Origin of the sequence: Tenacibaculum sp. 1_MG-2023 (assembly GCF_030547425.1) — a bacterium.
GTDB lineage: Bacteria > Bacteroidota > Bacteroidia > Flavobacteriales > Flavobacteriaceae > Polaribacter.
Genome location: NZ_JAUORH010000011.1, coordinates 1 through 109,315, shown reverse-complemented (window position 1 = coordinate 109,315; position 109,315 = coordinate 1). Strand labels below are relative to the sequence as shown.

The 109,315-nt window shown below is 31.8% G+C and carries 105 protein-coding genes, 2 tRNA genes, 1 other RNA gene, 1 pseudogene and 1 riboswitch; of the genes and pseudogenes, 60 read left to right on the top strand and 49 right to left on the bottom strand.

The window, feature by feature from the left end:
* Positions 1-373: 373 nt before the first annotated feature.
* From dsrP to Q4517_RS09415, 6 genes are read right to left on the bottom strand one after another with little or no spacing between them, the layout of a single operon-like run.
* The gene (gene dsrP, locus Q4517_RS09440; RefSeq protein ID WP_303508448.1) at positions 374-1,591 is read right to left on the bottom strand and encodes a sulfate reduction electron transfer complex DsrMKJOP subunit DsrP; all 1,218 of its coding nucleotides are present in this window, start codon (positions 1,589-1,591) and stop codon (positions 374-376) included.
* A 10-nt stretch (positions 1,592-1,601) separates the two neighbouring features.
* Positions 1,602-2,729, bottom strand: a complete 1,128-nt coding sequence (locus Q4517_RS09435) for a 4Fe-4S dicluster domain-containing protein (RefSeq protein WP_303508445.1) — start codon at positions 2,727-2,729, stop codon at positions 1,602-1,604.
* A gap of 9 nt (positions 2,730-2,738) precedes the next feature.
* Complete coding sequence (locus Q4517_RS09430; RefSeq protein ID WP_303508444.1) at positions 2,739-3,365, bottom strand: multiheme c-type cytochrome; 627 nt, start codon at positions 3,363-3,365, stop codon at positions 2,739-2,741.
* A complete protein-coding gene (locus Q4517_RS09425; RefSeq protein ID WP_303508442.1) occupies positions 3,365-4,057 on the bottom strand; it encodes a nitrate reductase cytochrome c-type subunit in 693 nt (230 codons plus the stop codon). Before Q4517_RS09425 ends, Q4517_RS09430 begins: the two co-directional genes overlap by 1 nt.
* Positions 4,058-4,061: 4 nt before the next feature.
* Complete coding sequence (locus Q4517_RS09420; protein ID WP_303508439.1) at positions 4,062-6,347, bottom strand: molybdopterin-dependent oxidoreductase; 2,286 nt, start codon at positions 6,345-6,347, stop codon at positions 4,062-4,064.
* Between the two features lie 45 nt (positions 6,348-6,392).
* Positions 6,393-6,632 (bottom strand): hypothetical protein, encoded by a 240-nt coding sequence (locus Q4517_RS09415; protein WP_303508438.1) that lies wholly within the window; start codon positions 6,630-6,632, stop codon positions 6,393-6,395.
* 272 nt (positions 6,633-6,904) lie between these two features.
* On the opposite strand from Q4517_RS09415, the gene Q4517_RS09410 reads away from it, so the two are divergent.
* From Q4517_RS09410 to Q4517_RS09395, 4 genes are all read left to right on the top strand, one after another.
* A complete protein-coding gene (locus tag Q4517_RS09410; protein ID WP_303508436.1) occupies positions 6,905-7,243 on the top strand; it encodes a winged helix-turn-helix domain-containing protein in 339 nt (112 codons plus the stop codon).
* Between the two features lie 105 nt (positions 7,244-7,348).
* Entirely contained in the window at positions 7,349-8,275 is a 927-nt protein-coding gene (gene nadA / locus Q4517_RS09405) for a quinolinate synthase NadA (protein WP_303508432.1), read from the top strand.
* Positions 8,276-9,835 (top strand): L-aspartate oxidase, encoded by a 1,560-nt coding sequence (gene nadB / locus Q4517_RS09400; RefSeq protein WP_303508431.1) that lies wholly within the window; start codon positions 8,276-8,278, stop codon positions 9,833-9,835.
* An 89-nt stretch (positions 9,836-9,924) separates the two neighbouring features.
* Complete coding sequence (locus Q4517_RS09395) at positions 9,925-11,208, top strand: acetyl-CoA hydrolase/transferase family protein (RefSeq protein WP_303508429.1); 1,284 nt, start codon at positions 9,925-9,927, stop codon at positions 11,206-11,208.
* A 45-nt stretch (positions 11,209-11,253) separates the two neighbouring features.
* Here Q4517_RS09395 and ric read toward each other — a convergent pair whose 3' ends face one another.
* Together ric and Q4517_RS09385 are read right to left on the bottom strand one after the other, a co-directional pair.
* The gene (gene ric, locus Q4517_RS09390) at positions 11,254-11,973 is read right to left on the bottom strand and encodes an iron-sulfur cluster repair di-iron protein (RefSeq protein ID WP_303508428.1); all 720 of its coding nucleotides are present in this window, start codon (positions 11,971-11,973) and stop codon (positions 11,254-11,256) included.
* Positions 11,974-11,978: 5 nt separating this feature from the next.
* Positions 11,979-13,214 carry an alginate export family protein gene (locus Q4517_RS09385; RefSeq protein ID WP_303508427.1) on the bottom strand — a complete coding sequence of 412 codons (1,236 nt, stop codon included), beginning with the start codon at positions 13,212-13,214 and terminating at the stop codon, positions 11,979-11,981.
* 212 nt (positions 13,215-13,426) lie between these two features.
* Between Q4517_RS09385 and msrB the strand changes: the two genes are divergently transcribed.
* The 20 genes from msrB (at position 13,427) to cysM (ending at position 34,086) form a co-directional block, all read left to right on the top strand.
* Positions 13,427-13,873: a peptide-methionine (R)-S-oxide reductase MsrB gene (msrB, locus tag Q4517_RS09380; RefSeq protein WP_303508456.1), complete on the top strand. Its 447-nt coding sequence runs from the start codon at positions 13,427-13,429 to the stop codon at positions 13,871-13,873.
* Between the two features lie 13 nt (positions 13,874-13,886).
* On the top strand, positions 13,887-14,432 hold the full coding sequence (gene msrA / locus Q4517_RS09375) for a peptide-methionine (S)-S-oxide reductase MsrA (protein ID WP_303508426.1): 546 nt from the start codon (positions 13,887-13,889) through the stop codon (positions 14,430-14,432).
* 6 nt (positions 14,433-14,438) lie between these two features.
* A complete protein-coding gene (locus tag Q4517_RS09370) occupies positions 14,439-16,004 on the top strand; it encodes a YdiU family protein (protein ID WP_303508425.1) in 1,566 nt (521 codons plus the stop codon).
* 184 nt (positions 16,005-16,188) lie between these two features.
* A riboswitch (SAM riboswitch) is annotated at positions 16,189-16,302 on the top strand.
* Positions 16,303-16,499: 197 nt separating this feature from the next.
* Entirely contained in the window at positions 16,500-17,792 is a 1,293-nt protein-coding gene (locus Q4517_RS09365) for an O-acetylhomoserine aminocarboxypropyltransferase/cysteine synthase family protein (RefSeq protein ID WP_303508423.1), read from the top strand.
* Positions 17,793-17,906: 114 nt separating this feature from the next.
* Positions 17,907-21,305 (top strand): bifunctional aspartate kinase/homoserine dehydrogenase I, encoded by a 3,399-nt coding sequence (gene thrA / locus Q4517_RS09360; protein ID WP_303508421.1) that lies wholly within the window; start codon positions 17,907-17,909, stop codon positions 21,303-21,305.
* A gap of 216 nt (positions 21,306-21,521) precedes the next feature.
* A complete protein-coding gene (locus Q4517_RS09355) occupies positions 21,522-22,688 on the top strand; it encodes an O-succinylhomoserine sulfhydrylase (protein ID WP_303508418.1) in 1,167 nt (388 codons plus the stop codon).
* Positions 22,689-22,711: 23 nt separating this feature from the next.
* Positions 22,712-23,119, top strand: a complete 408-nt coding sequence (locus tag Q4517_RS09350; RefSeq protein ID WP_303508415.1) for an Rrf2 family transcriptional regulator — start codon at positions 22,712-22,714, stop codon at positions 23,117-23,119.
* A gap of 117 nt (positions 23,120-23,236) precedes the next feature.
* On the top strand, positions 23,237-23,491 hold the full coding sequence (locus Q4517_RS09345; RefSeq protein WP_115902311.1) for a DUF2061 domain-containing protein: 255 nt from the start codon (positions 23,237-23,239) through the stop codon (positions 23,489-23,491).
* An 11-nt stretch (positions 23,492-23,502) separates the two neighbouring features.
* The gene (locus tag Q4517_RS09340) at positions 23,503-24,111 is read left to right on the top strand and encodes a phosphoadenosine phosphosulfate reductase family protein (protein WP_408034053.1); all 609 of its coding nucleotides are present in this window, start codon (positions 23,503-23,505) and stop codon (positions 24,109-24,111) included.
* A gap of 11 nt (positions 24,112-24,122) precedes the next feature.
* Positions 24,123-25,028: a sulfate adenylyltransferase subunit CysD gene (gene cysD / locus Q4517_RS09335; protein ID WP_303508412.1), complete on the top strand. Its 906-nt coding sequence runs from the start codon at positions 24,123-24,125 to the stop codon at positions 25,026-25,028.
* Between the two features lie 104 nt (positions 25,029-25,132).
* Positions 25,133-26,380: a sulfate adenylyltransferase subunit 1 gene (locus Q4517_RS09330; protein ID WP_303508411.1), complete on the top strand. Its 1,248-nt coding sequence runs from the start codon at positions 25,133-25,135 to the stop codon at positions 26,378-26,380.
* A gap of 12 nt (positions 26,381-26,392) precedes the next feature.
* Positions 26,393-26,740, top strand: a complete 348-nt coding sequence (locus tag Q4517_RS09325; protein WP_115902313.1) for a 4Fe-4S dicluster domain-containing protein — start codon at positions 26,393-26,395, stop codon at positions 26,738-26,740.
* A gap of 38 nt (positions 26,741-26,778) precedes the next feature.
* The gene (locus Q4517_RS09320; RefSeq protein WP_303508406.1) at positions 26,779-28,881 is read left to right on the top strand and encodes a HEPN domain-containing protein; all 2,103 of its coding nucleotides are present in this window, start codon (positions 26,779-26,781) and stop codon (positions 28,879-28,881) included.
* 14 nt (positions 28,882-28,895) lie between these two features.
* Positions 28,896-29,663, top strand: coding sequence for a uroporphyrinogen-III C-methyltransferase (gene cobA, locus Q4517_RS09315; RefSeq protein ID WP_303508403.1), 768 nt, complete (start codon positions 28,896-28,898; stop codon positions 29,661-29,663).
* A gap of 13 nt (positions 29,664-29,676) precedes the next feature.
* Entirely contained in the window at positions 29,677-30,279 is a 603-nt protein-coding gene (locus Q4517_RS09310; RefSeq protein WP_303508402.1) for an HPP family protein, read from the top strand.
* Between the two features lie 21 nt (positions 30,280-30,300).
* Complete coding sequence (locus Q4517_RS09305; protein ID WP_303508400.1) at positions 30,301-30,879, top strand: bifunctional precorrin-2 dehydrogenase/sirohydrochlorin ferrochelatase; 579 nt, start codon at positions 30,301-30,303, stop codon at positions 30,877-30,879.
* A gap of 7 nt (positions 30,880-30,886) precedes the next feature.
* Positions 30,887-31,942, top strand: coding sequence for an NAD(P)/FAD-dependent oxidoreductase (locus Q4517_RS09300; protein ID WP_303508397.1), 1,056 nt, complete (start codon positions 30,887-30,889; stop codon positions 31,940-31,942).
* Positions 31,943-32,076: 134 nt separating this feature from the next.
* On the top strand, positions 32,077-32,412 hold the full coding sequence (locus Q4517_RS09295) for a 2Fe-2S iron-sulfur cluster-binding protein (RefSeq protein WP_303508395.1): 336 nt from the start codon (positions 32,077-32,079) through the stop codon (positions 32,410-32,412).
* Between the two features lie 23 nt (positions 32,413-32,435).
* The gene (epsC, locus tag Q4517_RS09290; RefSeq protein WP_303508393.1) at positions 32,436-33,179 is read left to right on the top strand and encodes a serine O-acetyltransferase EpsC; all 744 of its coding nucleotides are present in this window, start codon (positions 32,436-32,438) and stop codon (positions 33,177-33,179) included.
* 19 nt (positions 33,180-33,198) lie between these two features.
* Positions 33,199-34,086: a cysteine synthase CysM gene (gene cysM / locus Q4517_RS09285; protein ID WP_303508390.1), complete on the top strand. Its 888-nt coding sequence runs from the start codon at positions 33,199-33,201 to the stop codon at positions 34,084-34,086.
* A 94-nt stretch (positions 34,087-34,180) separates the two neighbouring features.
* On the opposite strand, the gene Q4517_RS09280 is transcribed toward cysM, so the two are convergent.
* The 8 genes from Q4517_RS09280 to ruvX form a co-directional block, all read right to left on the bottom strand.
* Positions 34,181-34,525 carry a hypothetical protein gene (locus tag Q4517_RS09280; RefSeq protein ID WP_303508389.1) on the bottom strand — a complete coding sequence of 115 codons (345 nt, stop codon included), beginning with the start codon at positions 34,523-34,525 and terminating at the stop codon, positions 34,181-34,183.
* Between the two features lie 148 nt (positions 34,526-34,673).
* Entirely contained in the window at positions 34,674-35,546 is an 873-nt protein-coding gene (locus Q4517_RS09275) for a hypothetical protein (RefSeq protein WP_303508388.1), read from the bottom strand.
* Between the two features lie 2 nt (positions 35,547-35,548).
* The gene (locus tag Q4517_RS09270; protein WP_303508386.1) at positions 35,549-36,253 is read right to left on the bottom strand and encodes a hypothetical protein; all 705 of its coding nucleotides are present in this window, start codon (positions 36,251-36,253) and stop codon (positions 35,549-35,551) included.
* 627 nt (positions 36,254-36,880) lie between these two features.
* Positions 36,881-37,495: a nitroreductase family protein gene (locus Q4517_RS09265; RefSeq protein ID WP_368506466.1), complete on the bottom strand. Its 615-nt coding sequence runs from the start codon at positions 37,493-37,495 to the stop codon at positions 36,881-36,883.
* A gap of 851 nt (positions 37,496-38,346) precedes the next feature.
* Positions 38,347-39,126: a nucleoside triphosphate pyrophosphohydrolase gene (gene mazG, locus Q4517_RS09260; RefSeq protein WP_303508382.1), complete on the bottom strand. Its 780-nt coding sequence runs from the start codon at positions 39,124-39,126 to the stop codon at positions 38,347-38,349.
* 3 nt (positions 39,127-39,129) lie between these two features.
* Positions 39,130-39,552 carry a DUF5606 domain-containing protein gene (locus Q4517_RS09255; protein WP_303508379.1) on the bottom strand — a complete coding sequence of 141 codons (423 nt, stop codon included), beginning with the start codon at positions 39,550-39,552 and terminating at the stop codon, positions 39,130-39,132.
* Between the two features lie 26 nt (positions 39,553-39,578).
* Positions 39,579-40,163 carry a peptide deformylase gene (def, locus tag Q4517_RS09250; RefSeq protein ID WP_303508374.1) on the bottom strand — a complete coding sequence of 195 codons (585 nt, stop codon included), beginning with the start codon at positions 40,161-40,163 and terminating at the stop codon, positions 39,579-39,581.
* A 54-nt stretch (positions 40,164-40,217) separates the two neighbouring features.
* On the bottom strand, positions 40,218-40,628 hold the full coding sequence (gene ruvX / locus Q4517_RS09245; RefSeq protein ID WP_303508372.1) for a Holliday junction resolvase RuvX: 411 nt from the start codon (positions 40,626-40,628) through the stop codon (positions 40,218-40,220).
* Between the two features lie 118 nt (positions 40,629-40,746).
* On the opposite strand from ruvX, the gene Q4517_RS09240 reads away from it, so the two are divergent.
* From Q4517_RS09240 to Q4517_RS09220, 5 genes are all read left to right on the top strand, one after another.
* Positions 40,747-41,562, top strand: a complete 816-nt coding sequence (locus Q4517_RS09240; RefSeq protein WP_303508369.1) for a 2,3,4,5-tetrahydropyridine-2,6-dicarboxylate N-succinyltransferase — start codon at positions 40,747-40,749, stop codon at positions 41,560-41,562.
* 8 nt (positions 41,563-41,570) lie between these two features.
* A complete protein-coding gene (locus tag Q4517_RS09235; RefSeq protein ID WP_303508366.1) occupies positions 41,571-42,536 on the top strand; it encodes a Stealth CR1 domain-containing protein in 966 nt (321 codons plus the stop codon).
* Between the two features lie 2 nt (positions 42,537-42,538).
* Positions 42,539-43,093 carry an L-threonylcarbamoyladenylate synthase gene (locus tag Q4517_RS09230; protein WP_303508363.1) on the top strand — a complete coding sequence of 185 codons (555 nt, stop codon included), beginning with the start codon at positions 42,539-42,541 and terminating at the stop codon, positions 43,091-43,093.
* Positions 43,094-43,165: 72 nt separating this feature from the next.
* On the top strand, positions 43,166-45,166 hold the full coding sequence (locus tag Q4517_RS09225) for an LTA synthase family protein (protein ID WP_303508360.1): 2,001 nt from the start codon (positions 43,166-43,168) through the stop codon (positions 45,164-45,166).
* Positions 45,167-45,195: 29 nt separating this feature from the next.
* Positions 45,196-46,617, top strand: coding sequence for a CCA tRNA nucleotidyltransferase (locus Q4517_RS09220; protein ID WP_303508357.1), 1,422 nt, complete (start codon positions 45,196-45,198; stop codon positions 46,615-46,617).
* 57 nt (positions 46,618-46,674) lie between these two features.
* On the opposite strand, the gene Q4517_RS09215 is transcribed toward Q4517_RS09220, so the two are convergent.
* The 4 genes from Q4517_RS09215 to Q4517_RS09200 form a co-directional block, all read right to left on the bottom strand.
* On the bottom strand, positions 46,675-48,501 hold the full coding sequence (locus Q4517_RS09215) for an ABC transporter ATP-binding protein (protein WP_303508355.1): 1,827 nt from the start codon (positions 48,499-48,501) through the stop codon (positions 46,675-46,677).
* Complete coding sequence (locus Q4517_RS09210; RefSeq protein ID WP_303508352.1) at positions 48,501-50,210, bottom strand: phospho-sugar mutase; 1,710 nt, start codon at positions 50,208-50,210, stop codon at positions 48,501-48,503. The genes Q4517_RS09215 and Q4517_RS09210 overlap by 1 nt, the downstream gene beginning before the upstream one ends.
* A 34-nt stretch (positions 50,211-50,244) precedes the next feature.
* Positions 50,245-51,201, bottom strand: a complete 957-nt coding sequence (locus Q4517_RS09205) for a glycosyltransferase family 2 protein (RefSeq protein ID WP_303508350.1) — start codon at positions 51,199-51,201, stop codon at positions 50,245-50,247.
* Positions 51,202-51,280: 79 nt separating this feature from the next.
* A complete protein-coding gene (locus tag Q4517_RS09200) occupies positions 51,281-51,802 on the bottom strand; it encodes a DUF4199 domain-containing protein (RefSeq protein ID WP_303508346.1) in 522 nt (173 codons plus the stop codon).
* A gap of 176 nt (positions 51,803-51,978) precedes the next feature.
* Here Q4517_RS09200 and ffs point away from each other — a divergent pair.
* Positions 51,979-52,077, top strand: an RNA gene (ffs, locus tag Q4517_RS09195) — signal recognition particle sRNA small type.
* A 20-nt stretch (positions 52,078-52,097) separates the two neighbouring features.
* Here ffs and xerA read toward each other — a convergent pair.
* Positions 52,098-53,018, bottom strand: coding sequence for a site-specific tyrosine recombinase/integron integrase (xerA, locus tag Q4517_RS09190; protein ID WP_303508343.1), 921 nt, complete (start codon positions 53,016-53,018; stop codon positions 52,098-52,100).
* A 99-nt stretch (positions 53,019-53,117) separates the two neighbouring features.
* Between xerA and Q4517_RS09185 the strand changes: the two genes are divergently transcribed.
* The 3 genes from Q4517_RS09185 (at position 53,118) to aroQ (ending at position 54,829) form a co-directional block, all read left to right on the top strand.
* Positions 53,118-53,639 (top strand): hypothetical protein, encoded by a 522-nt coding sequence (locus Q4517_RS09185; RefSeq protein ID WP_303508340.1) that lies wholly within the window; start codon positions 53,118-53,120, stop codon positions 53,637-53,639.
* A 190-nt stretch (positions 53,640-53,829) separates the two neighbouring features.
* Complete coding sequence (locus Q4517_RS09180) at positions 53,830-54,315, top strand: outer membrane beta-barrel protein (RefSeq protein WP_303508337.1); 486 nt, start codon at positions 53,830-53,832, stop codon at positions 54,313-54,315.
* A 97-nt stretch (positions 54,316-54,412) separates the two neighbouring features.
* The gene (gene aroQ / locus Q4517_RS09175; RefSeq protein ID WP_303508334.1) at positions 54,413-54,829 is read left to right on the top strand and encodes a type II 3-dehydroquinate dehydratase; all 417 of its coding nucleotides are present in this window, start codon (positions 54,413-54,415) and stop codon (positions 54,827-54,829) included.
* Here aroQ and Q4517_RS09170 read toward each other — a convergent pair.
* Positions 54,806-55,993 carry a DUF4105 domain-containing protein gene (locus tag Q4517_RS09170; protein ID WP_303508331.1) on the bottom strand — a complete coding sequence of 396 codons (1,188 nt, stop codon included), beginning with the start codon at positions 55,991-55,993 and terminating at the stop codon, positions 54,806-54,808. The two genes, aroQ and Q4517_RS09170, sit on opposite strands and share 24 nt — an antisense overlap.
* A gap of 68 nt (positions 55,994-56,061) precedes the next feature.
* Positions 56,062-57,042, bottom strand: coding sequence for a YheT family hydrolase (locus Q4517_RS09165; RefSeq protein ID WP_303508328.1), 981 nt, complete (start codon positions 57,040-57,042; stop codon positions 56,062-56,064).
* A 99-nt stretch (positions 57,043-57,141) separates the two neighbouring features.
* On the opposite strand from Q4517_RS09165, the gene Q4517_RS09160 reads away from it, so the two are divergent.
* Complete coding sequence (locus Q4517_RS09160; protein ID WP_303508325.1) at positions 57,142-57,894, top strand: phosphatidylcholine/phosphatidylserine synthase; 753 nt, start codon at positions 57,142-57,144, stop codon at positions 57,892-57,894.
* Positions 57,895-58,449: 555 nt separating this feature from the next.
* Here the strand turns inward: Q4517_RS09160 and lptB are convergent.
* From lptB to Q4517_RS09140, 4 genes and pseudogenes are all read right to left on the bottom strand, one after another.
* Positions 58,450-59,184, bottom strand: a pseudogene (gene lptB, locus Q4517_RS09155) (LPS export ABC transporter ATP-binding protein); the annotation flags it as partial.
* Between the two features lie 87 nt (positions 59,185-59,271).
* Positions 59,272-59,619 (bottom strand): carboxymuconolactone decarboxylase family protein, encoded by a 348-nt coding sequence (locus tag Q4517_RS09150; RefSeq protein WP_303508322.1) that lies wholly within the window; start codon positions 59,617-59,619, stop codon positions 59,272-59,274.
* On the bottom strand, positions 59,594-60,415 hold the full coding sequence (gene tatC, locus Q4517_RS09145) for a twin-arginine translocase subunit TatC (RefSeq protein WP_303508317.1): 822 nt from the start codon (positions 60,413-60,415) through the stop codon (positions 59,594-59,596). Before tatC ends, Q4517_RS09150 begins: the two co-directional genes overlap by 26 nt.
* 1 nt (position 60,416) lies before the next feature.
* Positions 60,417-61,388: an SIS domain-containing protein gene (locus Q4517_RS09140; protein WP_303508312.1), complete on the bottom strand. Its 972-nt coding sequence runs from the start codon at positions 61,386-61,388 to the stop codon at positions 60,417-60,419.
* A gap of 146 nt (positions 61,389-61,534) precedes the next feature.
* Here Q4517_RS09140 and Q4517_RS09135 point away from each other — a divergent pair, with 146 nt between their 5' ends.
* Entirely contained in the window at positions 61,535-63,730 is a 2,196-nt protein-coding gene (locus Q4517_RS09135) for an ATP-dependent DNA helicase RecQ (RefSeq protein ID WP_303508308.1), read from the top strand.
* Between the two features lie 107 nt (positions 63,731-63,837).
* Positions 63,838-64,431, top strand: coding sequence for a YdeI family protein (locus Q4517_RS09130; protein WP_303508306.1), 594 nt, complete (start codon positions 63,838-63,840; stop codon positions 64,429-64,431).
* Here Q4517_RS09130 and Q4517_RS09125 read toward each other — a convergent pair.
* Genes Q4517_RS09125 through Q4517_RS09105 form a run of 5 tightly spaced genes read right to left on the bottom strand, consistent with a single transcriptional unit; the run spans position 64,428 to position 68,654 of the window.
* Positions 64,428-64,799, bottom strand: a complete 372-nt coding sequence (locus tag Q4517_RS09125; protein WP_303508303.1) for a DUF4258 domain-containing protein — start codon at positions 64,797-64,799, stop codon at positions 64,428-64,430. The genes Q4517_RS09130 and Q4517_RS09125 overlap by 4 nt on opposite strands.
* Positions 64,800-64,836: 37 nt before the next feature.
* A complete protein-coding gene (locus Q4517_RS09120; protein WP_303508302.1) occupies positions 64,837-66,033 on the bottom strand; it encodes an alanine dehydrogenase in 1,197 nt (398 codons plus the stop codon).
* A 6-nt stretch (positions 66,034-66,039) separates the two neighbouring features.
* Positions 66,040-66,453 carry a tRNA (adenosine(37)-N6)-threonylcarbamoyltransferase complex ATPase subunit type 1 TsaE gene (tsaE, locus tag Q4517_RS09115; protein WP_303508300.1) on the bottom strand — a complete coding sequence of 138 codons (414 nt, stop codon included), beginning with the start codon at positions 66,451-66,453 and terminating at the stop codon, positions 66,040-66,042.
* A gap of 41 nt (positions 66,454-66,494) precedes the next feature.
* Positions 66,495-67,076 (bottom strand): DUF1287 domain-containing protein, encoded by a 582-nt coding sequence (locus tag Q4517_RS09110; RefSeq protein ID WP_303508298.1) that lies wholly within the window; start codon positions 67,074-67,076, stop codon positions 66,495-66,497.
* A 30-nt stretch (positions 67,077-67,106) separates the two neighbouring features.
* Positions 67,107-68,654, bottom strand: coding sequence for a bifunctional response regulator/alkaline phosphatase family protein (locus Q4517_RS09105; protein WP_303508451.1), 1,548 nt, complete (start codon positions 68,652-68,654; stop codon positions 67,107-67,109).
* Between the two features lie 152 nt (positions 68,655-68,806).
* Between Q4517_RS09105 and Q4517_RS09100 the strand changes: the two genes are divergently transcribed.
* The 8 genes from Q4517_RS09100 to fabG all read left to right on the top strand — a co-directional run bounded on the left by Q4517_RS09100 (position 68,807) and on the right by fabG (position 76,664).
* Positions 68,807-70,039, top strand: coding sequence for an HD domain-containing protein (locus Q4517_RS09100; protein ID WP_303508295.1), 1,233 nt, complete (start codon positions 68,807-68,809; stop codon positions 70,037-70,039).
* Positions 70,040-70,104: 65 nt separating this feature from the next.
* On the top strand, positions 70,105-71,145 hold the full coding sequence (gene lpxD, locus Q4517_RS09095) for a UDP-3-O-(3-hydroxymyristoyl)glucosamine N-acyltransferase (RefSeq protein ID WP_303508292.1): 1,041 nt from the start codon (positions 70,105-70,107) through the stop codon (positions 71,143-71,145).
* A complete protein-coding gene (locus Q4517_RS09090; protein ID WP_303508288.1) occupies positions 71,138-72,529 on the top strand; it encodes a bifunctional UDP-3-O-[3-hydroxymyristoyl] N-acetylglucosamine deacetylase/3-hydroxyacyl-ACP dehydratase in 1,392 nt (463 codons plus the stop codon). The genes lpxD and Q4517_RS09090 overlap by 8 nt, the downstream gene beginning before the upstream one ends.
* A gap of 1 nt (position 72,530) precedes the next feature.
* Positions 72,531-73,316: an acyl-ACP--UDP-N-acetylglucosamine O-acyltransferase gene (lpxA, locus tag Q4517_RS09085; RefSeq protein WP_115901356.1), complete on the top strand. Its 786-nt coding sequence runs from the start codon at positions 72,531-72,533 to the stop codon at positions 73,314-73,316.
* Positions 73,317-73,361: 45 nt separating this feature from the next.
* Positions 73,362-73,928: an elongation factor P gene (gene efp, locus Q4517_RS09080; RefSeq protein WP_303508284.1), complete on the top strand. Its 567-nt coding sequence runs from the start codon at positions 73,362-73,364 to the stop codon at positions 73,926-73,928.
* Between the two features lie 39 nt (positions 73,929-73,967).
* Complete coding sequence (locus tag Q4517_RS09075; protein ID WP_303508281.1) at positions 73,968-74,888, top strand: UDP-3-O-(3-hydroxymyristoyl)glucosamine N-acyltransferase; 921 nt, start codon at positions 73,968-73,970, stop codon at positions 74,886-74,888.
* A 74-nt stretch (positions 74,889-74,962) separates the two neighbouring features.
* Complete coding sequence (sucD, locus tag Q4517_RS09070; protein WP_303508278.1) at positions 74,963-75,835, top strand: succinate--CoA ligase subunit alpha; 873 nt, start codon at positions 74,963-74,965, stop codon at positions 75,833-75,835.
* 82 nt (positions 75,836-75,917) lie between these two features.
* Positions 75,918-76,664, top strand: a complete 747-nt coding sequence (gene fabG, locus Q4517_RS09065) for a 3-oxoacyl-[acyl-carrier-protein] reductase (RefSeq protein ID WP_303508275.1) — start codon at positions 75,918-75,920, stop codon at positions 76,662-76,664.
* 237 nt (positions 76,665-76,901) lie between these two features.
* Here fabG and Q4517_RS09060 read toward each other — a convergent pair whose 3' ends face one another.
* From Q4517_RS09060 to Q4517_RS09045, 4 genes are all read right to left on the bottom strand, one after another.
* A complete protein-coding gene (locus Q4517_RS09060) occupies positions 76,902-77,327 on the bottom strand; it encodes a helix-turn-helix transcriptional regulator (protein ID WP_303508273.1) in 426 nt (141 codons plus the stop codon).
* A 657-nt stretch (positions 77,328-77,984) separates the two neighbouring features.
* The gene (purL, locus tag Q4517_RS09055; RefSeq protein WP_303508271.1) at positions 77,985-81,653 is read right to left on the bottom strand and encodes a phosphoribosylformylglycinamidine synthase; all 3,669 of its coding nucleotides are present in this window, start codon (positions 81,651-81,653) and stop codon (positions 77,985-77,987) included.
* 111 nt (positions 81,654-81,764) lie between these two features.
* Entirely contained in the window at positions 81,765-83,231 is a 1,467-nt protein-coding gene (locus tag Q4517_RS09050; RefSeq protein ID WP_303508268.1) for a S41 family peptidase, read from the bottom strand.
* Between the two features lie 80 nt (positions 83,232-83,311).
* Positions 83,312-84,094 carry a carboxypeptidase-like regulatory domain-containing protein gene (locus Q4517_RS09045; protein WP_303508264.1) on the bottom strand — a complete coding sequence of 261 codons (783 nt, stop codon included), beginning with the start codon at positions 84,092-84,094 and terminating at the stop codon, positions 83,312-83,314.
* Positions 84,095-84,315: 221 nt separating this feature from the next.
* Here Q4517_RS09045 and Q4517_RS09040 point away from each other — a divergent pair, with 221 nt between their 5' ends.
* A complete protein-coding gene (locus tag Q4517_RS09040) occupies positions 84,316-86,034 on the top strand; it encodes a thiol-activated cytolysin family protein (RefSeq protein WP_303508262.1) in 1,719 nt (572 codons plus the stop codon).
* Between the two features lie 149 nt (positions 86,035-86,183).
* Here Q4517_RS09040 and Q4517_RS09035 read toward each other — a convergent pair.
* Together Q4517_RS09035 and Q4517_RS09030 are read right to left on the bottom strand one after the other, a co-directional pair.
* Positions 86,184-86,270: transfer RNA gene (locus tag Q4517_RS09035), tRNA-Leu, on the bottom strand.
* Between the two features lie 37 nt (positions 86,271-86,307).
* Positions 86,308-86,380: transfer RNA gene (locus tag Q4517_RS09030), tRNA-Lys, on the bottom strand.
* Between the two features lie 107 nt (positions 86,381-86,487).
* On the opposite strand from Q4517_RS09030, the gene Q4517_RS09025 reads away from it, so the two are divergent.
* Positions 86,488-87,006 carry a shikimate kinase gene (locus Q4517_RS09025; protein ID WP_303508259.1) on the top strand — a complete coding sequence of 173 codons (519 nt, stop codon included), beginning with the start codon at positions 86,488-86,490 and terminating at the stop codon, positions 87,004-87,006.
* Here the strand turns inward: Q4517_RS09025 and Q4517_RS09020 are convergent.
* A complete protein-coding gene (locus Q4517_RS09020) occupies positions 86,998-87,501 on the bottom strand; it encodes a phosphoribosyltransferase domain-containing protein (RefSeq protein ID WP_303508255.1) in 504 nt (167 codons plus the stop codon). The genes Q4517_RS09025 and Q4517_RS09020 overlap by 9 nt on opposite strands.
* A gap of 31 nt (positions 87,502-87,532) precedes the next feature.
* Positions 87,533-87,922, bottom strand: a complete 390-nt coding sequence (locus Q4517_RS09015; RefSeq protein ID WP_303508252.1) for an RNA-binding S4 domain-containing protein — start codon at positions 87,920-87,922, stop codon at positions 87,533-87,535.
* Positions 87,923-88,001: 79 nt separating this feature from the next.
* Here Q4517_RS09015 and Q4517_RS09010 point away from each other — a divergent pair, with 79 nt between their 5' ends.
* Positions 88,002-88,898, top strand: a complete 897-nt coding sequence (locus Q4517_RS09010; protein ID WP_303508249.1) for an FKBP-type peptidyl-prolyl cis-trans isomerase — start codon at positions 88,002-88,004, stop codon at positions 88,896-88,898.
* Between the two features lie 70 nt (positions 88,899-88,968).
* Here Q4517_RS09010 and Q4517_RS09005 read toward each other — a convergent pair whose 3' ends face one another.
* The 5 genes from Q4517_RS09005 to smpB all read right to left on the bottom strand — a co-directional run bounded on the left by Q4517_RS09005 (position 88,969) and on the right by smpB (position 92,635).
* The gene (locus Q4517_RS09005; protein WP_303508246.1) at positions 88,969-89,595 is read right to left on the bottom strand and encodes a porin family protein; all 627 of its coding nucleotides are present in this window, start codon (positions 89,593-89,595) and stop codon (positions 88,969-88,971) included.
* Positions 89,596-89,707: 112 nt separating this feature from the next.
* Entirely contained in the window at positions 89,708-90,658 is a 951-nt protein-coding gene (locus Q4517_RS09000; RefSeq protein ID WP_303508244.1) for a transketolase family protein, read from the bottom strand.
* Positions 90,659-90,712: 54 nt separating this feature from the next.
* Positions 90,713-91,294 carry a Maf family nucleotide pyrophosphatase gene (locus tag Q4517_RS08995; protein WP_303508242.1) on the bottom strand — a complete coding sequence of 194 codons (582 nt, stop codon included), beginning with the start codon at positions 91,292-91,294 and terminating at the stop codon, positions 90,713-90,715.
* On the bottom strand, positions 91,281-92,177 hold the full coding sequence (locus tag Q4517_RS08990; RefSeq protein ID WP_303508240.1) for a hypothetical protein: 897 nt from the start codon (positions 92,175-92,177) through the stop codon (positions 91,281-91,283). Before Q4517_RS08990 ends, Q4517_RS08995 begins: the two co-directional genes overlap by 14 nt.
* On the bottom strand, positions 92,177-92,635 hold the full coding sequence (gene smpB, locus Q4517_RS08985; RefSeq protein WP_303508237.1) for an SsrA-binding protein SmpB: 459 nt from the start codon (positions 92,633-92,635) through the stop codon (positions 92,177-92,179). The genes Q4517_RS08990 and smpB overlap by 1 nt, the downstream gene beginning before the upstream one ends.
* 122 nt (positions 92,636-92,757) lie before the next feature.
* Here smpB and Q4517_RS08980 point away from each other — a divergent pair, with 122 nt between their 5' ends.
* Both Q4517_RS08980 and Q4517_RS08975 read left to right on the top strand, forming a co-directional pair.
* Positions 92,758-93,393 (top strand): OmpW family protein, encoded by a 636-nt coding sequence (locus Q4517_RS08980; RefSeq protein WP_303508234.1) that lies wholly within the window; start codon positions 92,758-92,760, stop codon positions 93,391-93,393.
* 133 nt (positions 93,394-93,526) lie between these two features.
* Complete coding sequence (locus tag Q4517_RS08975; protein ID WP_303508231.1) at positions 93,527-94,249, top strand: DUF6503 family protein; 723 nt, start codon at positions 93,527-93,529, stop codon at positions 94,247-94,249.
* On the opposite strand, the gene Q4517_RS08970 is transcribed toward Q4517_RS08975, so the two are convergent.
* Positions 94,246-94,758: a histidine phosphatase family protein gene (locus Q4517_RS08970; protein ID WP_303508228.1), complete on the bottom strand. Its 513-nt coding sequence runs from the start codon at positions 94,756-94,758 to the stop codon at positions 94,246-94,248. The genes Q4517_RS08975 and Q4517_RS08970 overlap by 4 nt on opposite strands.
* 96 nt (positions 94,759-94,854) lie before the next feature.
* Positions 94,855-97,458: an ATP-dependent chaperone ClpB gene (clpB, locus tag Q4517_RS08965; RefSeq protein ID WP_303508225.1), complete on the bottom strand. Its 2,604-nt coding sequence runs from the start codon at positions 97,456-97,458 to the stop codon at positions 94,855-94,857.
* Between the two features lie 155 nt (positions 97,459-97,613).
* Here clpB and ytxJ point away from each other — a divergent pair, with 155 nt between their 5' ends.
* Both ytxJ and Q4517_RS08955 read left to right on the top strand, forming a co-directional pair.
* Positions 97,614-98,006, top strand: a complete 393-nt coding sequence (ytxJ, locus tag Q4517_RS08960) for a bacillithiol system redox-active protein YtxJ (protein ID WP_303508221.1) — start codon at positions 97,614-97,616, stop codon at positions 98,004-98,006.
* A 70-nt stretch (positions 98,007-98,076) separates the two neighbouring features.
* Positions 98,077-99,633, top strand: coding sequence for a DEAD/DEAH box helicase (locus Q4517_RS08955; protein ID WP_303508218.1), 1,557 nt, complete (start codon positions 98,077-98,079; stop codon positions 99,631-99,633).
* A 70-nt stretch (positions 99,634-99,703) separates the two neighbouring features.
* Here the strand turns inward: Q4517_RS08955 and fahA are convergent, their stop codons facing one another.
* Positions 99,704-100,981 (bottom strand): fumarylacetoacetase, encoded by a 1,278-nt coding sequence (fahA, locus tag Q4517_RS08950; RefSeq protein ID WP_303508216.1) that lies wholly within the window; start codon positions 100,979-100,981, stop codon positions 99,704-99,706.
* A gap of 171 nt (positions 100,982-101,152) precedes the next feature.
* On the opposite strand from fahA, the gene glyA reads away from it, so the two are divergent.
* Positions 101,153-102,427, top strand: a complete 1,275-nt coding sequence (gene glyA / locus Q4517_RS08945; protein ID WP_303508213.1) for a serine hydroxymethyltransferase — start codon at positions 101,153-101,155, stop codon at positions 102,425-102,427.
* A 60-nt stretch (positions 102,428-102,487) separates the two neighbouring features.
* Here glyA and rmuC read toward each other — a convergent pair whose 3' ends face one another.
* The gene (gene rmuC / locus Q4517_RS08940; RefSeq protein ID WP_303508210.1) at positions 102,488-103,867 is read right to left on the bottom strand and encodes a DNA recombination protein RmuC; all 1,380 of its coding nucleotides are present in this window, start codon (positions 103,865-103,867) and stop codon (positions 102,488-102,490) included.
* 105 nt (positions 103,868-103,972) lie between these two features.
* On the opposite strand from rmuC, the gene Q4517_RS08935 reads away from it, so the two are divergent.
* The 8 genes from Q4517_RS08935 (at position 103,973) to Q4517_RS08900 (ending at position 109,136) form a co-directional block, all read left to right on the top strand.
* Positions 103,973-104,524, top strand: a complete 552-nt coding sequence (locus Q4517_RS08935) for a 1-acyl-sn-glycerol-3-phosphate acyltransferase (protein WP_303508207.1) — start codon at positions 103,973-103,975, stop codon at positions 104,522-104,524.
* An 80-nt stretch (positions 104,525-104,604) separates the two neighbouring features.
* Complete coding sequence (locus Q4517_RS08930; protein WP_303508204.1) at positions 104,605-105,159, top strand: DUF4251 domain-containing protein; 555 nt, start codon at positions 104,605-104,607, stop codon at positions 105,157-105,159.
* A 47-nt stretch (positions 105,160-105,206) separates the two neighbouring features.
* Positions 105,207-105,806 carry a Crp/Fnr family transcriptional regulator gene (locus tag Q4517_RS08925; RefSeq protein WP_303508202.1) on the top strand — a complete coding sequence of 200 codons (600 nt, stop codon included), beginning with the start codon at positions 105,207-105,209 and terminating at the stop codon, positions 105,804-105,806.
* Between the two features lie 214 nt (positions 105,807-106,020).
* The gene (locus tag Q4517_RS08920; protein WP_303508199.1) at positions 106,021-106,362 is read left to right on the top strand and encodes a hypothetical protein; all 342 of its coding nucleotides are present in this window, start codon (positions 106,021-106,023) and stop codon (positions 106,360-106,362) included.
* A gap of 23 nt (positions 106,363-106,385) precedes the next feature.
* Complete coding sequence (locus Q4517_RS08915) at positions 106,386-107,258, top strand: pirin family protein (protein WP_303508197.1); 873 nt, start codon at positions 106,386-106,388, stop codon at positions 107,256-107,258.
* Between the two features lie 72 nt (positions 107,259-107,330).
* Positions 107,331-108,218: a pirin family protein gene (locus tag Q4517_RS08910; protein ID WP_303508195.1), complete on the top strand. Its 888-nt coding sequence runs from the start codon at positions 107,331-107,333 to the stop codon at positions 108,216-108,218.
* A gap of 26 nt (positions 108,219-108,244) precedes the next feature.
* The gene (locus tag Q4517_RS08905; protein ID WP_303508192.1) at positions 108,245-108,838 is read left to right on the top strand and encodes a TMEM175 family protein; all 594 of its coding nucleotides are present in this window, start codon (positions 108,245-108,247) and stop codon (positions 108,836-108,838) included.
* A 109-nt stretch (positions 108,839-108,947) separates the two neighbouring features.
* Positions 108,948-109,136 carry a hypothetical protein gene (locus Q4517_RS08900; protein WP_115901322.1) on the top strand — a complete coding sequence of 63 codons (189 nt, stop codon included), beginning with the start codon at positions 108,948-108,950 and terminating at the stop codon, positions 109,134-109,136.
* Positions 109,137-109,315 lie beyond the last annotated feature (179 nt).

The following is a 109,315-nucleotide window of genomic DNA, read 5'->3' as shown; positions in this document are numbered from 1 at the left end:
TACTGCCAATGGTGGGAGAGTAGGTCGTTGCCTTTCTTTATAAACCTCAATCTTTAAAAGATTGAGGTTTTTTTATGCACCTATTTTAACTTCAATATTTTATTGCTACTTAACCTGACTAAAGCTTTAAGATAATTATAGGTAAGTAATTAACTTATTAAGATAATCCCCTCTTTAAGTAATAGGAAGTGTAATATGTAGTGAGTACATGTATAAAGAGATGTTTTCGAAGATGCGTAAAAGAAGTATAAACGTAAGAAAAAGTAATGTAAACATTACAGTATTTGGCTTTGTGGATCTAAATACAATCAGGTACTAAAAATCCTATGAGTTTTAAAATTCATAGGATTTTTAGTTTATAATAAAGTATAATTTAATTTTTGTAACGTAATTTACCTGTTTCAATACCAATGGCTGTTCTTGCTAAAATAGTGAATATAAGAGCTCCTAAGGCCCAAATACCTAAAGTAACACCTATTTCTATTCCAGTAGGAGTGTATTCAGCTATTTTTCCGTAAGGACCAGGAATGAAACCCGGTACAATTAAACCAAACCCTTTTTCAATCCAAATAGCTATAAATAATATAAAACAAGCAAAATATAATACTTTCAAATTGTTTCTAAGTCTATGAAAAGTTAGAATAATTGTAGCTAAGACATTTAATGAAATAGCAGTCCAAATCCATGGTAATAATGCTGTTTTTCCATCTAAACCAAAGAATAAATAATAAGCACTTTCACTATGATGTGTTGGAGCGTAAAATTCCTTAAACAATTCAGAGACTAGCATTATAATATTTATTTGAGCGGCAACAGTAACTACCATTGCTATTTTCTTAATAGTCTTATCTTCAATTTTAAATGTAGTAAAGGTCCTAATGATTGCTAAAACTAAAATAATTAAAGCTGGACCAGCTGCGAATGCAGAGGCTAAAAATCGAGGTCCTAATAAAGCATTGTTCCAAAAAGGACGTGCTTGTAAACCTTGATACAAAAATGCTGTAACTAAGTGAATACCTACCGCCCAAAAAACAGATAATATAGCTCCTGGTACATACACATTTGCTTTTGCTTCTTTTCCTTGATAGTGTCTGAATAAGATATAAAAAGGAATGGTGATGTTTAGAAACAAATATCCATTTAATACAATTACATCCCAAGTAAGCATGGAATTAGGAAAATTAAAAACACCAAAACCAGGAATCATATGCCATAAAACAGAAGGTCCTCCCATATCAGCAACAACAAAGGCTAAACACATAATTAGTGCTGCAACGGCTAAACCTTCACCAATTAAAACGGCTTGTTTAAAGTCAATATCTTTTAATACATAGGTAGGCATTACTAACATAACGGCAGCGGCTGCAACTCCTACTAAAAACGTAAAGTTAGATATATATAATCCCCAGCTTACTCTATCCGTCATTCCCGTAACGCTTAATCCGTGTTCTAACTGAATTGAATAACAATACATTCCTATGAGGATGACTAGGGTTAAAAAAGCCATCCAAAGGTGATATTTTTTTGAACCTTTAGTAATAATATCTAAACTGCCTTTAACTAAACTTGTAAAAACTTTAAGTCTTCTCATTGTATATTTTTTAATCCATGAAGTACCAAAACTTTGGTTCGGTACCTAAATCTTCTTTTAATCTGAATACTTTTTTGTTTTCTAATACCCATCGAATGGTACTCTTAGGGTCGAGCAAGTTTCCGAAAATACGTGCTCCGGTAGGGCAAGCTTCCACACATGCAGGATTTTTACCTGCTCTAGAGCGTTGAACACAAAAAGTACACTTTTCCATGACTCCCTTTTTTCGCATTCGATTTCCTAAATAATGTTGATTATGGTTAATTTCCTCTTCAGGTACTTCTGGTTTACTCCAGTTGAATCGACGACCATCGTAAGGGCATGCAGCCATACAATAACGACAACCTACACACCAATCGTAGTCAACGACTACCAATCCGTCTTTTTCTCGCCAAGTAGCTTGTACAGGACAAACTTCTACACATGGTGGGTTATCACAATGAAAGCATTGAGTTCCCATATAAAAATGACCTTCCGCAGGAACTTCATGATAATAATTGTCATCAGCTTCATTGAAATTAAAACCTTTACCATCTTTCATTTCATGGATTCGGATATATTGCATTTGTGAATTTCTGTCTTGGTTATTTTCTTCAACACAAGCACTCACACAGTCCATATACCCTTGACATTTAGAAATGTTAAAAGCGTATCCAAACAATACATCTTCTTCAGCATTTTTAGAAGACATATTTATTGTTTTTCCGGTACGTAATTGGTACGAACGCATTAAACGATTTACAGTTGCTTCTTTTTCTTCATCTGTCATTAGTTTATAGTTACCTTTAAACTGTTCCTCCCAATCTATTTGAGCTTTTTCTTTAGATTCATCGCTAGAAGTCACACTTGTACATGAAGAAACTGCTCCAGCTCCAATTAATAAACTTGCAGTTAATTTTTTAAAAGCAGAACGTCTATCCATCTTGACATCAAATACTTGATCAAAACCATCTTTGTGCTTCTCTTCTCCTATAGAAGCATTTACCGCTGCTTTATAAAACTCTTGTTCATTCAGTTCTTCTTTCTGGGTATGTGAATTACAACCTCCAGATGTTTTTCCACAACCACAAGAATTATTTTTTTGTTTATGTTTACTATTTAGGTTTAGAGTAAACCATTTTTTTTTGTTATTGCTCATGCCTAAAAATTATTTACGTTCTTTTACTTTTTGAGTATTAAATCTTGCAGGCCACTTAGTGTCAAAGCTAGGTGAATGTGGGTTATGACAATTAACACAGGTCATAGAAGCTCTTGGTGAAGCCCAACTTTCAATTCGTTTTCCGTGAGCACCTCCTGTCCAATCTTTGTATTGTTTTTGATGGCATTGGCTACACAGTTTATAGCTTTTATTTAAATCAATAGAATGCCCCGTTATACTCTTTAGTTTATCCATATTATTACTATCATGACAGGTAATACAATTCATTGTATTTAATGCTGCATGATTTAATTTAATGTTCCAATGTGCCTTTTTTATATCTTTAGTTTGCATTTTTATCAAAGGTTGTGTATGACACTCAGTACATTTATAGGATTTAATTTTATCTTTTCTTGTTGGAATTAAAAAAGTGATATTATTTTCTGTAACCTCCATCATTTTCATTCCTTCTAAATATTTTTCGGAAGAAATAGAAACTCCGTTATAGTTTTTACTTTCGGCTTCTATTTTATCTGTAATACTATGGTATTCATGTTCTTTATGCTTGCATGAAATTGATAAAAATGTGAATAGAAAAGCGAAATAAACGAACTTTATATATTTGTGTTTTTTCATTAATTTTCAATTTTTCTGATGAAATTACCAATGTCTTCGGTAACCTTGTTATTAGGTACATGACATTGTCTACAATTAACCCTTTCCGGATGTGTTACTCTGATTTCCTTAGGGGCACTTGGTCCTGCATGACACGCTAAACAGTTTTCTCTTAATTGTAATTGATGCGGAATTATAGGTGGGCTACCTGCTAGTGCATTATTATTACCTACAACAGGAATAGTTCCTCTTTTAAAGTTTGTTTCTTTAAATAATGATTGTGTTTTTTGTGGTACATGACATTGACGACAATTCACTTTTTCTGGATGAGGAGTAACAGGCGTGTATGCTTTGAACTTCTCTACATACCCACCATTTTCATGACATTTTAAACAATTATTTTCTCCCATACTACGTTCACCACTACTTACTTCATGAGGTATGCTTGGAGGTGCTCCATGAAAAGCTCTATTATCATAATAGCTTTTCATGGTTCGCTGATGCGTTTCGTCTACTGGCATTTTAGTATAATCTAACGCATACTTTGATCGTTCAAAAACACCTGCTTCTGAAGGGATTATAGGAGTTGGTTGGTTATTCTCAATAGGAATGTAAGCTTCTTCTTGTCCTTGATAGTAACTATAGTTCCATACAGTAATAAAGGCAATAAAGAGAATAATGAAAAGCGATATGATGCCTAAACGTTTTTTCATAATATTAAACTTTTTCTACTTTAACCGCACATTTCTTATAATCTGGTTCTTTTGATATTGGACAAAAAGAGTCGAGTGTGATATCATTAATTAACATATTTTCATCAAAAAACGGAACAAACACTTGCATAGGCGCTGGTACTCCGCGTTCATTTATAGAGGCAGGTAATGTTATTGTTCCTCTACGGGTGGTAAGCTTTACCATGTTTCCTGTTTTAACTTGCATACGTTTTGCATCAACAGGATTTAATTCTACATAACCATGAGGCATTGCTTTATGTAATACAGGGATACGTCTTGTCATAGATCCTGTATGCCAATGTTCAACGACACGTCCAGTATTTAACCAATATGGATATTTAGCATCTGGCTCTTCTGCAGCTGGTTCATATGGACGTTGCCAAATGACAGCTTTTCCATCAGGTTTTCCATAGAAATGGAATTTTTCCCCATTGCTACAGGCAGGATCATATTTAGCATTGAAACGCCACTGAGTAGATTTTCCATCAACATAAGGCCATTGCATTCCAGGGTTTTCTTTTAAAACTTCTAACGGAGCCATATTATGCTTTTTATTATCGTGGTGTTTACGATATTCAGCATAAATTTCTTCGATATGAGAATCTTCTTTATAATAGAATTGTTTTTCGTATCCTAATCTTTTTGCAACCTCCACTAATTGCCAGGTATCACTCATGGCTTCTCCTGGTGGTTGTACCATTTGCTCAAAGTATTGCGTTCTACGTTCAGAATTACCATACATTCCTTCACGTTCTACCCACATTGCTGAAGGTAAAATAACATCTGCTATATCAGTTGTTGGTGTTGGGTAAATGTCAGAAACGACGATAAATCGTCCTTCTTTTTTAGCAGCATCTCTATAACGTTTCAATTTAGGCATGGTTACCATTGGATTCGTTACCTGAATCCACATAAAACGAATATCTCCTCGATCTAAAGCTCTAAACATTTCAACGGTATGATAGGTTGGTTTAGGGTCTATATTTTCTAAGGGAACATCCCAAATTTTAGCGGCAAATTCACGGTGTTTTTTATTCATTACCACACCATGAGGGAGTTTATGAGTTAAGGTACCTACTTCTCTTACAGTACCACAAGCAGAAGGTTGTCCTGTTAATGAGAAAGGACTATTACCTGGAGTAGATATTTTTCCTGTAAGTAAATGAATATTATATATTAAATTATTCATCCAAGTACCTCTACTGTGTTGGTTAGGTCCCATACACCAAAGTGACATTACTTTTTTATTAGGATCACCATAGTAAGCAGCCATGTACTTAATATCTTTAGCAGAAACACCAGAAATTTTCTCTACTTTTTCGGGCGTATAGTCTTCTAAAAATTTTTTGTATTCTTCAAAATTAATTTTTTCTGGTTTATCCTTAAACTTGTATTTATCCTCTAAACCATATCCCATGTTGGTCAATCCTTTATTAAAGTTACAGTGTTTTTCAACAAAAGATTTATTAACCCAGCCATTATTTATAATTTCATAACAAATAGCGTTGGCAACTGCTAAATCGGTTTGAGGTAAAAATAAAATAGATTTATCCGCAGCCATACTAGTACGAGTAGTACGGGTAGCAAAATCGATGATTTTTACACCTCTTTTTAAGCGTTGATCTAATAACCTAGAAAATAATACAGGATGCATTTCCGCCATATTATTTCCCCATAGCACAAAAACATCGGCATGATCAATATCTTCATAGCAACCCATTGGTTCATCAATTCCGAAAGAAGTTAAAAAACCAGTAACAGCACTCGCCATACATAAACGTGCATTGGCCTCAACATTATTAGTTCCTATACATCCTTTGAAAAGTTTTGAAGCTACATATCCATCAGGAATGGTCCATTGACCTGAACCATAAATAGATACTGCATCTTTACCATAATCTTTAATGGTTTCTTTCATTTTTGAAGCAATTAAATCTAACGCTTCTTTCATTGAGGTTTCTACATATCTACCATTCTTTTTAACTAGAGGTTTTGTCAAACGGTCTTTACCATACATTGCCATTACTGAATGGTATCCCTTTACACAGCATAGACCTTTGTTAACTGGAGATTTAGGGTCACCTTTTACTGCGACTGCTTTACCGTTTTCAACACCAACCATCACGCCACATCCCACACCACAAAATCGGCAAGGTGCTTTTTTCCAATCTAAATTCCCTCCTTTAGGTAATTGTTCTTCTTGTTCGCCAGCAAACATAATTCCTGGAAACATAGTAGCTGCTGCTGTCATGGCAGATAATACTGCCATCTTTTTTATAAAACTTCGTCTGTTTGTTGTTGAAGTGTACATGGGCTAATTCTTTAAGGGTGTATTAAATCCTGAAACCATAGCTAATAGTTTTAAACTACTAATGGTTTCTAATTTTTGTTTTAAATTTTCTTCTTCTATTTTGGTTTTTGTTTCAGTAACTACTACCAAAACATCTTTATTCTCAGCAGGAATTACTTCACATTCATTTAAGGTTGATAAAGCTTTGATAAGCTCATCTTTTTTGCCATCATGAGGATGTGCTAAATAACTTTTTATAGGCATAAAATAGTTGTTAATTTCTTTAACAAATTAAGAAATATGTGGTTACGAAAAAAATGATATTTGTCATAACTTATAGTTTATCAGTTCGTTATGTTTTTTTAGAAACAACGAATAGTTCTAAAAATAAGGTGATTAAAGACTTCCTGTTTTCTTTTTTTAATTTTAAACAAGAGTAATTTATAATTAGTTTAAATAATTTGTTGTTTATGATTAGCCTCATAAATAAAAAAAAGGTGAGTTTTTAATTTTGAACTTTAGTTCAATTATAACTTATGACATATAAAATTAAAAGTAGAATATGGGTAGAAGTAGATAATGTTACTTTTCTAGGTGAAGGAAGAGTTCGACTATTGAAGTCTATCAAAGAAACTAAATCACTATCAAAAACGGCAAAAGAACTGGGTATGTCGTATAAAAAAGCTTGGAATTTAATTGACTCTGTTAATAAGAAAGCAGAAAAACCAGTTGTAGTTAAAGTATCGGGTGGATTAGGAGGAGGTGGAACTACATTAACTAAACATGGTTTGGAACTTATAGAAATGTATGAGAGTATTAATACCAACTGTTGGAAGTATTTAGACAAACAACTTGAAAAATATTCACAGGACTGATTTTAAGACAGAATAAGAGACCTAGAGGATGTAAAGTAGTATGATTAATATCATGTTTTAAATTTTACTGTTCAACTACTTTCGCACCAAGAATTATTAATACATATGACATTAAAAGATAAGATTACGCGTTTAAAGTCGGAAAAAAATGCAGTTATACTTGCTCATTATTATCAAGAAACAGCAATACAAGATGTAGCAGATTATGTAGGTGATAGTTTAGGGTTGTCACAAAAAGCAGCTGAAACAGATGCAGACTTAATTGTATTTGCAGGAGTACACTTTATGGCAGAAACAGCTAAGATTTTGAATCCAACAAAAACTGTTGTTCTACCTGATTTAAATGCTGGTTGTTCTTTGGCAGAATCATGTCCACCTAGAGAGTTTGAAAAATTTATAAAAGAGCACCCTAATCATAAAGTAGTAACTTATGTAAATTGTAGTGCAGAAGTTAAAGCATTGACAGATATTGTATGTACTTCTTCAAATGCATTAAAAATAGTAGCATCTATACCTAAAGAAACTCCAATTATTTTTGCTCCTGATAGAAATTTAGGAAAATATATTATAAAACAAACGGGTAGAGATATGTTATTATGGGATGGTAGTTGTATAGTACACGAAGCTTTTTCTATAGATAAACTGATAGAGTTACATAAAAAATATCCTGATTATAAAATAATCGCACACCCTGAATCTGAAGAACATATTTTAAAAACAGCAACGTATATTGGTTCTACTGCGGGAATGATAAAGTATGTAAAAGAACATTTCGATCAAAAGTTTATCGTAGCAACAGAAGCAGGAATTTTACATAAAATGCAACAAGAAGTTCCAAACACAGAATTAATTCCTGCTCCAGCTAAAGAAGACAATACTTGTGCGTGTAGTGAATGCGCCTATATGAAAGTAAATACTATGCAAAAGTTATACGATTGTTTGTTAAATGAAAGCCCCAAAATTGAGGTACCAAAAAATATTAGAGAAAAGGCATTAGTACCAATTCAACGTATGTTAGAACTTTCAAAATAAATGATAACAACCGATTATTTAGTAATAGGATCTGGAGTTGCGGGATTGACCTTTACCGTAAAGATAGCTGAAAGGTTTTCTAATAAAACAGTAACCATCATAACTAAGGGAGATGAAGATGAATCAAACACCAAGTATGCACAAGGAGGTGTTGCAGTTGTCTTAAATAAAGAAGAAGATTCTTTTCAAAAACATATTCGGGATACATTAATAGCTGGTGATGGTTTGTGTGATGAAGCCGTTGTTGAAATGGTTGTTAATGAGGGACCGAAACGGTTTAATGAACTGATTACTTGGGGAGCTAATTTTGACACAAATACAGCAGGGAAATTCGATTTGGGCAAAGAAGGAGGTCATTCAGAATATCGTGTGGTACACCATAAAGATATTACAGGATATGAAATTGAAAGAGCTTTGTTACAACGCATTCATCAATTAAAAAATACAAAACTCTTGCCGCATCATTTTTCTATCGACTTGATTACCGAACACCAGGTAACGTCAATTGAAAAGAAGGAAACAAGATGTTATGGTGCTTATGTATTAGATGAGAAAACAGGAACAATTTTTACGGTTAGAGCGAATAATACGATTCTTGCTTCTGGAGGAATAGGAAAAGTATACGGACATACCACAAACCCTATAATTGCCACTGGAGACGGTATAGCAATGGCATACAGAGCCAAAGCACTAATAAAAGATATGGAGTTTGTTCAATTTCATCCAACTGTATTGTATAATAAAGAAGGAGGTTCATCTTTTTTAATATCCGAAGCAGTTAGAGGTTTTGGAGCCTATTTAAGAGATAAAAAGGGACATCGATTTATGCTATACTATGATACTAGAGCAGAATTGGCGTCAAGAGATATCGTTTCTCAATCTATAGACAAAGAACTAAAGAAATCAGGAGACTCTTGTGTGTTTTTAGATTGTACGCATTTAGATATTGTAGCGTTTCAAAAACATTTTCCAACTATTTATCAAAAATGTAAAAGCTTAGGTATTGATGTTACTAAAGACTGGATTCCAGTAGTACCTGCTTCTCATTATTTATGCGGGGGTATTGTGGTTAATAAATATGGAAAAACAACTATTCAAAATTTATTTTGTTGTGGAGAGGCTTCAAGAACGGGATTGCATGGAGCTAACAGATTAGCTTCTAATTCTTTGTTAGAAGCTTTGGTGTATGCTCATAATATTTTTAAGTTTTTATCAGAAAATAATTCGATTCACTTACCTATTGAGATACCTAAATGGAATGATGAAGGCATTCTTTTAAATGAAGAAATAACAGTAATTGAAAATTCTTTAAAAGAACTACAAATTTTAATGAGAGATTATGTAGGAATTGTACGAAGTAATACGCGATTAAAAATAGCGAAAAAAAAGCTTGATATCATTTACAATAAGGTAGAGAAACTGTATAAAACATCTAAAATCACCACTGCTCTTTGTGAGTTAAGAAATATGGTTACTATAGCATATTTAATTATTAACCAATCATTAGAAAGAAAAGAAAATAAAGGAGGGTATTTTAATATTGATAATAGTGCGAAATAGGTTTGTAAATTAGTTTAGTTAGCATGACTTTTATCATTAATTAAATTGTACTTTCTTATGATATTTGTACCTATAAAATTTTGAATAAAATGTCAGAAAATTTAAAGATTGTTACTGCCGAAGAAGCTGTGGCTATTGTAAAATCAAATAATAAAATATTTTTTCAAGGAGCAGCAATGACTCCTAATTTACTCATAGATACTTTGTGTGAACGCTACCAAGAGGTAACCAATGTAGAAATTATTCAAATTCATACACATGGTAAAGCGAAGTATTTAGAAGAACCTTATAGTAAATCATTCAGGTTGATAAGTTGCTTTGTGGGTGATAATGTAAGGAAAGGGGTGAATATGAATAATGGAGACTATATTCCTATTTTTTTAAGTGAAATACATTGGTTATTTCGTCGTAATATTTATCCATTAGATGTTGCGTTTATCCAAGTTTCTCCACCTGATAAACACGGGTATTGTTCTTTAGGAACATCAGTAGATATTACACTACCAGCTATACAAACCGCTAAAACTGTAATAGCTCAAGTAAATCCTAATGTTCCAAGAACTCATGGAGATGGTATAATTCATATAAGTAATATTGATTATGCAGTGAAAGTAAACTCACCAATTCATGAATCTATTACAGGAACACCTTCAGAAATAGAAATTAAGATAGGAAAAAATGTTGCAGGATTAATTGATGATGGAGCTACTTTACAAATGGGAATTGGAAACATACCCAATGCTGTATTACATAATTTAACCAACCATCAACGTTTAGGAATTCATACAGAGATGTTTTCAGATGGTGTATTGCCCCTAATAGAAAAAGGAGTAATTACAGGGGAAGAGAAAGAAATAAAAACAGGAAAAATAGTTACTTGCTTTGCTGTAGGTTCTCAAAAATTGTATGATTTTATAGATGATAATCCGTTGGTGCATTTTAAAGAAGCAGGGTATACAAACGATACTTCTATTATTAAATTGAACCCAAAAGTAACTGCGATTAATAGTGCTATTGAAATTGATTTAACAGGACAAGTTTGTGCTGATACTATAGGGAAATATCAATACTCAGGAGTAGGAGGACAGATGGATTTTATTAGAGGAGCATCCTTGTCAAAAGGAGGAAAAGCAATTATCGCGATGCCTTCAATAACAGCGAAAGGAGTTTCTAAAATTACTCCGTTTTTAAAAGAAGGAGCAGGAGTTACAACTACAAGAGCCCATGTACATTATGTAGCAACAGAATATGGTGTAGTGAATTTATTTGGAAAGAGTTTAAAAGAACGAGCAAAAGCATTAATTTCTATAGCTCATCCTAATTTTAGAGAAGAATTAGAACGAGAAGCTTTTAATAGATTTACTAAGTTATAAACGAAATAAAAAAGGAGTAGTTAATTAGCTACTCCTTTTTATTGGTTAAGATATTTTCTTTTCTAGAAGAATTGCTTTAGGGTGTAAAATATTGTTTTCAAGATGTATGTGCTTATGTAAATCTTGTTCAAACTCATCTAGTTTAGCATACAAAGCTCTAAATGTATTACAAGCTCCCTCAGGATGTGTATAATTATTAGACAGTCTAGCTATTTTTTTAAAAACATTACCTGCACTCTCATGTTCATGCTCCATCATTTGTATAGGGTTATTTACAGTTCCGAAAGGAGGTGTTGTATTTTTTGTGCCTTCTTTTTCAGCTTGTACTAATTGTTTTATGAAAGGAAATAATACTTGTTCTTCTTTTTGTATATGTGATAGTAGCTCATTGGCTACTTCATGAAATAATTGATTTATTTCTACTACTTCAATATAATGATGGCCGTGAACTTTAGCTACTTTGTTAACATATTGAGAAATGATAGGTAGGCTTTCTCTTACGTAGGTATGATGTATATTTTCAATGTAAATCATTAAAAAATCTAACTCCCATTTATCATAATCCTCAATAACATCTTTTATTACATCAACTTCAGCTAATTCTTTTTCAAGAGTTGCTTGATCTACATTGTTTTTTGCGCAAGCTTTTTCAACAGATATACCTCCACCACAGCAAAAATCAATTCCGTATTTCTTAAAAATATGTGCTTTTTTTATATTTTCAGTCACATAGTCAGCTACTGTTTTGTTACTTGATACTACCATAATTTCTAGTTTTTAGATGTGAATAGAGTCGGTTTAATAGTTACCATAACCCAAGCCCAATTATTTGTGTTACTATCTGAATTTCCTTTTAAGACCTCCATTCCTTCAGAAGGAAATAAGTGAGAATATCCAGCTTTAAAACCAATATCTTTCGTAAACTTATATCCATATACAATATCTACTTCAGTACCTAGTTGGTTAGAAACTGAGTTGTTAATATCTGCAGCAGCAGAAAAATTATGAACAAAAGCTGTTAAACCAGATTTCGAGTTTAATTTAAAATTAGCTTTTGCATAGAGGTTTAACAAACCAACACTGTTTATATGATTTCCTACGTAGAAATAATCCATAAAACCATTAAACTTATGATTGGTTCCATAAAAAGGAGTAAAAGCATTGTTTTCATCAGCAGAAGTATTGTAATCATTACCACTTTGTAATTCAACTCCTAAACCAATCTTTGCTTTTTCTGAAGCTTTAAGTATGGCCTCTAAACCAAGTAAATAAGCATTTAAATCTCTATTTAAAACATCATTACCAAATTGATAATATAAGTTAGCAGCAATAGTAAATTTATCTTTCTTTGCAGTTAAATGTGTTCCTATGGTTTGACTATACTTAAGTCCGTTAGGAGATTGCATACCGTTGTTTAAGAACAAGAAACTACCAGAAAAGTCACTCCAATCTTTATGTAACCACGCATATTGCATAGCTTTATACGTATTTGGTGTAGTTAAATTTGTTCCTGTTAGGTTTTCTTTTGATTGATTAAATGCCAAACCAACATCAAACTTAAAACTATCTTTTTTATACTTCAGCATTGCCATATCGTGACTACGAGCTTGTTGAGCCCAACCAACGTTACCAAAAATTCTACTATCGTCATAAATAACCTCTTGTCGTCCTAGTTTTACAGAAAAGTTTGTGTCTAAAAGTATTTCTCCCCAAGCTTGGTGTACACTCAAACCACTATTATCAGCAGTATTTAATTGAGGAACATCTCCCCAAACTCTAACATCTTGAAAACTAACATAAAAATTTAATTTTTCAGTTTTATAGGTAGTGTTCAATCGAGTTCTTTGAGAAACAAAAAGAGCAGGATTGGCATTATCAGGAAATAAAGTTTTAAATCCATGCCTATATTCAGCACGCGGACGTAGTTCTGCATCAATTGTTAATTGAGCAAAAGCTGTAGTGGTAGCAAAAAAGATGAATGCTATTATAATTTTTGAGGTTTTCATAATTTTTTAATTAACATTAGTCCAAATTTCTAGATAAATGCTAGGATAAAACATGATAAAAATCAGGTAGAACTAAAAAAGATGAAAATATCTTTTATAGATAATAGAAATTAAAATGAGTATAGTTAATAATGAATCGTAGCTTTGTAAGTAACAAAGAAAAGAAACTACTAATAAGTTAAATAAAACGAAAGAGCAGGATGAACGACAAAATTTTAACTTGGAAAGATGTAATTAATTTTGCTGTTAATGGTAATCCAACACCTGATAAAAGAGTGGAAAAAACAGCAGCAGAATGGCAAGAATTTTTAACCCCAGAACAGTTTAGAGTAACTAGACAAAAAGGAACAGAAAGACCAAATTCAGGAGAATTGTGTAGTGTGTATGATGCTGGAAAATATAAATGTGTATGCTGTGGCACACCTTTGTTCGATTCAACGATTAAATTTAGTTCAGGTACTGGTTGGCCTAGTTTTACACAACCTATAAAAGAAAACTCTATTCAGTATGAGAAAGATACTACCTTTGGTATGGTACGCGTGGAAGTAATGTGTAATACTTGTGATGCTCATTTAGGACATGTTTTTCCTGACGGACCAGAACCTAGCGGATTGCGTTATTGCATTAACTCGGCTTCAATGATTTTAGATACAGAATAAAGAAAGGAGAGAAATGACAAATAATAAATTAGAAGTAATAACCGTTGGTGGCGGTTGCTTTTGGTGTGTAGAAGCTGTTTTAAATCAAATAAAAGGAGTAGAAGAAGTGGTATCTGGTTATATGGGAGGAACCGTACCAGGAACACCAACTTATAGAGAAATTTGTTCAGGTTTAACAGGACACGCAGAAATAGTGCAAGCAACGTTTAATCCTGAAATTATAAGTTATGAAGAGTTGTTGGTAATGTTTATGACAAGTCATGACCCAACAACTTTAAATAGGCAAGGAGCTGATGTAGGAACACAATACCGTTCAGTGATTTTTTATCACAATGAAGAACAACAACAAATTGCTGAAAAAGTAGTAGAAAAGTTGACACCTTATTATGAAGATGAAATTGTAACAGAAATAAGTGCAGCATCCACATTTCATAAAGCAGATGAGAGTCATCAAGACTTTTATGAAAAAAACAAAGATCAAATGTACTGTGTAGTAGTTATTTCGCCTAAATTGGCAAAATTGAAAAAACTATACGCAAACAAATTAAAAGAACAATAAAAAGTGTTGAAATTCAATATACAAAACACCTTTACCGAAGAATTACCAGCTGACCCAATTCAAGAAAATACACGAAGACAGGTTACAGAAGCTTGTTTTTCGTATGTAACACCTAAAAAAACGTCCAATCCAAAAATAATTCATATTTCGGATGAAATGGCTAAAGAATTAGGGCTTTCAGAAACAGCAATAGCTTCAGATGAATTCAAGAACATTTTTACAGGGAATGATGTATATAAAAATACACAACCGTATGCCATGTGCTACGGCGGACATCAATTTGGACATTGGGCAGGACAATTAGGAGACGGTAGAGCGATTAATTTGTTTGAAGTAGTTCATGATAACAAAAAATGGGCATTGCAGTTAAAAGGAGCAGGAGAGACACCATATTCGAGAAATGCAGACGGATTAGCAGTGTTACGTTCCTCTATTCGTGAGTATTTGTGTAGTGAAGCTATGTATCATTTAGGTGTACCTACAACAAGAGCATTATCATTGGCACTGTCAGGAGATCAAGTACTAAGAGATGTACTATATGACGGAAACGCTGCGTATGAAAAAGGAGCAATCGTATGTAGAACAGCAGCCTCTTTTTTACGTTTTGGAAACTACCAAATATTTCCTGCCAGAGGAGATGTAAAAACACTAAAAAGATTGGTAGATTATACTATAAACCATCATTTTCCTCATTTAGGTGAACTTTCAAAAGAAACATATATTTCCTTTTTTAAAGAGGTGGCAGAGCGTAGTTTAGATATGGTTATTCATTGGCAGCGTGTTGGATTTGTACATGGGGTTATGAATACAGATAATATGTCAATTCTAGGTTTAACGATTGATTATGGCCCTTACGGATGGTTAGAAGGCTATGACCACGGATGGACGCCAAATACAACCGATAATACCCATAAACGTTATCGATATGGTGCGCAACCAGAGGTAGTTTTATGGAATTTATATCAGTTAGCAAATGCTCTATATCCTTTAATTGAAGAAGCTGAACCTTTAGAAGCTGTTTTAGAAAATTACCAAGAAAAATTTCCTAAAAAGTACATGCACATGATTCGAGAAAAATTAGGACTTTTTTCTTCAAAAGAATTAGATGGAACATTGGTTTCAAATCTTGAAGAAGTACTTCAAAAAACAGAAACAGACATGACTATTTTTTTCCGATTGTTGTCAAACATTTCAAAAAATGACACCAAAGAGGAGGCAATAAAAAAAATAGAAAAGGCATTTTATACGCCTTCAGAAGTTGTAGACGAAATAAAAAAATCTTGGGAAAATTGGTTCCAAAATTATATAGATAGATTACAAAATGAAACTGTTTCAGATGAGGACAGAAAAACAAAAATGAATGCTGTAAATCCGAAATATGTACTCAGAAATTATATGGCGCAATTAGCCATTGATGATGCAAATAAAAATGATTTTGTATTGTTAAATGAGTTATATTTACTGCTCAAAAATCCTTACGATGAGCAGCCAGAATACGAAAAATGGTTCGAAAAACGTCCTGAATGGGCACGAAATAAAGTAGGTTGTTCTATGTTGTCTTGTAGTTCTTAAGATAAAAAACATGTTAAACCTTTTGTTTGAGTTAATTGTGCTTAGTTGCTGATAATTAGGTTTCTGTTTTGTTTCATTGAAAATAATTCAAAACTCTTTTTTAAATAAAAATCAAAATAAATTTGGAAAATCCATTTTTATAATTGAATATTTGTACTCGTAAAAGTTCAAACACTTATTGACGATGTTATCAAGAAAGGTGGAGGGATTAGACCCTATGAAACCTTAGCAACCCTTTGTGCAAACAAAGAAGGTGCTAAATTCTACCAGAGCATAAAAACTCACGGATAGATAACCCAAAGAAATTTCTTCTTTCTACAAGAACTTTCTTATAATTTCTTAATAACATTTTTCTAGTAAGCAACATCTAACAAAGATGTGTTTTGGCTTTTGGTTTAATCTCAAAACGATTCACAATGCGCAGTATTGGGTTTCCTTTGAAAATGTCATTCTCGCGGAAACGAGAATCAAGTATTAACTCAAAAAACAAGAAAAATGAGTACACAAAAATTCGCAACAAATGCGTTGCACGCAGGTCACGATGTAACACAAAATGGAGGAACAAGAGCAGTTCCTATTTATCAAACAACATCGTATGTTTTTAACAATTCAGAACACGCAGCAAACCTATTTTCTTTAAAAGAACTAGGATTCATTTACACGCGACTAAACAACCCAACCAATCAAATTTTACAAGAACGCTTAGCCGCTTTAGAAGGCGGTATTGGTGCCGTAGTTTTTGCTTCAGGTACGGCAGCAATTTCAACAGGATTATTAACCTTACTAAAAGCAGGAGATCACATTGTAGCTTCAAGCAGCTTGTATGGAGGAACATATAACTTGCTAAACGTTACCCTACCAAGATTAGGAATAACCACAACATTTGTAGACGCATCAAACCCAGATAACTTTGCAGAAGCTGTACAAGAAAACACCAAAGCATTTTTTGTAGAATCGTTAGGAAATCCAAAATTAGATGTGTTAGACTTACAAGCGATATCAGCACATGCAAAAAAAGCAGAAGTTCCGTTTATTGTAGATAATACCGTAGCAACACCTGCCTTATTAAACCCAATAGAGCATGGAGCAAACATCGTAATTCACTCCCTAACAAAATACATTGGCGGACAAGGAAACTCGTTAGGAGGAGCCATTATTGATGCAGGAACCTTTAACTGGGCAAATGGCAAGTTCCCAGAGTTTACAGAACCATCAGCAGGATACCACGGACTAGTATATAACGAAGCATTAGGAGCCGCATCGTACACGTTTAAACTAATTTTAGAAGGATTGCGTGATTTTGGAGGAGCCTTGAGTCCTACAAACGCATTCAACATCATTCAAGGATTAGAAACCTTAGAAGTAAGAATTCAAAAACACAGTGAAAATGCGTTATCTATTGCAAAATGGTTACAAGAACAAGAACAAGTAGCTTGGGTAAACTATCCAGGGTTGGAAGGCAACAAGTACAAAACTTTAGCAGATAAATACCTACCAAAAGGACAAAGCGGATTAGTAACTTTTGGTGTAAAAGGAGGCTATGAGGCAGCCAAAACCATTGCAGATAACACCAAACTATTTTCACTACTAGCCAATATTGGAGATACAAAATCATTAATAATACACCCAGCAAGCACAACACACCAACAATTAAGTGACGAAGCTCAAAACAATGCAGGAGTAACCAAAGACTTAATCCGTTTATCAGTTGGTTTAGAAAATAGTGAAGATTTAAAAAACGATTTACAAGAAGCATTTGCTAAAATCTCTAAAGAAGTAGTAGCTTAAAATTACATTAAAAAGTAAAGCAAGACCCTTTTGTTGTCAGTTCGAGTTTACCAAGCAAGAGTATCGAGAACCAACAAAATATTTAGCGTAAAGCCCAACATAAAGACATCAATAATGAAAAGTGATTTACAGCACATACACATTCTTAGTTATACCACAATAAGCGGTGTACAATTCAAAAAAATTCCGTTAAGCTACCAAACCTTCGGAAAAGAATTGGGCACTGCACCTGTGGTGCTCATCAACCATGCACTAACAGGAAACAGCAATGTAACAGGAATTGATGGATGGTGGCAAGACTTAGTTGGTAAAAACAAAACTATAAATACGAATAAATATACAGTTCTATGCTTTAATATCCCAGGAAATGGATACGACGACTTTTTAATAGATAATTATAAAAGCTTTATAGCACGCGATGTAGCAAACATTTTTTTACAAGGGCTAAAACAACTAAAAATTGAAAAACTATATGCATTAATAGGAGGCTCATTAGGAGGAGGAATAGCATGGGAAATGGCAGTATTAAACCCAAAAATAACAAAACACTTAATACCTATTGCGACCGACTGGAAATCGACTGATTGGTTAATAGCAAACTGTCAAATACAAGAACAATTCCTAACAAACTCTAGCAACCCTGTACACGATGCACGTATGCACGCAATGCTATGTTACAGAACCCCAGAATCATTTAAAAAACGATTTCAACGCTCCAAAAACGAAGAGCTACAAATATTTAATGTAGAAAGCTGGCTGTTACACCATGGAAAAAAACTGCAAGAACGCTATCAATTAGCCTCTTACAAATTAATGAATCAATTATTAAAAACCATTGATGTAACCAAAGGAAGAGAAGAACTAAATGTGTTAGAAACCATTGGAGCAGACATCCATATAGTTGGTGTAGATTCCGATTTATTTTTTACTGCCGAAGAAAACAGAGAAACACATAAACAACTAGCATCTGCCCATGCAAATGTAACCTATAATGAAATTAATTCAGACCATGGACACGACGCTTTCTTAATAGAATACAAACAACTAGAAAAAATTATTGAACCGATATTCAATCAAAAATTAACTAATAAAAGAATGAAAATTTTAAAATTTGGCGGCAAATCATTATCCAATGAAGGCATATCAAACGTAGTAACAATCATAGAACAAAAAATAAATGAAGGAGAAAATATAGCCGTAGTTGTTTCAGCAAGAGGAAAAGCAACCGATGAATTAGAAGAAATTTTAAAAAAAGCAGCCAAAAACGAAGCATTTAAAGAACAATTAGAAACATTTAAATACGAACAAACAAAATTAACCCCGTTAGTAAATTTCACTACCGAATTTGATAGACTAGAAAAACTATTTGAAGGAGTTAGCTTATTAGGAGACTATAGCCAAAAAATAAAAGACGAAGTACTAGCACAAGGCGAGTTATTATCTATAAAAACAGTAACCGACCTACTACAACAAAAAGGCATTAACGCAAACGCTACAGACGCCAGAAACTTATTAAAAACAGACGAAAGCTTAGGTAACGGACAATCAATAATACCAATATCAAAAGAAAACGTAGTAAACCACTTTAAACAACACAACGGAACAACAGTAAACGTAGTAGCAGGGTTTATAGCATCAAACCTAAAAAACGAAACAACCACCTTAGGTAGAAACGGAAGCAACTATACAGCCTCGTTACTAGCAAACTATTTAGATGCAGAAGAACTGCAAAACTATACACACGTAGACGGTATTTTTACCGCAAACCCAGATTTAGTTGCAGACGCCAAAAAAATAGAAGAATTATCATTCTCAGAAGCCAACGAATTAGCAAACTTCGGAGCAACTATTTTACACGCAAAAACAATAATTCCACTATTAGAAAAAAACATAAACCTTCGAATACTAAACACCTTTAACCCAAACGACAACGGAACACTTATAACAGCCAAATCAACATCAAAAGGAATCAAGTCACTATCAGTATTAGATAACGTAGCCTTAATAAACTTTGAAGGAAGAGGACTATTAGGAAAAGTAGGAGTAGACGCTCGTATTTTTAAAGCATTAAGTAACAACGGAATTAGTGTAAGTATAATATCACAAGGCTCTTCAGAAAGAGGAATTGGCTTAGTAATAGATAAAGACAACGCAGCAGCAGCAGTAAAAGCCCTAGAACAAGAATTTGAAAACGACTTACAAACAAAAGATGTAAGCCAAATAACCATACTAGAAGAAGTATCAGTAATCTCTATCATTGGGCAAGACTTAAGTGAATTTCATCACCCATATAACACATTAATAAAAAACCAAATAGTTCCCTTGTTATTTAACAACACAATAACAGGTAAAAACGTAAGCTTAGTAGTAAAAAAAGAACAACTACACAAAGCACTAAATGTAATTCATGGTCAAGTATTTGGAGTAGCAAAAAAAATAAACATAGCCGTTTTTGGTAAAGGATTAGTAGGAGGAACACTAATAGAGCAAATTTTAGAAAACTCAAAAACAATTTTAGAAAGAAGAAAAATCCAACTAAACATTTTTGCCATAGCAAACTCTAAAAAAGTATTGTTAGCAAAAAATGGAATAGGAACCACTTGGTCGAATGAGCTTGAAAAAGCAGTAGAAGATAAGCATACAGTTGATACTGTAATCGATTATGCAAAAGAACACCATTTAGAAAACCTAATTGCTGTAGACAATACAGCAAGCTTAGACTTTATAGAAAATTACATTCCGTTAGTCGATGCTGGATTTGACTTAGTCTCTTCCAACAAAATAGCAAATACAGTTTCGTACGATTTTTACAAAGAGTTACGTAAAACCTTAGATAAAAATAAGAAGAGTTATCTCTATGAAACAAATGTAGGAGCAGGCTTACCATTAATAGATACAATTAAACTATTACACGATTCAGGAGAAAACATTACAAGAATAAGAGGAGTATTCTCAGGATCATTAAGTTACTTATTTAATAAGTTTTCAGCAGAAGACGTACCATTTTCAAACGTGTTACAAGAAGCCATTAACAGTGGATTTACCGAACCAGACCCACGAGAAGACCTATGCGGAAACGACGTAGCCAGAAAACTATTAATCTTAGCACGTGAATTAGATTTAGAAAACGAGTTTGAAGATATTCAAATAGAAAACCTAATACCAGAAGAATTTAGAGAAATACCTTCAAAAGAATTTCTAACAAACTTAGAAAAACTAAACCCAACATTTCAACAACAAAAAGAAGCACAAGAAGAAAAACACGTACTACGATATATAGGAGACTTACATGGAGACCTACAACAATCAAAAGGAAAACTAAACGTAAAACTAGTATCAGTACCAGAAAGCTCACCCTTAGGAAGCCTAAAAGGCTCCGACGCCATATTTGAAATATATACAGAATCGTACGGAGAACAACCCATAGTAATACAAGGAGCAGGAGCAGGATCAAAAGTTACAGCCAGAGGAGTATTCGGAGACATCTTACGATTAGTAAAAACAAACAATTAACAATAAGGAGTAAAACAAAACCCGCAAGGAATAGAAAAAGAACGCTAAGGAATAGATAAACAACCATAAGGAGTAGAAAAAGAACGTTAAGGAATAGACAAACAATTGTAAGGAATAGATAAAGAACATTAAGGAACAGACAAAGAGCTGTAAGGAATAGAAAAACAACAAAAAGGAAACAACAAACAAATAAGTTACACCCTTTAAAAAACAAACATGAGTAAACATTTTGAAACACAAGCCATACGAATACAAACAGAACACTCACAATTTTCAGAGCATTCTACACCCATATACCTAACCTCAAGTTTTGTATTTGACGATGCAGAAGATATGAGAGCCTCATTTGCAGAAGAAAAGCAACGAAACCTATACAGTCGATTTTCAAACCCGAATACCACAGAATTTGTCGATAAAATAGTGGCTATGGAAGGTGCCGAAGCAGGCTACGCATTCGCAACAGGTATGGCAGCCGTGTTTTCAACCTTTGGAGCCCTGTTAAATGCAGGAGACCATATCGTATCATGTCGTTCAGTATTTGGTTCAACACACAGTTTGTTTACAAAGTATTTACCAAAGTGGAATATAAAAACAAGCTACTTTAAAATAACAGAAGCAGAAAAAATAGAAAGTCTAATACAACCAAATACCAAAATATTATATGCAGAAACACCAACAAACCCAGCAGTAGATATTTTAGATTTAGAACTATTAGGAAGCATTGCAAAGAAACACAACATATTATTAGTAATAGATAACTGCTTCGCAACCCCATACCTACAAAACCCAATAAAATTTGGAGCAGACTTAGTAATTCACTCAGCAACAAAACTCATAGACGGACAAGGACGTGTCTTAGGAGGAGTTACAGTAGGAAAAGAGGAACTGATAAGAGAAATTTATTTGTTTTCAAGAAATACAGGTCCTGCTATGTCGCCATTCAATGCTTGGGTGTTATCTAAAAGTTTGGAAACCTTATCAATCAGGGTAGAAAAACATTGTGAAAATGCCTTGAAAGTAGCACAGTTTTTAGAAGAACACCCAAAAGTAAACTTGGTAAAGTATCCGTTTTTAACATCACATCCACAATATGAAATCGCTAAAAAACAAATGCGATTAGGAGGAAACATTGTGGCTTTTGAAGTGAAAGGAGGTATAGAAGCAGGACGCAAATTTTTGAATAGCATAAAACTATGCTCCCTATCAGCAAACCTAGGAGACACAAGAACCATTGTAACACACCCAGCATCAACAACCCATAGTAAATTAAAAGAAGAAGACCGATTAGAAGTAGGAATTACAGACGGTTTAGTACGATGTTCGGTAGGATTAGAAAACGTAGAAGACGTAATTAACGATTTAAATCAAGCATTAAATAATTAAGAAGTAAAGCATATATTTGTAATATGCTTTCTAAGAAAACAAAATACGGAATTAAAGCGCTTACCTTTATTGCTAGGCAAGAAAAGGGCACTATGGTACAAATAGCAACCATTTCAGAAAAGGAAAATATTTCGCACAAATTTTTAGAAAGCATATTACTCACCTTACGAAAATCAGGAATTTTAGGAGCCAAAAAAGGAAAAGGAGGAGGCTATTACCTGCTAAAACCATCGAGCGAAATTAAAATGACTGATGTAATTAGAACACTTGAAGGCCCCATTGCTATGGTGCCATGTGTTAGTTTGAATTATTATGAAAAATGTGATGACTGCCCAGATGAAGAAGCATGCTCAGTACACAAATTAATGATTCAAGTAAGAGATAATACGCTACAAGTACTTCGAAATAACACACTTGCAGATTTAGTGTAGTATTAACAAATTGTAAAATTCAAATATTTTTTTGATTTCTCCTTGGAGAATTAAAAAGCATCTGTATATTTGTCAACTTAAAACCTAGTATCCCGATAGGGTAATAGTATTTTAAAAATGATTGTAGAGCAAGTAATAGAAAATAGAGCAAATTATAAAGAAGATAAACGTTCTGAAAAACCAATAAGAAGTATTGTAAAATCAATAAGTTGGAGAGTTGTTGGAACCATAGATACAATACTAATATCATGGGTAATTACAGGACAAGTAAAAACAGCCTTTTCAATTGGAGCTGTAGAATTAGTAACAAAAATGTTATTGTACTTTTTTCACGAAAGAGTTTGGAACAGTATTAAATGGGGTAAAAAATGAGTATAGAAACAATGAATTTAGAAGCAGTAAACACAGAGTTAAAAAACAAATCTCCAAAAGAGATTATTGTTTGGGCATTATTACAAGCAAACAAAGCAGTAGTAACCACAAACTTTCGTCCCTATGAAGGAGTTATTTTACACGCAGTAGCATCAGTAAAAAAAAGTATAGATGTTATTTGGTGTGATACAGGATATAATACTCCACAAACCTATAAACATGCTGAAGAATTAATTGAAAAACTACAATTAAACATTCAGTTGTATGTACCTAAACAAACAGTAGCACACAGAAACATCACTTTAGGTTTACCAACAATTAATGATCCAAAACATGCTGTTTTTACAGAACAAGTAAAGTTAGAGCCTTTCAAAAGAGCAATGAATGAACACAAACCAGATGTTTGGTTTACCAACTTAAGAAAAGGACAAACAGCTTTTAGAGATAGTATTGATATTGTTTCAAAAAGTAAAGAAGGAGTATTAAAAGTAAGTCCATTTTACCATTGGTCAGATGAAGAACTAGATGCTTACTTAGAAGAACACCAAATACCAAATGAGTTTAAATACTTCGATCCCACAAAAGTAGAAAGTAACAGAGAATGTGGTTTACATATTTAAAGAACATGATTATGAATACACAAACTATACAAGTAGGAGCTTTAGAAAGCGAAGCCATATACATATTAAGAGAAGTAGTCGCGCAATTTGAAAAACCGGTGTTATTGTTTTCGGGGGGCAAAGACAGCATAACACTGGTGCGACTTGCTCAAAAAGCATTTTATCCAGCAAAAATTCCTTTTCCATTATTGCACATCGATACAGGGCATAATTTTCCAGAAACGATTGAGTTTAGAGACCGTTTGGTGAAAGAATTAGATGTTGAGTTAATAGTACGTCAAGTACAAGACAATATTGATGCAGGTAAAGTAAAAGAAGAAAAAGGAAAATACGCAAGCCGAAACATGTTACAAACCGAAACGTTATTAGATGCCATAGAAGAATTTGGTTTCGACGCATGTATCGGCGGAGCGCGTAGAGATGAAGAAAAAGCGAGAGCCAAAGAACGTATTTTTTCAGTACGAGACGATTTCGGACAATGGGATGAAAAAAATCAACGTCCAGAATTGTTCGATATGCTAAATGGAAGAATAGATTTAGGTCAAAATGTTCGTGTTTTTCCTATATCTAACTGGACAGAGCTAGACGTATGGTCGTACATACAACAAGAACAAATTGAAATTCCATCCATCTATTTCGCTCATAAAAGAGCCACTTTTATTAGAGACGGATTAATCTGGTCTGCAAACGATGAAGTTGTGTTTAGAGAAAAAGAAGAAGAAGTACAAGAGCGTATGGTACGATTTAGAACCGTAGGAGATATGAGTTGTACAGCAGCGGTTTTATCAGACGCAATAGATATTGATACTGTGGTAGATGAAATCAGAGAATCAACCATATCAGAAAGAGGCGCAAGGATTGATGACAAACGCTCTGAAGCAGCGATGGAAAAGCGTAAACAACAAGGATATTTTTAAAATATAGGTTTTAGCTATTGGCCTTTGGCTGTTAGCAAGATTAAGATCTAAATAATAATAATAAAAAGGCGAACAGCTAAAAGCGAATAGCCAACAGCATAAAGATGAACGTAGTAAAAATAGCAACAGCAGGAAGTGTAGATGACGGAAAGAGTACGCTAATAGGGCGAATTTTATACGACACAAAATCATTAACCCAAGACAAATTAGAGGCAATAGAAGAAAAAAGTAAACAACGTGGGTTTGATTACTTAGACTTTTCTTTAGCAACTGATGGGTTGGTAGCAGAACGCGAACAAGGAATCACTATTGATGTAGCTCATATATATTTTTCAACACCAAAAACCAGTTTTATCATAGCCGATACTCCAGGTCATATAGAGTATACTAGAAACATGGTAACAGGAGCTTCAAACTCACAAGCTTCTATCATTTTGGTAGATGCCAGAAATGGAGTGGTTGAACAAACCTATCGTCACTTCTTTATCAATAACTTATTGAGAGTAAAAGATGTGATAGTAGCTGTTAACAAAATGGATTTGGTTGACTTTTCAGAAGAAAAATTCAACCAGATAAAAGGAGAAATAGAATATCTAGCTAAGAAAAGTGAGTATCAAAACCAAAACATCACATTTATTCCACTTTCTGCCTTAAAAGGAGACAATGTTGTGAGGTCTTCAGAAAACACCCCATGGTATAAAGGAGAAACATTATTGAATCATCTTGAAAACTTAGGTTCTGAAGATACAGAAGAAGTGTCAAAAGCACGTTTTCCTGTGCAAACAGTTATCCGTCCTAAAACAGATGAGTACCATGACTTTAGAGGATATGCAGGGAAATTGTATGGAGGAGATTTAGCAGTAGGAGACCCTGTAACGGTATTACCATCTGCAACAAAATCAACCATAAAAAGTATTCAATTTTTTGATAAAGAATATGCAAGAGCAAAAAGAGGAAGCTCAGTTAATATCACTCTAGAAGATGATGTAAACGTAAGTAGAGGAGATATGTTGGTAAAAGTAGGAGAAGAACCCTCTGTAGTAAAACAGTTAGAAGCTACAATTTGTTGGATGGATAAAACACCATTACAAGCCTCTCAAAAATATTACATCAAACACGGAGTAAACGATGTACAAGCAAAAATAACCGAACTAACAGCTTTAATTCGTACTGACTTTACAGGAAAAGAAAAAGCTCCATCTCAATTATTACTAAATGAAATAGGAGAGGTGAGTTTAAAGGTTAGTAAACCGTTGTTTGTTGATTCGTATGAAGAAAATAAAGCAAACGGAGCATTTATAATCATCAACCCTAAAACCAATACTACCTCAGGAGTTGGTTTTATCAAGTAAATAATAAAAGTTATGGCAATAATCATTACAGATGAATGCATTAACTGCGGAGCTTGCGAACCAGAATGCCCAAATACAGCCATTTACGAAGGAGCTAGTGACTGGAAGTATAACGAAGGAACTTCATTACAAGGAAATGTAACCTTATTGGATGGAACTTCTGTTAATGCAAACGAGGACAATGAACCAGTATCAGATGAATACTATTTTATAGTACCTGATAAATGTACTGAATGTAAAGGATTTCATGAAGAACCACAATGTGCAGCGGTTTGTCCAGTAGATTGTTGTGTGCCAGATGATGCACATGTAGAAACCGAAGAACAATTGTTAGCAAAACAAGAATTCTTACATAACTAATATCAACACTTTTACAAGCAAATTAAGGAGTAAAACAGATGCAAAGTTTTAGATCAGAAATAGAAAACCCTTTAGTAGAAAAAGATATCCTAGAGTTAGAGCGCAAAATACGCTTGTTTAACGAAGGGAAAATAGATGAAGAACGTTTCAGAAGCTTACGTTTAGCCAGAGGAATATATGGGCAACGTCAGTTTGGTGTACAAATGATTCGTATCAAATTACCGTACGGTAAAGTTACGAGCGAACAGTTACATAGAATAGCAGATGTTTCTGATGAGTATTCACGTGGTCGTTTACACATTACTACACGTCAAGATATTCAAATTCACCACGTAAGTTTAGACAGAACACCTGAGTTATGGGCACAGTTAGAAAAAGACGATATTACGTTGCGAGAAGCCTGTGGTAATGCCGTACGTAATGTTACAGCTTCAGAAACGGCAGGAATAGACCCAAAAGAACCGTTTGATGTATCGCCGTATGCACATGCAACCTTTCAATTTTTCTTGCGTAATCCAATCTGTCAAGAAATGGGAAGGAAATTCAAAATGTCTTTTTCTGCAACAGAAGAAGATACCGCATTGAGTTTTATTCACGACTTAGGATTCATTGCTAAAACGAAAACAGTTGACGGTAAAGAGGTAAAAGGATTTAAAGTATTATTAGCAGGTGGATTGGGTTCACAACCACGTCATGCAGATGTGATTTATGAATTTTTAGAAACTGAATTATTAATTCCTACTATTGAAGGTGTTTTACGTGTATTTGATCGTTACGGAGAACGTGCAAAAAGAGCCAAAGCCCGCTTAAAATTCTTAGTAAAAGATTTAGGAGTAGATGCTTTCTTAGAGTTAGTAGCCGCTGAAAGAAACGCATTGGCGTATAAAACCTATCCGATAGATACTACCGATTTTGAACAAGATATTGTTTTTGAAACCAACGAAGCTCCATCTGTAGTGATAGAAAATGAAGAAGCGTATAAAAACTGGAAAGCAACCAATGTCTTCAAGCAAAAGCAAGATAGACTATATGCGATAGGGATTAAAGTGCATTTAGGAGATTTTTATACCGATAAAGCACGTTTGTTAGCAGATTTAATCAAGAAATATGCAGCGAATGAGTTACGCTTTACACTACGTCAAAATATTTTGATTCGTCATGTAAGAGAAGAATTTTTACCGTTTTTCTATAGTGAATTACAAAAATTAGGCTTTGCAGAAGTAGGCTATAATAGCTTAAACGATATTACAGCATGCCCAGGAACAGATACATGTAACTTAGGTATTGCTAGTAGTACTGGAATTGCAGCTGAACTAGAACGTGTGTTAAAAGCCGAATATCCGCAGTATGTAAATAATAAAGACATTGCGATTAAAATTAGCGGATGTATGAACGCATGTGGACAACATAATATGGCACACATTGGTTTTCAAGGAATGTCTGTAAAAGTAGGTAAATTATTAGCTCCTGCTTTACAAGTATTAGTTGGAGGTGGAGTTTTAGGAGATGGAAGTGGACGTTTTTCTGATAAGTTAGTGAAAATTCCAAGTAAAAGAGGACCAGAATCCTTACGAATCTTGTTAAACGATTTTGAAAGCAATAAACAAGCAGATGAAGACTTTTTAAGCTATTACGATAGACAGGGAAAAACGTATTTCTATGACCTTTTAAAAGAATTATCAGATACCACCAATTTAACAGAAGATGATTTTATTGATTGGGGACACGATAAAAACTATGTAAAAGCCATAGGAGTAGGGGAATGTGCAGGAGTAGTGATAGACTTAGTAGCAACCTTACTGTTTGAAAGTGAAGAAAAGCTAGAAAATGCATCAGAAGCCTTGAACAGTCAACAATGGTCTGATAGTATTTACCATGCCTATGCTGCTATGGTAAACACAGCTAAAGCATTATTAACATCAGAAGGAGCAAAAACCAATACACAAGCGGGAATCATCACCAATTTTGATGAAGTTTTTGTAGCAACAAATAAAATAGAATTACCAAGTTCATTCGCCGAGTTGATTTATCAAATCAATGAAAATGAACCTACGGAATCTTTTGCAAAAAAGTATTTAGAAGAAGCAACATCGTTTTACAAAAAGATAGATGCTTACCGAAAAGTAGCGGTAGAAAGTTAAAAAAGGAGAGTCCAATGAAAAATCAACCAAAATTAACCGTAGTAGGTGCAGGACCAGGAGATGCTGATTTAATCACCTTAAAAGCCATTAAAGCGTTAGAACAAGCCGATGTGGTATTGTACGATGCATTGGTAAATAATAACCTGTTAGGATATGTGAATCCAAATGCAGAAGTAATCTTTGTAGGAAAACGCAGAGGGTGTTACAGATATCAACAAGAACAGATTAATGAGTTGATTGTCGCAAGAGGATTTTCTCACGGACACGTAGTACGTTTAAAAGGAGGTGACCCTTTTATTTTTGGTAGAGGGTCAGAAGAAATGGAATACGCAGCTAAACATGGATTAGAAGTTGCTGTAGTACCAGGAATTTCATCTTCATTAGCAGTACCAGCATATCAGAACATTCCCTTGACAAAAAGAGGAAATTCAGAAAGTTTTTGGGTTATTACAGGAACTACAAAACAGCATCAATTGTCAAACGATGTTGCTTTGGCAGCAAAATCGAGTGCAACGGTTGTTATATTAATGGGTATGGGAAAACTCTCAGAAATCATTCATCTTTTTAAAGAAGCAGGAAAGAACGAATTACCCGTAGCGATTATTCAAAATGGAACAACTCCTGAAGAAAAAATAGGAATAGGTACTGTAGATACAATTGAAGAAGTTGCTGTAAAAAATAACTTGAGTAATCCTGCTATTATTGTGTTAGGAGACGTAGTAAACCACAGACAGCAATTGCTACAAGTACAACAAGAAGCTGTTTTAAAAGAAGTGGTATAAAGAAGTTTTAGTAATGGTAAAACAAAGAATTCAAAGAAGCATTAGAATAACAAGATATATTCTTTATAAAGAAACCTTACTTGATTTTAAAGAAAGCTTTTGGTCATTTATCGGTGCTTTTTTTGGTATAGGTTTAATTGCTTTTATTCAATCATTCTATTTGCCAGATATCGAAAATATTTTTTTAATAGGTTCTTTTGGAGCATCTTGCGTTTTAATATATGGAGCAATTCAAAGTCCTTTAGCACAACCTAGAAACTTAATAGGAGGTCATGTAGTATCTGCTATAATAGGAGTAACTATATACAACTTAGTACCAAGTGTTGTATGGATATCAGCACCATTAGCTGTTTCATTTTCTATCATAGCAATGCAGTATACAAAAACACTTCATCCACCAGGAGGAGCTACAGCATTAATAGCAGTTATAGGGACTGAAAAAATTAAATCATTAGGGTATATGTATGTCCTATCTCCTGTATTAACAGGAACTTTAATTCTTTTTGTAGTAGCTCTGTTATTTAATAATATGACAAAAAGTAGGTGTTATCCTACCAATAGAAAATATACAAGACTTTTTAAAATGAAAACTATTAAAAGCAGGCAACAATATTAAATAAGTTTAAAAAGAATATTAATGAAGAAAGAAAGAAATAACCTGTACCCAATCTTTTTAAAAACAAAAGAATTAGAGGTGTTAATTGTTGGAGGTGGATTTGTTGCAGAGGAAAAATTACGATTTTTATTAAAATCAAGTCCAGATGCTATCGTAACTATGGTCGCTCCATTCTTTAGAGAAGAAACCGTTGAAGTAGCTATACAAGGTAAGGTAAATATGATAACAGATAGCTATAATGATACCTATTTACAAGGAAAACATTTAGTGATTGCAACAACAAATGTTCCTGAAGTAAATATACAAGTGTATAAAGATTGTAGGAGTCAAAATAAATTGGTGAATGTAGCAGACAATCCACCGTACTGTGACTTTTACATGGGTGGAATTGTAACCAAAGGGAATGTAAAAGTAGCTATTTCAACCAACGGTAAATCACCAACAACGGCTAAGAGGTTACGTCAGTTTTTTGAGGAAGTAATTCCAGAAGACATCAATCAATTAGTACAAAACTTAAATAGTTATAGAAAAACTATCAAAGGAAACTTTGAACAAAAAGTAGAAACATTAAATAAGCTAACAGAGAGTTTAGTGAAATAGAGTACAAATGATACAAACAGATATATTAATTATAGGAGCAGGTCCTACAGGACTATTTACCGTTTTTGAAGCAGGATTATTAAAATTACGTTGTCATTTAATTGATGCCTTACCACAACCAGGAGGGCAGTGTTCAGAAATTTATCCGAAGAAACCAATTTATGATATTCCAGCATATCCAGAGATTTTAGCAGGAGACTTAACTAAGAACTTACTAGAACAAATAAAACAATTTGAACCAGGATTTACATTGGGTGAACGCGCTGATACTATTGAAAAACAAGATGACGGAACATATATCGTAACCACTAATAAAGGAACAAAACATCAAGCACCTGTAGTAGCTATAGCAGGAGGCTTAGGAAGTTTTGAACCTCGTAAACCACCGATTCCAAATATCGCTGACTTTGAAGATAAAGGAGTAGAGTACATGATTAAAGAGCCAGAACTATATCGCGATAAAGATGTGGTAATTGCTGGAGGAGGAGATTCTGCCCTAGATTGGTCTATTTTCTTAAGTGATGTAGCAAAATCGGTAACCTTAATTCATAGAAGAAATGAGTTTAGAGGAGCATTAGATTCTGTAGAAAAAGTTCAAGAATTAAAGAATTTAGGCAAGATTAATTTAATAACACCTGCTGAGGTAAAAGCAGTATTAGGTGAAAACCATGTAACAGGTGTTGTGGTAGAAGAAAAAGGGAAAGAACCTTATATGATAGATACCGACCACTTTATCCCATTATTTGGATTAGCGCCTAAATTAGGACCAATTGCCAATTGGGGATTAGAAATTGAGAAGAATGCTATTAAAGTAAACAATGCGTTGGATTATCAAACGAATGTAGAAGGTATCTATGCTATTGGAGATGTAAATACCTATCCAGGAAAATTGAAATTAATTTTATGTGGATTTCATGAGGCAACACTCATGTGTCAAAGTGCATACAAACGCATCCATCCAGATAAAAAGTATGTGATGAAGTATACCACTGTTGGCGGTGTAGACGGTTTTGATGGTACAAGAAAAGAAGCACCAAAAGCAGTAGTAAAAGCAATTCAATAATGGGGATTAGGATGAAAGTAGTTAGGAGTTAAGCGTATAATTTTGTTGTAATTACAAGTTTTAAGTAGAAACTTCTTTACCAACAAAATAGAAAAGCCTTCCTAACTACTGATTCCTATAAGAAATTGTTACAAATGGATAGTCAAGACATTAATATAAAAATAATAGACCGTGAAGGTGTAATGCATGAGGTAGTTGCTCCGACAGATATGGCAATGAACTTAATGGAAGTGGTTCGATCATACGAATTAGCTCCTGAAGGAACTATAGGAATCTGTGGAGGAATGGCAATGTGTGCATCTTGTCAATGTTATGTAAAGTCAAATCATGAATTACCTGAAATAAATGACGATGAAGATGCAATGTTAGCAGAAGCCTTTCATGTAGAAGAAAATAGCCGACTAGGATGTCAAATTCAAATGACATCTGAATTAGAAGGACTTGAAGTTGAGCTAGCTCCTGAAAGTTAGTTATTTTTGTAAAAAATTAGTAAATGCAATTCAAACAATACGATTTATCATTAAAAGATGATGTTGAAAACTTTACAAAACAATTATTTTACGCATTGTTTAATGATGTATGTCAAGAAAAAGCAAACCATTTAAAAGAGAAGTTTATAAAAATTTTAAATGGCTTGGCTATTAAAAATGCTCCAGAAGCATGGGCTGTATACCAACAAACATTTTGTGAAATACGAGAAAAGTTAGATTTAGATGCCAAAGCATTTGAACAAACAGATCCAGCCTGTAAAAGCTTAGGAGAAGTGTATTTAGCATATCCAGGGTTTCATGCGATAGCAGTGTATCGATTGAGTCATGAATTGTATAAAATGGAAATTCCTATTTTACCAAGAATGATGAGTGAATATGCGCATGGATTAACAGGAACAGATATTCATCCAGGAGCAGCAATTGGCGATTCGTTTTTTGTAGATCATGCAACAGGAATTGTGATTGGAGAAACCACTATTATTAAAAAAAATGTAAAAATATATCAGGGAGTTACCTTAGGAGGAATTCAAGTTAAAAAAGAATTAGCTTCTACAAAAAGGCATCCAACGATTGAAAATAATGTAACCATTTATGCCAACGCAACTATTTTAGGAGGAGATGTAGTAATAGGAAGAGATAGCGTAATAGGCGCAAATGTTTGCGTAACCACCTCTGTACCCGAAGGATCTATTGTAACCTATGAGTCGGAAAATAAAATAACCACTAGAAAATCCTATGTTAAATGATGTAGGTACTAAATTAACCATGAAAACTAAAACAATTATAGATAGTATAGGAAATACGCCACTAATAGAAGTATCTAACATACTTCAAAAGGAAGGCGTAAAACTATTATTAAAACTAGAGGGAAATAACCCAGGCGGAAGTGTAAAAGATAGAGCAGCCTTTAATATGATTGCTGAAGCTATTAAAAGGAAAAATATCCGTCAAGGAGATTATTTAGTAGAAGCAACTAGTGGAAACACAGGAATTGCGTTAGCACTCATGGCAAAAGTATTAGGAGTAAATATGGTATTGGTGATGCCTGAAAACTCTACTGAAGAACGTGTAAAAACCATGCGTGCTTACGGAGCTGAGGTTATTTTAACAGATGCAGAAAAAGGTATTGAAGGTTCTAGAGATGTAGCGATGGAATTACGCTATAAAAAAGGCTATTTTATGCTCAACCAGTTTGAAAATACTGATAATTGGAAAGCACACTATAAAACTACAGGTCCAGAAATTTGGAACGATACCGAAGGAGCAATAACTCATTTTGTTTCAGCCATGGGAACTACAGGAACCATTATGGGAGTGTCTACCTATTTAAAAGAACAAAACCCTGAGGTACAAATTGTAGGAGCACAACCTAAAGATGGAGCTAGAATACCTGGAATTCGTAAGTGGTCGCCAGAATATCAACCTAAATTCTTTAACAAAAGTAAGGTGGATCAAGTGGTAGAGCTAGATGAAAACGATGCAAAAAACATGACCAGAAAGCTAGCACAAGAAGAAGGTGTTTTTGCAGGAATGAGTAGTGGAGGAGCGGTACATGCAGCCCTAGAAATAGCCAAAACTATTGATAAAGGGGTTATTGTAGCTATCATTTGTGATAGAGGTGATCGTTATTTATCTTCGGATTTATTTCAATAAACTGTCTTTACTTATTTAATAATACAAGAATTCCCGCCTAAGTGCGGGAATTTTAATAAATATTTTTTTACGAAAAGAGCTATTAGTTAACATTTTACTTGTTATCATCCCAATGAAACTTATGTATAATTCGATGAATGATAGGGCTTATTAATATGCCCAAAGAAGCTATAAACACCAATCCAGCATAAAGTCCGTATATGCCAGCAAAAATGTGTCCGCTTTGAGAACTTGGCTTCTCAATAAGTCCTAAGCCCGATAACATGATTGATGAATGTAAAAAAGACTCACTTAAGGTTACATCTTCAAAAGTTGAAAACCCCAAAATACCTATTAAAAGAGAAAAGACTATCAATACTAAAATACCTAAAAAGTGTTTTAATAGTCTGATATAAAACCTTTTTTTATTGATAGGTGCTTCTGTTCTTTTTTCGTACATGGTTTATTATTTGTACTACAAAGTACTATTTTTTATAGACAATATGCTTTTATAATGATTAATTAGTAGAGTCTAATTTAACAGTAGCATTTAATTTTTTGTATTCATTTGAAACTTCAATTTAGTGAAGAAAGGTATTAATTTTTAATTATACATCTTTGTTGTATGTTTTTTTTATGTTGTATTCAAAATTAAGTACTCTCAAGCCATAAAATTTTAGTGTTTGATTTGCTTTTATTTTTCCGTCATTAAAACTCACTGTAAGATTGTCTTTAAATGACTTTATATATTTTGTCCATAAATTTCCATTTTTGTCTTTTAGCAAAAAGTAAAATCCACTATCTCCAATTTTTCTACCTACAGACTTTAAGCTTAGTTCTCCGTTGCTACCAACGCTTGGTTGTAAAATAACTGTGGCATTCCCATTTGGTAATGGAAATATTGCTTTTATACAGGTTGTTCCATTCGGAATTGTACAAGTTTCATAAACACCTGAATAAACAACTTGTTCCGTTTTTTTAAATGTTCTTAACCAAATCGTTCGTTTTATTTTTTTCGTTTTTTTATCAATTAGTTGTATAATTTCGCTATTCATTCCCTTTTTGTTCTTGCTGTTATTCATAGGAATGTTCAGTTGTTCAATTCTATTACTGAAAAGTATTTTAAGGAGGTAGCCCAAAAACTTAAAAATAGGATTCCATTTAGTTTTCAATTCAAATTCATAACTACTCGTGTTTTCGTAAAAGTCAATTACATTTTTTGATAACTTATTAAGTTCAGTTGTTGGTAATTTTAATTGGTTAATAGAGGTTATTAATCCTTTACTTAGTTCAGATTTACAGATTTCTAAATTTTCGTTTTTTTCTAATTGCTTAATAAATTTTTCTCCAATTCCATTTGTGTTTCCAAATGGACCTAACAACCATTCATATTCTTTTGAATTTATTTTTTTACCTGAAACAATTACCCATTGTTGAGTAACCCAATCTTGAAAGTTCTGTTTTATAAAAGCAAATCCCATTATTAAACAGTTTTCTTAGTGTAATTGCTATTACCTTTCCAAGAACCATATTCAGAAAGTGGTTTAAATCTTAGGGTTGTAAACTCAAAATGAAAGTTTTTGCGCTCTCTTTCTTTCATTGCATTTGAGTGTCTTTTAGGTTTTGGAATTTTACTATGACCGTGAACCATACTCTCCATTTCGTTTACATTTTTCCAAATTGAAAAGGTAGAAATTGTATTCGGGAATTTGAAAGATGCAAGAGAAAGTAATGTTCCAGAATGATCCCTTACTAATTTTTCAACTGGTCTTCCCCAATGTAAGAATCTCGGAACTGCTAAAGGTTTCATACGAGCAATTGTTACTACAACTACAGGAGAGTTGGGATTGTCTAAGGTTTCTTTTTCTTTAGGTATTTTATATCCTTTTATCTTTCCCCATTCTCTCATAAAACCTAAGCGAATGTGCCAACCTTTGTTTAATACTTTTCCAAAATTGTCTTTTTCTAAAAAGTTGTCAAGGTCTTTTTCGCTTTCCCATTGAGCAAAAATTGCTACTTCTCTTATTAAAAAACGAGAAGGAGATAGAATAGGAGAACCTAAAGTCATTGTAGTCATATATTCAGAATAAATTAGACCTTTTGTGTTCTTTTTTATCAAGTTTAAAAATAATCCTTTAATCGCTTTTCCAAATGGAATTTTTATAAGGTGAAAAGAGGAAATGTTCATTTATTGGCTTATATTAATTACTACACTGAATTTTTCTACACAAATCAATAATTTTAGTAGGAACAAACTCTTTAAATTCCTCTTCTGTAATATTATGGTTAAAATTAGTTGAAGCAGATATTACGTAGTTTTCGTTTTCATAATTAAAAGTTATATAACTTCTTATTTCTTTTGATTTACCTTCCGAAATCAATGCTATTTCTCCATTATCTAGTTTATATGCTTACCAAGTATTAGTATAAACTCTATCGACAGGTTCGGTCAATAATAAAACTCTATTCTAAGTCTCCACTTTTAGGTCAGTCTTATTCTCTTATCCGATAGTATTGTTAGAGAAGAATAATAAAGTTAAAAGCATAATAAAATTAACGATATTATTCATAGTTCAATATTAGGTTTTGTTGATTTTAAAAATGTACTACAACTTATTTACATACATAATAAAATTACTAATTAGATTCCTTTTATGGTAGGATAAGTAGAAGTTTTTAGCAATTTTATTTTTCTTATTTCGAGTAGCCAATATAAAACAAAATAAAAAACCGCACAAAAAATGTACGTTTATAATATTTTAAATGAGGTAATAGGGAAATAAGAAAACAAGTATAATTTCTTTTAGTATATGTATTAATAAAAACTAAATAATAAAGCAGATTTTAGAGTTCGTTTTGTAGGCTGTTCTTTATGTTGTTTATACTCTATAAAAAGATTTTCCATAGGTTTTCTCACTTTGTGTGTGTTTTGAGAATGGTCTTCGTCAGAACGATAACCAACAGGAGCAACAACAGTAGCATTTAACCCTAACTTATCCAAGTCTAATATTTTGTTATAAGCTTCGGCGTCAAAACCTTCCATAGGACAAGCATCTATTTTAAGCTCTGAACAAGCATTTAGTAAATTCCCCAAAGCAAGGTAAACTTGGTTAGAAGTCCACTTGTTCTTTTCAACCAAAGTTCTATTCGTAACGTCAGATTTAATAAAATCAGCATACCCTTTAAAATTAGAAATGTCTACCTGTTCTATTTCAGATTTTAAAGAAAAATAAGCATCTATATGGTCATTGGTAACCTTTGAATAATTACAAAACACAAATAAATGCGAAGCATCAGTAATTTGGCTCTGTCCGTAAGAAACAGTTTTTAATTGCTCTTTTATCGCACTGTCTTCTATAATCAAAACGGTATACAATTGCAGACCATAAGAAGAAGGAGCTAATTGAATCGCTCTTTTTAAAAGTTCTATATGCTATATTGAAACTTTTTTAGAAGCATCAAATTTTTTAGTAGCGTATCGCCACTCAAGGTTATCTATTAAAGTCATACTATAATTGTTTAAGAATACGACAAAAGTAGGAGGGGAGTAGCTACAACGCCTTTACATATGTTGATTTAGTAATTTTTTACATTTTTTCTTTCTCAAAGGAGTTTGGATTGAAAATCCAAGTAAACGAAACCGTCAGCGAGGGAGTATTCAATAAAGTGTGTCGGGAGTATTCAATAAGAGTATTTGGAACTTCATTGAGCGATATTCCTCTCTCGCGTTCGGAATGACGGTTTCGTTATGTTGAGGAAATTTAAACAGAGCTAAATTTTATGACTTATATTATGACCTACAAGAAAATCTTTAAAAATCAAGACAGCAGTGGTGGGTGTAAGATAAAAAGCTGTTTGAGCGATAGCGAGTTCTTTTTATCAGTGGAAGGTGTCGTAGTATTTTCTTAAGATTTTATGGTAAGTCTTTATTTTTGTTTCTTTTTATCAAGAAAAAGAATATCAACAATACTTTTTATATTATGTAGATTTTGTCTTAACCTTCAGACAGTAGTGTAGAGTGTTTGTGACTCTAAAGAGTACTTGGAACTTCATTGAGTGAGATTCCTCTCTCGCGTTCGGAATGACGGTTACAAGTTGTCATTTCGAACCAAGCGATAGCGAAGTGTGAGAAAACTCAGGGTTCAGGAGGGTTACATCTTAGAATAGAATGTTTGTAATTCTAAAGAGTACTTGGAACTTCATTGTGTGAGATTCCTCATTTCATTCGGAATGACGGTAGTCGATTATTTGAAAAATTCCTTTGAATTTTCCCAATTATGATTATTTGAAGAATTCTTTCGAATTCTCCCAATGCACGTCCATTTCAGCGAGGATCATGTCAGAAAGTTGCTTGCCCTCTTTTTTGGCAGCTTCTTCTAAATACTGAAAGCGATTGATGAATTTTTTATTGGTTTTTTCTAAGGCATTTTCAGGATTTACCCCAATAAAACGCGCGTAGTTAATCATGGAGAACAACACGTCTCCAAATTCTTTTTCTATTTTCTCTTGATTGTTGTTTTTAATTTCGTCGTTCAACTCAGAAAGCTCTTCTTGAACCTTTTCCCACACTTGATGGGGCTCTTCCCAATCAAAACCTACACCTGCAACTTTATCTTGAATACGATTGGCTTTTACCACTGCTGGTAAACTTTTAGGAACGCCTTCTAAAACCGATTTATTACCTTCTTTTAGTTTAAGTTTTTCCCAGTTTTGTTTTACTTCTTCTTCGCTTTCAACAACTACATCGCCATAAATATGTGGATGACGGTCGATGAGTTTGTCTGAGATGGCGTTGGCAACGTCAGCAATATCGAAAGCTTGTTTTTCGCTACCTATTTTAGCATAAAAGACGATGTGCAAAAGCACATCGCCTAGTTCTTTTTTTATTTCTTGTAAATCGTTGTCTAAAATAGCATCTGCTAACTCGTAGGTTTCTTCAATAGTTAAGTGACGTAGACTTTCTAAGGTTTGTTTTTTGTCCCACGGGCATTGCTCACGAAGGTCATCCATGATGTCTAACAAACGATTAAAGGCGGCTAACTGTTGCTTACGAGTATTCACGATTTAAGCTTCTTCTGTAGTTGTTTCTTTAGCTTCAGTTAACGTACTAAAATCAAATTCAGCTTTTGCTAAAATGTTGTACCACTGAATTACTTTTTTAATGTTTGAAGCGTATACACGTTCTTCATCAAACCCAGGTAAAACTTCTCCGAAGTACTCCGTTAATTTATTAGCACTTTCTTTGTGAGAAATTGCATCTTTACCATCTTCTTTATCGGCAATATTTTTAAATACTTGCGCTAAAGGTACTTCTTCTTCGTACGTATAAATAGCAATGTTTTCTAATAAGCTTACGTTATGAGTTGCAGTAATAGGAAAACGTTTACCGTCAACAATAGATTTTACGATAACTCCTGTTTTAGTCTGTGATAAAATTTCATACAAACCTGGTTTACCTGTTACCGATATAATTTTGTTAAATTCCATGTCTTAATATTTTTAGTGTATAACTATTATCTCTTAGCATTAGGAAAACGCATGCGATATCCAGCGTTTACTTTCCCTTTAGAAATATTGTCTAATTTCTTTTTAATTAATCGTTTCTTTAGTGAAGAAAGTTTATCAGTAAACAAAATTCCTTCAATATGATCGTATTCATGCTGAAAAACACGTGCAGGTAATCCGCTTAACGTTTCTGTGTGTTTTTCAAAATTTTCATCTTGGTATTCAATAGTAACTGTTTCTTGACGAAAAACATCTTCGTTAATGGTAGGAATGCTTAAACACCCTTCATTAAAAGCCCATTCATCACCTTCTTCTTTAACGATTTTAGCATTGATAAATACGCGATTAAAGTTTTTAAAAACTTCTTTTTCCTCTTCACTTAAATCGTCATCTTCTGCAAAAGGAGAAGCATCAATAATAAACAAACGAATGTCTTTTCCTATTTGAGGAGCTGCTAAACCAAGTCCGTTAGCATTGTACATAGTTTCTTTCATATCGGCAATTAGTTTTTCTAACTGCGGATAGTCTTTATCGATTTCTTTTCCTACTTTACGTAAAACGGGATCACCGTATGCTACAATGGGTAAAATCATTTACTTTTTAATTTTAAGGAACGCAAAAATACAAAGAATGCCTTTGGTAGAAAATTATTTGTTGTATAAATACGATTGTAAGATGATTGTCGCACTTATTTCGTCTACCAAAGCTTTGTTTTGACGTTGTTTTTTCTTCAAACCGCTATCAATCATAGTTTGAAAAGCCATTTTTGAGGTAAAACGCTCGTCTACACGTCTTATAGGGATAGAAGGGATAGCTTTTTCAAGCTTCTGTAGAAAAGGAGTTATGAGTACTTCACTTTCGCTATCAGAATTATCCATTTGTTTTGGTTTGCCTACTAAAAAGAGCTCTACATTTTCTTTTTGTGTATAGTCTTTTAAAAATGCGATAAGTTCAGAGGTGTTTACAGTTGTTAATCCTGAGGCTATAATTTGAAGCTCATCGGTTACCGCAATTCCTGTTCTTTTTTTTCCAAAATCTATGGCTACTATTCTGCCCATTCTATAAGTTTTTGCAAAGGTAGCTAAATTAAACAAGGAAGAAATATCTGTTTAAAAAATGTATCTTCGCGGTGTATTATGGAAAGCAGTTTTATTTTTGCTGAAAATATTTAGAAAAATGACAGAATTACAATCAATTATAGAAAAAGCGTGGGATAATCGCGAATTGTTACAAGAAGAAACCATGATTAATGCTATTAGAAAAGTAGTAGATTTATTAGATGCAGGAGATTTACGTGTTGCTGAGCCAACTGACAATGGATGGCAGGTAAATGAGTGGGTAAAGAAAGCAGTAGTGTTATACTTCCCAATTCAAAAAATGGAAACATTAGAGGCTGGTATTTTTGAATACCACGATAAAATTCCATTAAAAAGAGGGTATGAAGCGAAAGGAATTCGTGTAGTACCAAATGCTGTAGCTCGTCACGGAGCCTATATTTCAGCAGGAACTATTTTAATGCCTAGTTATGTAAATATTGGAGCGTATGTTGATGAAGGAACTATGGTAGATACTTGGGCAACTGTAGGTTCTTGTGCACAAATTGGTAAAAACGTACACTTATCTGGTGGAGTAGGAATTGGAGGGGTTTTAGAGCCTTTACAAGCAGCACCAGTAATTATTGAAGACGGAGCTTTTATCGGTTCTCGTTGTATCGTTGTAGAAGGAGTTAGAGTAGAGAAGGAAGCTGTTTTAGGAGCGAACGTTGTATTAACAATGAGTACTAAAATTATTGATGTAACAGGTGATGAACCAGTTGAAATGAAAGGAGTAGTACCAGCACGTTCGGTAGTAATTCCTGGAAGTTACACGAAGAAGTTTGCTGCAGGTGAATATCAAGTTCCTTGTGCTTTAATTATTGGTAAACGTAAAGAGAGTACAAACAAGAAAACGTCGTTGAATGATGCTCTTAGAGAGTATGATGTAGCGGTTTAAGAACGTATATGGAAATAGATGTAGTTTTTATGTGGGTTGATGGAAGTGATCCTAAGCATAGGAATAAGATGAATACTTATTTAAAAGCAAAGAAAGAGCTTTCGAGTAAAGAAATAAAATCTAGATATAATCAAGTAGATGAAATTGAATTTGCTGTTAAATCTGTAATTAAAAATGCAAGTTTTGTAAGGAATATTTTTATACTTACAGATAATCAAGTACCTAAATTTTTGTTAGATAAAGAACAGAGAAATAGTTTGTACAAGAAGGTCAAAATGGTTGATCATATGGATGTTTTTAAAGGGTATGAAGAATATTTGCCAACATTTAATTCTAGAGCAATAGCAAGCATGCTATATAAAATTCCAGGTTTATCTGAACATTTTATATGTATGTGCGATGATTTTTTTTTAATTAATAAAACATCTCCTGAAGACTATTTCAAAAATAATGTACCTAGGTTAAGAGGGGAATGGAAATCTTTTGATGAAAATATATTACATAAAAAAGTGTATAAATCTTTTTTAAAGTTAATAGGTAAACCTAAAAAAGAAAGTTTCGCAGGACATTTTAAGGCGCAACAAATCATAGCAAAAAAATTAGGGTTTAAAAAGTATTATAAGCTACATCATGTTCCTATGCCTATGAGAAAATCTACTTTTAAAAAATATTTCGAAGAGAATCCAAATGAATTTATAAACAATATAAGTCATCGATTTAGGCATCCTTCTCAATTCTTAACAGAATCTTTAGTTAATCATTTGGAAATTAAAAATAACTCATTTGAATTATTAAAAGATTATCAATTAGTTTATATTCAGAATTTTAAAAAACCTTTTTTTTGGCTAAAATATAAAATACTAAAAAGATCAAAAAATCAGAATAAATTATTTTTATGTCTTCAAAGTTTAGATCAAGCTCCAGAAAATAAACTTAATTTTATTTTAAACTGGTTTGAATTGAAATTTAAATAACGTTGAATAAAACATCAAAAATATTATTTTTTTTAAATAAAGGTAGCACAATTCTCTACCCAACAGATACTGTTTGGGGGTTAGGTTGTGATGCTACAAATGAAGAAGCTGTAAAAAAGATATATAAATTAAAAAATAGGGAAGAATCGAAGAGCCTTATCATTTTGGTAGACTCTATTGAAATGTTGCAAAACCATGTAGAAAACATCCCTGAAAAAGCTTTTGAAATTTTAAAGACATCAGAAAAACCAACTACTATTATTTACAATAATCCAAAAGGATTAGCTTCCAATACCATTGCATCTGATAATACAATTGCTATTCGTATTCCAAAGGATGAGTTTTGTATTCAGTTAATTAGAGAGTTTGGAAAACCTATTGTTTCTACTTCTGCAAATGTAAGTGGAGAGCCTACACCAAAATCGTTTTCAGAAATAAGTGAAGAAATAAAACAAAATGTTAATTTTGTTGTAAAGGTTAATACAGACAAGGTTTCAACAAAAGCTTCTACAATTTTAAAAATAGAAAAAGATAAAATTATAACAATAAGAAAATAGTTTAATAATCACTTTCCTTATACTGTGTTTTGTAATATTAAGTTTATATTTTTGCAAACTTAATATTACTTTATGAGTGCTAGAATACCTAATTATCTAAAATACATTTTTACAAATGTTGTTGTGCTATTTGTATTGCTTTTTATTTTTAGAATTATTTTTTATGTGTTTTTTATAAATAATCTACCTGTAGATGCTAATGATATTAGCAAAGCTCTTTTTTTAGGTGCTAGGTTTGACTTAAGATTAGCAGTTTTTTCTTATATACCTTTGGCATTATGTTATTTGTTTATTAAAAATTTCTTTGAAAATAAAAAGTATAAATCTTTTAGCGTTTATTATAGTGTTATATTATATTTTATAATTCTGGTATTTTATTTATTTGATTTCGGACATTTTAGTTATTTAAATTTAAGAGTTAATGCAAACGCACTTCGTTTCTTAGAAAACTTAGGGATTTCTTCAAAAGTTTTTTGGGAGAGTTACCCTATTTTTAAAGGGGGAATAGGAATTCTTATATTTCTGTTTTTAGTGATAAAACTCCATAAAATAATCTACTCAACTTTCAAAAAGATAGATTTTACTTCACCTAAAAAGAATCGAATTATTTTTGGAGTTTTAGCAGTGTTACTGTTAGGTCTAGGAGGTTATGGTAGTTTAAAACATTACCCATTGCGTTGGAGTGAAGCTTTTTTTTCAAAAGATAAAAACATTAATCAGTTTGCACTTAACCCAATATTATATTTTTTTGATAGTTTTAAATTTAGGTCTGAAGGTTTTGATTTAGAAAAGACAAAAGAATATATAAAAATAACAAATAAACATTTAGGTATAAATTCAGATACGTTAAGTTTTACAAGAAAAATAAGTTATAAAGACTCTATTAAGTATCAAAAAAAGCCTAATATCGTTTTTGTTATGTTAGAATCAACTGGAAATGGAGCATTGGGTTATTACGGAAACCCTGTCAATAGTACTCCTGTGTTAGATAGCCTTTTGGATAATAGTATTAATTTTACCAACCATTATGTACACAAATCTACCACAGCAGGTAGTGTATTTGCTAGTATAACAGGTTTACCAGATGTAGACAATATAAAATCAGCCTCAAGAAACCCAATGATTATTGATCAACGTGTATTATTTGATCAATTTAAAGGTTATGAAAAGTTGTATTTTTTAGGAGGTAGTGCTAATTGGGCTAATATTAGAGCTGTTTTCCAATCTAATATAAAAGATTTAAAGATATTTGAAGAAGGTAGTTATGGAGAAACTGATAGAGCAGATGTTTGGGGTATTGATGATTATGATTTATTTAAAGAATCTGATAAAGAACTTCAAAAATTACACAATAGAAATATACCTTTTGTAGCTTACATACAAACAGCTACAAATCATATGCCTTTTACAGTACCAGAGGTAAAGGATACCTACCGACCTATACATGAAAAGGAAATAGATGAAGAATTATTAAATAAATCAGCATACCGAAGTTTAGCACAGTTAAATGCTATTCGTTATTTAGATTTTAATATTAAACGATTTTTAAAAAGAGCACAAAAAAGTGGTTATTTTGACAACACAATGTTCGTGTTTTTTGGAGATCATCAAGGAGGAATGAAAGATATTAATTATTATAAACCTACAGAAGATAAACTAGGTATTTTAAGGCATAATACACCTTTTTTTATCCATGCTCCTAAATTAGTAAAAGCACAAAAAATCACAAGGAATACTCATTTAGTAGACGTTGTACCTACTGTAATCTCACTAGCTAAAATAAATCATATAAATTATACTTTAGGTATTAATGCTTTAGACTCTACGAGGACAAACCATTTTTCTTTTATTTATAGAAATATTGATGGAGAGCCAGCATCAGGAGTTATTCAAGACTCTTTATATTTTTATCAAACAGTGTTTAATAAAAAATCAAAACTCATTAATTTAAATACAACTAGTTTAAATGATATTAGTAAACAATACCCTACTAAAACAAAAGAGATGGATAGTTTATTAAATAGTTTTTATCATAGTACAAAATATTTGTATTATAAAAATAAAAAGAAATAATACAGTATAAGGTTATTAAAGTGTAGTATATGCAAAAACAATATTTTAAAGAAGCCATTTCCGCAGAAATATTTCAATATATATATCAAGCAGCTAAAGAGTTACAACTAGAGAGTTATGTAATTGGTGGCTTTGTACGTGATTTTATTTTAAAACGAGGAACAGCCAAAGATGTAGATGTGGTAGCTGTAGGTAGTGGTATAGAATTAGCTCAAAAAGTAGCTGAATTATTACCTAGTAAGCCAAAAGTTCAAGTGTTTAAAACTTACGGAACAGCAATGTTACGTTTTAAAGATGTTGAAATTGAGTTCGTAGGGGCACGTAAAGAATCTTATTCAGAAGAGAGTAGAAACCCTAAAGTTTCTGAAGGAACCTTACAAGACGATCAAAACAGGAGAGACTTTACGATAAATGCATTAGCATTGAGTTTAAATGAAGATGATTTCGGATTGTTACTTGATCCTTTTGGGGGAATAGCTGACTTAGAGGCTAAAGTTATAAGAACGCCGCTAGATCCAGATATAACATATTCTGACGATCCGTTGCGTATGATGCGTGCCATTCGTTTTGCAACACAATTAAATTTCGAAATAGAAGAGAAATCGTTAAATGCAATTACAAAAAATACAACGAGAATTGATATTATTACTCGTGAGCGTATTGTGGTTGAGTTGAATAAAATATTAGAGGCCCCAGTTCCATCAATTGGTTTTTTACTACTTGAAAAAACAGGGCTACTAGAAAGAATTCTGCCAGAATTGATAGCTTTAAAAGGAGTAGAAGAGGTAGAGGGGCAAAAACACAAAGATAATTTTTACCATACGTTAGAAGTAGTTGATAATATCGCTCAAAATACTGATGATGTTTGGCTTCGTTGGGCAGCATTATTACATGACATAGGTAAAGCACCAACCAAACGTTACCATAAAAAAATAGGTTGGACATTCCATTCACATGAATTTGTAGGGGCTAAAATGGTATATAAATTATTTAAACGTTTAAAAATGCCATTGAATAATAAGATGAAGTTTGTTCAGAAAATGGTGATGTTAAGCTCTCGTCCGATTGTATTAGCAAGTGAAGTGACTGATTCTGCTGTGCGTCGTTTAATTTTTGATGCTGGTGATGATGTAGAATCATTGATGATCTTATGTGAAGCAGATATTACGACTAAAAACCCGAAGAAATTTAAACGTTATCATAAGAATTTTGAGATTGTTCGCCAGAAAATTAAAGAAGTAGAAGAACGTGATAGAGTTCGTAATTTTCAACCACCAATTACAGGTGAAGAAATTATGAAAACCTTTAATTTACAACCTTGCAGAGAAATTGGCCAAATAAAAGAAGCTATCAAAGAAGCTATTTTAGACGGGAAAATTCCTAATGAACATGATGCTTCGTATCAATTTATGTTAGAAAAAGGAATTCAGTTAGGTTTAAAAGTGAGCTAATAATAATAAAAGAGTTTTAAAAAAAAGAGAAGCATCATGCTTCTCTTTTTTAGTTTGTTATCCTAAAGATTGCATTTCTACCAACTTTTTGTAAGTTCCACTTTTAGATATCAATTCTTCGTGAGTTCCCTGTTCTACAATTTTGCCTTTTTTCATGACTACAATCATATCTGCTTTTTGAATGGTAGATAAACGATGCGCAATCACAACAGAGGTTCTGTTTTCCATCATTTTTTCTAAAGCGTCTTGTACTAGTTTTTCTGATTCGGTATCTAAAGCAGAAGTTGCTTCATCTAAAATCATAATTGGTGGATTTTTAAGAACAGCACGGGCAATGCTTAAACGTTGTTTTTGCCCTCCAGACAATTTATTTCCACTATCTCCAATATTGGTATCATAACCATTTGGTAAATCTTTAATAAACTCATGTGCATTGGCAATTTTAGCAGCTTCAATAATTTCTTCGTCACTTTTACCTTCAACGCCTAAAGTAATGTTGTTTTTTACAGTGTCGTTAAATAAAATAGAGTCTTGTGTAACTAAACCTTCTAGTTGTCTTAATGAATGTATTTTAAGGTCTCTTATATCTATTCCATCAAGTAGAATAGTGCCTTTATTTACATCATAAAAACGAGTTAATAAGTTAGCAATGGTTGATTTACCACTTCCTGATTGTCCCACCAAAGCGATCATTTTTCCCTTAGGAATGGTTAAGGAGAAATCTTTTAAAACATAATCATCTTCATATTTAAAAGAAATGCTTTCGATTGTAATTTGAGAGTTAAAAGATTTCTTATCAACAGCATTTGACTTGTCTTTTAAAGGATTTTCAGTTTCTAAAACTTCTAAAATACGTTCAGCAGCAGCATTTCCTTTTTTAACTCCATAACTAGCTTTAGAAATAGCTTTTGCTGGTGTTAAAATATTATAAGCTAAACCCATATAAGCAATAAAATCTTCTCCTTGTAAGGTTCCTTCTTCTAAAACTAAGATACCTCCATACCAAAGCAATACAGCAATAACACCAATTCCTAAAAACTCACTAGCAGGACTTGCTAAATTTGTTCTATTAAGTAGAGTATTAGAAAAATGGTAAAAACGATTGGTTGATTTTTCAAATTTTTGTTGAAACTCTTTTTCAGCGGTAAAGCCTTTAATCACCTTTAATCCTCCTAAAGTTTCTTCTAAAAGTGATAAAAAATATCCCTGCTCTTTTTGTACACTATCTGACTTTCGCTTTAAGCTTTTACCAATTAGAGAAATAACATATCCGGAAATAGGAATAAAAACAAACACAAAAAGGGTAAGCTTAAAGCTAATGGCTATCATTGCGGTGATCGTGAAAATAATAGTTAAAGGCTCTCTTACCAACATTTCTAAAACCGATAAAAATGAATGCTGAATTTCTAATACATCAGTTCCTATTCTAGCCATGGTATCTCCTTTTCTTTTTTCTGAAAAGTAGGCAATAGGTAATTCTATAGTTTTTCTATATAAATCGTTTCGAATATCTTTTAAAACACCATTTCTTAAAAAGGTAATGAAGTACATAGCTAAGTAGTTAAAAATATTCTTAAAAAAGAATGTAGTGATAACTAAACCTACAACTACCATGAGTGTTTTTGATTTATCGTCACCAGCAATTTCATGAACATAATAAGAAACATTCGCTTTAAAATAGTCAATTATTTTTGTAATGCTTTCAAAAACAGGTTTTTCAGTTACTTTAATAGCATTAGGTTTAAAAATAACTTCTAACATAGGCATTAATACCAAGAAAGAAAGTGTAGAAAAAAGAGCATATAAGATGTTAAATAACACATTCAAATATCCATGCTTTTTGTATGGAATAGCGTATTTAATAATCTTTTTAAAATAATTCATTATAGGTTCAATTCTTTTATAATACGTTGAATTTTAGTGTCTAAATTAGCTTCAGTTTCCTTTTTATTTTCAATTGAATCTAAAACAGACTTTACACTAAAATAGAACTTAATTTTAGGTTCAGTACCACTTGGTCGTGCAGCGATTTTGGTTCCATCTTCGGTATGATAAATCAATACGTTTGATTTAGGAATATTAATTACAGTTTCTTCACCAGTTAGTAAATTTTTTCTTATTGAAGATTGATAGTCATATAAGTATTTAACTTTTGAATTGTCAATTACAGTTAACGGATTGTTACGTAAGTCAATCATTATTTGTTTGATTTGTTGCGCACCATCCATTCCTTTTTTAACCAAAGAAATTAAGTGTTCTTTGTAAAAATGATGACGTGTGTATAAGTTTAATAACTCTTTGTAGAAAGAACTGTTTTTAGCTTTTGCATCAGCTGCCATCTCACAGGCAAGTAGAGCAGAGGTAACAGCGTCTTTATCACGTACAAAATCACTTACCATATACCCAAAACTTTCTTCACCACCACCAATAAAATTAAGTTCAGGATGGTCTTTTATCATTTTAGCTATCCATTTAAAACCAGTTAATCCAACTTTAGTTTCAACTCCATAATAATCGGCAATTTCATTGACCAAATTAGTAGAAACTATCGTAGACCCTACAAATTGCTTTCCGTTTAGTTTTCCTTGTTTTTTCCAGTCGTTGATTAAGAAATCGGTCATCATACTCATAGTTTGATTTCCGTTTAGTAATTTCATATTTCCTTCAGTGTCACGAACAGCAATTCCAATTCTGTCAGAATCAGGATCGGTTCCTAATACAATGTCTGCGTTAATTTTATTTGCTAAATCAACAGCCATTTTAAGAGCAGCTGGTTCTTCAGGGTTTGGAGATTTAACTGTAGGAAAGTCCCCATCAGGAGTAGCTTGTTCTTCAACAATATGAACCTGAGTATATCCTGCCCGTTTTAAAACTTCTGGAATAAGTTTTATAGAAGTTCCGTGTAATGAGGTAAATACTATTTTTAAATTTTCTCGTTCCTTAACATCAAATGTTCCATTTTTTAAGGAAGCTTCCCAAAAAGCTTCGTCAACTTCACTTCCAACAGAGCTAATTAAACTTTCATTAGCATTGAAATTGATATCTGCAAAAGCTAAAGAGTTTACTTCATTAATAATTTCTTGATCTTGAGGAGGAACAATTTGTCCACCATCATTCCAATATACTTTATAACCGTTGTATTCAGGAGGGTTGTGAGAAGCAGTTAGTACAATTCCTGCATCGCACCCTAAATAGTTTACAGCAAATGATAATTCTGGAGTAGGGCGCATATCTTCAAATAAAAACACTTGAATATTGTTAGCAGATAGTACGTTCGCTACCACCTTGGCTAACCATTCACTATCATGACGACAATCGTACCCAATAGCTACTTTTAATTCTTTATTTAAGTGTGTTTTATGTAAATAATTACATAAACCTTGAGTAGCTTTTCCTAAAGTGTATTTATTTATTCGGTTGGTTCCTGCTCCTACAATACCACGTATTCCACCTGTCCCAAATTCTAAATTCTTATAAAAACGATCGGCTAAATCGTCAGCATTAGTATCAATTAGCTGCTGAATTTCTTGTTGTGTTTCTGAATCAAATGTATCAGATAACCATTGTTTGGCTTTGTTTAAAATCTCTTTCATGTATCAAATTAAAAAGCGTACTAAAGATACGGGTTTAAAAGTTCAGTTTTTCTTTGATTGTATAATGTTTTTGTTGCGGATTACTTTTAATAATTAGCTCACCTAAAAAACCAGCTAAAAAAAGTAATGTACCTAAAATCATTGAGGTTAAGGCAATGTAAAACCATGGATTACTAGTTACTAATATGGCTTTTACTCCTGTAGAAAGTTGGTATATTTTCATAGCTCCTATAAAGAAAGCTGAGAAAAAACCAAAAATAAACATTAACGTTCCCCATAAGCCAAAAAAGTGCATTGGTCTTTTTCCAAATTTTGAAAGAAATGAAATGGTAATTAAGTCTAAAAAACCATTTACAAAACGATCCATTCCAAATTTTGTTACTCCATATTTACGAGCTTGATGCTGTACTATCTTTTCATCAATTTTATTGAATCCTTCGTTTTTTGCTAATACAGGAATATAACGGTGCATTTCACCGCTAACTTTTACTGCTTTTACTACTTCGCTTTTGTAGGCTTTTAATCCGCAGTTAAAATCATGCAATTTTAATCCTGATGTTTTTCGAGCAGCCCAATTGAACAATTTTGAGGGAATATTTTTGGTTACAACATTATCGTATCGTTTCCTTTTCCATCCAGATATTAAGTCGAAGTTTTCTTCAGTAATTAATTTATAAAGTTCAGGGATTTCGTCAGGGCTATCTTGTAAATCCGCATCCATGGTAATAACTACTCTTCCTTGAGTTAACCCAAAACCAGCGTCTAAGGCTTGGGATTTACCATAATTTCTTTGAAATCGTAAACCTTTCACTTCTTGATGCTTTTGCGATAACTCTTGTATTATTTTCCAAGAATTATCAGTACTACCATCATCAATAAAGATAAGTTCATATAAAAACTGATTGGATTGCATAACTTTTGCAATCCAATCATATAATTCTGGTAAAGATTCCTCTTCATTAAGAAGTGGTATTACTACCGATATATCCATATATTTTGTTCAGTGTTTAAAAAAGGTAAAGTTACAAAGTATTCGTTATACGTAAAACATTTACCTATTTAAAACTATATTAATATTGTTCTTCTTCTGTTTTTTTCATAATGGCACCTCCAATTGCAGAAATAATAAATCCGAAAAAAGCAGAAACTACTAAAGCTAAAGGAGCTGTTATCACTGGACTGTTAAACTTTTTAGCCATTGTTTCTGAAGCTTCTATTTGTTCGTCCGTCATACCAGCGTCAATCCAAGCTTGTTTTTGTACTTCCATCATTTGTGCTTGAAAATCAGGCTCTATTATATTAGTGAAGATTAATGTGTAAATAGTTGAAATTACAGCACTAATTACTGCTATACCTACACCTACTTTTAAAGCTTGACCAAAAGTTAGAAAGCCATTATTATCAGTTTTAAACTTTTTAATACCTAGTATAATAAGTATAATCATTACAATAAAACCAATTATACCACTTAACCATCCAAATTTTATTAATGTTCCTGTGGCATAAAATGCTAAATGAATAAAAACGCCAATAAGACCTAAGTATAATCCGTAATTTAAAATAATGTTTTTACTGTTTGTTTGATTTTCCATTGTGTGAATTTAGTTAGTGATACAAATATATTCTTTTTACTGTTATGTTTATTTTTTACTGCTAAAAGCAAAAAAATATAGACAACAAATTATTAGTATTCAAAAACTTAGAAATGTTACAAAATTTTTATGCAAATTTTATTGTTTTTTACGAAAAAATGGTTGTAAATTTGCCTCGGCAAGTCCTACACAACCAGCTCCCTTTGAATCCCCCAGGGTGGGAACGCAGCAAGGGTATTAGGTTGTAGCGGTGTGATGTAGGTAGCTTGCCTTTTTTTGTACCCAAAAGTTTCGTTTATTCTTCTTCTGTTAAATTCAAATTACTTCTAGGATGGTGTAGTTCAACAACTTCTTTAAGATAGCTATTATCTAAATGAACATATATTTCTGTTGTAGTAATACTTTCATGTCCTAATAATTGTTGAATAACACGTAAATCTGCTCCATTTTTTAGTAAATATGTAGCAAAGGAGTGTCTTAATGTATGTGGACCAATACTTTTTTTTAGATTTATTTTCTGAGCTAATTCTTTTAAAATAATAAATATCATTTGCCGTGTTAATCGTTTTCCTCTTCTGTTTAAGAAAACAGTATCTTCATCCTCCTTTTTAGGTGTTATTAGAGGTCTAATTTCATCTATATAAAAGTTAAGTCTATGAATTGTTGTAATGTGTATTGGAACAAAACGATATTTATTTCCTTTACCCAGTATTTGTATATAACCTTCTTCAAAAAATAAATCAGATAATTGTAAATTAATCAATTCACTTACACGTAAACCACAACTGTAAATGGTTTCAATAATAGTCTTGTTGCGTTCTCCTTGTGGATGGCTTAAATCGATAGCAGCAATTAATTTATCTATCTCTTCTTTTTCTAAGGTGTCAGGGAGTTTTCTAATAATATTTGGGCTTTCAATTAAATCGGTTGGATTATCTTGTCGATAATCTTCAAATACCAAAAAATCAAAAAAGCTACGTAAACCTGAAATTAATCTAGCTTGACTACGAGCATTAATACTTTTGCTAGTTTCATAGATGAATTGCTGAATAGTCTCTGTAGTTGTATGAATTGGAGAAGGAGAGTTTTCTAGATTATCTACAAATAAAAAAAGCTTATTTACATCTCTTTTGTAACTATCTATAGAGTTTTTTGAAAGCCCTCTTTCAATTTTTAAAAAATTGATATAATCGGATATTGCTTGGTTCCAGTTCATTATAAAAAAAATAACTATTTTTTAAAAAAAAGTATATTGATATATGTAAAAATAAAATTATTTTTGCGGCACAAACTTAAAATTATAAATTTAAAAATTATGAAAAAATTATTATTAGTAATTGCTATGGTAGCTGTTAGTTTTACAGCTAATGCACAAGAAGCTAACGGACAAACAGCAAAAGGGAAGTGGTTAGTAGAAGGTAACACTGGTTTTGGAGCTGCTCATGGAGCTGCTACAGGTTTTCAGTTATCATCTGTTGATACACCAGCTGGGTCAGAAACTGTATGGGGAATTGGAGCTGAAGCTGGATATTTCATCATGGATGATTTAGCTATTAAGTTAGGTTTAGGATATAATGATAGAGGTGCTGATGATGCTTTTTCTTACAAGATTGGAGCAAAATACTACATTTCTAGTATGATTCCAGTACAAATTGATTACTCAGGAGCTTCTTATGATGCTTATGATGCTTCATATTTAGGATTCCAAGCAGGTTATGCTATTTTCTTAGGAGATATGGTAAGTATAGAGCCAGGGTTAAGATATAACTTAGGTTTAGGTGATACAGAAGATATCAACACTTTCCAACTTAATGTTGGGTTTGCATTACACTTCTAAGAAGAATATCAATAAAGAGTAAAAAAGGAAGCAAATTTGCTTCCTTTTTTTATTTTAAATATAAGTGTTTTGTTTTTAGTGTTTTAAGTTTTAAAATAGATTTGTAAGACTTTTTTTAAAAAAAGAGCAACTAGATTCTTAATTAAATGTATCTTTGCCGGCTCAAAACAAAACTTATAAAACAAAAATTATGAAAAAATTTTTAGTAGTTGCTATGATGGCTTTCGGTTTAGCTGTTAACGCACAAGAAACAGAATTAAACGTTGGTGGTACTATTGGTTTACCTGTTGGAGATGCTGATGAAGCTAATGTAACTGGAGCAATTGAAGCTAATTATTTATTTAATGTTGCTGAAGGTTTTAAAGTAGGACCATCTGTATCTTATTTACATTTTCAAGGAGAAGGAGCTGACTTAGCTTTTATTCCTGTAGCTGTAGCAGGTCGTTATAGTTTTGCTGATAAATTTTCAGTAGGAGCTGACTTAGGTTATGGTATTGGTGTAAGACCTTCGGGAAACACTGAAAGTGGTTTTTACTTCAGACCAATCGTTGGTTACCAAGTAACTGAAAAAATTAACTTACATGTAGACTATACAGGTGTTGTATTAGATACTGATTATGTTAATATAACTCCAGCTACAATTGGAATTGGAGGAACTTATTCTTTCTCTTTATAGTAAGAAATTTACAATAAGAAGAAAAAGGAAGCAAATTTGCTTCCTTTTTTTATGCTTAAAAGTTAAAAAGAGTATTTTTACCTTATAAATATGAAGTATGAAAAAAATAATTATAATCAACGGGCCTAATTTAAACTTGTTAGGAAAAAGAGAACCTGAAATTTACGGATCAAATTCTTTTGAAGATTTTTTTAAGGAACTAAAGAATAATTATAAGAATGCGATTTTAGAATATTTTCAGTCGAATATCGAAGGAGAAATAATAGATAAATTGCATGAAGTGGGATTTGATTATGATGGTGTTATCTTAAATGCAGCAGCTTACACCCATACTTCTGTTGGTATTGGTGATGCTGTAAAAGGTATAGAAACTCCTGTGGTTGAAGTACATATTTCAAATATACATGCACGTGAGGAGTTTCGTCATGTTAGTTATATAGCTCCGAACGCTAAAGGAGTTGTTTTTGGCTTTGGTTTACAAGGATATGAACTAGCGATTCAAAGTTTTCTGTAAATACCAATAGCGAACTCCCAATAATATAAATAAGGGAATTGTAGGGTAGGTATATAACTGTACTTTAGTTAACCATACAAATGGTATAATTATTAAAAAAAATAATAGAACTAGACAGTATTTGTAAACCCAAATAGGAGGTTCTTTTTTTAACAAGGAAAAGGCTACAATTATATTTGGAGCAAACGCCCATAAAAAGTTAAAGTTATTTGGAGCTGTGGAGTGATTGGTAAAGAACCATAAAAACACAATTAACAAGCCTAAAGTTCCTGTGGTGAAAAATAAAACAAAATCGATCCATCTGCTTCTTTTAGAGTTTTTAATGTCTTTGTAAGTAATAAATAACCCAAATAAAGAAAACAATAAAATTGCTAAAAAAGGACTAATAGCATCACTTTTGGATTCCTTTTCATTGAAATCGAGCAATGTATTTGTCTTTAGTACTAAATCTTCTTCTTTTTCATTTTTAATGATTTTAGATACATTTAAAGCGGTAAAAACATAATCAGGAAGGTATAAATATTCTGAAGGTGTAGCAATTTTATCTAACTTACTACCAAGTGCAATGTTAATTCCTAAACTACCCCAAGTATTTGGATTGATTTCTTTATTCATCAATTGTCTTAATGATAAATTTTCTTTGACAAAATCATCTTTAAAAACTAAATTATCACCTGTAATTTTCTGAATAATATCACGGGGTCTAGTAGCACAATTATCAAAATAAGGATCGTAAAAATAACTTGCATTTTCAGGCAACACATTTGTTTCTAAAAACTGAAAAAACTTATTTCTTTGTTGTTGTGTTAAATTTAAAACTTGCTCTTTAACCCAACGTTTATCTTGTTGTGCACTTTTTAATGATAAATAAAAAGGGTAACGAGCCAATTTATATTTCATAAAACCTTTTGTAAAGTTTACATAAAAGTTAGGGTCGTCAAAATCAAAAATACCATAATTGTAAAGTAAATCTAACTGTAAAACGGGGTCTTTAACCCGAATAGCAGTATGACCAAATTTTTCGTATAATTCTTCTCCAGGACCAGAGGTAATAATACTTATTTGAGAGAACTTAGATAAACCTAATGAGTTTGTTTTTTGAGAAAAAACAGTGTTTATGGTAAATAAAACTAAAAGAAAAAAAGTATATTTTTTTATCATCATAAATTCTAACAAGATATGTATTGGTATTTTACAAATATCATAAATACAATTAATATAACTAAAGCTTTTTAAGGATATTGTTTTAGAATAGTTTTTTGAATAAATTGAGCTATTTGTTGTTCTAGCCATCTGTTCTCAGTACTAGAAAAAGAAGACATAAATCCAACATGACCACCATAATTTGGTGTGGATAGATAAAAGTTTTTCATGTTTTTTGCTTCTTTTATTGGGTAACATTCTTTTGATAAAAAACTATCATCTAAAGCATTTATGAGTAATGTAGGTACTTTTATTTCTGGAATGAAAGGTTTGGCACTGGCTTTTTGCCAATAATCTTCTGAACTTTTAAAGCCAAAAACAGGGACTGTATATTGTTTTTCCAAATGTCTAAACTTGCTTGCTTTAAATAGTAATTCTTTGTCGAGCTGAAAATCAGGAAACTTTTCGGCTTTCTGTAACAGTTTTAACTTCATAGTACGTAAAAACTCATTTAGGTAAATTTTGTTTTTTAGTTTGTTTAATTCAGCTTGAGAAGAAGTTAAATCTACAGGAACAGAAACAGCAACACCTCCTTTTACTTCTGAAGGTATATCGCTATACTCTCCTAAGTATTTTAAAGTTAAATTTCCTCCTAAACTAAAGCCAATGATTATAATGTTTTCATAATTATAACTACTTTTTAAGTACTTAATGACAAAATCAACATCGTCTGTTTTTCCACTATGATAAGTTTCTAAAAGTACATTATCTTCTCCGCTACACCCTCTTAAATTCATACAAACTGTGTCAAAGCCTATTTTATTTAAATGATTAGATGTTGTAATCATATAATTTGACTCTGAACTACCTTCTAATCCATGAATTAATAAGACGAGTGTTTTAGATTCGACTAAAGAAAAGTCTAAATCGATAAAATCAGCATCCCAAGTAGTAATTCTTTTTCGTTGGTAATTAATTGTGTCTTTCATAAACAAAGGACGATATACCGTATTAAAATGTGTATTTCTAAAAGGTAAACTGGGAGAAAATGTTTTGGTAATTATAGGCATGTTTTTCGTACTAGCGGTTTTTAACAAATATGATAAAAAAAGACTTAAATGTAAAACTGATTAAATGATTTCTTATTTTCGCTATAAATTAAGAATACTATGAATATCAAAAAATATATCCCCAATTTACTGACTTTAGGAAATTTGTTATGTGGTACTATTGCTACTGTTTTTGCTATTAAAGGTGATTTTTTTGCAACAGCTGTTTTAGTTATGTTAGGGATTCTTTTTGATTTTTTTGATGGATTTGCTGCGCGTATGTTAAAAGTACAAGGTGAATTAGGAAAACAGTTAGATAGTCTAGCGGATATGGTAACGAGTGGGGTAGTACCAGGAATTGTAATGATGCAAATGCTAGTAAATGCTTTAGATATTGATGCTGTTGGATACTTTGGAGTTGATGAATATGGAGTAACAGGAAGTAATTTGCCTTATTTAGGGTTGTTGTTAACATTAGGAGCAGGATATCGCTTAGCGAAATTTAATATTGATGAACGACAGTCGGATAGTTTTATAGGGGTGCCTACACCGGCTATGAGTTTGTTTGTAATTTCTTTACCATTAATTGCTCAGTTTGATCAAGAATCGTTTTTAATAGGCTTTATTGAAAATCAATACTTTTTAATACTAATTACAGTATTATTTACATACTTAATGAATGCTGAAATACCGTTATTTTCTTTAAAATTTAAAAACTTTTATTTTAAAGATAACGTGATTAAGTATGTGTTTTTAGTTTTATCAATTATATTAATTATCACTTTAAAAATAGTAGCAATTCCAATGATTATTCTTTCTTATGTGGTATTGTCTGTTGTGAGTAATTCAGATAAAAAACTTTCTTCAAAATAGAATTCAAAAAAAATAAGGTTACATCTTAAATGAAACAAAAAAACACGTTGATTATCAACGTGTTTTTTGTTTTGATTTTGAAAGTTATTTTTAGGTATTTTTTTGAGGTTCAAAAATGTTACTTATAAAATGGTAATTGTCTAAAGATATTTTATCTTCAACAAAGGCTTTATCCATCAATTTATTTTTTGAAAACTCTCCGTTCTTATACACATCCCAGTTCTCGTTGTTTCTATTGGTTAATGTAACTCTATCTGAATCTATTTTAAAGTTACACCAATCGTTATAATTGGCTATTTTTTTATAGCTATGATCAGACACTTTAATATTCCCTTTTACATTTAAACCTTCTATATCAATACATAAATTACAGAAATTAATGAAACTCATACTATCCGCAGGTATAACAAGAAATGAATTAGTATTCCCTTTTTTTCTATATAGCTTAAAACCATCTTTTAAGTTGTGGTTATGATAAACTTCAGAGAAAGAAGAGAAAAGATCATCTTCTTTAGCATTTTCGATAATGAAATGGTTTTGTGTTACAGCTTGATTATCAAATTTTTTCTTTTTAAGCTCAAAATCCTTTCCAAGATACACTCTACGAACAGTTTCATCTTCAGCAAGTTCTTCAGGAGTTCCTTCTTTTAAAATTCCTCCATTATACATTAAGTAAGTTCTATCAGTAATCGCTAGGGTTGCTTGTACATCATGATCGGTAATTAAAATACCAATATTTTTATTCTTCAATTGTGCTACAATTCCTTGAATATCTTCTACAGCAATTGGGTCTACACCAGCAAAAGGCTCATCTAATAAAATGAATTTAGGATCAGAAGCTAAACAACGTGCTATTTCTGTTCTACGACGTTCACCACCTGATAATAAATCACCACGGTTTTTACGTACGTGTCCTAAACTAAACTCATCGATTAACTCCTCTAAACGCTGTTTTCTTTCAGTTTTAGTTCTGTCAGTAAATTCAAGAACCGACATAATGTTGTCTTCTACAGAAAGTTTTCTGAAAACTGAAGCTTCTTGGGCTAAATAACCAATTCCTTTTTGAGAACGTTTATACATAGCATCGGTAGTAATTTCTTCATTATCTAAAAAAATATGACCATCGTTAGGTTTAATCATACCTACAATCATATAGAAAGAAGTTGTTTTACCAGCTCCATTAGGACCCAATAACCCAATAATTTCACCTTGTTCAACCTCTAAAGAAATTCCTTTAACTACCTTTCTACTACCGTATATTTTTTGTATGTTGTCTGCTCTTAATTTCATTTATTATTGTTGAAAATGGAATTGTTTAAAGTATAAAAGTAATAAAACTGTTTCTTAAAAACTTCTTAAATCAATATAGGTATAAATTTAAGCGTCTTTTTCTAAAGCTTCCCAAAACTCTACAGCTCTTCGTAAATGTGGGATTAAAATAGTTCCGCCAACCAATGTAGCAATGCTCATGGTTTCCATCATTTCTTCTTTGGTTACACCGTTTTCGTAAGCTGTTTTTAAATGATAAGCAATGCAATCATCGCAACGTAGCACTGCAGATGCTACCAAACCTAGTAATTCTTTAGTTTTAACAGGTAAATGCCCTTCTGTAAAAGCATTGGTGTCTAAGTTAAAAATACGTTTGATTACTTTATTATCTGATGCTAAAATTTTTTCGTTCATTTTAGCACGGTAGTCGTTAAACTCTTGGACTTTTTGTGACATTCTTTTGTTGTTGTTTTAAGACAAATTTTGAAACATAAATACTCATTTCATATAAAATCATGATAGGTACTGATACAATTACTTGACTAGCCACATCTGGTGGGGTAATAATTGCTGATAATACCAATACCACCACTAATGCGTGTTTGCGATACTTTCGTAAAAACTCTGGTGTAATTAGCCCTATTTTTGTTAGGAAGAAAATTACAACAGGAAGCTCAAAAAATATAGCAACTCCTAATAGTGTATTTGTTATAAGACTAATGTAAGCCTCTAGTTTGAAGTTGTTTTGTATAGCGTCTGATATTTCAAAATTGTAAAAGAAGTATACAGACATAGGTAAAATAACGTAATAACTAAATAAAATCCCTAAAAAGAATAAGAAAGAGGAAGTGAAAATAAATCCTTTTGATTTTTTCCGTTCACTTTCGTGCAGCCCAGGGGCTATAAAACGCCAAAACTCCCATAAAATATACGGAAAGGCTACTACAAATCCTAAAATTAAAGAAGACCAAATCCCAGTCATTAATTGTTGAGTAGGGTTTAAAGCTTGTAGTGTTTGTTTGAATTTAATTGCGCAAAAACTACTATCAATTCCGATAGAAGAAAATACTTTACAAAAGAATTGATAAGTTGTAAAATCAGGTTTTAAATGAGCTAAAAGAATCTCATTAAAAACAAAATTAATGTTTGCAAAAATTACAATTGCAACAATAAAAATAGCTACAAAACTCCTCACTAAATGCCATCTTAGTTCTTCAAGATGGTCTAAAAAAGACATTTCTTTTTCTGCCATCTTAAAATATTCCTTCTTTAATTAAATCGTGTAGATGCACTACACCTACATAATTGTTATCAGTGTCAGTAACTAAAATTTGTGTGATATTGTTATTTTCTAAAGTATCTAAAGCTTCAACAGCCATAGCATTTACATCAATTGTTTTTGGTGATGTACTCATAATATCAGTAGCAGTAAGCTCATCTATTTTAGTTGTTTTACTTAACATTCTACGAATATCTCCATCGGTAATAATTCCTGTGATTTTGTCATTATTATCAACAACAGCTGTCACTCCTAAACGTTTTTCAGAAATTTCAACAATAACTTGAGTAACTTTATCGGTACTTTTTACTTTAGGTAATTCGTTATTTTTAATAAGATCAGAAACTCTTAAATATAAACGTTTTCCTAAAGCACCTCCAGGGTGATATTTAGCAAAATCGCTACTAGTAAAACCTCTTAAGTCTAATAAACAAACAGCTAAAGCATCTCCTAAAACTAACTGAGCCGTTGTACTAGTTGTTGGAGCTAAGTTATTAGGGCAAGCTTCTTTACTTACATAAGAGTTTAGTAAAAAATCGGCGTTTTTTCCTAAGAAAGAATCAGGGTTTCCTGTTATAGCGATAATTTTATTGTTAGAATTCTTGATTAAAGGAACTAATACTTTTATTTCAGGAGTGTTTCCACTTTTAGAAATACAAATAACTACATCGTTATCCTGTACGTTACCTAAATCACCATGTATAGCATCAGCAGCGTGCATAAAAACAGCAGGTGTACCTGTTGAGTTAAAAGTAGCGACCATTTTAGTAGCAATATTGGCACTTTTTCCAATACCAGTTACAATAACACGACCTTTAGAATTAAATATGAAATTAACTGCGTCCGTAAACGAGCTATTTAATAAATTTGCTAAATTAGCAATAGCATTACTTTCTAAAAGGATAGTTTCTTTTGCTGTTGAGAGAATAGCATTTGCGTCTTTCAAGTTAAAAAAGTTTTAAGTATATTTTTAAAGTGTAAAAATAGGAATATTTGAGAAGAAAATCTTTTTTAATAAAAAGAAAGTTTACGTTATATATTGTTGGGAATTTTTGTAAATTAGTTCTCGTTTTTAATTTTTGATATTAGAAGATGAATAAAGAGCAGACGGATTTATATGGATCATTAAAAAAAATCTTCGGATTTAACCAGTTTAAAGGACTACAAGAAGATGTGGTTAACAGTGTTTTAGAAAATAAAAACACATTTGTTATAATGCCTACTGGTGGTGGTAAATCGCTATGTTATCAATTACCTGCCTTAATGAAGGAAGGTACAGCAATTGTGGTGTCACCATTAATTGCCTTAATGAAAAACCAAGTAGATGCCATTAGAGGGATTTCTGAAAATCATGGAATAGCCCATGTATTAAATTCTTCCTTAAATAAGTCGGAGATTGCCCAAGTAAAATCAGATATTGAAGCAGGAATTACAAAATTATTGTATGTAGCTCCTGAATCTTTGATTAAAGAAGAATATGCTGAGTTTTTAAGAAGGCAAAAAATATCGTTTGTAGCAATTGATGAAGCGCATTGTATTTCTGAATGGGGACACGATTTTAGACCTGAATACAGGAATCTACGAAACATTATTAAACAAATTGATAATGTGCCAATTATTGGTTTAACAGCAACTGCAACGGAAAAAGTACAAGAGGATATTCTTAAAACTCTTGGAATGACAGATGCTAACGTGTTTAAAGCATCTTTTAATAGAGCAAACTTATTCTATGAAGTTAGACCAAAAACAAAAGATGTAGAAAAAGATATTATTCGTTTTATAAAACAGCGAATAGGAAAATCTGGAATTATATACTGTTTGAGTCGCAAAAAAGTAGAAGAAATAGCACAAGTTTTACAAGTAAATGGTATCAATGCAGTTCCTTATCATGCGGGTTTAGATGCTAAAACACGTGTAAGGCATCAAGACATGTTTTTAATGGAAGATTGTGATGTTGTAGTAGCTACAATTGCTTTTGGTATGGGTATTGACAAGCCAGATGTTCGTTTTGTAATACATCATGATATTCCTAAAAGCTTAGAGAGTTATTATCAAGAAACAGGTAGGGCTGGTCGTGATGGAGGAGAAGGTTATTGTTTAACATTCTACTCGTATAAAGATATTGAGAAGCTTGAAAAATTTATGGCAAATAAGCCTGTAGCAGAGCAAGAAGTAGGGCATGCACTCTTACAAGAAGTGGTTGGATATGCAGAAACTTCAATGAACAGGCGTAAATATTTGTTACACTATTTTGGAGAAGAGTTTGATGATGTAAATGGAGATGGTGCAGAAATGGATGACAATATGCGAAATCCTAAGAAAAAGAATGAAGCTAAAGATGAAGTTGTTACCTTACTTTCTGTTATAAGAGATACTAGCGAAATGTATAAACCAAAAGAAATTGTAAACACAATAATTGGTAGAGAAAATGCATTATTAAAGTCTCACAAAACAACTGCTCAGCCTTTTTTTGGTATCGGTAAAACAAAAGATAACCATTATTGGATGGCTTTGATTCGTCAAGTATTAGTGGCTGACTTAATAAAGAAAGAGATAGAACAATATGGTGTTTTAAAACTAACTAAAGAAGGTAAGGAGTTTATTAGTAACCCAATTTCCTTTATGATGACTGAAAATCATGTATATAAAACTGCAGATGATGGGACAATTCTAACTATCGAAAAATCAGCAGGAGGAGTAGATGATAAGTTGGTAGTTATGTTGAAAGACTTAAGAAAAAAAGTGGGAAAACGTTTAGGAGTTCCGCCATTTGCAGTTTTTCAAGACCCCTCTCTAGATGATATGGCACTTAAATATCCAGTAACATTAGATGAATTAGCAAAAGTTCATGGTGTTGGAGAAGGTAAGGCTAAAAAATATGGTAAAGATTTCGTTGCACTTATTACAAAATACGTAGAAGACAATGAAATTATGCGTCCGGATGACTTAATAGTTAAGAGCACAGGAATTAATTCTGGATTAAAACTTTACATCATTCAGAATACAGATAGAAAATTACCTTTAGATGATATTGCAAAATCAAAAGGTTTAGAGATGTCTGAGTTGATAAAAGAAATGGAAGCTATTGTTTTTTCAGGAACTAAATTAAATATTGATTATGCTGTTGATGATTTGTTAGATGAAGATCAGCAAGAAGAGATTCATGATTATTTTATGGAAGCTGAGACAGATAAGATTCAAGAAGCTTTAGATGAGTTTGATGGAGATTACGATGATGATGAATTGCGATTAATGCGTATTAAATTTACAAGTGATATAGCTAACTAAAAAACTTTATTGCGTAAAAGTAAGTGTTATTTTGGGAGGAAACCTTGGGATGTTACCAGATGGATATGGATAAATTGGATGATATCTTTAGATGCGCAAATAGTATAATGAATATTAAAGTAACACAATATATATTAGATAAAAATAATTGGACGCAAGAGTTAAATCTCTTGCGTTCTGTTTTTCTAGAACTCTCTCTTGAAGAAACTATTAAATGGGGATCTCCTGTTTATGTGTATAAAGGGAAAAATATAGTAGGCTTATCAGCCTTTAAAAACTATTGTGGTTTGTGGTTTTTTCAAGGAAGCTTTTTAACTGATAAAGAAAAGGTATTGGTAAATGTTCAAGAAGGAAAAACCCAAGCAATGCGTCAATGGAGGTTTAAGGAATTAGATGAAATTAATACAGAATTGGTTAAGCAATATGTATTAGAAGCTATTAAAAATTCTGAGGAAGGAAAAGAACTAAAGCCTAAAAGGAATACGAAACCTTTAATTATTCCTAAAGAGTTACAGTTAGCATTAGATAAAAATGATAGGTTAAAAGAAACTTTTAATGAGTTTACTTTGAGTAAACAAAGGGAGTTTTCTGATTATATTTCCGAGGCAAAAAGGGAAGCTACCAAGGTAAAACGACTCGAAAAAATTATTCCGATGATATTAAATAGAGTAGGTTTGTATGATAAATATAAAAACTGTTAGTTAATCGTAATTTTATTAATTGTAGCAGTTGAGTCACAACGTATAATATATAAGTTAATGTGACTTAAGCTGTCTTTTCCAGTAATAAAGTACTCAGCACATGGTTTTAAACGAGGCTTGCTTTTGGAAAAAGCAACATCTCCATGGTTTAAAATAGTAGAAATAGTAGCTGTATCAATTTTTGAAGTAGCTAATGTTTGTTGAGCACTGTCAGAAAACAAACGTTTTTTTATTCTAATGGTTTTTAAAGTACGAGCATCCATTCCATAATCAAAAGAAACATCTTTACCTTTCCAAATAAAAAGTACCACTAAACTCCCTAAGGCAATTCCTATTAAATAATACCCAAAACGTTTTAACAAATGCATAATTTAAAATTGAAATGCAAAAGTAAGTAAAATCAAATTACAAAATCAATAAATTAATATCTCTGTAAGGAAGGTCAAACCAGTCTGCTACAGTTTTATTGGTTAAAATTCCGTGGTAGAAATACATTCCGTTACGTAAACTTTTATCAAACCGAGCTGCATTTTCAAAACCTCCTTCTTCTGCAATTTCTAATAAATAAGGTGTAAAGATATTACTAATAGATACAGATGCTGTTCTAGAGTATCTAGAAGGAATGTTAGGAACACAATAATGAATTACTCCATGGTTAGCAAAAGTAGGGTTACTATGTGTGGTAACTTGAGAGGTTTCAAAACAGCCACCTCTATCAATACTAACATCAACAATAACAGCTCCATCTTTCATTTGTTCAATCATTTCTTCAGTAACAACTACAGGAGAACGATCTTTTCCTCTAAGAGCTCCAATAGCAACATCGCAACGCATTAAAGCTTTTTGCAATGTTTTAGGTTGAATAGTTGACGTATAAATAGGAGCTTGTACACACGATTGTAAGTTACGAAGCTTTGTTATTGAATTATCAAATACTTTTACACGTGCACCTAAGCCTACTGCTGCTTTAGCAGCAAACTCTCCAACAGTTCCTGCTCCCAGAATAACAACATCAGTAGGAGGAACGCCTCCAATATTTCCTAGTAATAAACCATTACCTCCGTTAGAAGCTGTCATAAGTTCTGCAGCTATATGCATAGAGGCTATTCCAGCAATTTCACTTAACGACTTTACAATAGGAAATACGCCATGTTCATCTTTGATATAATCAAAAGCAATTGCAGTTACCCGTTTTTTAGCGAGCGCTTCAAAATACTTTTTATCTTGTGTTTTTAATTGTAAGGCAGAAATTAAAACCGTTTGTGGGTTTAACATCTGAATTTCCTCTAAAGATGGTGGTTCTACTTTTAGCACAATATTACAAGCAAAAGCTTCTTTAATATCGTACGATATCTTAGCTCCAGCATCAGAATATTCCTTATCACTATAATTAGCTCCATCACCAGCACCAGTTTCAATTACAATTCTATGTCCATGGGCTACTAAAGCAGCTACAGCATCGGGAGATAAACTAATTCGCTTTTCTTCAAAATGAGTTTCTTTTGGCAACCCTATAAATAAATCTCCTTTTTGCTTTTTAATTTCAAGCATTTCGGTTTGTGGCATTAACTGCTCTTTGGTAAAAGGTGAAATAGAACTCATTTAAGTTTAATTAGTTTTTAATTGAATGTTTCGTTGCCCATTTTCTAGCAAGTTAATTGATACTGAAACAACATCTAAAGGTAGTAAATTTTTAACATTTTCAGGCCATTCAATTAAACACCAGTTATTGCTGTATAAATAATCTTCAATTCCCATATCATACGCCTCTTCTTCATTTTCAATACGATAGAAGTCAAAATGATATACTGTTTCGTTTGAATTGGTCTTATACTCGTTAACCAAAGAAAAAGTAGGAGAGTGGACAATATCTTTTGCACCCAAAACTTTACATATTTCTTTAATTAGGGTTGTTTTACCAACTCCCATTTCTCCATAAAAAAGCAATATTTTATGTTGGGTAGTAGCAATAATCTCTTCAGCTATTGCTGTTAATTCGTTTAGAGAATAATTTCTGTTCATAAGTAGCAAAAATAGGAAAGAAGATTATTAATTACTATAGTTTATTTGTTCTTATATCTGTAGTGACCAATAATTTTAAAATTGAATAGACAATCTTCTAAAACTTGACCTAGTCCAATATTATGAACAATTAAATATCGTTTATTATTGGTTGGTGATTCTTTAGAAGAAACTATGCCAATATGAGTTAAACCTCCTTCCAAGTTCCAACAAACAATATCTCCAGGTAAATAATTATTGGGGTTTAAAGTGATTTTTTTAACTGTTCCTTTTCTCTTAAAAAAAGTCATTAAATTAGGTACCCTTCTATGATCTATGTTAGTATCCGTTCTTTTAAGTCCCCATATTTTAGGGTATAAAGAAAAGTTAGCTTTCATATCTTCGTGAACTTCTTGCTGTAAATCTATTCCTAATTTACGGTAAGCACGAATAATAACATCAGTACAAACTCCTTTGCCTTTAGGAATATCTCCTTTGGGATAAGGTATAGAAAAGTAACTTGGGTCATAAGTAACTTTATTTTTTGTTAGTTCTAAAGCAGCAAAAGAAAGTTTATTTTCTTGAGCTTGTAAGGAGTAAAAACAAGTAAAAAAAGCGAAAAACAGTATAAACTTAATTTTCATTTCAAGACAATTTTTAAAATAAGTTAAAAACTATTTTGGATTATAAACAGCACAAGGAATGATAACTTCTTCTAATGAAATTCCTCCATGTTGATACGTGTTTTTATAATACTTAACAAAATGATTATAATTGTTTGGGTACGCAAAAAACAAATCTTCTTTAGTGAAAATAAAAGGACTATTAATAGCTATCGTTGGTAAAAAAATGTCTCTTGGATTTTTAACTGCATACACGTCTCTATCTTCATAACTTAGGCTTCTACCCGTTTTATAACGTAAATTTGAGCTGATGTTCTTGTCACCAATAACTTTTGTAGGATGCTTACAGTTTATAGTACCGTGGTCTGTTGTAATTATAAGCTTTTGTCCTAATTTTTGCGCTTTTTGAATAATGTCGTAAAGCGGAGAGTTTTTAAACCAGCTTACAGTTAAAGAACGATAAGCTTTATCATCGCCAGCCAATTCTTTTATAACTTCCATTTCTGTTTTAGCATGCGATAACATATCTACAAAATTATATACAACAGCTGTTAAATCGTTTTGTTTAGTTCCGTTGTAGTTATCTGCTAATTCTTTACCACTTTTTAGAGAAACTATTTTGTAATATTCATGTGTAATATTTAATCCTAAACGTTTTATTTGATTGTCCAAAAAATCAGCTTCAAATAAGTTTTTTCCTCCTTCCTCTGTATCATTTCTCCAATAGTTTGGGTGTCTTTTTTCCATTTCAGAAGGCATTAACCCAGAAAATATAGCATTTCGTGCGTATTGAGTTGCTGTTGGTAAAATGCTGTAGTAAGAATATTCGTCTTCCTTTTTAAAATAATTATTAATAAAAGGCTCTAAGACTCTGTATTGATCATAACGAAGATTATCAATTATGACCCATAAAACACCTTGGTCTTTTGATAAGTTCGGGACTACATAATCTTTAAATAAAGTATGTGAAAAAGTAGGTTTATTGTCTCCTGTTAGCCAATGTTGGTAGTTTTTTTTAATAAACTTAAAAAACTGCGAGTTAGCTTCAGATTTTTGAGATTCCAAAATCTCTAACATTCCAGTATCATTAATATTTTCTAACTCAAGTTCCCAGTGAACAAGTTTTTTGTAAAGTTCAGCCCACTCTTCATAAGAATTTACCATAGCTAAATCCATAGAAATTTTTTTAAATTCTTGTTGGTAGCTAGATGTTGTTTTTTCTGAAACTAAACGAGAGTGGTCTAAATTCTTTTTTAAACTCAATAATATCTGATTAGGATTTACAGGCTTAATTAAGTAATCTGCAATTTTAGAGCCAATAGCTTCTTCCATCAAATATTCTTCCTCGCTTTTGGTAATCATTACCACAGGGAGGTTTGCATTTTTTTGTTTGATTTCAGAAAGCGTTTCTAAACCGGTAATACCAGGCATATTTTCATCTAAAAAAACAATATCAAAATTATTTTCGCTAGCCAAGTCAATGGCATCTGTACCATTGGTACATGTGGTAACTTTATACTCTTTTTTCTCTAAAAATAATATATGTGGTTTCAATAGGTCTATTTCATCATCTACCCATAGAATGTGTATGTTTCTCATCATAATTTCCAACTTATTTATTACCTAAATAACGGTTAAAAGTAGTTTTGTTGTGTTTATAAAAGCTAAAAATACGTTAATTAAACGCTGGTTAATTTGGTTTTGTAGATAAATTATGATTTTTTTGTTTAAAATTCAAGGATTTATACATTTTGAAGAAATCAAAAACCAACAAATTAAAGATAATTAACGATCCTATTTATGGGTTTATCTCTATACCAAACTCATTAATTTTTGATATTATTGAGCACCCATATTTTCAAAGGTTACGTAGAGTAACGCAGATGGGGTTATCTAATTTAGTATATCCTGGAGCTAACCATACACGTTTTCATCATGCAATAGGTTGTATGCATTTAATGCAAAAAGCAGTACATGTGTTACGAATGAAAAATGTTGAAATTTCAGAAGAAGAAGCAAATGCTTTGTATATAGCTATTTTGTTACATGATATAGGTCATGGAGCATATTCACATGCGTTAGAACATAGTATTGTAAATGAAATTACTCATGAAGAAATTTCATTAAAATTTATGAAAGCCTTGAATGATGAATTTGAAGGAAGGTTAAGTTTAGCTATTCAAGTATTTGAAGGGAAACATCCGCGTAAATTCTTATATCAATTAATATCAAGCCAATTAGATATTGACCGATTAGATTACTTAAAAAGAGATAGTTTTTTTACAGGAGTTGCTGAAGGAAACATATCATCAGATCGTTTAATAGCAATGATGAATGTAGTAGATAATGAATTGGTTATTGAACAAAAAGGAATTTATTCGGTAGAAAAATTTGTTATTGCACGACGCTTAATGTATTGGCAAGTGTATTTACATAAAACAGGTTTGGTTGCAGAAAACCTTTTGGTAAGTATATTAAAAAGAGCAAAGGAGTTAGCAACAAAAGGAGTAGAGCTTCCTTCTAGTAGAGCGCTTAATTACTTTTTATACAATCCAATAAATAAAGAAAATTTTTCAAGTAAAACATTACAGATATTTTCCGAGTTAGATGATTACGATGTTTTATCAGCGATAAAAGAATGGAAGAATCATGAGGATTTCGTGTTATCTACATTAGCAACAAAAATTATAGACAGAAGTTTGTTAAAGATTGAAATTCAAGAGAAACCATTTACTGAGGAGTATATTGAGAAAAGGCGTGGAAAGCTTAGAAAGCTTGTAGAGTTAAGCGAAAAAGAACTTGAGTATTTTGTTTTTTCAAATAAAATAAAACATCAAGCATACAATACAAAGAAGCCTATAAAAATTTACACAAAAAAAGGCAAGTTAAAAGATATAGCAAAAGCATCTGACCAGTTAAACCTTAAAGCATTAACAAAGCCTGTAGTGAAATATTACCTGTGTTACCCAAAGAAAATAAAGTAGATGAATACTTAGAAACAAACTCTAATCAAGAAGTATTTGAACAAAAATAATTACTTTTGCAGATAATGAAATTTACAGCAAAACAAATAGCCGATATTTTAGAAGGAGAGATTGAAGGGAATCCAGAAGCTGAAGTATCTACACTTTCTAAGATAGAAGAAGGGACAACAGGTTCATTAACCTTTTTATCTAATCCTAAGTATAACTCATATATATATACAACCCAAGCATCAGTAGCTATTGTAAATAAGAGTTTTGTTCCTGAAAAGGAAATAGAAACAACTTTGATAAAGGTTGAAGATGCATATAAATCATTTTCAAAACTCTTAGAGTTTTATAATGAGGTAAAGAACAATAAAGTAGGGAGAGAAAATCCTCACTTTATAGCTGATTCAGTAACCATAGGTGATAATGAGTATATTGGAGCTTATGCCTATATTGGAGAGAGTGTGGTATTAGGTAACAATGTGAAAATATACCCTAATTCTTACATTGGAGATAATGTAAGAATTGGAGATAATACAGTTGTTTTTGCAGGAGTAAAGATATATTCAGAAACTGTAATAGGAAAGAATTGTAAAATTCATTCAGGAACAGTAATAGGAGCAGATGGTTTTGGTTTCGCACCAAATGAAAATGGAGAATATAAGGCAATACCACAAATAGGAAATGTTATTATAGAAGATAATGTTGATGTGGGGTCTAATTCGACTATCGACAGAGCTACTCTAGGATCAACAATAATTCGTAAAGGAGTAAAGTTAGATAATCAGATTCAAATAGCTCATAATGTTGAAATAGGTAAAAATACTGTGATAGCTTCTCAAACAGGAATTGCAGGATCTACCAAAATAGGGGAGAACTGTATGATTGGGGGGCAAGTAGGTATTGTTGGCCATATAACTATTGGAAACAACGTAAAAATCCAAGCTCAATCAGGAATAGGGAAAAATTTAAAAGATGAAGAAGTTGTACAAGGGTCTCCAGCTTTTGGCTATTCAGACTATAGTAAGTCTTACGTACACTTTAAGAATTTACCAAAATTAGCATCTACAGTACATAAAATAGAAAAAGAGTTGAAGGCTCAAAAAGTAAAAAATGAGTAAGAAACAAAAAACAATACAAAAAGAAGTTAGATTATCAGGTGTTGGATTGCACACAGGTAATGAGGTTAACATGGTTTTTAAACCAGCACCAGAAAATCATGGATTTGCTTTTAAGCGAGTTGATTTAGAAGGAGAACCAATAATAGAAGCAAAGGCGGATTATGTAACGAATACGCAAAGAGGAACAAACCTTGAAAAGAACGGAGTTCAAATACAAACTTCTGAACACGTTTTAGCAGCAGCTGTTGGTTTAGATATTGATAATTTATTAATAGAAATTAATGCTTCTGAACCTCCTATTATGGATGGGTCTTCTAAGTTTTTTATTGAAGCTTTAGAAAAAGCTGAAATTATTGAACAAGAAGCTGAAATAGAAGAGTATGTGGTAAATGAAATTATCTCATACAAAGATGAAGTAACAGGAAGTGAAATTATTTTGATGCCAGCAGATGAGTACCAAGTAACTACTATGGTAGACTTTGGAACTAAAATTCTAGGAACTCAAAATGCTACATTAAATACAATCACTGATTTTAAAGAAGAAATATCAGCAGCAAGAACATTTAGTTTTTTACATGAAATTGAAATGTTGTTGGAAAACGATTTAATTAAAGGAGGAGATTTAAACAATGCCATCGTTTACGTAGATAAGGGATTGTCTGAGAGTACAATGGAAAAGCTTAAAAAAGCCTTTAAAAAAGATAATATAACTGTAAAACCTAATGGAGTATTAGATAACTTAACACTACATTGGGCTAATGAAGCTGCACGTCATAAATTGTTAGATGTGATTGGAGATTTAGCTCTAACGGGTACTCGAATAAAAGGAAAGGTAATAGCAAACAAGCCAGGACACTCAGTAAATACTACATTTGCGAAGAAGTTAGCTAAAATTATAAAAAAGGAAAAGAGAAATAATATTCCTTCTTATGATTTGAATCAGCCACCATTAATGGATATTCATAAAATAATGGATATTTTACCTCACAGACCACCGTTTTTGTTAATTGATAGAATTATAGAGCTGTCTGATCAACATGTGGTTGGAATGAAGAATGTTACTATGAACGAGAATTTTTTTGTAGGACATTTTCCTGGAGCACCAGTAATGCCCGGAGTTCTTCAAGTAGAGGCAATGGCACAATGTGGAGGAGTTTTAGTCTTAAATACAGTTCCAGATCCTGAAAATTACTTAACATATTTCATGAAAATGGATAATGTTAAATTTAAACAAAAAGTATTACCAGGAGACACATTAATTTTTAAAGCAGAATTAATTGCACCAATCCGTAGAGGTATTTGTCATATGCAATCTTACGCCTATGCTAACGGAAAGTTAGTGTGTGAAGCAGAGTTAATGGCACAAATTTCAAAAGTAAAGTAATATGAATCAACCACTTGCGTACGTACACCCTCAAGCAAAAATAGCTCGTAATGTAGTTATAGAACCTTTTACAACGATTCATGCGAATGTAGAGATAGGTTCAGGAACATGGATAGGTTCTAATGTAACCATTATGGAAGGTGCGCGCATCGGTAAAAACTGTCGAATTTTCCCAGGAGCAGTTATTTCAGCAATTCCTCAAGATTTAAAATATAATGATGAGGATACAATTGTAGAAATAGGAGATAATGTTACTATACGAGAATGCGTTACTATTAACAGAGGGACTTCAGATAGAATGAAAACTGTTATAGGTGACAATTGTTTAATTATGGCGTATTGTCATATTGCACACGATTGTAAAGTGGGAGATAATTGTATTTTTTCAAACAATTCAACTTTAGCAGGTCACGTAACTGTTGGAGATAATGTAGTGCTTGCAGGTATGGTAGCAGTACATCAATTTGCCTCAGTAGGTAATCATGCTTTTGTTACAGGAGGATCGTTAGTTCGTAAAGATGTACCTCCTTTTGTAAAAGCAGCAAGAGAACCGTTATCATACGTGGGAATTAATTCAGTAGGGTTGAGAAGAAGGGGTTTTACAACTGAAAAAATTAGAGAGGTTCAAGATGTTTACCGTATTTTATTTCAAAAAAACTATAACAATTCTCAAGCGATAGATATTATTGAAGCTGAAATGGAAGCAACTTCTGAGCGTGATGAAATTATTCAGTTTATCAAAGATTCACATCGCGGAATTATGAAAGGATATTTTAAAACAAATTAATTATTAAAATTGCACTTATAAGAGCAACTATAAAAGATCAAATAAATGGCATCAACATCAGATATTAAAAAAGGATTATGTATAAAATATAATCATGATATATTTAAAATTATTGAGTTTTTACACGTAAAACCAGGTAAAGGGCCTGCTTTCGTTCGTACAAAACTTAAAAGTGTTACTTCAGGAAAAGTGATAGACAATACTTTTTCAGCAGGTCATAAAATTGAAGATGTACGTGTAGAAACACATAAATTTCAGTATTTATACCCAGAAGGAGACACGTATCACTTCATGAATACAGAAGATTATAATCAAATAACACTTCAAAAATCAACATTAGATGCGCCAGATTTAATGAAAGAAGGTGAAGTGGTTACTATCTTAATTAATACTGAAGATAATATGCCATTATCAGTAGAAATGCCATCACACGTTATTTTAGAAGTAACTCATACTGAACCAGGCGTAAAAGGTAACACAGCTACGAATGCTACAAAACCAGCTACTGTAGAAACAGGAGCAAGAATCAATGTACCTTTATTTATTAATGAAGGTGACAAGATTAAAATAGATACGGAAAAAGGCGCTTATACAGAGCGTATCAAAGAATAAATTTAATATTCCCGCTTTAGCGGGAATTTCTTTTTAAAGATGAAATTTAAACAACCTCAAACTTTAGAGCAAATAGCAGATTTATTAAATGCTGAATTTGTTGGAGAGAATAGTTTTCCTATTACAGGGATTAATGAAATTCATGTCGTTGAAAAAGGAGATATTGTTTTTGTAGATCACCCCAAATATTATGATAAGGCACTAAACTCAGCAGCAACTACAATATTAATAAACAAAAAAGTAGATTGTCCAAAAGGAAAATCACTACTAATTTCTGAAGATCCTTTTAGGGATTTTAATAAAATAACTAAACATTTTAATCCTTTTATAGCCTCAAAGAAAAGTATTGCTGAGTCAGCAGTTATCGGAGAAGGTACTATTATACAACCAAATGTATTTATAGGAGAAAACGTAACAGTTGGTAAAAATTGTTTAATTCACGCAAACGTATCAATTAACAGTAATTGTGTGATAGGTGATAATGTAACAATTCATGCCAACACAGTTTTAGGAGCTGATGCTTTCTATTATAAAAATAGACCAGAAGGTTTTGATAAATTGATATCTGGAGGTAGAGTGATACTTGAAGATAATGTAGATTTAGGAGCCTCATGCACTATAGATAGAGGAGTAACAGGCGATACTTTGATAGGTGAGGGATCAAAAATTGATAATCAAGTTCATATTGGGCACGATACTGTTATAGGAAAAAAATGCTTAATTGCTGCACAAACTGGTATTGCTGGATGTACAGTGATTGAAGATGAAGTGACAATTTGGGGGCAGGTAGGTATTGTTAGCGGCTTAACGATTGAAAAGGGAACCATTTTAATGGCGCAAACTGGGGTGTCAAAGTCTCTTAAAAAAGGAATCTATTATGGAACACCTCAAAGAGAATATAGACAAACATTGCGAGAAGTTATCTATTTAAAAAATGCAACAAATAAAGAAAAAAAGTAACCTAAAATTAATTGTGAAAACACAATTAAAAAGTTATTTTTGTCTGTCTTAAAAAATAATAAAAAAGCAAACCAATGAGTGTTTTAGTAAATAAAGATTCAAAAATTATAGTTCAAGGTTTTACAGGAAGCGAAGGAACTTTCCACGCTGGCCAAATGATCGATTACGGAACAAACGTAGTTGGTGGTGTAACACCAGGTAAAGGAGGTCAAGAGCATTTAGGTAAACCAGTTTTTAATACAGTTGATGAAGCTGTAAAAAAAGCAGCAGCTGATACTTCAATTATTTTTGTACCACCAGCATTTGCTGCTGACGCTATTATGGAAGCTGCTGAAGCAGGAATTAAAGTAATCATTTGTATTACTGAAGGAATTCCTACAGCTGACATGGTAAAAGTAAAAGCATATATTGATCAGTTAGATTGTACTTTAGTAGGGCCTAACTGTCCAGGTGTTATAACTCCAGAAGAAGCAAAAGTTGGAATTATGCCAGGGTTTATCTTCAAAAAAGGTAAAGTAGGTATTGTTTCTAAATCAGGGACTTTAACATATGAAGCTGCTGATCAAGTTGTAAAACAAGGATACGGAATTACTACTGCTATTGGTATCGGTGGAGATCCAATTATTGGAACTACTACTAAAGAAGCAGTTGAATTATTAATGAATGATGATGAAACTGAAGCAATCGTTATGATTGGTGAAATTGGGGGAAACTTAGAAGCTGAAGCTGCACGTTGGATTAAAGCTGACGGAAATCGTAAACCAGTAGTTGGTTTTATTGCAGGACAAACTGCTCCAGCAGGTAGAACAATGGGACACGCAGGTGCTATTGTTGGTGGTGCCGATGATACTGCGCAAGCAAAGATGAAAATTTTAGCTGAAAATGGAGTACACGTTGTAGAGTCTCCTGCTAAAATTGGAGAAATGGTAGCTAAGGTTTTAGCATAATAAACACTTATATATAAAAATAAATTCCCGTTTTTTAACGGGAATTTATTTTTATATTTGCCCCTGTTAAAACAACTAATAAATGAAACTTTTAGAAAATAAAACAGCAATTATTACAGGAGCTACTAGAGGTATTGGTAGAGGAATTGCATTAGAGTTTGCAAACCAAGGATGTAATATTGCATTTACATACAATTCTTCTGTTGAGGCAGCAACTTCTTTAGAAAATGAATTAAAAGAATTAGGGGTAAGCGCTAAAGGATATCAATCAAATGCGGCAGAGTTTGATGCAGCACAAGAATTAGCAAAAAATGTTTTAGAAGAATTCGGAACAATTGATGTATTGGTAAATAATGCAGGTATTACTAAAGATAATTTATTAATGCGTATTTCTGAAGATGATTTTGATAAAGTTATTGAAGTAAACTTAAAATCTGTTTTCAATTTAACAAAAGCCGTAATTCGTCCAATGATGAAACAACGTGCAGGTTCAATTATCAATATGAGTTCTGTTGTTGGATTAAAAGGAAATGCTGGTCAAGCAAATTATGCAGCTTCAAAAGCAGGGATTTTAGGGTTCTCAAAATCAGTAGCATTAGAATTAGGATCGCGTAACATTCGTAGTAATGTAGTTGCGCCTGGTTTCATCGAAACTGAAATGACTGCAAAGTTAGATGAAAAAGTTGTTGAAGGTTGGAGAAATGAAATTCCTTTAAAAAGAGGAGGTTCACCACAAGATATTGCAAATGCTTGTGTTTTCTTAGCATCAGATATGAGCTCGTATATTACTGGGCAGACTTTATCTGTAGACGGAGGAATGTTAACCTAGATTATATACTTAAAATATGAGTAAAAATCCTGTATTATTTTTCATAATACAGGATTTTTTATTTAAGAGGAATTACATTTGGGGGACCAAGTTAACAAACTCAACTTATGGTAAAATAAGTTTAAGGAGAGAGTTTAGTTACTAATGATTTATAAATTGAAACTGTGTAGATGAAAACAAACCTAACGATTTGTTGAACTTTAAAATCATCAAATTTTCAGAGATTCAATTATGACATTATTTTTTTTTGTAATCTTCAAAGGTTCCATCGTCGTATAAAACCAAAATATTCTTAACTTCCCTGAAAGAGTCAGATTCTTTCCTCTTTTTATGACTTTCTGAGAATTGCGTATTTGATTTTTTTTCGGGTTCTTGGTCAAATACAATATTTTCAGTAAACAGAGAAGGAGCTTTGTTTTTTTTAATATTTTCCTCCTTTGTATGGTTTACAGTATTTTTTGGGAAATTACCTCTTCCATAAACTAACCATTCTAATTCTACTTCTTCAAATGCCTTTTCTACTTTTATAATAAAATCTAAGCTAGGTTTATTTCTTCCTGATAATAGGTGAGAAATACTAGACCTTGGAACATCAATTGTATCTGCGAAATTAGAAGCTGATAAATTGTAGTAATCTAATATTTTTTTTAGTCGTTCTATCATTTGTTTATAATTGTAAACTATATAGGTTATTTACGATTGTAAATATATGTTGTTTTATAATTGTAAACAAGAAAAAATACATTTTCTTCAATACCAATACAATAAATACTATATAATACTTTAAGTAAAGATATATAATTTACTTGAAAAGAGTTAGTTATGTCTTAAAAATAGAGAAAAACTATATAGTAAATGAAACAGCATAGTTACAATTATAACCACTAAAATACAGGTCTTCAGGTGGTTTAGTAATGTAAATTAATCTAAGAATAATCATTATAACACCTTTCTTGGCTTATTAATAGCTTGTTTTATGCTTTTAAAATAAATAATAACGCTTTACTGCCTATAAAAAATAAACTTCTTTTCATAGCTCTATTTAAATTCTTTAAAATCAGTGTAAAAATCGCATGCCACTTATATAATTACTATAAAACTACTTAGCTTATAAGCTTGATAATTTAAAGAAGCTTATTATAGTTCTATATGTCATAGAATAGTGTTGTAATATTTATAATACACAAAGTTTATTACAATTGTAATTATAAATCAATAATTAACAATTGTAAATAAGTAGATTTTATGTTTACTTTTGTGAAAAAAAGAAAGCACCCTGTTTACAGAGTGCTTTTTGTTGTTGAGAATGTAGTATTCTACCTATTTTTTATTTTCTATCCATTTTCTTGCATTAACAAAAGCTTCTAACCAAGGAGAAACTTCATCTTGTCTGTCTTGTGGATAGTTTGCCCAGTTCCATTGGAAAGTAGAACGCTCAATATGCGGCATAGTTACTAAATGACGACCAGTCTTATCACATAGCATTGCTGTGTTATAATCTGAACCGTTTGGGTTGTTAGGATATCCTTCATATCCATACTTAGCAACAATATTATAATTATCTTCAGTTTCAGGTAAATTGAACTTTCCTTCTCCGTGAGAAATCCAAACTCCTAATTCAGTTCCTGCTAAACTAGATAACATTACTGAATTATTTTCTTGAACTTTTACAGATGTAAATGAACTTTCGTGCTTTTTAGAATCGTTGTGTAACATCTTACCATGATTCTTATGTTCTGGATTGATTAATTCTAACTCCATAAATAATTGACAACCATTACAAATACCTACAGAAAGTGTATTTTCTCTATCAAAGAATTTCTTTAAAGCTGTATTTGCTTTTTCATTATATAAAAATGCTCCAGCCCATCCTTTAGCAGAACCTAATACATCAGAATTTGAAAATCCTCCAACAGCACCTATAAACTGAATATCTTCTAAGGTTTCTCGACCAGAAATTAAATCTGTCATGTGAACATCTTTTACATCAAAACCAGCTAAATACATCGCATTTGCCATTTCACGTTCCGAGTTTGAACCCTTTTCACGAATGATGGCAGCTTTAGGTCTGTTAGTTACAGTACCCACAGTTTCAGTAAGCTTTCCTGTAAAATGAGTTGGGAATGTATACTTTAAAGGTTGGTTTTTATAATTATCAAAACGATCTTTAGCTAAATCGTTCGCCGTTTGCTTTTGATCTAATAAGTATGATGTTTTGTACCAAGTATCTCTTAATTCAGAAATAGATAAAGAAAAAACATCTGAACCATTTTTAATATTTAATCGATCAGATTCTGTTACAGAGCCGATAGTAAAGAATTCAATATTATTATCAGTTAAAACTTGCTCTACTGAATTATCAACTGCTTGGAATACAATTCCTGAGTTTTCGGCAAATAATAATTGAATACTGTCTACTTCATCTAAGCTTGATAAATCTAGGTTTGCACCTATATTTACATCAGCAAAACATAATTCTAATAAGGTAGTAATCAGCCCTCCAGAGGCAACATCGTGACCTGCAACAATTTTTTCCTCTTTAATTAAGTTTTGAATTACATCAAAAGCAGCTTTAAAGAAGTTGTTGTCAGAAATAGTAGGAGTAGAGTTTCCTATTTTGTTTACTATTTGCGCAAAAGAACTTCCGCCTAATTTAAAATCATCCTGAGATAAGTTGATGTAATAGATGTTTCCTTTATTTGGTTGTAAAACAGGTTCTACTACTTTTGTAATGTCGTTACAGTTAGCCGCAGCTGAAATAACTACCGTTCCTGGAGAAATTACTTCTTCATTTGGATATTTCTGTTTCATTGATAATGAATCTTTTCCTGTTGGAACATTGATTCCTAAATCAATAGAAAAATCAGAAATAGCTTTTACCGCTTTGTATAAACGAGCATCTTCACCTTCATTTTTACAAGGCCACATCCAGTTTGCTGATAATGAAACCGATTGTAAACCATCTTTTAAAGGAGCCCATACAATATTTGTTAAAGCTTCAGCAATTGAGTTTTTACTTCCAGCTTCAGGATCAATTAACCCAGAAATAGGAGAGTGCCCAATTGTAGTAGCAATTCCTTCTTTACCTTTATAATCTAACGCCATTACACCAACATTGTTTAATGGAATTTGTAAAGAACCAACACATTGTTGCTTCGCTACTTTTCCACCAACACAACGGTCAACTTTATTGGTTAACCAATCTTTACAAGCAACTGCCTCTAACTGTAGTACTTGTTCTAAATAATTGGTAAAATTTTCTTTTGAATAATTTACATCAGCGTAGTTTCTATAAACTGTTTTATCAGTCATAATTGTTTTAGGAGAACTACCAAACATATCTTCTAAAGCTAAATCCATTGGTTTACTTCCGTTGGCTTTAGATTCGAAAGTAAAACGATGATTACCTGTAACATCACCAACAGTGTACATTGGTGAACGCTCACGTTCAGCTATTTTATTTAGGGTTTCGATGTGCTTCTCAGCAATTACCAATCCCATACGCTCTTGTGATTCATTACCGATAATTTCTTTATCAGATAGCGTAGGGTCACCTACTGGTAATTTATCTAAATCGATGTTTCCACCTGTATCTTCCACTAATTCAGATAAACAGTTCAAATGCCCACCAGCTCCATGATCGTGAATAGAAACGATAAAGTTCTCATCACTTTCTACCATACCACGAACAGCATTGGCAGCACGTTTTTGCATTTCAGGATTTGAACGCTGGACTGCATTTAATTCGATTCCTGAAGAAAATTCTCCAGTATCAGCAGAAGATACCGCAGCTCCTCCCATACCAATACGGTAGTTTTCACCTCCAAGAATTACTATTTTATCTCCTTCTTGTGGAGTATCTTTTAATGCTTGTTCTTTTTTACCATATCCAATACCACCTGCTTGCATGATTACTTTATCGAAACCAAGTTTGCGAGCATCTTCTTCGTGTTCAAAAGTTAAGACAGAACCACAGATTAAAGGTTGCCCAAATTTATTACCAAAATCAGAGGCTCCGTTAGAAGCTTTGATTAAGATATCCATTGGTGTTTGGTATAACCATTTACGCTCTTCCATTCCTTTTTCCCAAGAACGATTCTCTTCTAAACGAGAATATGAAGTCATATAAACAGCAGTTCCAGCTAATGGCAATGAACCTTTTCCGCCAGCTAATCTATCACGAATTTCACCTCCTGAACCTGTTGCAGCACCATTAAAAGGTTCTACAGTAGTAGGGAAGTTGTGTGTTTCAGCTTTTAATGAAATAACAGATTCAAATTCTTTTATTTGGTAGTAATCAGATTTGTCTGCACTTTTCGGAGCGAATTGCTCTACTTTTGGACCTTTAACAAAAGCTACATTGTCTTTATAAGCAGAAACAATATCGTTTGGATTTTGCTTAGATGTTTCTTTAATTAATTTGAATAAAGAAGTAGGCATTTCCTCTCCATCTATAACAAAGGTTCCGTTGAAAATCTTATGACGACAATGTTCTGAATTTACCTGAGAGAATCCAAATACTTCAGAGTCTGTTAGTTTTCTACCAATTTTAGTAGCAACTTCTTCTAAATAGGTAATTTCTTCATCGTTTAAGGCTAAACCTTCTTGCTCGTTATAAGCTGCGATGTCATCAATTTCTAAAATAGGTTCTGGCTGAATATCAATGGTGAATGTTTCTTGATGCAACCCATTGAACTTTTGTGAAATCATGGGGTCAAAATTAGAAAAATCATCAGCTACCGCTTTAAATTCTTCAATTCTGATAATTCCAGAAACTCCCATGTTTTGAGTGATTTCTACAGCATTGGTACTCCATGGAGTAATCATTGCTGCTCTTGGGCCTACAAAAAAGGCGTCAAGAGACGCCGCATTTATTTTCGGTTGGTTGCCAAATAACCAAGTTAATTTAGAAATTGTTTCAGATGTTAATTCTTCTATTGTTTGAACAGCAAAAACCTTGCTGTTTACGTTTCCAAAGAAATGAATCATTATTAGTTGTGTTTGTGTGTGTTTTTTGAAAGGTGTAAATTTAGTTCTTTTGTATGAAATATGAGCATAAAAAAAGCAGCAAAATTTTGCTGCTTTTATATAGTCTTAATCTTATTTGTTAAAGTAATGATGGTCAATGTACATTTCTTTTTCAAATTTATTAGTAGATACATTTATATCAATATGTTTAAAGCTTTTCACCTCATAAGATGATTTAGCGGCTATTCCTCTGATATCGTCTAGAGCTGTTTTTAGTACTATTTCATTTTCGTCTCCAAAAGGTAAGATATTATTCCAATGTTTCCATTCTTCAATTAAGATATTTGGCTCAAATCCATCTCCATAATCGTTTTGACCTAATTTGTTGTATATCTGAAAAACAATAGGTTGCATAGCCATTTTATGAGCTGAATTAGCTCCATTTACATTAGTGTAATCACTACTAGGTGAGTCATATAACGTTATTGACCCTTCATTTTTACCTACTGTTTTGGTACCGATTAACTTAACTTCAATAAAAGGGCGTAACCCATTTATAATCATTTCACTTGCTGATGCAGTACTACCAGAGGTTAAAACATATAACTTGTTTATACCTGATAACCTATTTATAGCTTCTTCACTAGTCTTTTTCCCATCAGTTTCATAAACATTTAAAGTATTATCAAAATAATAAGGAGAGTCTTGTTGAGAGTGTTTATTATTGAATTTTAATTCAGCAAATTTATCTTTATCTGCTTCTGCATGTATCATACTTGCTAAATAAGAAGATGTTTCTACAGATCCACCACCATTAATTCTTAAATCTAGTATTAGTTCTTGAATGCCTGCAGACTTTAATTCAGCAAAAGCAGCATTTAATTCGTCATTATAAGATGATCTGAATCCGTTGTATAGTAAGTATCCAACTTTTTTACCATTAATATTGTCAAAAACTTTAGTTAGATGTACTGGGTTATCAGATACTACAGCTTGTGTTATTGCTTTCTTTTCTTTAAGAGTTTTTCCATCTTTCTCCGTAAAAGAAAACTCTGCATTTTCTTCATAATAACCATTAAAAACACTTTTATAGTTGGTTATGGTCATTACAGTTCCGTTAATAGCATTTATAATATCACCTCTTTTAAAACCAGCAATATCAGCAGGAGAATTTTTTGAAACATGTTGAATATACATCACAACATAATCAGTAGTACCAACTTGAACTAGTTTAGGTCTAAAACCAAAAGTTTTTGATGTTCCTTGAAATTGCTGCTGCTGTGCAACATAGTCCTCTATAAACCAAGAAAAGTCATCGTTTGCATGTTTAAGACTTTCAAATAAAGAACTAGGAGTACTGTATGAGTTTAAGTAAGTGTAATAATCATTAGTGTTATCATCTTTATTATCGGCTAAACTAGGAACATCTTCTTGCCAATTGTACCATGAGTTCATGGCTTTCCACACAAAGTTATTTTCTTTATTGTTTAGTTTAACTTCATCTACTGGTTCAGCCCCATCTTTAGGTATTATCTTATCATCTTTACTACAACTTAAAAGAATTGTAAAAATAAAAGATAGTAATATAGTTTTTCTCATTATTTAAAGGAGTTTTTTGTTAATCTATCAAACAATATAACAGATAAAATATCACTTACCCTACTTTTTTAACAAAAAAGTTACTTTTTATCAGGGATTCTATTTCTTTCTATTTTCCCTTTTTTTGTTGTCTTATAATTCTCGTAGCAGTTTAAAACAGCTTCTATGAGTTGTAAATCACTAGCTTTTTTTATAAAGTATTCAGAATAGTTACAATCCGATAATAACTTATTTAGTTCAGATCTATCCATTTCTAAATATTCCATCATTACCTCACGATCGAATTTACCTGCTAACATTTTACGCAAGTCATCTTCTTTTTTAAGTTTTTTAAGTTTTTTTAATTGTTTAGGTTTTTTACCAAAGAGGTTATACACTAAATCAACCGGATTCAATAGTTTAGCTATAGGAGAAGATATTTTTTGAGGCCTTCCAACTTCATACGTTTGTGGTAATCCATTAATATGGATTCTAGTAAAACGATCTTTTGGAACTTGTTTTACATCGACTTCTAAAACACCTATCAATTCTGTTGATTTAATTACAACTTCTTTCACTTCCTCAGGTTTTTCTTCCAAAGATATAACAACTTCGTTTCCTTTTAAAAGGTCGTTGGTAACTTTCAGTTTAATAGAAGCATAACCTAAATAAGAAACTAAAACAGTATCGTTTGTTTGAGCAACGAGGTCAAATAGCCCATTCTCATTTGTAATGGTACCTACAACAGTATTAAGGTTTAAAATATGAGCTGCACTTAAAGGTTTTTTAGATTCTGAGTCTATTATTTGTCCTTTTAGTTTGTCTTGCGCCTGAATAGATATACTAAACACTATTGCTACTAGGAATAATATTTGTTTTTGCATAGGGCGAAAATAAGAATAATAGGCTTTGTAGGCGTTAATAATTTGTGAAATTAATCACTATATAAAGAAGTGTGTTGTTGCTTAGTAAAAATTTAAATAAATAATAAAAACGTATGTGATAATTAAAAAAAACAAATAAAAAGTAGGGAAAATGTATTTAAGGATGTTTAATTACTCCTCGAGGTCGTAATTAGTACAATGTTAAATTTAAAAATAAATAAATGAAAAATCTAAAAATACTTGGATTAACCCTTTTTTCAATTATTTCATGTCAAAAAGACGATTTATTACATAATTCTGAAATAAATTCTAGTAAAGAGCAGATAGCTCAATTTATAACACCAGATACATCTGATGGTATTCATAATTTAAATATTAGTGAACTGTATGATAACACTTCTTCTAAAGCTAAAAGAATAGCTATGGAAGAGAATTGTGTTAATAAAGAAATATCATTTACTCAAACAGATTCAGATTTTTTTATTCTAGATGCCAATAGTTCTTTATTATGGCCTGGTAATTTGGTAGCTGCAAGATCTATACAAGAAGGAGCTCCTGTGTCTATACCAATTTTTGGAGAAGACAGGAATTCAGTAGAGGTAAGAGTTAATGTGTTGTCAGGAACATCTGCTTCTACTTCAAGAACCATTGAAGAACCAACACCAGGTAAAGTTCAAGACAATTTAAATGCTATTTTAAATGCATATTATAAAAGTGAAGCTAATTTTCCTGCTAGCTTTGATATTAGTATTCAAAGAATTCATGATGAAAAACAGTTTCAACTTTCTTTAAATGCAGGATATTCTGGACCTAGTGTAAAAGTATCTGGTAGTTTTGGGGTAGATTTCTCTACTCAAAAAACTAGATATGCGGTTACCTTAAAACAACGCTTTTTTACAGCCTCAGTTTCTCCTAAAGAAGGAATTATAGGAAAAAATGGATGGTTTAACAACAATGTTTCTCCCGATAGGTTAAAACCGTATGTTACTGATTACTTAAATGTAAGTGAAGATCAACAAAATCCATCTTCTTATATAGAATCAGTAACTTATGGAAAACTATATACATTAATTTATGAATCAAGTAGTAGTGCTAAAGAAGTTGAAGCAGCATTAAATTTTGCTTACAAAGCAGTAGGAACACAAGTAAATGCAGAATTAGAAGCAAGATATAAATCTATTTTTAGTGAGTCCACTGTTAAAGTAAAACAATTAGGAGGTAATGCTACTTCAGGTATTGCATCATCTTTAGCTGCTATGGCTAATAACTTAGATAGAGTAGTTGACTTTTTGAAAGAAGGAGCAGAGGTATCAGTTGATAATCCAGGGTATCCTATTTCTTATAAAGTAAATTATACATATGATAATAGACCTTTCAAAGTAAGTTCAAATTTAGAATATACTATTAAAGAATGTGATTTAGTGTATTATGATAAGATAAGGGTAGACCCAACTAATGTGGCACTATATGGTAGTGATCATGGAACTAGTGGAGGAGAGCTTTTTGGTAGATTTTATGTAGAAAAGTATGATCAAGAATTAGGAACTTGGTATTTAACAGGGAATAAAATTTACTGGGGATACGGAATTGAAGATCATGTAGGATTGGATTATTATAAGTTTAACCAAAAAAGAAGTGTAGCTGATGGAAAAGTAATTGATTTTATGGTAAAGGCAAAAGCAGGTGAACGTTTTAGGATAGTTTCTGTAATAGGGGAATGTGACTCTGGATGTTATGTTTATAGAGATGGAGAAAAGGCTTTTAATGAATATGAGTATAATCTTAGTTTAAAAAAATGGGTAGATTATACAAGACATAACCCGTATGTAGATAATTATACAGTAGGAGATGGTCTTCATAACAAAACGTGGAACGGTGTAAGAACCATCGTTCAAGGAGATACTTGTTATTTAGATTATGATACATACATTTTAAACTAAATAAATTAATTATTTGATTTAATACAAGGAGGCTTTTTAGCCTCTTTGTATTTTTTTATAAAATTTAGATTATTTGAATTCAGTTCTTATATTTTTTTTGAATTCTACAGAAATAAAAAAGCATAATACAAAATGTATTGTGCCTTTTTTGGTGCACATAGCGGGAGTCGAACCCGCACGTTCTTACGAACACAAGCCCCTCAAGCCTGCGCGTCTACCAATTCCGCCATACGTGCATAAACTAAAAAAGTTAAGCATATGCTTAACTTTTTGTGACCGGGCTGGGGCTCGAACCCAGGACCCTCTCCTTAAAAGGGAGATGCTCTACCAACTGAGCTACCCGGTCATTGCTTCTTTGTGAAAGCGGTTGCAAATATACAACTGTTCTTTAAATCTGAAAAGCTTTTTTGTAATATTTTTTACCCATATTTGTAACTGCTTAATTACTAGTTTATGAAAATTATATTATTAGGGTATATGGCTAGCGGTAAATCGACAATTGGACGGTTTTTGGCAGAAAAGAAGCATATTCCGTTTATTGATTTAGATGAATATATAGAAAAAAGGGAAGGAAAAACGGTTTCTGATATTTTTGAGTTGAAAGGAGAAATTTATTTTAGAAAACAGGAACATGTATTTTTAAAAGAACTTTTAGAAAAAGAAGAAGGTTTTATACTATCTCTGGGAGGTGGTACACCCTGTTACGCAGGAAATATGGATGTGCTATTAAATTTTAAAAATGTGAAGTCTGTATACTTAAAAACAAGTATAAATACAATTGTAGACAGACTAAGAAACGAAAAAAGTCAACGTCCACTAGTAGCCCGTTTAAATAAAGAGGAATTAGCAGAGTTTGTTGCTAAGCACTTGTTTGAAAGAAGTTATTATTATAATCAAGCAACATATAAATTAGTAGTTGATAATAAAAGTGTTTATGAAATAATAGGAGAGTTACAAGAGTTACTAGGTTAAGTAAGCTATTGTTTCATTAGTTTTAAATTCTACAACTACATGTTCTTTAATAGACGTAGATAAAGAAATTCCTTTAAAATCAGCTTTTACAGGATACTTTTTATGGTTTCTGTTAACTAACACCGCTGTTTTAAATCGTTTTAAAGGAACTTCTAAGAAATGCTTTACACCGTATATTAAAGTAGTTCCTGAGTTTAAAACATCATCGACTAAAACTAATGCTTTATTTTGGTACTCTTTACTGTTAATAGAGGTTGTAATTGGACTTATAGGATTTCTCTTGTCTATTGAAACCTTACATAAAGTTATTTTTATAGGTGAAACTTCACTTAAGACAGTAGAAATTTTCTCTGCTAAAAAATATCCATTATCAGCAATACCAGCAATAATAATTTCTGTTTCGTTACTATTACTTTCATAGATTTGAAAGGCTATTCGACGAATTTTTTGTTCAACTTGAGTATTATTTAAGATAATATTGTTCGTGTCAGTCATTTTTGTTTGCTGGTTTAAACTTACTTTAGGATTACAAATTAACATCATTTTTATTAGAATCATCGTAATAATCGTCAATATCACGGCGATCTTTTTTAGTAGGACGTCCCGTCCCTTTTTTACGATAGTAATCTTTGGAATACTTTAGTAATTCCGTTTTTTCAAACTCTTCTTTAGGAGTTACATCTTTTCTATATAAATCAACCAATTTAGCACCTACACGACTAGGAGGAATGTCTAAAACCCTTATTTTATAATTAATTTGGTTTTTTCGAATAGTTATTTCTTCATTACCAAATATTTCTTTTGATGGTTTTAGGTTAGTACCCTCTATTTTAACATGTCCCTTTTTACAAGCATCAGTGGCAATACTACGGGTTTTAAATAAGCGAATACACCACAAATATTTGTCAATTCTCATATAAAAAGTTAATTTTTATCGTTTCATTTTTTACAAAGGTATAAAAATGGTAAATTGCGCGTTAAAATTTCAGAATTAAATGATAAAATTTAAACATCTATTTTATACAGCCATTATAGGTACTCTTTTGTATGCTTGTGGAAGTGATAGCAACTCAGTAGTTGACAATTTTGACCACGAAGCTCAAGCTTTGAAAGATAAAGATTCAATAGCAAAATTTTTAAAGAATTATTATTTTGATGATACAATAGATTCTATAAAACCTATAGTTGCTGGTAAAACACCATTATCAGAAGATACTAGATTAATAAAAAAGACACATACAGAAAACGATATTGAATATGATTTATATCATTTAGTTATAGAAGAAGGACAATCTCCGAAAGGTAACCCTACAGAGTTAGACTCTGTTCTAACTAATTATCAAGTATGGTATACAACTAAAGTAGATCAATTAGAGTTAAGCCAAACAGGAACTACTCCTATTTGGTGGAACTTGACATTATCAGGAAGTCAGTTTGATGCTCCTACGCCTATTAGAGGGTGGACCTTAGGTATTCCAAACTTTAAAGCAGGTATTAACACATCTAGTCAAGGAGAGCCTATTTCTTATGATGAATTTGGAAAAGGAATTTTGATTGTTCCTTCGGGCTTAGCTTATAGAAATTCGGTAAATGGAGGAATACCTGCCAATTCTCAGTTAATCTTTTATATTGATTTATTTGATTTTGTAGAAGATACAGATCATGATAGAGATGGAGTTGCTTCTATCAACGAAGATCTTGATGGGGATGGAAACCCTAGAAATGATGATACTGATAAAGATAATATTCCTAATTATTTAGATACCGATGATGATGGTGATGGTGTTTTATCAAAAGATGAGGATAAAAACGGAGATGGAAATCCAGCAAACGATTTTAGTGATCCAAATAAGCCTACGATACCAGATTATCTAAACAGAGATATTTTTTAGAGTTAAAAAAACATATAAAAAAACCGAAGTTTAATAAACTTCGGTTTTTTATGCTTAAAATTTTAGATGTTTAAAACCTGTATGACAAGCCTACAATAATTTGGTTTACACGAGTATCAAAATTTACGTTTCCAACATTAGAATCTACAAATTCAGCTTCAGTATCAGACAAAGCTCTTTCCCAACGAACATCTAAACCTAGTTTACCAAGTTCAACACCAGCACCTAATTGTAAACCAACAGAAAATCCATCAGAATTTACTTGTTTAAGATCTTCAATATCAAAATCAGAATCTAAAATATATTGAAAAGAAGGTCCTGCAAAAACATGTCCTACTTTTAAAAAATTTAAACCTAATAAAACAGGAATATCTATTTTTTGAATCTCGTAAGAGACATTCTGATTATTTGTTGAGTTGATTGATTTTCCTTCTGGATAATAAACAACATTATTATTCAATTGTGTATATACCAGTTCAGGTCTAATATATAAACCAGTAGCTGGTAGTTTTATACGTAACCAAGCACCAGCATGAAAACCTGTTTTGCTTTTTGCTCCATCAAAGACATCATTTTTTACATCAGAAAAAGAGTCAGAATTGTAGTTAATACCACCTTTAATACCTCCTTGTATTTGGCTTTGTGCTAACTGTGAGCCTCCAATTAGAAGGCATAAGATAAAAATTGCTTTTTTCATTGTTATTAATTTACACTGTTATAATTGGGTTAAATAGTTACTTTTTATATAAAAAAATACACCACTTTAAACCTTAAAAGTGATGTATTTATTGTTTAGTTACTTATGTTTTTTATTTTCTAGAAATAACTTTTTCAACTGCTTTTACTATGGCTTCATCGTTTAAACCGTATTTTTTCATTAATTGATCTGGAGTAGCAGATTCACCAAAACTATCATTTACAGCAACAAATTCTTGTGGAGTAGGGTTGTTAGTAGCTAAACAACGAGCAACACTTTCTCCTAAACCACCATATTTGTTATGTTCTTCTGCAGTAACTACACAGCCTGTTTTAGCAACAGATTTTAAAATAGTTTCTTCATCTAATGGTTTAATCGTATGAATATTTATTACTTCTGCAGAAATACCTTTAACTTCTAATTGTTCAGCAGCTTGTAATGCTTCCCATACTAAGTGACCTGTAGCAACAATAGTAACATCATTACCTTCGGTAAGTTGGATAGCTTTTCCTATTTCAAAAGGTTGGTCGGTCATAAACACTGGTACTTTTGGACGACCAAAACGTAAATATACAGGTCCTTTATGCTCTGCTATAGCCAAAGTTGCAGCTTTTGTTTGGCTGTAATCACAAGTGTTTATTACAGTCATTCCTGGCAACATCTTCATTAGTCCAATATCTTCTAAAATTTGGTGTGTTGCTCCATCTTCACCTAAAGTTAATCCTGCGTGAGAAGCACAAATTTTTACATTCTTATCAGAATAAGCAACTGATTGACGAATTTGGTCATAAACTCTACCAGTTGAAAAGTTTGCGAATGTACCCGTAAAAGGAATTTTTTCTCCAATAGCTAATCCAGCTGCAATTCCTATCATATTTGCTTCAGCAATTCCTACTTGATAAAAACGCTCAGGGTGATTTTTGGCAAATTCATTCATTTTTAATGAACCAGTTAAATCTGCACATAAAGCTACAACATTAGGATTTTTTTGTCCTAACTCGGTTAAAGCATCACCAAACCCAGATCGGGTATCTTTTTTTTCTGTATAAGTATATTTTTTCATCAGTTTGTGTTGTGTAAATACGCGTCAAAAATAATCTTTTATATAGATGTAAAGCTACAAATTTGATAATTCTTTGTAAAGTTTATGAACAGGAAATCCCATCACATTAAAATAACTTCCTTCAATTTTTATAATTCCTATTTTACCAATCCATTCTTGAATACCATAGGCTCCAGCTTTATCAAAAGGCTTATAAGTGTTTATATAATAATCAATTTCTTCGTCTAATAATTCTTTAAAGCTAACAATAGTAGTATCATTTATAGTTCTTTGAAATGATTTACTAGTAATGCATATAGAGGTGATAACTTCGTGTGTGGTATTGGATAGTTCCTTGAGCATTTGAAATGCTTCCTCGTAGTTTTTAGGTTTCCCTAAAGCTTTGCTATGTATCCATACGATAGTGTCAGATGTTATTAATAACTCATTTTCTTTTAAATCTTTTTTAAAAGGGGTAGCTTTCAAATCGGCTAAAAAATTAGTTATTTCTGCATGGTTTAGCTCTTTTGGGTAGATTTCTTCTACTTTCTTTGTTTTGATAGAAAAAGGAATATCTAAGCTTTTTATTAATTCTTGTCTTCTAGGAGAGTTTGAAGCAAGAATAATAGCGTATTTTGATAGTTTAGTTGATAACATATTTAATATAGTAAGCTATGATGGGGACACTTAAGAGGGCAAAAAAGAAGTTAAAGTAACTAATTTTATGTAAAATTTGGTAATCTTTAGTTTCAGAAGCTGCCATTAAACGGTAAATAAAGTATAGCTCAGGAATTGTTCCTAATAACATAATAGTTGAAAAAATGAATTTATTTTTAATAAAAGCAATTGCTATAGAAAACACAAAAAAACAACCTATTGCAGATAGCATCAAAGCTATATCTTTAGCTCTCTTCCTACCTAATAAAACAGGTAAAGTACTTTGTTTGTTTAAGTTATCTTGATTTATATTAATAATGTCAATAATTATTTCAATAACGATATTACTCAAAAAAGAGATAACTACATAACCAATAGTTATTAGTTGCAGGTCGTAAAAAAGCTCCCATTGTTCTATAGATAAGTTAAGAGGGAAATCAAACCATAAAAGTGTTAGTAAAGCAAAAGGCTTTAGGAAAGAAGTGACAATATTACTGAAAAAAGTTTTTTGAATATTATTTTTAGAATATAAGTACACAATGATGGGGCAAGTAATAAAAATAAAACCATACCATGGCTTACTTATTTTAACAGATAAAAATAAACCTATTATAATACCTATAAACATTAGGTAGATAGATGTTTTTTTTGCTTTTTGTAAAGGGAATTTAGTTTTTTTTTGTGGACTTCTGAAGTAAAAACTTGTCAGATAGCCAGATGCTAATAAAAAAGCGCTAGAAATAGATAATAGTCCTAAATCAAGAAAAGAAAGGGTTGTTTTAAAACCATAACCGTGTAAAAAAGAAAACTTAAATAAGAATAAAATAAAAATAAAGTATACAATTTTCTTCCACTGTATGATATTTAAAAAAGTATCATTCATTAATTATAAGTCTTTTTAATTCTGGCTAAATCACGTTTATTATCACGGTCTTTAATATTTTGTCTCTTATCGTGAGTTTTCTTTCCTTTCGCAAGAGCAAGATCTAATTTAGCCCAACCATTTTCATTAATAAATAAACGCAAAGGAACAATTGTACTACCTTTAGCTTCAACTTCTCTTTCAAGTTTTTTTAATTCACGTTTATTTAGCAATAAACGGCGCTCACTTTTAGGGTTATGGTTGTAATGGTGTCCAAAGGCATATTCCTCAATGTACATGTTCACTACAAAAAGTTCTCCTTTATCATTAAACTCACAAAAACTTTCAGTAATTCGAGCTTTGCTTTGTCGTATTGATTTTATTTCAGTACCAGTAAGTTGAATTCCTGCTGTGTATCTATCAAGTATCTCGTATTCAAAACGAGCCTTTTTATTCTGTATGTTAATCTTTTTTTGCATAAAATAGAACACAAATATAACTATAATTTTAAGTTGTTAAATAAAATTATTAGGCTATGATTAAAGTCATGTTTTTAGGGAAGAGTGGAGTGTAATTTTGCTCAAAAATTAAATTTATAATCATGAAAAAAATTATATTAAGTATTGTATTAGGAACCTTGTTTTTTAGTAATGTAAATGCACAAGAGACTTCTAAAAAAAATGATTTTAAAAAATGGCAAGCGCGTTTTAGATGGGTAACTGTTTTACCTAATGAATCAGCAACAATTGGTACTATTGGTGGTGATGTTGAAATAGGTAAAAACTTTATTCCTGAGCTTGATTTTACATACTATTTTACAGAAAATATAGCAGCTGAATTAATTTTAGGAACGACTAACCATGATGTAAAAGCTGTAAATACGACCTTAGGAAATGTTAATTTAGGTGATGTTTGGTTGTTACCTCCAACATTAACGTTGCAATATCATTTTAATATAAGTGATTTTAAACCTTACGTAGGAGCTGGTGTAAATTATACTATTTTTTATAATTTTGATCCAGGAGCAGTGGTTGATGTAGACTATGAAAATGGCTTTGGATATGCACTTCAATTAGGTTTCGATTATGATTTAGACGATACTTGGTTTTTAAACGTAGATGCTAAGTATATTGGATTAAGTACTAATGTTTCTGTAAATGCAGGTGTAGCAACAGTACCAGCTGAAGTAGATATTAACCCGTTACTAATTGGTTTTGGAGTAGGTATGAGGTTTTAAACCAATAAGTTTTAATCCCCTTGTATAGAGCTACGTAATTGTAGCTCTATTTTTTATGTTAAACTTAACAAGTAAAATTAATGAATACTTGTAAATTTGTTTACGATTTAACGACCAAAACAAACAAAATTTTATGCGATATTTATACATTTCACTACTTTTATTAATTGTTTCATGTAAGCCAAAATTTACAGCCCAACAAATAATAGATAAGTCAATAGAGTATTCTAAATTAAATGAAATAGGAAACGCTACAATTTCCTTTAACTTTAGAAAAAATCATTACAAAGCGACTAGAAATAATGGTACTTTTAAATTAGTTAGAACTATAAAAAATGACTCAGTAATAATAAAAGATGTGTTATCGAATGAGAATTTCAGACGCTTTGTAAATGATAGCTTAGTTGAACTAACAGAAAAAGATAAAAATCGCTATAGCAACTCTGTGAATTCGGTTCATTATTTTTCAGTCTTACCTTTTGGGTTAAATGATAAAGCAGTTCAAAAAAAGTTACTAGAGCCTGTTATGATAAAAGGAAAGGAGTATTATAAAATTAGAGTCACTTTTGCAGAAGAGGGCGGAGGAGAAGATTTTGATGATGTGTTTATATATTGGTTTGCAAAAGATAGTTTTCAGGTAGAATATTTAGCGTATAAATATCATACAAATGGAGGAGGAGTACGTTTTAGGGATGTAAAAGAGGAAAAAATAGTAAACGGTATCCGTTTTGTAGACTATAACAATTATAAGCCTTTAAATAAGGATATTGACTTTTACACTATTGATAAATTATATGAAGAAGGTAAGCTGAAAAAACTTTCTGAAATTGTTTTAAATGATATTAAATTAAACTAATCAATTGTTAACCTTTTAGAGGATACTTCTTTCTTATCAGAAGATATTTTAACCGAAATAACAAATACACTAGAGTTATCATTTTCATCCATTTGCTCGTATTTTTTTATATTTAAAATTTTGTTAGCAAAAGAAGGAGTAGTGTTACTATGACCAACTATTAAAACAGATTTTCCTTTTGTGTTTTTCTTAAAATTATCATCGTAGACCTTATTTGGATCATAAATGGTAATTTCTAATTTTTTACTTTTTGCTACAGGTGTCGCAGTTTGTATTGTTCTATTATAATTGGTAGAATATATAGCATCTAAATGAATGTCTTCAAAATATTTTTTCCATTTTTCAGCTCGCTGTTGTCCAATATCGTTTAAGTTCGGATTTTTATTTTTTTGATCTGTTCTGTCCTTTTCAGCATGACGAATTAAGTAATAAGTAGTATTAACTTCTTTTTGAGAGCAAGAAATTAATGTACTAAAAGCAAGAATACAACCTAAAAGATATTTTTTCACGATAAGTAATTGTTTTGAAGAGCCAATATAGTTAAAAAATAAAAAGCGATGCTTTTTTAAACACCGCTCTCTATAAACTAACTATAAAATAAATAGTTAACTTTCTATTAAATCAGATTGATTTCTAAATACCAATTCATTATCAAAAGCGTCTAGTAAAATAATACTATCAGTAGTTACTTGTCCTGATAAAATTTCTTTAGATAATTGATTTAAAACCTCTTTTTGAATCACTCGCTTTACAGGACGTGCACCAAACTCTGGTTGATATCCCTTTATAGCTAAATAAGCAATAGCTTCATCAGTAGCATCAAAAATTATGTTTTGTTTCGCTATCATTTTTTTAACGCTATTCAATTGTAGTTTTACAATTTCTTTAATATTATCTTGAGATAGCGGAGTAAATAAAATAATATCATCAATTCTATTTAAAAACTCAGGTCTTACCGATTGTTTTAACAGTCCTAAAACTTCTGTTTTTGCTAAATCCATAGTTGTATGAATATCACCTTTCATAGTATCAAATTTTTCTTGAATAATATGACTTCCCATATTAGAGGTCATAATAATAATGGTGTTTTTAAAATCAGCAACACGACCCTTATTATCAGTTAACCTACCTTCATCTAATACTTGTAGTAAGACGTTAAAGGTGTCAGGATGCGCTTTTTCAATTTCATCTAACAACACAACAGAATAAGGTTTTCTACGAACAGCTTCTGTTAATTGCCCACCTTCATCATAACCTACGTATCCCGGAGGTGCTCCAACCAACCTGCTTACAGAATGACGCTCTTGATATTCACTCATATCAATACGGGTCATGGCGTTTTCATCGTCAAATAAATATTCAGCTAAAGCTTTCGCTAATTCTGTTTTACCGACTCCAGTTGTTCCTAAGAACAAGAACGAACCAATAGGTTTATTTGGGTTCTGTAATCCTGATCTAGAACGACGTACCGCATCAGAAACTGCTTCAATAGCTTCTTCTTGACCAACTACACGGTTATGTAATTCATCTTCTAATTTTAATAACTTTTCACGCTCTGATTGTAACATTTTAGTTACAGGAACTCCCGTCCATTTAGCTACAACTTCAGCAATGTCATCATAAGTAACTTCCTCTTTAATTAATGCATTCTCACTTTGATTCGCTAAGATTTCTTGTTGTTTATCAAGTTCTTCTTGTGCATCTTTTATTTTACCATAACGTAACTCGGCTACTTTACCATAATCACCATTACGTTCTGCTTTTTCAGCTTCAAGTTTATAGTTTTCAATATCAGTTTTTAAACTCTGAACGGTATCTACAATGCTTTTTTCTGATTGCCATTTGGCATTGATTTCATTACGTTCTTCCTTTAAATTGGCTAAATCGGCATTTAAAGATTTTAACTTAGTTTCATCATTTTCACGCTTAATCGCTTCAATTTCAATTTCTAACTGCATGATTTTACGATCTAACACATCTAATTCTTCTGGTTTAGAATTGATTTCCATACGTAATTTAGAAGCTGCTTCGTCCATTAAATCAATAGCCTTATCTGGTAAAAATCGATTGGTGATATAACGTTGTGATAATTCTACAGCCCCTATAATAGCTTCGTCTTTTATACGAACTTTGTGGTGTGTTTCATATTTATCTTTAATACCACGTAAAATAGAAATAGCGCTTTCTGTATCAGGTTCGTTTACCATTACTTTTTGAAAACGACGCTCTAAAGCTTTATCTTTTTCAAAATATTTTTGATATTCATCTAGTGTCGTTGCACCAATAGCTCTCAATTCACCACGAGCTAAAGCTGGTTTTAAAATATTAGCAGCATCCATAGCTCCTTGACCTCCTCCAGCGCCTACTAAAGTATGAATTTCGTCAATGAATAGTACGATGTCTCCTTCAGACTTTGTAACTTCTTTTACTACAGATTTTAAACGTTCTTCGAACTCACCTTTATATTTGGCTCCAGCAATTAGCGCCCCCATATCTAAAGAGAAAATTTGCTTTTCTTTCAGGTTTTCAGGAACATCACCACGAATAATTCGGTGTGCCAACCCTTCTGCAATAGCTGTTTTTCCAGTACCAGGCTCACCAACTAAAATAGGGTTGTTTTTTGTTCTACGCGATAAAATTTGTAATAAACGTCTAATCTCTTCATCACGACCAATTACGGGATCTAATTTTCCGTCTTGTGCTAATTGATTTAAGTTTTTAGCATATTTATTCAAAGAGTTATAAGTATCTTCAGCACTTTGGGAGGTAACACGGTTTCCCTTACGTAACTCCTCAATAGCTGCTTTTAAACTTTTCTCAGTAACACCTTGATCTTTTAATACTTGTGCTATTTGACTTTTAGATTTAAAAATAGCTAAAATTAAATGTTCAATAGAAACGTATTCATCGTTCATTTTTTTAGCAACGATGGAAGCCTCATTTAATGTTTTGTTAGCTTCTCGAGAAAGCATTAAATCAGCACCAGTAACTTTAGAAAAACTTTCTAATTGTTTATCTAATACCTGTTGTACAACATCAATATTAATGTTTAACTTCTTTAGTATGAAAGGAAGCACATTTTCATCGACTAAAAGTAAGGCTTTGAAAATGTGTTCATTTTCTATAAGGTTGTTGCCATAGCTTTGCGCTAATTGTTGCGCTTGCTGTATGGCTTCTTGTGATTTTATTGTATAATTGTTAAAATTCATATCGTTTTTATTTTTCTCAATAAAAGTCAAATTCAATACCAATTGATTTTTTAAAGAGAAAAAAGACATTTTGTCTTTAAAAATGAATTTTTCATGACTTTTTGACTGTTGTTGTAATAACTAAGAGTAAAATATGTTACTAAAATAAGGATTTTATGGGAGTATTAAGTACTGTTTTTGGAAGAAAAGAGATAAATAGAGGAGAAGATAAATCGTTTATTAATTGGATTCCATTAACTTCATTAGAGCAAATAAAAGAGATAAAAGAATTATCAAAAAAAGAGCCCGTAGCTATTTTTAAACATTCAACAAGATGTGGTATTAGCAGTATGGTAATTAAACGTTTTGTAAACAGTTTTGATGAAGAGCTAAAAGACTTTAAAGTGTATTATCTTGACTTGCTTAGTTATAGGGGGATTTCTAATGAAATAGGGTATACTTTTCAGGTTTTACATCAATCTCCTCAGTTGTTGGTAGTTAAAAATGGAGAAGTGGTTTCACATGCTTCTCATTATAATATTGCTCGTATTAATTTGAAAAAAATCTAAAAAAGATGCCATTTTTAATGGGATTTCCTTAAATACCTCGTATTTTTGCATATTTCAAAATTATAGAGATTTGAGTAACGAAACAGCAACTTCACAACCAAAGAAAGGAAAAAATTTATACGATTATCAAAAAGAAGCATTGTACAAAATTTTCAAAAGTTTTGAGAATGCCCCCGAAAATTACCATTTACTTTATCAACTACCTACTGGAGGAGGAAAAACAGTTATTTTCTCTGAAATTACACGTCAATACTTAAAGCATTATCAAAAGAAAGTATTGATAATGACGCACCGAATAGAACTGTGCAAACAGACCGCGAAAATGCTTAAAGAATTTGGTGTAGTTAATAAAATTATTGATAGCAAAGCAAGTTTAGAGGACCAAGATGAGTTTGATTGCTTTGTGGCTATGGTTGAAACCCTAAACAATCGTTTAAATGACGATATGTTAGATATTTCAGATGTTGGTTTAGTAATTATTGATGAGGCTCACTATAACTCATTTACTAAACTATTTAAGTTTTTTGATAGATCTTTTATACTAGGGGTAACAGCAACTCCTTTAAGTTCAAATATTAAGCTTCCTATGAAGGATAATTATGACGAACTTATTGACGGGGAAAGTATTGGAGCCTTAATTCAAAATGAATACTTAGCGAAAGCAAATATTTACTCTTACAATGTAGGGTTAACTTCATTAGAAGTAGGAGCAAATGGAGATTATACAGTAAAATCATCAGAAGATTTATATACGAATACCGATATGCTTTCTAAGCTTTTACAAGCTTATGAAGAACGAGCAAAAGGAACTAAAACTTTAATTTTTAATAATGGTATTAATACATCATTACATGTGTATGATACTTTTAAAAGAGCAGGATATCCAATAGCTCATTTAGATAACACGAATACAAAAAAAGAACGTGATTTTATTTTAAAGTGGTTTCATAAAACACCCAATGCAATTATTACTTCGGTTAGTATTTTAACAACTGGATTTGATGAACCAACAGTAGGGTCTATTATATTAAATAGAGCTACGAAATCTTTAACACTGTATTATCAGATGATTGGTCGTGGTTCTCGTATTTTACCAGGGAAGTCAGAATTTAATGTAATTGATTTAGGTAATAACTTCCATCGTTTTGGACCTTGGGGTGCTGATTTAGATTGGCAAAAAATGTTTAGAGCTCCAAACTTCTATTTAGATAACTTATTATCTGATGAAGAAATAGAAAATGACTTTAAATATGAATTACCAGCGGATGTAAAAGCTGAGTTTGCAAATTCTAAAGACTTGTACTTTGATGTTAAAAAAGTATATAGAGATACTATACAAGGAGGGGAATCATCAAAAAGAGTATTAGAAAAATCAATAGAACATCATGCTAAAATGTGTGTTGAAAATAGTGAAGATGTTTTTGATGCGCTTATTTTAGCTAAAAAATTAGGAGGCGATATTGATGATAGAATTTTTAGATATTCAAAATGTATATCAAAAAGCACACATAATTTTATTGACTGGTTGCAAGATGATTATCGTAAAAAATTAAACAGTTATTTACGAAGTAATTTTGATGAAGTGTATGAACAAATTCACGGTCACCCACCACCAGAAGAAGAGTAGAAATTGATATAAAATAAAAATCCAGTTCGTACGAACTGGATTTTTATATAATTATATTTGATTAAAGTGTTTATTTAGCAGGTAATACCTTACCTGAACATTCACCAAAACCAATTCTAACTTTTTCATTCTTAGAGTAACCACGCATAATAACGGTATCGTTATCATTAATAAACTTACGCTCGCTACCATCATTCATTTTTATTGGGTTTTGACCTCTCCAAGTTAATTCTAACATAGAACCAAAACTGTCTTGAGTAGGTCCGGAAATAGTACCACTACCCATCATATCACCAGCATTAATAGGACACCCGTTTACAGTATGATGTGTTAATTGTTGTACCATTGTCCAGTACATATATTTAAAGTTAGAGTTACAAACTACAGTTTCCTCTTTACCTTCAGGTTGAATAGCCATTTGTAAATTAATATCGTAACTGTCTTTACCTTCTTTCTTTAAATAAGGTAAAGGCTCATATACTTGTTCTGGGTTATCTACCCTAAACGGCTCTAAAGCATCTAAAGTAACAATCCAAGGTGAAATTGTTGAAGCAAAACTCTTTCCTAAGAAAGGACCTAAAGGAACATATTCCCATGCTTGAATATCACGAGCAGACCAGTCGTTAAATAAGACTAATCCGAAAATATATTCTTCAGCTTCTTTAATAGGAATTCTGTCTCCTAAATCGTTAGCAACGGTAGTAATGAATGCCATTTCTAATTCAAAATCTAATAATTTTGAAGGACCAAAGTTAGGTGTAGTTTCTCCCTCACTAGGACGTTGTTGCCCAATAGGACGACGAACTGGAGTTCCTGAAGGTACAATAGAAGAACTCCTTCCGTGGTAACCAATAGGAATTTGTAACCAGTTTGGTAATAAAGCATTTTCAGGATCTCTAAATAAACTTCCTACATTAGTTGCATGTTCTTTACTTGCATAAAAATCAGTGTAATCTCCTACAGAAACAGGAAGTTGCATTTCAACTTCATCCATTCTAAAGATTATTTTGTCTTTATGTTCAGCATTATCTCGTAGCTTACTATTTTTTACATCAAAAATATCAGCGATTCTATTACGAACCAAACGCCAAGTTTTGCGTCCGTCAGCAATAAAATCATTTAAGGTATCTTGCAAGAAAATATCGTCTGTTAACGGAATTCCATCAAAGTATCCTAATTGATGTAAGGCACCTAAATCTATCGCGTAATCACCGATTCTTGTACCAATCGTTATAATATCATCTTTTGTAAGAAAAACCCCAAAAGGTATGTTTTGAATAGGAAAATCTGAGTTTTCAGCTACAGTTAACCAAGATTTTCTATTCGGGTTATTAGCAGTTATTTCCATTTATCGTTTTTGTTATATTTTCACCAAACCTACATATTTTTTTCAATTTACCCCAAAAAGATGAGTAAAAAAAATGTGAAAGTATTTTAGAGTAAACTTCTTTAAAAATCCTTAAAAAAGGATACATAAATTTTAGTACATTTGGCTACTTTACACAGCAAAACAAACAACATGCAAAAAGATCATCAAATATTTGATTTAATTCAAGAAGAAAAAGAACGTCAACTAAATGGTTTAGAGTTGATTGCTTCTGAAAATTTTGTTAGCGACCAAGTAATGGAAGCTCAAGGATCAGTTTTAACAAATAAATATGCTGAAGGATACCCTGGTAAGCGTTACTATGGAGGGTGTGAAGTAGTAGATATCGTTGAACAAATTGCGATTGATAGAGCTAAAGAATTATTTGGAGCGGAGTATGTAAATGTACAACCACACTCTGGGAGTCAGGCAAATACAGCAGTTTTTGCAGCTTGTTTACAACCAGGTGATACTATTTTAGGGTTTGATTTATCTCACGGAGGTCACTTAACACATGGTTCACCAGTAAATTTTTCAGGAAAATTATATAACCCAGTATTTTACGGAGTAGTAAAAGAAACAGGGTATATTGATTATGATCATTTAGAACAACAAGCAAAAGAGCATAAACCTAAATTAATCATTGCAGGGGCTTCAGCTTATTCTCGTGATATTGATTTTAAAAAGTTTAGAGAAGTTGCTGATAGCGTTGGTGCTATTTTAATGGCTGATATTTCACATCCAGCAGGACTAATAGCAAAAGGAATTTTATCTGATCCGTTACCACACTGTCATATAGTTACTACAACGACTCACAAAACATTACGTGGACCTCGTGGTGGAATGATTATGATTGGAAAAGATTTTGAAAATCCGTTCGGATTAAAATTAAAATCAGGAAAATTAAAGAAAATGTCTACATTGATTAATTCTGCTGTATTCCCAGGAAATCAAGGTGGACCATTAGAGCATGTTATTGCTGCAAAAGCTGTTGCTTTTGGTGAAGCATTAACAGATGAATTTTTAGAATATCAAATTCAGGTAAAAGAAAATGCACAGGCAATGGCAAAAGCATTTGTAGCTAAAGGATATGAAATTATTTCTGGAGGTACAGATAACCATTGTATGCTAATTGATTTACGCAATAAAAAGCTTACTGGAAAAGCTGCTGAAGATGCTTTAGGTAAAGCAGACATTACAGTAAATAAAAATATGGTTCCTTTTGATACTGAATCACCATTTGTAACTTCAGGTATCCGTGTAGGTACAGCCGCAGTTACTACACGTGGTTTAAAAGAAGACGATATGGAAGTAATCGTAAACTTAATTGATGAGGCATTAATGAATGCTGAGAAAGAAGAAGTATTAGAAACAGTAGGAGAGAAGGTATATGACTTAATGCACAACAGACGTTTGTTTATTATGTAGAGAAGATGATGTCTTCGGATAAAAAACATAAGGCGTTCTTAATTAAGAGCGCCTTTTTAATTATTCATCATTATCTTGAGCTCGTTCAAGAATTTTTTCAGGAAGTGCTTTTTTAGCTTTCGCTCCCATTTTCTTTAGTTTTTCTACACTCGTAATTAAGTTTCCACGACCTTCTACCAACTTATTCATAGCTGCGGCATAATCGGCTTTAGTACCATCTATTTTCTTTCCAATATTAACTAAATCAGTTAATAATCCGTTAAACTTATCATATAAAGCTCCCGCTTGTCGTGCAATTTCTAAAGCATTGCGTTGTTGCTTTTCGTTATTCCACATGGTATCAATAGTGCGTAAGGTAGCTAATAAAGTAGTTGGAGTAACAATAACAATATTCCTTTCAAAAGCTTTATTATATAAAGTATTGTCTTCATTTAAAGCTACTGCAAAAGCAGGTTCAATAGGTACAAATAACAGAACAAAATCAGGAGATTCTATCTTATAAATATCTTCATATTTCTTTTCTGAAAGTTGTTCAACATGTCTTTTTAACGAGTTTACATGTTCTTTTACAAAACGTTCTTTTTCAATATCGTCTTCACTATTTACATATTGTTCATATGCAGTTAATGATACTTTTGAATCGACTACCATTTTTTTATTGTCTGGTAAGTGAATCACCACATCAGGCATAATACGTTTACCTTCATCGTTAGTAAAAGATTGTTGTACAAAATACTCTCTATCTTTTTCTAAACCAGATTTTTCTAAAACGCGTTCAAGTACCAGTTCTCCCCAATTTCCTTGCGTTTTACTATCACCTTTTAAAGCCTTGGTAAGGTTTAAGGTTTCCTTGCTCATTTGAGCGTTTAACTCTTTTAACCCTAATAACTGCTCTTTTAAAGCAGAATGCATCGAAATACTTTCTTTTTGAGTGTCTTCAACCTTTTTTTCAAAGGTTTGAATTTTTTCTTGAAGCGGATTTAAAATATCCTTTATATTTTTCTTATTTTGCTCAGTAAATTTATTCGATTTCTCGTCTAGAATTTTGTTTGCTAAGTTTTCAAACTCTTTGGTAAATTTATCCTGTAGTTTTTCTACTTCCTCTTTATTTTCATTTAGTTTTAACTGTAGGTTTTTTAACTCTTCATTTTTTCTAGCCAATTCAAGAGCAGTAAACTCTTTTTCACGACGTAATTCATTATTTTCTTTAGCTTTTTCATCTAATCGCTTTAAAAAGTCTTCTTTTTGCTGAGAAAATGAGTCTTCTTTTTCTTTTTTCTGAATTTCAAAATTGGCTTGATGGTTTTGTAGGGTAACAATCTCTTTTTCTAAATCAGAAGTTTGTTGTTTAAACTTTAATTTAGAGAGTAAGCTTCCAATAACAAACCCAATTAGTAAGGTGCTAACAGCAATTAAAATAAGTAAGAGAGTAGTATTCATTAGAATAAATAATAGTTTATTATGTGAACAAATATAGGACAAGATAGGTTAAAATTATTTGATTTTTGTAGAGAAAACCGTATCATTGACCTTTATACCTAGTAAATGATATCTAAATTTATATTTCACAAAGTTTTAGGCTGGAAGGTAGTTGGAGATTTTCCAAGAAACTTAAAAAAATACGTTGTTATTGGAGCTCCACATACTAGCTGGAAAGACTTTCCAATTGCTATTTTAGCAAGGAACACTATCGGTGTAAAAATCAATTTCATAGGAAAAGCGTCATTATTTAAACCTCCTTTTGGTTTTATTTTTAAAGCTTTAGGGGGGGCTCCTGTTGATAGAAGTAAAAGCACAAATAAGGTGGATGCAATTGTAGCAGTTTTTAATGAGCATGATGAATTCCGTTTAGCATTATCACCAGAAGGAACTCGTGCAAGAGTAACAGATTGGAAAACAGGGTTTTATTATATAGCTAAAGGAGCTAATGTACCTATAGTAATGTTTGCTTTCGATTTTGAAAACAAGCAAATTATTATAGAACCTCCTTATTATTTAACAGATGATATGAGTGCTGATATGAATCATTTTTATGATTTTTATAGAGATATTAAAGGAGCAAAACCAGAGTTATTTTCAGTACCTGATAAAGAGTAAAACAAACGTTAAATAGTCTTATTTTTTTGAAAGTTTCATAAGATTTGAGTAACTTGTAGAAGGTTTAAAAACAGTGAAATATGAAAAGGGTTGTTTTTTTAGTTAGTATAATTTTTGTACTGTTTAGTTGTGCTTCTTCAAAAAATACAACACAGGCAGAAATAGATAATTTAAACGCTCTTGTAGAAAGTAAAACTTTTGAAATAGAAGCAGAATGGGCAGAACCTATGGTTACAAATGCAATGGCACAATTAGCTAATGCAGGTCTGTTACCTATAGGAAGTAACGCAGGAAACATTAATTTAATAGGGAATAGCAACTTTTTTAGAATGAAAAAAGATAGTGTTGCGGCGTATTTGCCTTATTTTGGTGAGCGACAAGCAGGTGGATCTTATGGAGGTAGAGATATTGGAATTGAATTTGAAGGAGCTCCTGAAGGTTTAGTTGTATCTGAAGATAAAGAGAATAGTTACAAAATTAGTTTTAAAATAAAGGATAAAAATACAACAACTGAAAACTATAACGTTATAGTTAGAGTATATCCTAGCTTATCGAGTACTATCTATGTAAATAGTACGCAGAAAAATTCAATTAGATATAGAGGTAAAGTACTTAAAACTTCAAAAGAAAAGTAGAATATTGTATATAATACTGTATTTTTAGTAGCTCATTACAACAATGTATGGAGCTACCTAACTTTAAAAAGTATCTTATTGAAAAAGGAGGATTATCAGAAGATGATTACCCTCAAATACAATCGTTTATTTCTTTAAAAAACGTTTCTAAAAGTGATTTTTTATTAAAAGAAGGAGATGTGTGTTCACATTTCTTTTTTGTAGAAAAAGGTTTGTTACGTTTATATGCCCTAAATGAAGAGGGAAAAGAAAATATTTTACAGTTTGCTACTGAAAATTGGATTGTGAGCGATAGAGGTAGTGTATATTTTCAAGAACCGTCTAATTATTATATTGATGCTGTTGAAGATGCACAGGTTGTAATGTTAGATGAAGGCTTTATCAATAAAGTATCAGAAATAAATACTGATTTTAGAAGGAAAAATGAGTATTTATTGCAAAAACATATTCGTCAATTATACAAACGTATTAGTCAACTACTAGGAGCATCAGCAAAAAGACGTTATTTAGATTTTGTAAGTATGTATCCAGATATTATGTTGCGTGTTCCTCAGTGGATGATAGCTTCTTATTTAGGAATAACTCCAGAAAGCTTAAGTCGTGTTCGTAAATCACTTGCTGAAGAAAACTTCAAACCAAATAATTAAGATACGAGTTATGATTGTTGATTTACGGTTGTTAGATAATCGTAAATCGTTCTTACCATAGATCAATGCATACCTTTTTTTGTTGCTGTAATTTTACAGTGAAATAAAAAGTAGAGGTTAACTCACTAAATATTTCAGATAAAACAAACGCAATTTATTTCGATGTTAACCATCGAGTAATTAATCCCATTTAATGGGTAAAAAAGGATTTATTATGAGACATTTAAAAACATTAGTTGTAACAAAAAATACAACAATGCCTAAAATTTTGAATTGGCAAGTTTCAACTGTTCCTAATGTCGAAACAGCTATTGAAAAATTATATCAACAGGCATACAAGGTTTTAGCTATTTCAAAAGATACCAATGAAATAGATAAAAATAAATTACAAAAGATTATTACTGTGTTATTTCCTAATGCGATTTTAGTTGAGTTTAGGAATGAGTCTACACTTTCCGAAAGCGTTAAGAGTGTATATTGGACTAAAAATAAACCTCAATTACAGCGTAGTTATTTAGACAATTCATTTGAAATTGAATTAGCTAATAGTTTATAGTAATTAAAAGAAAGGAATTTAAAATGAAAACAAGAAATATAGAAAAAATAGTAAAACCAGGAACTCCTCATTTTGTAGGAGATGGATTTAGAGTTCATAATTTTATACCTGGAACTTCAACCATGCAACGAATGGACCCATTTATTATGTTGGATTATAATTCAAAATACAATTTTCCTCCAACTGATAAACCAAAAGGAGTGGGAGTACACCCTCATAGAGGTTTTGAAACTGTAACAATAGCTTATAAAGGGCGTGTTGAACATGGAGATAGTGCTGGAGGTGGAGGAATTATTGGTGAAGGTGATGTACAGTGGATGACGGCTGCTTCAGGAGTTTTACACAAAGAATTTCATGAAACTGAATGGAGTAAAACAGGAGGAGAGTTTCAAATGGTACAGTTATGGGTAAATTTACCGGCTAAGGATAAAATGAGTCCGCCAAAATATCAGGCAATAGCAAATGCAGAAATGGTTAAAATACCATTAGCAGATGGAGGAGGAGAAGTAGAAGTAATTGCAGGAGAATATAAAGGAAACAAAGGACCTGCATCTACATTTTCGCCAGTTAATATGTTCAATGTAAAGTTGAAGAAAGGAGTAAAAACACAGTTAACCTTTCCAAAAAACTATACTACAGCTATTTTATCAGTTGAAGGTAGTGTTAAAGTGAATGAATCAAATAACGTTTTAGAAGATCACTTTGCATTGTTCAAAAATGATGGAGATACATTTACTTTAGAAGCCTTAGAAGATGCAGTAATTTTAGTATTAAGCGGTGAGCCTTTAAACGAACCTATTGCAGCACATGGTCCGTTTGTAATGAATACTAAACAAGAGTTGATAGAAGCATTTCAAGATTTCAATACTGGAAAGTTTGGATATTTAGAAGATTAACAATAACTTTAAAAAAGTAACTCTAAATCAAAGAGTTACTTTTTTTGATTAAACCCTTAATAGGTATATAAAATGTCTAACACGAAACTAATAATTGAAGAGAGAGCAGCGAGTATTGGTAATTTTCTGGTAGGCCGTTTATTACCATTCAGACAAAAACGAATGGTAGGTCCTTTTATTTTTATTGATCATATGGGACCCGTAAAACTTAGCGAAAAAGATAATTTAGATATAGCTATGCACCCTCATATAGGTATATCTACACTTACCTTTTTGTTTGAAGGAGCTATTTTGCATCGAGATAGTATAGGGACTGAAATAGAAATAACTCCAGGAGCAGTTAATTGGATGACAGCAGGAAAAGGAGTCGTACATACTGAAAGAACTCCTGAACGATTAAGGAATTCAACTAAGAAACTTCATGGATTACAAATATGGGTAGCTTTACCTTTAAGTGAAGAACAATGTGAACCTTCTTTTACACATGTTTCCGCGGATGATATTCCCAGTTGGGAAACTGATGGAGTACAGTTTAAGCTCATCGCAGGAAAAGCGTTTGGTAAACAATCACCTGTTCCAGTGTATAGTCCGTTATTTTTTATTGAGATAACTTCAAAAGAAGACAAAAAAGTAGAAGTTGGAGAACATCTGTTCGGTGAAAGTGCCTTATATATTTTAGAAGGAAGTATTACTAGTGATGGACATACTTATGATTCCAAACAATTATTAGTAGCAAAAGATAGTACGCTGTGTAGCTTTGATATAGTGGCAAACTCTACCGTATATATTTTTGGAGGAAAAAGATTTAAAGAAGAGCGTTTTATTGAGTGGAATTTTGTTGCTTCAGATAAAGAATTGATAGAACAAGCCAAAGAAAACTGGAAGAATAATAAGTTTCCTTCTGTACGAAACGAAACTGAACGAATTCCATTACCAGAGCAAAGACGTTTTGGTAGATAACTATAGTGTAATCAACAAATAATTATATGAAAACAGGCAGGTTAGAAGCATTTAGTGATGGTGTTTTAGCTATTGTAATTACCATTATGGTATTAGAAATAAAAGCACCAGAGGATACGACATTTGAAGGATTACTATCAGTAGCTCCTGTATTTATAAGTTATTTATTAAGCTTTATTTACTTAGGAATTTATTGGAATAACCATCATCATTTAATGCAGGTGACGGAAAAAGTAAATGGCAAAATTTTATGGGCTAACTTACACTTATTGTTTTGGCTGTCTTTAATTCCGTTTACTACAAGTTGGATAGGGGAGCACGAACACTATTATGAAGCTTTACCCGTAGCTACTTATGGCTTTATTTTACTTATGTGTGCTATGGCTTATTTTATTTTAGAAAAAGTACTAATTAAATACCACGGTGATAATCATGCTTTATCTCAATTATGTACCAACGGATTAAAAGAGTATACGTCTTTAATTTTATGTATTGCAGCTATACCTTTAGCTTATGTTTATACATGGATTGCTATAATATGTTACATTGTTGTAGCTCTAATTTGGTTAACACCAGACAGAAGGTTAGAAACCCTTATGGAAGGTAATGAAAAAGGATAAAAGTATGGTTTTTCCCTACTAAAAGTATGGTTTTTTTTATAGCAAACTCTTTTTTAAAGATTATTTTCGGAGGGTAGAATAATATTTATAACCCCTAAAAAACTTTATAATGAAAAAAGTAATTTTAAACGTAGAAGGATCACAAGAGTTAACAAAAACAACGTTAAAAAACATTAAAGGAGGAAATGCAGTACCTTTTCCTTTCCCTAAAGAATGTGGAGGAGATGGTTCTTTTATTTATCAAGATGGAGTAAAGGTATGTTGTTACAGACCTACCACTATGGACTATATTTGTTAAAAACTATTTAATATAGGATATAAGAAAAAGACTTTAGTGTATTAACTAAAGTCTTTTTTGTTAATTAGTTTTAGAAAAATAGGTAATAGCATCATCTATAGCTGTAGGCTTCCCCTTTTTAGGACACCTCTAATTTCGATAAATAATTATTATTTAGGTCAGATTTGATGAAGAATTTA

Bases quoted from the DNA above. Each gene is read 5' to 3' on its own strand.
- Q4517_RS09325 (WP_115902313.1), top strand. From the start codon at position 26,393: ATGGCAATAATCATTACAGATGAATGCATTAACTGCGGAGCTTGCGAA.
- Q4517_RS09210 (WP_303508352.1), bottom strand. From the start codon at position 50,210: ATGAAAGAGATTTTAAACAAAGCCAAACAATGGTTATCTGATACATTT.
- sucD (WP_303508278.1), top strand. From the start codon at position 74,963: ATGAGTGTTTTAGTAAATAAAGATTCAAAAATTATAGTTCAAGGTTTT.
- efp (WP_303508284.1), top strand. From the start codon at position 73,362: ATGGCATCAACATCAGATATTAAAAAAGGATTATGTATAAAATATAAT.
- cysM (WP_303508390.1), top strand. From the start codon at position 33,199: ATGAAAACTAAAACAATTATAGATAGTATAGGAAATACGCCACTAATA.
- Q4517_RS09185 (WP_303508340.1), top strand. From the start codon at position 53,118: ATGAAAAAATTATTATTAGTAATTGCTATGGTAGCTGTTAGTTTTACA.
- Q4517_RS08915 (WP_303508197.1), top strand. From the start codon at position 106,386: ATGAAAACAAGAAATATAGAAAAAATAGTAAAACCAGGAACTCCTCAT.
- Q4517_RS09350 (WP_303508415.1), top strand. From the start codon at position 22,712: ATGCTTTCTAAGAAAACAAAATACGGAATTAAAGCGCTTACCTTTATT.
- lpxD (WP_303508292.1), top strand. From the start codon at position 70,105: ATGAAATTTACAGCAAAACAAATAGCCGATATTTTAGAAGGAGAGATT.
- cobA (WP_303508403.1), top strand. From the start codon at position 28,896: ATGAAAAATCAACCAAAATTAACCGTAGTAGGTGCAGGACCAGGAGAT.
- Q4517_RS09205 (WP_303508350.1), bottom strand. From the start codon at position 51,201: ATGGATATATCGGTAGTAATACCACTTCTTAATGAAGAGGAATCTTTA.
- Q4517_RS09385 (WP_303508427.1), bottom strand. From the start codon at position 13,214: ATGAAAACCTCAAAAATTATAATAGCATTCATCTTTTTTGCTACCACT.
- Q4517_RS08905 (WP_303508192.1), top strand. From the start codon at position 108,245: ATGAAAACAGGCAGGTTAGAAGCATTTAGTGATGGTGTTTTAGCTATT.
- Q4517_RS09240 (WP_303508369.1), top strand. From the start codon at position 40,747: ATGACAGAATTACAATCAATTATAGAAAAAGCGTGGGATAATCGCGAA.
- Q4517_RS09415 (WP_303508438.1), bottom strand. From the start codon at position 6,632: ATGCCTATAAAAAGTTATTTAGCACATCCTCATGATGGCAAAAAAGAT.
- ytxJ (WP_303508221.1), top strand. From the start codon at position 97,614: ATGGGAGTATTAAGTACTGTTTTTGGAAGAAAAGAGATAAATAGAGGA.
- Q4517_RS09015 (WP_303508252.1), bottom strand. From the start codon at position 87,922: ATGAGAATTGACAAATATTTGTGGTGTATTCGCTTATTTAAAACCCGT.
- dsrP (WP_303508448.1), bottom strand. From the start codon at position 1,591: ATGAGAAGACTTAAAGTTTTTACAAGTTTAGTTAAAGGCAGTTTAGAT.
- smpB (WP_303508237.1), bottom strand. From the start codon at position 92,635: ATGCAAAAAAAGATTAACATACAGAATAAAAAGGCTCGTTTTGAATAC.
- Q4517_RS09150 (WP_303508322.1), bottom strand. From the start codon at position 59,619: ATGTCACAAAAAGTCCAAGAGTTTAACGACTACCGTGCTAAAATGAAC.
- Q4517_RS09045 (WP_303508264.1), bottom strand. From the start codon at position 84,094: ATGCAAAAACAAATATTATTCCTAGTAGCAATAGTGTTTAGTATATCT.
- Q4517_RS09090 (WP_303508288.1), top strand. From the start codon at position 71,138: ATGAGTAAGAAACAAAAAACAATACAAAAAGAAGTTAGATTATCAGGT.
- Q4517_RS09200 (WP_303508346.1), bottom strand. From the start codon at position 51,802: ATGGAAAATCAAACAAACAGTAAAAACATTATTTTAAATTACGGATTA.
- thrA (WP_303508421.1), top strand. From the start codon at position 17,907: ATGAAAAGTGATTTACAGCACATACACATTCTTAGTTATACCACAATA.
- rmuC (WP_303508210.1), bottom strand. From the start codon at position 103,867: ATGAATACTACTCTCTTACTTATTTTAATTGCTGTTAGCACCTTACTA.
- Q4517_RS09295 (WP_303508395.1), top strand. From the start codon at position 32,077: ATGGATAGTCAAGACATTAATATAAAAATAATAGACCGTGAAGGTGTA.
- msrA (WP_303508426.1), top strand. From the start codon at position 13,887: ATGACAAATAATAAATTAGAAGTAATAACCGTTGGTGGCGGTTGCTTT.
- Q4517_RS09120 (WP_303508302.1), bottom strand. From the start codon at position 66,033: ATGAGTTCTATTTCACCTTTTACCAAAGAGCAGTTAATGCCACAAACC.
- def (WP_303508374.1), bottom strand. From the start codon at position 40,163: ATGATTTTACCCATTGTAGCATACGGTGATCCCGTTTTACGTAAAGTA.
- glyA (WP_303508213.1), top strand. From the start codon at position 101,153: ATGCAAAAAGATCATCAAATATTTGATTTAATTCAAGAAGAAAAAGAA.
- Q4517_RS08975 (WP_303508231.1), top strand. From the start codon at position 93,527: ATGCGATATTTATACATTTCACTACTTTTATTAATTGTTTCATGTAAG.
- ruvX (WP_303508372.1), bottom strand. From the start codon at position 40,628: ATGGGCAGAATAGTAGCCATAGATTTTGGAAAAAAAAGAACAGGAATT.
- cysD (WP_303508412.1), top strand. From the start codon at position 24,123: ATGAATACACAAACTATACAAGTAGGAGCTTTAGAAAGCGAAGCCATA.
- Q4517_RS09435 (WP_303508445.1), bottom strand. From the start codon at position 2,729: ATGAGCAATAACAAAAAAAAATGGTTTACTCTAAACCTAAATAGTAAA.
- Q4517_RS09420 (WP_303508439.1), bottom strand. From the start codon at position 6,347: ATGGCAGTATTATCTGCCATGACAGCAGCAGCTACTATGTTTCCAGGA.
- Q4517_RS09215 (WP_303508355.1), bottom strand. From the start codon at position 48,501: ATGAATTATTTTAAAAAGATTATTAAATACGCTATTCCATACAAAAAG.
- Q4517_RS09255 (WP_303508379.1), bottom strand. From the start codon at position 39,552: ATGGAATTTAACAAAATTATATCGGTAACAGGTAAACCAGGTTTGTAT.
- Q4517_RS09355 (WP_303508418.1), top strand. From the start codon at position 21,522: ATGAGTAAACATTTTGAAACACAAGCCATACGAATACAAACAGAACAC.
- Q4517_RS09165 (WP_303508328.1), bottom strand. From the start codon at position 57,042: ATGCCTATAATTACCAAAACATTTTCTCCCAGTTTACCTTTTAGAAAT.
- Q4517_RS09025 (WP_303508259.1), top strand. From the start codon at position 86,488: ATGAAAATTATATTATTAGGGTATATGGCTAGCGGTAAATCGACAATT.
- nadB (WP_303508431.1), top strand. From the start codon at position 8,276: ATGATAACAACCGATTATTTAGTAATAGGATCTGGAGTTGCGGGATTG.
- Q4517_RS09000 (WP_303508244.1), bottom strand. From the start codon at position 90,658: ATGAAAAAATATACTTATACAGAAAAAAAAGATACCCGATCTGGGTTT.
- Q4517_RS09130 (WP_303508306.1), top strand. From the start codon at position 63,838: ATGAATATTAAAGTAACACAATATATATTAGATAAAAATAATTGGACG.
- Q4517_RS09075 (WP_303508281.1), top strand. From the start codon at position 73,968: ATGAAATTTAAACAACCTCAAACTTTAGAGCAAATAGCAGATTTATTA.
- Q4517_RS09410 (WP_303508436.1), top strand. From the start codon at position 6,905: ATGACATATAAAATTAAAAGTAGAATATGGGTAGAAGTAGATAATGTT.
- Q4517_RS08995 (WP_303508242.1), bottom strand. From the start codon at position 91,294: ATGTTATCAACTAAACTATCAAAATACGCTATTATTCTTGCTTCAAAC.
- Q4517_RS08930 (WP_303508204.1), top strand. From the start codon at position 104,605: ATGAAAAGGGTTGTTTTTTTAGTTAGTATAATTTTTGTACTGTTTAGT.
- Q4517_RS09180 (WP_303508337.1), top strand. From the start codon at position 53,830: ATGAAAAAATTTTTAGTAGTTGCTATGATGGCTTTCGGTTTAGCTGTT.
- Q4517_RS08910 (WP_303508195.1), top strand. From the start codon at position 107,331: ATGTCTAACACGAAACTAATAATTGAAGAGAGAGCAGCGAGTATTGGT.
- purL (WP_303508271.1), bottom strand. From the start codon at position 81,653: ATGATTCATTTCTTTGGAAACGTAAACAGCAAGGTTTTTGCTGTTCAA.
- Q4517_RS09365 (WP_303508423.1), top strand. From the start codon at position 16,500: ATGAGTACACAAAAATTCGCAACAAATGCGTTGCACGCAGGTCACGAT.
- Q4517_RS09275 (WP_303508388.1), bottom strand. From the start codon at position 35,546: ATGGGATTTGCTTTTATAAAACAGAACTTTCAAGATTGGGTTACTCAA.
- Q4517_RS09310 (WP_303508402.1), top strand. From the start codon at position 29,677: ATGGTAAAACAAAGAATTCAAAGAAGCATTAGAATAACAAGATATATT.
- Q4517_RS08900 (WP_115901322.1), top strand. From the start codon at position 108,948: ATGAAAAAAGTAATTTTAAACGTAGAAGGATCACAAGAGTTAACAAAA.
- Q4517_RS09345 (WP_115902311.1), top strand. From the start codon at position 23,237: ATGATTGTAGAGCAAGTAATAGAAAATAGAGCAAATTATAAAGAAGAT.
- Q4517_RS09170 (WP_303508331.1), bottom strand. From the start codon at position 55,993: ATGATGATAAAAAAATATACTTTTTTTCTTTTAGTTTTATTTACCATA.
- Q4517_RS09305 (WP_303508400.1), top strand. From the start codon at position 30,301: ATGAAGAAAGAAAGAAATAACCTGTACCCAATCTTTTTAAAAACAAAA.
- epsC (WP_303508393.1), top strand. From the start codon at position 32,436: ATGCAATTCAAACAATACGATTTATCATTAAAAGATGATGTTGAAAAC.
- Q4517_RS09235 (WP_303508366.1), top strand. From the start codon at position 41,571: ATGGAAATAGATGTAGTTTTTATGTGGGTTGATGGAAGTGATCCTAAG.
- Q4517_RS09040 (WP_303508262.1), top strand. From the start codon at position 84,316: ATGAAAAATCTAAAAATACTTGGATTAACCCTTTTTTCAATTATTTCA.
- aroQ (WP_303508334.1), top strand. From the start codon at position 54,413: ATGAAAAAAATAATTATAATCAACGGGCCTAATTTAAACTTGTTAGGA.
- Q4517_RS09105 (WP_303508451.1), bottom strand. From the start codon at position 68,654: ATGAGAAACATACACATTCTATGGGTAGATGATGAAATAGACCTATTG.
- Q4517_RS09060 (WP_303508273.1), bottom strand. From the start codon at position 77,327: ATGATAGAACGACTAAAAAAAATATTAGATTACTACAATTTATCAGCT.
- tatC (WP_303508317.1), bottom strand. From the start codon at position 60,415: ATGGCAGAAAAAGAAATGTCTTTTTTAGACCATCTTGAAGAACTAAGA.
- Q4517_RS09010 (WP_303508249.1), top strand. From the start codon at position 88,002: ATGATAAAATTTAAACATCTATTTTATACAGCCATTATAGGTACTCTT.
- Q4517_RS09430 (WP_303508444.1), bottom strand. From the start codon at position 3,365: ATGAAAAAACACAAATATATAAAGTTCGTTTATTTCGCTTTTCTATTC.
- Q4517_RS09270 (WP_303508386.1), bottom strand. From the start codon at position 36,253: ATGAACATTTCCTCTTTTCACCTTATAAAAATTCCATTTGGAAAAGCG.
- Q4517_RS08990 (WP_303508240.1), bottom strand. From the start codon at position 92,177: ATGAATGATACTTTTTTAAATATCATACAGTGGAAGAAAATTGTATAC.
- Q4517_RS09160 (WP_303508325.1), top strand. From the start codon at position 57,142: ATGAATATCAAAAAATATATCCCCAATTTACTGACTTTAGGAAATTTG.
- Q4517_RS09020 (WP_303508255.1), bottom strand. From the start codon at position 87,501: ATGACTGACACGAACAATATTATCTTAAATAATACTCAAGTTGAACAA.
- Q4517_RS08920 (WP_303508199.1), top strand. From the start codon at position 106,021: ATGAGACATTTAAAAACATTAGTTGTAACAAAAAATACAACAATGCCT.
- fabG (WP_303508275.1), top strand. From the start codon at position 75,918: ATGAAACTTTTAGAAAATAAAACAGCAATTATTACAGGAGCTACTAGA.
- Q4517_RS09395 (WP_303508429.1), top strand. From the start codon at position 9,925: ATGTCAGAAAATTTAAAGATTGTTACTGCCGAAGAAGCTGTGGCTATT.
- fahA (WP_303508216.1), bottom strand. From the start codon at position 100,981: ATGGAAATAACTGCTAATAACCCGAATAGAAAATCTTGGTTAACTGTA.
- ric (WP_303508428.1), bottom strand. From the start codon at position 11,973: ATGGTAGTATCAAGTAACAAAACAGTAGCTGACTATGTGACTGAAAAT.
- Q4517_RS09050 (WP_303508268.1), bottom strand. From the start codon at position 83,231: ATGAGAAAAACTATATTACTATCTTTTATTTTTACAATTCTTTTAAGT.
- nadA (WP_303508432.1), top strand. From the start codon at position 7,349: ATGACATTAAAAGATAAGATTACGCGTTTAAAGTCGGAAAAAAATGCA.
- Q4517_RS08980 (WP_303508234.1), top strand. From the start codon at position 92,758: ATGAAAAAAATTATATTAAGTATTGTATTAGGAACCTTGTTTTTTAGT.
- Q4517_RS09340 (WP_408034053.1), top strand. From the start codon at position 23,503: ATGAATTTAGAAGCAGTAAACACAGAGTTAAAAAACAAATCTCCAAAA.
- lpxA (WP_115901356.1), top strand. From the start codon at position 72,531: ATGAATCAACCACTTGCGTACGTACACCCTCAAGCAAAAATAGCTCGT.
- clpB (WP_303508225.1), bottom strand. From the start codon at position 97,458: ATGAATTTTAACAATTATACAATAAAATCACAAGAAGCCATACAGCAA.
- Q4517_RS09220 (WP_303508357.1), top strand. From the start codon at position 45,196: ATGCAAAAACAATATTTTAAAGAAGCCATTTCCGCAGAAATATTTCAA.
- Q4517_RS09300 (WP_303508397.1), top strand. From the start codon at position 30,887: ATGATACAAACAGATATATTAATTATAGGAGCAGGTCCTACAGGACTA.
- Q4517_RS08925 (WP_303508202.1), top strand. From the start codon at position 105,207: ATGGAGCTACCTAACTTTAAAAAGTATCTTATTGAAAAAGGAGGATTA.
- Q4517_RS09110 (WP_303508298.1), bottom strand. From the start codon at position 67,076: ATGAAAATTAAGTTTATACTGTTTTTCGCTTTTTTTACTTGTTTTTAC.
- Q4517_RS09135 (WP_303508308.1), top strand. From the start codon at position 61,535: ATGAATAAAGAGCAGACGGATTTATATGGATCATTAAAAAAAATCTTC.
- Q4517_RS09125 (WP_303508303.1), bottom strand. From the start codon at position 64,799: ATGCATTTGTTAAAACGTTTTGGGTATTATTTAATAGGAATTGCCTTA.
- tsaE (WP_303508300.1), bottom strand. From the start codon at position 66,453: ATGAACAGAAATTATTCTCTAAACGAATTAACAGCAATAGCTGAAGAG.
- Q4517_RS08935 (WP_303508207.1), top strand. From the start codon at position 103,973: ATGATATCTAAATTTATATTTCACAAAGTTTTAGGCTGGAAGGTAGTT.
- Q4517_RS09330 (WP_303508411.1), top strand. From the start codon at position 25,133: ATGAACGTAGTAAAAATAGCAACAGCAGGAAGTGTAGATGACGGAAAG.
- Q4517_RS09425 (WP_303508442.1), bottom strand. From the start codon at position 4,057: ATGAAAAAACGTTTAGGCATCATATCGCTTTTCATTATTCTCTTTATT.
- xerA (WP_303508343.1), bottom strand. From the start codon at position 53,018: ATGAACTGGAACCAAGCAATATCCGATTATATCAATTTTTTAAAAATT.
- Q4517_RS09320 (WP_303508406.1), top strand. From the start codon at position 26,779: ATGCAAAGTTTTAGATCAGAAATAGAAAACCCTTTAGTAGAAAAAGAT.
- Q4517_RS09005 (WP_303508246.1), bottom strand. From the start codon at position 89,595: ATGAAAAAAGCAATTTTTATCTTATGCCTTCTAATTGGAGGCTCACAG.
- Q4517_RS09280 (WP_303508389.1), bottom strand. From the start codon at position 34,525: ATGTACGAAAAAAGAACAGAAGCACCTATCAATAAAAAAAGGTTTTAT.
- Q4517_RS09225 (WP_303508360.1), top strand. From the start codon at position 43,166: ATGAGTGCTAGAATACCTAATTATCTAAAATACATTTTTACAAATGTT.